A 115343-nucleotide genomic window follows, 5' to 3' on the forward strand; every position below is an offset into this window, starting at 1 on the left:
TCTGCCGCCTCGGCCTCTTGGGCCGCCGTATCGATCGTTTCCTCTTCACCGCCCTCGCCAACAATGGCTTCAAGGCCTTCGTCGATCTTGCTGGAGGACTTGAACAGCCGCTCTTTGAGTTTCTTGAAAAATGCCAAGGCAGGACACTCCGCGCCAGTTTTCCCTGACTTATAGCCTGTGTCCTTGGGATGGAAGGCGCGAAGTGTCGGCGGACTTGCTCTTACGGGCCACGCCCGCACGTTGCAGGTCTATCCCCAGCAAAGCTAACACAGATCTGGGCCGGTCATCAGGTAACTTTCTGACGAGAGGCCCCGAAGCCGCGCGCGGGGCGCAGCTCAAGATCTCAAGCCAGTGACACCGAGGCAAGGATGGCAACAGCCACCCAATAAAGCGGCCAGATCAGAATGTTCGCGGCCCGCTCGAAAGGGCCGCCCTTGGCTAGGATGAACGTCTGCAGCCCCAGCAGAGTATCGGATGCCATGAAGAGCACGGCGCCGATGATGACCATAGGGCTTTGCGTGGCAAGAGCGGCCACACCCATGGTCATGATGATGGCGATGTAAATCGCCACCGGCAGGCGCAGTTCACCAGCCCGGCCGAGCAGGACGCGGATCATGAATAGGGCGTGCAAAGACATCGCAAGAACAGCAAGTCCCATAGACACGGAATTGAGCTGGTCAGGTGTGGCCCCTAATTCCAAGACGAATACGGCGATCCAGGCCAGGTGGCCCAGTGCGAAACTGATCAGTCCTGCCAGAAAAAAGCGTTCGCCGGAGCGGGACAGGAACACGTCCCCCAGGCTGCACAGCGCGAGTGCCGCCGCCACGAGGGGCGCACTCAAAACAAGCGCCAGAACCACAAGAGGAACCAGTGCCAAGCTCTTGACACTGCTGCGAAACCACGAAGTGCCTTCGCGCAGGGAGAACCCCCAGTAAAGCAAGGCAGACGCCCCGCTTATAGCCCACAGCAAGGTCTCAGACCTCGTCCGGGAAATGCTTCATTGTCAGCCGGATCGGATTCGGAGCCGCCTGCCCCAACCCACAGATAGACGCGTCGATCATGGCGGTTGAAAGCTCTTCCAGCAGCCCCTTGTCCCAGTGATCTGCTTGCATCAATTTGACCGCTTTTTCGCAGCCCACCCGGCAGGGTGTGCACTGGCCACAGCTTTCATCCTCAAAGAACCGAAGCATGTTCAGCGCAGCACCGCGAGCGCTGTCGTGATCCGACAGAACGACAACAGCTGCGGAGCCGATGAAAGAGCCATGCGGCTGCAGCGTGTCAAAATCCAGCGGAATATCATTCATCGACGCAGGCAAAAGCCCGGATGAAGGGCCACCCGGCTGATACGCCTTGAAAGAATGACCTGCTACCATCCCACCAGATGCCGCGATCAGATCCATGATAGTCGACCCCGCGGGCAGCACATACATGCCCGGCTTTGCCACGCGGCCCGAAACAGAATAGCTGCGCAGCCCCGTGCGCCCGTTTTTCTCAGTACTGTTGAGCACCTCAGGCCCTTCGCGGCAAACACGGGCGACCCAATGCAAGGTCTCTACGTTGTGGACCAAGGTGGGGGCGCCAAAGATGCCGACCTGCGCCACAAAAGGCGGGCGGTGGCGTGGCAGACCGCGTTTGCCTTCTATGCTTTCGATCATCGCACTTTCTTCGCCACAGATGTAAGCTCCAGCGCCGCGCCGCAGGTCGATGTAACCCGGCTCTACAATAGCTGCGTCTTCCAGTGCCTTGATTTCACGTCGCAATATTTCCAGAACGGCGGGATATTCGTCACGCATGTAAATATATGCGCGGTCCGCCTCCACTGCCCAAGCGGCGATCAACATGCCTTCTAAGAACAGATGCGGCATACGCTCAAGATACCAACGATCCTTGAAAGTGCCCGGCTCGCCCTCGTCGCCGTTCACTGCTAGATAGCGTGGTCCGGCATTGGCCCTTACAAAACCCCACTTCTTGCCGGACGGGAAACCGGCCCCGCCCAGACCGCGCAAGCCCGAGGCCAGCACGGTTTCCTGCACGGCCTCCCAGTTGCCGTTGGTGCGCAGGTCTTTCAGGGTTTCGTACCCACCTTCGGCAACATAGGCATCATACCCTTCGTAGGCAGGTACATGCACGTGGGTGTCGCCCGTAGCGATGGCGGCATCGACCTTTTCAGGTGTGGCATGGTCGATGTGGTTGTGTCCGATCTCAAGCACCGGAGCGGTATCGCACCGGCCCATGCAGGGTGCCCGCAAAACACGCACTTCAGAGGCATCAAGCCCATCTTCCAATGCTTTTTTCAGCTGCTGTGCCCCGGCCAATTCACAGGAAAGCGAATCGCAGACACGGATCGTCAACGCTGGCGGCTTTGTCGCGCCTTCCTTGACCACATCGAAATGGGCGTAAAATGTCGCGACCTCATACACCTCAGCCATCGACATGCGCATCTCTTCGGCAAGCGCGCGCAGGTGTGCAGCAGAAAGGTGACCATACCGGTCCTGAATAAGGTGCAGGTGTTCAATCAACCGATCGCGATCGCGCGGCAGGCCATCAAGCAACGTGCAGATCTCTTCCCACGCCTGATCCTCAAGCTGACGGCCCTTGGGGTGATGCCGGCCCTTGCCCTTGCCGGATTTCCAGACACCTTTGCCCGAATTCTTTGACTGTCCGTCCAGCGCCATCTTGGCCCCCTTCTTTGATCTTGCCGCGACCCTATCAAATCGCGGAGCCTCCCTGCGACCGAAAAGCGACGCCTGCGCTTCGCTTTGCGCGCATTCTGTCCGCGCGCGGCAAGTGCCCGACTGCACGTAGCACTCCCGCTGTCACACCCTTGCCGGGCCGCTGGCACTGGCCCGGACTTTCTGGCAATCTTCGGACATGAGGATATTTGCACTGATCATCGCGCTGCTGACCGCCCTGCCTGCTTTGGCACAAGACCGCATGTCAGCAGCAGAATTCGATGCCTACACCAAGGGAAAGACTTTGTTTTATGGTCGAAACGGTGCGGCCTATGGTGCTGAAGTCTATCATGGAAATCGCCGCGTTCAGTGGTCCTTTCTGGATGGCGAATGCAAGGAAGGGCACTGGTACGAGGAGGCAGGACTGATTTGCTTTGTTTATGAAGATACCCCTGATCCGCAATGCTGGTCTTTTACAAAAGGCGCGCGTGGATTGATTGCGCGGTTCGAGAACGATCCCGCCTCTACCGCACTTTACGAAGCGCAAGACGTTGGAGAGGAATTGCTGTGCCTAGGTCCCAAGGTGGGAGTGTGAGGGCGCTTTTCGTCGCATTGGTCGCACTTGCCGCGCCCGTGCTTGCTGAACCGCTTGATACGGAAGAGAAATTTGAAGCCTACGTTGGCGGTCGCACCATGTTTTTTCACTTGGGTGACGGACGTATCTATGCATCGGAAAGCTATTTGGAGGATCGCAAGGTGCGGTGGTCCCGCGCGCCTGGCGACTGTCTGGACGGAGATTGGTATGAAGATGACGGGCTGATCTGTTTTGTGTACGAAAATAACCCGGAACCGCAATGCTGGTCAGTAGAGCTGACACGTGGTGGGCTCAAAGCGACGTCCGTGCGGGGGCTGACCCCGCTCACAATCTTTGAAGCCGGTGACGGCGAACCGCAGGAGTGTCTGGGCCCGAAAGTGGGGGTTTGACGGGCAGTTTGGCATCTGAGTTGGTGCCAAAGCGTATGTGAGGGACGCTCAAAACAACGACCCTTGATCGGGCGGATTGCCCCTCTTTTTGGATGGAGCCGTCGCGACCTTGCCGCCCGCTACATCCATGCGCCCATCGGCAAACTGAATCTCCAAAGCACCGGCTTTTTTCGCGACCTTGGCGGACGTAACAACGCGACCTTCACTGCGCACGACAGCAAAGCCGCGCTCAAGTGTCGCCTCGTATCCAAGTGTATTGAGCACCCTGCCGCGCGCTTCAATCTGTTTTTGCCAACTGTCGATCTGTCGCGCGCCGGCAGCAGAAAGGCGCGCGGTCAGATCTTCAAAGCGCTGCCGCTGCCGCGCACTTTCGCTAGCCAGTGTGTCAGGGCGAAAGCGGCGGCTGATGGCGGCCAGCGCATCGCGGCGCCTGCTGACTGACCGTTCCAAAGCAGGGGAAAGTCGCGTTCCAAGCCCGCTCACTGCGCGCTGTCCTTCGGCGACACGGCGCGACAAGGTTGCGGGTCGCAGTAGTCCCGAAACGTCTGACAATCGGACCCGCCTGCGTTGCACGCCGGTCATCAACGACGGGCCCAACTTTTCGACGGCCCGGTCCAGCCGCTGTCGCGGTGTGTCAAGCAAGGCATCCGGTCGCGGCAAGGCCCGCGCCATATCCCGCAAGCGCTGGTCGCGACGGCTTAGCCCCTGGCTTAGCAATTGACCCATGCGGGCCCCCTGCCCCTCAAGCCCCGCGGCAAGTTCGTGTCGCACGGGCACCGCCAGTTCTGCAGCAGCGGTTGGTGTGGGCGCCCGCTTGTCAGACACAAAGTCGATCAGGGTGGTATCCGTCTCATGGCCCACGGCTGAGATCAGCGGAATGTCGGAAGCAGCGGCAGCGCGGGCCACGATTTCTTCGTTGAAGCCCCACAGATCTTCGACAGACCCACCGCCACGAGCGACGATGATCAGATCAGGCCGGGGCAGCGCACCACCGGGGGACATTGCATTGAAGCCGTCGATGGCGCGGGCCACCTCCGGTGCGCAGGCCTGTCCCTGAACCGCAACCGGCCAAACCAACACCTTGCGCGGGAACCGGTCCCGCAGACGGTGCATGATGTCGCGGATCACGACCCCCTGCAGCGAGGTCACAACGCCAATGATGTCAGGGAGGTATGGCAGGGGTTTCTTTCGGGATTCGTCAAACAACCCCTCTGCCGCCAGCGCCTTTTTGCGCTTTTCCAGCAGCGCCATAAGCGCCCCCTCGCCCGCAATGGTCAGTCGCTGGGCATTGAGCGCGAATTTGGACTGAAAGCCGCTGGCGGTCATCTTACCTTCGGCGACGACCTCTGTCCCTTCCTCGGGGATCATGCCAAGTGCCGGAATCTGACCTTTCCAGGTCATGCACGACAGCACTGATCGGTCGTCCTTGAGGTCAAAATAAAGGTGCCCCGAGCGCGCCTGAACCACGCGCCCCACCTCGCCCTTGATGCGAACCCAGCCCAGCTCGGCCTCGACCAGTTTCTTAACCGAACCGGCAATTTCCGAGACGGTGAATTCGGGTGTGTTGGATCCCGGTTGCGGATCGTCGAGAAGGTCCATGCCTGCGCCTTGTGTCCTGCGTCGCTGCACCTTAGAACGCGCATCAATCAAGGCCAAGGGAGCGCGCACATGAATATCCTGATCCTCGGCTCCGGCGGGCGCGAACATTCTCTTGCCTGGGCGGTGATGCAAAACCCCAAATGCGACAAACTGATTGTGGCGCCAGGCAATGCCGGGATTGCCGCCATTGCCACCTGCGCAAGCGTTGACGTGATGAATGGGCCGGCGGTGGTTGGCTTTTGCGAGGAAAACGCGATTGATTTCGTCATCATCGGGCCCGAGGCGCCGTTGGCCGCTGGCGTGGCGGACGAATTGCGCGACGCCGGTTTCAGCGTTTTTGGCCCCTCGGCGGCAGCAGCGGCTCTGGAGGCATCCAAAGCCTTCACCAAAGAGATCTGCGATGCGTGCAACGCCCCGACGGCGGCCTATGGGCATTTTACGGATGCGCAGGCTGCGCGGGCTTACGTGACGCAACAAGGTGCCCCGATCGTGATCAAGGCCGACGGATTGGCCGCCGGCAAAGGCGTCATCATTGCCATGACGGATGCAGAAGCAATGGATGCAATCGACACGATGTTCGATGGCACCTTTGGTGACGCCGGGGCTGAGGTCGTGATCGAAGAGTTCATGGAAGGCGAAGAGGCATCGTTCTTTGTGCTGTGCGATGGCGCCGATGTGTTACCCATTGGCACGGCACAGGACCACAAGCGAGTGGGCGACGGCGATACCGGTCCGAACACAGGTGGTATGGGTGCCTATTCTCCTGCGCCGGTGTTGACTGATCAAATCGCCGAACGCGCGCTGAACGAAATCATTCGCCCGACGATGGCGGAAATGGCGCGACGCGGGATGCCCTATCAGGGGGTGCTTTACGCGGGTCTGATGATCAAGAACGGCCTGCCCCGGTTGGTAGAATACAACGTGCGTTTTGGCGATCCTGAGTGTCAGGTCCTGATGATGCGGCTGGGCGCGCAGGCATTTGATCTGATGCATGCGGCGGCTGAAGGGCGCCTATCGGACATGCAGGTAAACTGGGCTGACGATCATGCGATTACCGTCGTGCTCGCGGCAGACGGCTATCCCGGCCCCTATACCAAGGGGTCGATCATCAAAGGGTTGGACGGGATTCCGGAAGACAGCAAGAACATGGTCTTTCATGCAGGTACAGCCATGCAAAATGGATCAATCGTCGCCTCGGGCGGGCGCGTCCTGAACGTGACGGCGCGCGGCGATACCCTCGCTGACGCGCATGAACGGGCTTACGCGATGATCGACCAGATCAACTGGCCACAGGGCTTTTGCCGTCGCGACATTGGCTGGCGCGCCTTGCACGGCCACGCCGCCGAGTAGCTGAAGGGCGACCGAAAGGTGATCTAGCTGAACGGATCAGACCAGTTGATCCAGGCCCTTCGCAACGGGCAATGCGTAGTGATCATCGAAACATTCACCTCAAGAAACCTCAACCCAGGTGATCTTTGGGTGCAGCGCAAGTAAGTCCGACTCAACCGCAAAACGAGCGGAATTCGGGTTTGATCTGACTGAAACCAATGTTGGGGTTTGGTGCGGTCGGAGAGACTCGAACTCTCACGGGTATTACCCCACAGCGACCTCAACGCTGCGCGTCTACCATTCCGCCACGACCGCATGCCATGAGGGTAAAACGCACATAGCCAAATAGGCACGCCACCTCAAGGCCAAATCGTCCAGTAAAAACCCCCGCCGCAATGCCTGCGGCGGGGGCCCTGTTTCGAGGCTGTGTGTCGGCCCTATTCGCTGATGGAGAAGGTCGGCACGCCTGACCCGGCAGTTGAGGCCGGCACAACCGGTGTAATCATCGCAGCAGAGCCGTTCATGCGCTGGCTCGCCTTGCGGATCAGCTCTGTCCGCTCTGGCTGTCCAGGGACGAAAACCGCTGCGGCCCCGCTATCGGCGGCGGCAAGGCCTGCTTCGTACCAGCTTGTCGCCATGTCCGGGCTCTTGGCCGGACCGAACCCTTGGCTCAAGTGATGGCCCATCAATTCGCCATAAACCCTGTCGCCCAGTGCATAGAGCAACAAGGCCGAGCCAACGGCCACGTCCATGTTGTCCGTCCGGTAGCCGACGCCAAGGCAGATCTGCGCAGTCCCTTTAAGCTGCGCCGGGGCCATCCCCGTAGACAGAACAAAGGCAGAGGCATCGGCGGCCACTGCATCTCGCGGCTTAGCCGACAAGGATGCTACCTTGTCCTTCAACGCGGGGCCGAAACCGCCACATTGTTGGGCGATCTGATCAGGCGTGAAGCCCTGGATCTTGCTGACCAGTTCCTCGGACTTGGCAATAGCGTAGGTCCGCGCAAGACAGAACTGTTCGTTCAGCGCCACGTTAGGGTCCGTCATGCTGGCCAGTGTCACAAAGCCACCGTTGGTGTTGGTGATCAACGACACCGTGTTGCAGTGAGACGCCAGTGAAGCTTGTGTGCCCGCGCCCATGAAGTTGGGCAGCGCGCCTGATGACGTGGCTTGCGGTGCGACCGCAGCCGCTAATGCCGTGGCACCGGCAAGGGGCTGCGCGGCGGGTGCTGTGGCAACAACCGTCGGCTGTGTGGGCTGCGGCACGGGTTGTGGCGTGACCACAAGGGTGGTGGCTGGTGCAGTGCCGGCCATTTCGGCACGGTAGGTTTTCAGCAAACCGCGCGTTCCGTCGGGATTGGCAGCAACCTGCTGCTGCACGGCATATCCGCCCGCCTGCGCGCGATTGTAGCTTGAGATCAGCAAATTTTGCTCAAACGCAGAAAGCTGACCTGTAACAGGATAGCCCATATAGGCCTGATACTGCGATACGGCATTGCGGGTCTTGCGGCCCAACTGGCCATCAACGGCGCCTGCATCAAAGCCAAAATAATTCAGCGAGGCCTGAATATTTTTGCCTTCTTGTGTCGATGGCAAAGAGGACCGCTTTTTGCTGGTTGTGCGCCGTGTGGTGCTGCGCGTCGTGCGCCGTTGCTTTTTGGCGTTGGCGCCAACAATGCCGCCGATAATCGCGCCTGCGATAAAGTCACCAGCGTCCGCTTCGACGCGATCTGCTGGGACAATGGCCAGGGACACTGCAAAGACGGTGCCTGTTAAAATTTTCAAATACATGGTTTCGCTCCAATGAACGTGACTCGGGATATTGCGAAAACGCTAGCACAAGGTTTCGCGCTCACCCAAATGAATCAGGAGTTTTTTCGCCCAAAAGTATTGAAATCCTTACCTCTGAGGCCGATTTTGAAGGATTAAGCCACTGTTTCTCGACGCCCGGAGCCATGTGATGACGAAAAATCCAGCCCCAACCACCGCCGCAGATTCCCGGGTCGTGCAGGTCGATATCGTCTCTGACGTGATGTGCCCCTGGTGCATTGTGGGGTTCAAACAACTCGAGCAGGCTCTCGGCATGACCGGCACTGGCGCCTATGTGCGCTGGCACCCGTTTGAGCTTAACCCGTCCATGCCACCCGAAGGTCAAAACCTCGGAGAGCATATCGCTGAGAAGTATGGCAGCACGCCCGAACAATCCGCTCAGAACCGCGCGCAATTAACTGCGCTGGGGGAAAGTCTGGAATTTACCTTCAACTTTACCGACGACAGCCGCATCGTGAATACCTTTGCGGCGCATCAACTGCTCGATTGGGCGCAATCGTCCGGCAAGCAGCATCCGTTAAAGATGGCTCTTTTCAGTGCCCATTTCACAAAGGGCAGGAATGTTTCGCTGGCGGATGTGCTGGTTGATGTCGCGGCCAGTGTCGGGCTTGATCGGGTCGAAGCCGCGAACGTGCTTTCCACTGGATCACAGGCTGAGGAAACCCGCGCACGACAGCAGTTCTGGACGTCGCGCGGAATATCTGGCGTGCCGTCCATGGTGTTTGACGGCAAATACCTTCTGACAGGGGCGCAAGGCGCCGAAACCTATGCCCAAATGCTGCAAAAAGTGGTCTCCGAAAAAGAGGCCGCTTAAGTTGGCGTCACTGGCAAAGGCGAAAACCGCCGTTCCGCTCTTTGATATCGAGATGCAGATGATCCGCGTGGGCCGCATCCGTTCCTGGCCCCAGAACTGTGCTGAAATACAGGCAGGATCCGGCGCGTACGGTGCGTTGAAAGGCTTCGGCCATGGTGCCTTCACGCTCGCGCGGCTCAACGCGCACCGGGTCCCCCTGTGAAAAGCGGAATGCCATGATATCTATCGCGTTGCCAAAACTGTGCTCGGACAATTTTCCGTCCGCAGCATTGTTGCGTCTGCGGCAGATATACCCTGATCCCTGATCGATCCCGCTCAGCACGCCGCGTTCGGGCATTTGCCGCGCGGCGGGCACCACCACATCTGCCACCCACTGACCTAACGCGGCCGCAGTTTCGCATCGCAATTCGGCGGCGGGTGTGACATCGACACCCGGCACGATGCTGCTGACAATCACCGGATCGGCAATGCCGCAAGCGGCATCCTCGGGATCGCTGCGGGGGGGGCCGGGAACAAAGATCGTGCCCAAAGCGTCGAGTTTTTCCAGACAAGCGGCCTGGCCGCCGGGATCGGCGACAACCTGTGCGGTGTCCGGCGTGGACGCCGCAGCGTCGGCCGACTCCGCTTCGATCTGGTCAAGGCGGTCTTCGGGGTCCGGGCGTTCTGGCGGAGTTGCCGACGTTTCAGGCGGCGTGACGGTCTGTGCTTGGGCCATGCCGACCGGCGCGATAAGCCCCAAGGCAAGGACAAGGGCAAGGCGCGTCATTCCTCAAAGACCACGGAAACCCCTGCCGAAACCATCCCCGCCAGTTCTCGTGCGTCCCAATTGGTCATCCGCACGCACCCGTGGCTTTGCGCTGTAAAGAGCGCCGCAGGGTCCGGCGTGCCGTGGATCCCATAGGTTGGTTTGCTCAGGTCGATCCAGACGCTGCCAACCGGGCCATTGGGCCCCGGTGGGATTTGCAGGACCTGATCATTCTCACCCTGCTGAAAGTTCTTGTCTGGATTGTAGGTATACGTGGGGTCAATCGCGATGCCATTTACCTCGAACGTGCCGGCCGGCGATGGAGTCTGGGAAGAACCAACGCTGACCGGGTAATTGGCGACAATCGTGCCGTCTGCCGTCTTGGCCACCAGCCGCTGGCTGGATTTGTTGACAATGATCTGTGCCACCTCCGCTTCAGCCGGGTCCTTTGGTGCGACGACTGTAATTGTGCTGCCAGCGCTAAAGTCGCTGTCAGGATTCAGTGTTGTCAGAAAATCCACATCCATGTGAAATGCCTCGGCCAAAGCCTCAGCGGCGGTCACATATCCCAGCAGGTCCTTCTTTGCCATTTCGGCATAGTCTTCAGGGTTTTCACCAGTGAACTGAGACAGATCGCTTTCGGTGATCTGGTGCTGCTTGACGATAGCCGATGCACCATCTCCGCCGAGCTTGTCCCAGACGGTCTGGTCAAGCACACCGTCAACCTCAAGCCCTTCGCGGGTTTCAAACGCAGATATGGCCGAGGTCGTCATTCCACCGCGATAGCCGTCGATCACCCCGGGCGAGATGTCAGCGCGGTCAAGCAAGACCTGCACTTTAACGGCAAGCCCCGATTGCCCATCAGGCAGCGCGCCACCATTGTAATCCGCATTGCTTATCGCATCAGCCGTGATGCTGGCCTGCGCGGTCGTTGCGACAAGCAGAAAAGTGGCGGCGCAAAGAAATTTTGTCATGGAAATCCTGTATGTTGGCGCAGTAATGCGTCTACAGAAGCAACCTCAGCCGACGGCATCCGGTTCCGTGCCATGTCGGGTTTTTCCGCGATTTGCTTGGCGGGTATGCGCCAAGTTGATTTGGTTGCGCTGGATGTTGCAGTGATCTGCGGACGCTAGGCGATGGTCTTCAGCTTGGCCGAAACCCTGCTAAGACTCGCGGCGGTGTGCCACTTGCTGATTAGCTCCACACCACCTAGACCAGCGTCATGGTGGAATGGATCATAAGTGAAGGACTGACGGACTATCGCACCGCAGAGGCGTGGATGGAGGACCGTGCGAATGCCATCGCTGCGGGTGAGGCAGAGGAATGTATCTGGCTGGTGGAACACCCTGCCCTCTATTCTGCCGGCACGTCAGCCAAAGCGTCAGACCTGACCGACCCTGAGCGTTTTCCAGTGTACCCGACCAAGCGCGGCGGGCAATACACCTACCACGGCCCGGGCCAGCGCGTGGCTTATACGCTGCTGGATGTGGGGACGCGCGGGCGGGATGTGCGTTGCTTTGTCCGCCAGTTGGAAGACTGGGTCATTACCACGCTGGATCAGTTCAATGTCACAGGCGAAATTCGCCCCGGGCGCGTAGGTGTCTGGGTTACCCGGCCCGAAAAGCCTCTGAACGCTGATGGGACCACCGCCGAAGACAAGATCGCCGCCATCGGCATTCGCCTGCGCAAATGGATCAGCTATCATGGCATCAGCATCAACGTGGAACCGGATCTGGAACACTTCAGCGGTATTGTTCCGTGCGGCATTACAGAGCATGGGGTGACGTCGTTGGTGGACCTTGGCTTGCCGGTGACGATGCAGGATCTGGATGTGGCTCTGAAATCAACTTTCGAGACGATCTTTGAGCAGTGAGCCGCGCCTGAAGCTTTTGTTCAAGTTCATCACCCGCAAATTCTGAAAGAATTTCCACAAATTCGGTCGGTGAGATTGGCTTATCGATAAAGCACTTTACGTTCGGGTCCGCTTCTGCGCGCATATGATCAGCTGACAACAGGGACGTGGATAGCATCACGATGACCTGCTGGATCTCACCATCAAGATCAAGCTCTGCGTATTTTTCGAGAAACTCGAACCCGCCCATGCGCGGCATATTGATATCGAGGAAAATCAGCTCCGGCAGCGGCGCCTTGGCGGCGATCCGGGACCGCAGATAATCCAGCGCCTCAAGCCCGTCGGTTGCAACCGCGACTTCCTTAACCTGTCCGCTGCGTCGAATGAGGCGCTTGTGCAGCAAGTTGGTCACCTCGTCGTCGTCGACCAGCAGTATCTTGTTAATGTGCGGCATGATCTGTTGCTCCTATTGGAAATGTTGCGGTAAATGTCGTGCCTTTCCCCAACTGACTGCTGAGGTCGATGCCACCACCACTGCGCAGCAAGCGCTTGCGGATCGTGTGAAGGGCCACGCCGTTTCCTTCGGGAAACTTGTGCGCGCGACGGAAAAGACCAAAAACCTTTTCCTCATCCTCTGGCAATGTCAGCCCGGTCCCATTGTCGGACACGCACAGATGAACGCGCCCCGCCTCGATCCAGCTGCGCAGTGACACCCTGGGTGGGACTTCGGTACGCCGATACTTGAGCGCATTACCCACAAGGTTGTCAAAAATGCTTTCAACTTCCTTGAGGCCATAAAACACTTGGGGCGCGGCGGAGAAGTCGGCAACGACCTCCGCGTTGTGGGCGGCAATTTCATTTTGCAACAACTCGCGGGTCGCACAAAGCGCCTGTTCAAATTCGATTATCTCGTGGTTTGGGGCATCGTCCGACCGCGCGCGCGCCACCTCGACCAGCGCGTCTACCTTATAGAGCGCCTGATCGCTGGCACGTTTCATGAGATCGACAAGGTCAGCTGCTTCTTCATCCAGATCATCCCGCGTCTCAAGCAGCATCTCGGCAAGACGGCAGATGTTGGAAATCGGCATTTTCAAATCATGTGTAGCGATATAGGTCATCTGCTCAAGTTCTTCGTTCGTCTCGACCAGTTCCCGGGTCCGCGCGGCAACCCTGTCTTCCAGATCGCCGGCCAGTGCAGCCAATTCACGCGTACGATCCTTAACGCGCTGCTCAAGTTCAGCGTTGGACTGCGTCAGCGCAAAACTCGCTTCCTTTTCCAGTGTGATGTCATTCGCGACACCGATATGGCGCAGCACCTCGCCATCCGGCATGCGATCAAACACCGCGTCATAGCTGCGCAGCCAAACCGTCGTTCCCTGCCGGGTGATGGCACGATACTCAAAGCTGGATGTCTCGCCATCCGGCAATTTGCCAAGCCCGGTAAAATGATCGCTCAGCGGGACCACATCATCGGGGTGAATGACCTGCCCCAGCAATGCATCCCCCATCTCGCGAATGGTATTCTGTGAATATCCCAAAAGTTCCGCGATCGATCGGTTCGCGTATTCGTTGGACTGAGATTGGTGGTTGAAAATATAGAGAATTCCCGGCGTCAGGTTGATCATCTGGCGCAGAAACTTGTTCTGATCGAACCCGTTTACTTCGGGCGTCGCGTCTGTGGGTGTTTTGTTGGTAATTTGGTTGATGTCCGTCATGAATGGGGCCTTGTGTCACTCCATTCCTGTTATGCGCGAGAAATAGTGTACACGCCCTTAACCCGAACGCGCACGCCTGCCATGCGCGGTATGAGAACGGGACAGCGCCGGTCGGCCCTGCCGGTATCAAGTTTTTCAGATGGTGCGACACACCGCCCATTGCCCCCGGCCAACGACCGCACTAAAACGTGAGCAACTTCAACGACTCTCTGCGGGCGTGCCGTTTGGCATGCGTGCGGTCACCAACCAGGAGGCAAGAGCATGGCAGACGCAGCCATCCACGGCCACGACCACCATGACGAACGCAGTTTCTTTACTCGCTGGTTCATGTCCACCAACCACAAAGACATCGGTATCCTGTACCTGATCTTCTCGGCATTGGCCGGGTTCATCTCTGTGGCCTTCACGGTCTACATGCGACTGGAGCTGATGGAGCCGGGCGTTCAGTACATGTGCCTTGAAGGCGCACGAATGTTTGCCTCTGGCGATGTCTGCACGCCCAATGGGCATCTTTGGAATGTTCTGATTACCGGTCACGGCATTCTCATGATGTTCTTCGTCGTAATCCCTGCTCTATTTGGCGGATTTGGCAATTATTTCATGCCCTTGCAGATCGGCGCGCCGGACATGGCGTTCCCGCGAATGAACAACCTTTCGTTCTGGCTTTATGTTGCGGGCACCACGCTGGCTGTGTGTTCGGTCATCATGCCGGGCGGCAACGGATTGCCGGGCTCGGGCGTGGGCTGGGTGCTCTATCCACCGCTGTCGGTGCGCGAAGCGGGCATGTCGATGGACTTTGCGATCTTCGCGGTTCACCTGTCAGGTGCCTCATCAATCCTGGGCGCGATCAACATGATCACGACCTTCCTGAACATGCGTGCCCCCGGCATGACGCTTTTCAAGGTGCCGCTGTTTTCCTGGTCGATCTTCGTGACCGCATGGTTGATCCTGCTGTCGCTGCCGGTTCTGGCCGGTGCGATCACCATGCTGCTGATGGATCGTAACTTCGGATTTGCCTTCTTTGATCCTGCAGGCGGCGGTGATCCTGTGCTCTACCAGCACATCCTGTGGTTCTTTGGCCACCCAGAGGTTTACATCGTCATCCTGCCCGGCTTTGGCATCATCAGCCATGTGATCGCGACGTTCTCCAAGAAACCTGTGTTTGGCTATCTGCCGATGGTCTGGGCGCTGATCGCGATTGGTGCACTGGGTTTCGTCGTATGGGCGCACCACATGTACACTGTGGGTATGACGCTGAACCAGCAGGCCTACTTCATGCTGGCCACGATGGTCATCGCGGTGCCAACAGGCGTCAAAATCTTTTCGTGGATCGCGACGATGTGGGGCGGCTCTGTTGAATTCAAGACGCCGATGCTCTGGGCGTTTGGCTTCCTGTTCCTCTTCACCGTCGGTGGCGTGACAGGCATCGTGCTAAGTCAGGCTGCTGTGGACCGCTATTACCACGACACCTACTACGTGGTGGCGCACTTCCACTATGTGATGAGCCTTGGCGCCGTGTTCGCGATCTTCGCAGGGATCTACTTCTATTTCCCCAAGATAACTGGCCGCATGTACCCCGAATGGGCGGGCAAGCTGCACTTCTGGGCGTTCTTTATCGGTGCCAACCTGACCTTCTTCCCCCAGCACTTCCTGGGCCGTCAGGGCATGCCGCGCCGCTACATCGACTATCCTGAGGCCTTCGCCTACTGGAACGCCTGGTCCAGCTGGGGTGCGTTCCTGAGCTTTGCGTCCTTCCTGTTCTTCTTTGGGGTCATCGCCTATTCGCTGCGCAAGGGTCCGCGGGTTACCGCGAACAATCCCTGGAACGAATATGCCGATACGCTGGAGTGGACATTGCCCTCTCCTCCGCCGGAGCATACCTTCGAAATCCTTCCAAAGCAGGAGGACTGGGACAAGTCGCACCGCTATCCCGACACCATTGAGGAATGGGCCGGTACCGACCATCCCAGGGATGCGCAATTCGAAAGCAAGACATAGCCTTTTGGAAGGTTGACAGAAAAGGCCCCGCAGCACGCGGGGCCTTTTTTCGTTCCGCGCGGCACGGCCCGGCTCAACCGACCCCGTCTTTGCCAGCCCTTCAATTCCGGCTACCTTGCGGCAGGCCACCCCACCCCGTCCAATAAGGACCTGCGCCGTGATCTATATCGCCGTCCCCATTGTGATCCTGCTGCCCCAGCTTTGGGCGGCTTGGCGTGGCAAGGGTGCCGCACTGCGCGTGTTACTTCTGTTGGCAAGCCTGGTAGCAGCATCAGGTGCGCTGGTGCTGCTTCTGAACCGCACATTCACCACGCCGACAGCTGATAACGGCGGCCTGCACGATACCTACTACGTCGTGGTCCATTATCACTACATTCTGTCCTTCGTGATGGCCCTCGCCGCCCTGGCGCTGCTGCTTTGGAGTGCGGACACCCCGCATCGGCCCCTGCCCCGGATCACAGGATGGCTGGCCTCCCTGATGGCATTGAGCATGACGGTCCTGCTCCTGCAGCTCTTCTCTACCCTTTCAGCGGATCGTATTGAGACCGCCACGACAGGCGCCCTCCCGCGGCTGCAGTGGATCGCAAACCTAACGTTCTCAGGCACTTTTCTGATCCTGTCCGGATTTGCTTTCCTGCATCTCTTTCACCGCCTGAACGACTGGTCAAAATCAACCTGACCGGGCAATCTGGCACGCGCGCAAAGGTGCAACGGTCACACCCCTTGCATCGCGTGGCCTGATGCCGCCATACTTGCCGCATTTGGACACCGCGAGACGTATTTTGGCTCATCCAGTTTCCCCGCACTCGACGCCCGCCGATACCCAGTCTCGCAATCGGTGCAAAATCGGGTCGGCGGGTGGGCGTCTTTGGCCGGAACGGCCAAACAGACCGGCCCCGAAACCAGAACCAAGAACCTCCACAGGCCGCCCTTGCTTACCTCTTTCCTGACCGGCATTGCAACCCCGCCGCGCGGGCTGACACCATCGCGCGCGCGGATGTATCTGATCGTCAAGTTCGGCTCGCTGATCGGGGCTCCGGCGCATTGGCTTTGGGCGGGGTTCTTTTGGTATCTCGACATCCCCTTTCTGGTGATCTGGAACCTGCTCTCGGGCGTCGTATTCACGGCGGTGTTCCTGTCGATCCACCGACCCGCCGCGATGCGCCCGTCGATCATCATTGCACTGCTTGAGATCCCGGCACATGCGGTTCTGGCCACGCTCTATCTGGGCATCGCACCCGCCTTCTGGCTCTTTGCGATCCCCCCCGCGATGCTGAGCCTGGGCATTGATTTCTGGCCGCGCCGCGCCCGTGCGGTCATCGCGACGGTGCTGACCCTGGTGCTGGCCATTTGCCTGACCTACGTGGCCTACGCGGGGCCTGTGGCCGACATCCCGCAGGGGTGGATCGCCTTTTTCGCGGCCATCAACGGGTTGGGCGCAACAGGGCAGCTTGTCGTGACCTTCGGCGTCTTCGATCAGGCCGTCGAACGTACCGAGGCGCGGCTCAAGCGCGAATACGACCGCGCCGAAGGCCTGCTCAAGAACATCCTGCCCGACCCTATCGCCCTGCGGCTGAAGGACGGCGAGACGGTCATCGCCGACGAACACAAGGAGGTGTCGGTGGTCTTTGCCGATATCGTCGATTTCACCTCTGCCAGCGCCCGGCTCAGCCCCCGCGAACTGGTCGAAACTCTCAACACCGTCTTTTCCGAGTTCGACGCGCTGGCGCTGGCGCATGGTGCCGAAAAGATCAAAACAATTGGCGACGCCTACATGGTGGTCATCGGCGTGCCTCAGGCGCACGAAACCCATGCAGAGGCCGCCGTCGCCTTGGCGGTGGCCATGCACCGCACCGCGACAGCACTTGACCATCGGGTCCACTTCCCTGTGCGCCTGCGCATCGGCATCAACTCCGGTCCCGTGGTGGCCGGGGTAATCGGCACCCACAAATTCGCCTATGATCTCTGGGGCGACGCGGTGAATGTCGCCAGCCGGATGGAAAGTCACGGCGACGCCAACAAGGTGATGGTCTCCGACAGCACCCGCGCCCTTCTCGGCGGCCACTACGCCCTGAGGGACGAGGGCTTGCGCGACCTCAAGGGCAAGGGCCCCACGCAGTTCTGGTCGCTTAAACCCCAAACGGCAGATGTCAAAGGTGCAACATGCTGATCACAGGTCTGAACCGCATCGCCAGCTTGTTCCTCGCCATCCCCAAGGGTGTCACCGGAGAAGCCGCACGCTTTTATCTGTTCCAGAAATTCGGCTATTTCATCGCAACCGGACTCCACTTCTTCTGGGCGGTCCTGTTCTTTCTCAACGGCATCCCGGTGATGGGGTACTACAACATCATCGTCTCGGCCCTGTTTCTCATTACCGGACTGGTCTGGCGCAGAATCGCCAACCCGATGTGGCTTTGTGTCCCGCTTTGGTTGATAGAAGTCCCCTTGCACGCGGCATTGGCCACAGGCTTGACCGGCTTCGAAACCCTTTTCTGGCTGGTGCCTATTGTCGCTGCTGCAATCTCGCTTCTGTTTCACCAATGGAGCTGGACAACCCGTGCCATGGTCGCACTGGCGTTGGTCATCTTCATGTTGGCCTGCGCGACGCTCGGTTTCTTTGTTGCGCCAAGGGCGGTGTTCAGTCCGCCCAGCGCGTATCTCTCCATGGCATCCATCGTCCTGTTCACGGTGGGCGGCATGGTCATGTACCTGGGTCTCAATCAATTCGTCGTCGCGGTGACCGAAGCCCGACTGCAGCGCGAGTATGATCGCGCCGAAGGCCTGCTCCGCAACATCCTGCCCGATGCCATCGCCTTGCGCCTCAAGGATGGCGAGACGGTGATCGCGGACGAACATGCCGAGGCCAGCGTCATCTTTGCCGACATCGTCAACTTCACCCAGGCCAGCGCCAAATTGACGCCCGCAGAATTGGTCGAAACACTCAACAAGGTCTTCACCGAATTTGATGCGCTTGCCGAAAAGCACGGCACCGAAAAAATCAAAACCATCGGCGATGCCTACATGGCCGTCGTCGGCATCCCAGAAGCGCAACAAAATCATGCTAACGTCGCGGTAGACCTCGCGCTCGACATGCTCGCAAGCGCCCGCAGGATCAGTGCCGAAACCCATTTCCCCATCGATCTGCGCATCGGCATAAACTCCGGGCCGGTCGTGGCGGGCGTGATCGGGTCGCGCAAGTTCGCCTACGATCTCTGGGGGGACGCCGTAAATGTCGCCAGCCGGATGGAAGCACACTCGGAACCCGGAACGGTGCTGATCACGGATGCGACCAAGAAACAGTTATCAGACCGGTTTACCCTGACGGATGCGGGCACGCGTGAGGTCAAAGGCAAGGGCGTTATGTCGGTCTACTCTGTCGGTCAGGCGACGTAGCGGCAGAGTGCCCGATTGACGCTGACAGGTGTGACCGAATTTGTCATGCTGTGGCCAACCCGTGCTCGTGCGAAAGGCCTTGCTTTGTCCCTTTTTGTTACACCGATCTATGCCGCCCTGCTGATCCTTTTGTTCCTCGTGCTCAGCTGGCGCGTGATCATGTATCGCCGCGCCAACCTGATCTCACTGGGGGACAACGATGACAAGAACCTGCGCAAGCGCATGCGCGCTCAGGCAAATTTTGTTGAATACACCCCCATCGGACTGATCCTGCTGCTTCTGGTTGAGCTTCAGGGCGCGCCAACCATAGCGCTGCATCTGCTGGGCCTCAGCCTTCTGCTGGGCCGTGTTCTTCACGCTTACGGCTTTGCCTCGACACCGCAAAAGATCCTCCTGCGTCAAGGCGGCATGGTCCTGACCTTAGCGATGCTGCTGCTCGGCGCACTTGGCCTGCTGGCCCATGCGCTGATCTGAGCGCCCACGACTTTTTCACCAAAAACGCCGATTTCCCCCTTGCGAAGCGGACTGTGGATGGGTACATCCCCCTCACCCAAGGAAGCGGGCGTAGCTCAGGGGTAGAGCATAACCTTGCCAAGGTTAGGGTCGGGCGTTCGAATCGCCTCGCCCGCTCCAATGGGTCTTCTCATAGGAAATCATCACAGAACTAAGTGATTGATTTCCTAGAGAAGTCCCCAGCAACAAATCTCAGAGCTGAACATACCTGACCAGGGTATCGCACCGATTTGTTGTACAGATGTTGTACAGATCGACCTTTTTCGGCGTATGGTTCTCCAGCAACGCTTCGAAAAATCGTACAACAAAGGTGCTCCATGCCCCTGACTGATACCCAAATCAGAGCTTTGTCTCCATCTGAAAAGCGTGTTCGCTGCTCGGACGGTGGGGGATTGTTCGTAGAAATTATGCCCTCCGGCAAAAAAGTGTTTCGGCTTGCGTATCGCCTGAACGGTGGTCAGCGCACAAAATTGATCGGAGATTATCCTCGCACTTCGCTCGCGGATGCGCGTCTCAAAGCTTCTGCATTCAAACTCGACTTGCGTAGTGATGATCCGGAAGTGGTCGCATTGGCCACACGAAAGCGTGGCTCAGAGATGCCCATCCAGACAGAAGAAGTCAGATGGGAAGACGTCGCGAACGGCTACCTTTTGCTTCGGCAGCAAAGTAGCCCAGCCGCACGAACGCTGGCGAAACTCAATAGACAGATTGCGGTGACGATTGACGCACTTGGTGATCGCCCAGTAACATCGATCACTGCCGAAGACATTCTTGGTGTGGTCAATCCAATCGCCGCATCTGGACGCGTCGAAACTGCGCACGAAATTCGCACACGCTTTTCACAGGTCTTCCGCTACGCAGGTGCACGCGGGTTGGTCACACATGATCCAGCAGCATTCACAATCGACGCGATGGTGCCCAGGCGAAGAGGAGAGTTCTCAGGCATCACCGACCCAAAGGAAGTGGGGAAGTTGCTGGTAGCGATAGACGTTTACCGCGAGAACAACCCAATCGTCGGAGCCGCGTTATTGCTCTCCGCCTATCTGTTCCCAAGAAACACCGAATTACGCGGAATGCGCTGGTCAGAGATTGATTGGGGAGCGGCCCGCTGGGAAGTCCCAGGGGATCGTATGAAAATGGGTCGCGACCACATCGTGCCCCTGCCCTCCCAAGCCATCGATCTTCTCCGCTTAATCAAGAAGTATGATTTTGGTTCTGAGTTTGTTTTGCCCTCACCACGCGACCCTAAGCGCATGGTCTCAGAGATGACGTTCAATGGTGCGTTGCGCCGCATGGGATACCATTCAGATCGCCACGTACATCACGGGTTCCGCACGACCGCCAGCACCAACCTCAATGAAATGGGTTGGAACTACGATTGGATTGAACGCCAGCTTGCGCATGTTCCAGCCAACAAAGTGCGTTCGAGCTATAACAAGGCTCAATATTTGAATGGGCGGGCAGAGATGATGCAGGCTTATGCTGACTGGCTGGACGTCTGCTTGGAAAAATCTGTCGCTGATCGCTAGGAGATTTTGAAAAGCTGACCTAAGATCGACCGGCCTGGGACTTCGTAACCCTTGGGCATCGCGATGCTCTTCAAACATGGAGAGATCGTGATGCGGATACTATCAAAAAAGCAGTTGAAGGAGTTGGTCTTGTACTCACCTCAGCATATCGCACGAATGGAAAAAGCCGGGAACTTCCCAAAGCGGATACGCCTCGGCCCAAACCGCGTGGGATGGGTCGAAGATGAAGTGCTGGAATGGCTTCAGCCCCGGCTTGAACACCGATAGCCTCTTACGGCGTTCCTCCTTAGGAGCGTGGGATGGCCAAGTGTGCACAACTTGGCCATCCTAACCAATGATGGTCCGACACGGCGTGTTGCAGACAATAGCATCCCAAGGCGGATTCCGGACCTTCGCCGCGGCCGCACCATCGGCACCATCAAATCCGAAAGGCCACTGCATTAGCCTACTTCGAGATTTTCGACGGCCATGCCTCCGCAATTGAAATTACACTCCGTAGGGCACATGTTCCGGTTGCAAACATGAAAGATATTCCGATAAGCTCCACCTAGCTTGCGGATAGATCTTTCCGCTGTGGTTCGCAGCGGGTGAAAAAATTGTTCGGAGGAATTGCTCCTTCGTCATCTTTGCAACATTGTTGGAAATCCGTGGGTTTGCTCAACGAGTATCCGCAAGCGACTTAAATTGGTGACTTCTTAATGACGACCATGGTTTCTAGGCTTCAAGCATGTATTGGTCGTTCCGACCTTTCGAGCCTTCTAGGATTTAAGCCCAAAGCATTTGCGTATGTACTGTTTCATGTTGCCGATGCTGAAAAATATACCGATTTTGAAATCCCGAAAAAAAACGGCGGAGTTCGGGTCATCTCCGCTCCCATACCACAACTGAAACTCTTACAGTCGAGACTGTCAGAGTGCTTACAAACTTGTTTGGCAGAGATTGAGAAGGCAGACGGCGTAAAGGAGAGCTGCGCCATTTCTCACGGGTTCCGCAAGGGTCGTTCAATTTACTCGAATGCAGAAGTGCATAAGGGGCGGCGCTGGGTCTTCAATATTGACTTAGAAGACTTTTTCCCGAGCATCAACTTTGGACGAGTTCGTGGCTACTTTATCAAAAACAAGAACTTTGCGTTGAGTCCAGATGTCGCGACTGTCATCGCACAGATCGCATGTCACAAAAACGCCCTTCCTCAGGGAAGCCCTTGTTCACCGGTAATTTCGAATTTGCTAGCCCACATGTTGGACATGCGGATCAGTCGAATAGCTAAGAAAGCGCGATGCAGTTATACTCGATATGCTGATGACCTGACGTTTTCATGTAGTAAAAAATTATTCCCAGATGGCATAGCACAACTGAGCCAAGCCGATCAGGGTGTCTGGATTCCTTCTGACAAACTTAGGCACACAATATTTTCGTCGGGTTTCAAGATTAACAAGTCTAAGACAAGAATGCAGGTGTATTGGTCTAGGCAAGATGCAACAGGTTTGGTGGTCAACGCGAAGGTCAATGTCCCGAGAGAATACGTAAAAACAGCCCGAGCACAATGCCACCAACTGATCACCAAAGGGTCGGTATTCAATAAAGAAGAGTTATGGGGACAAGATGTTAAAGTACCATACGACCCGGCCAAATTGCAGGGGAAGCTAAGTCACATCTTCAACATCAAAGGCCAAGACCTAAATTTTGAACGACAAAAAGGCTCACTAAAAACGTGGCCAAACTTCTATCGCGATTACAGGTCGTTTCTAGACTATCAAAGTTTTGGAAGCAGTCCCAAACCGGTGTTTTTGTTTGAAGGAAAGACAGACAACATTTACATTCGGTGCGCTTTGAACTCGCTAGCAGCGGACTATCCAGAATTAATCTCAGACGGCGCGCCAAAACAACTCATGGTCCGCCTTTTTAACTATTCAAGGCCTACCAATGCCGTTCAACAACTGGCTGGTGGAACAGGCGATCTCCAACTTCTTATAAACAACTATGAGTTACGGCTCCGAGGGTTTTCTGCTGCAACGTTGGCTTTTCCAGTTATCTTAGTTGTCGACAACGATAAGGGTTCAACAGACCTGTTTAAAGCCGCCGGGAGCAAGTCAGATACCAAGGCGAAAGTTGATGGATCACAACCGTTCTATCACATTACGAAGAACCTTTATCTCGTACCGACACCCACACCGAAAGGGATGGTAGAAAGCTACATTGAAACCTTTTTGCCCAACAGCGTTCTAAAAAAGAAGCTGGGGAAAAAGACGTTTCACCTTCCGGAAAAAGGATTTGATGTCACGAAACACTTTGGAAAGGTGCTGTTGGCTGAGCAGATCGTTCAGCGTCAACAAAAAGCTATCAGTTTTGTTGGCTTCAAGCCACTCCTCGATAACATGCGGGCTGCTATGCAGGACTACGCTGCAAAGATGGCACCATGAACTGCGAAGTTGCAACATTGAGAGGTCTTAGAATGGGATTTCATCATCCAACGATCTACTGCTTGAAGAAATCTCCGAAACCTCAATTTTCCCCGAAGTCAGTGAAAAGCTAGCCTCAGAACTTCCAGCTATTCGATGACGCCGAGCGATCTTCTGTGCTGCGGGGGTGAAAGGCTCGTCGCCTTCGGTAGTCACTAGTCCGACCTCAATGTAATAACTCATCAATCGGTCTAGATTTGTTTTCGAAATTTTGAATTTGCCTGAAGTATCAATTCCGGAAACCTCACCAGCCAAGGCGGAACCAATTGCGATGCACGATTCGTCTTCGTCAATATGGTAAAAATATTGATCGTTCCAATCGTTTACACCCCACTTCAGATTGCCGTGGAAGACTGTAAAGGCTGATATCCAACTACATTCGATCTTGGCATAACTTCCAGCGCTTGGGGCGGAAGCGTAACCACCTGATTCAGTTGCGGGCATCAAATCCAAGCCGACCAAGTCATTGGCTTCAGGTATTTCCGGCAGTGGGACGTCAATCTTCAATCGGCCAAGGGCCTCCTTGAAGGCTCTGTTTTCTTTGCGCACTAAATGAAGTTCTTCTAGCGCTTCCAAACTCGCAGTTGTGTCTCCTCGCACCCAACCGACTCTGGGCTTAGTCGCTTTTGCATTGTCGAGTGCCTCGCGCACAGCGAGTTTTAATCCCTCCACTGACTTCCAAGTTTTTCGCAAACGACCTTTTTCAGCTTCCGCAATAAAATCCTTCAAACGTTTCTTGCCAGAGGATGTTTCCTCAGATTTGTCGGCTTCAATGCGCCCGGGTTCTTCGTGAAGCATCACCAATATTGGGATTCCCTTTGAGGCAGCGTATCGAAATTCTTTGTGGGTGTAACTAATACCATCTTCCGCAACCGAGCCGTATCGGCCAGCGATAATGAGGATGTAGTAATCACATTGATCAATAAGTGTTTTGATGAATTCAAACTGATCTTCATCTGCGGCGGGGAACGATTCCATCTGAACCGGAAAATCTCCAGTGCTGATAACTACATCCTGCACAGCTCGTCGTTCAACTGTTAGATCAATGAAAGTGGAGCTTATGAAAACTTGATAGCGCTTTTCGTTCAATGTTGTTCCTCTTCGGCGGCAATCTTAGGTTAACGCCTCATGATCTGAAAGCCAAATACTTGAAGTTCAGTCTATGTCCATTCCCGCGTGCTGCACTGCAGCAATAGTGCGCCCAGCAAACGGCAGCAATGGGCCGACTAGTTTGTCGAGTAGCAACCGTCAGTCTGCAGCACTTGCCCCTCCGACCAAAATTCCATCTTCAAATACGGTCGGAGATGCAACCGCGCAGTTGGTCCAGAATTAGGTGTGGCCGCTGTTATGACGTGTGACCCGTCGGCATTTTCGTCAACCAAGACCCGATACTCAGTTGCGCTTGTGTCGGGATTTAGCACCAGTGTGGGTGCGCCGGGCGAATAGACCACGAGGTACTCTCTTCCAGGGTTTTCGCAAATTAGCCGAGTTTCGGCGCTAGCAGCACCGAATGGACACAGTACCATCAATGCGCACCAAGCCAACTTACGAAGATCTTGTCTCATAATTCTCTCTTCTACCAGAAACGTCTAGGAAATCTGTACATCGGCGATAAGCATGCAATCAATGTTGTAGCTCGAATTAGCGTCTTCTCACGGCAGCGATGGACTGACTACGAATGTCGGCTATGTGGGCTGCCACCGAGGCGATGGATGACCCTAGCCGACGGCAACTCTGGGCCGTTCTTTTGAGTGTCAATTTCTGCTTCCGTCACCGCCCCGCCCTAACCTAAGAGCTACAGTTCAAACTGCCGTGCCAAACTCAGCGTCTCTTCCTCTTCGACACCCAGATAAAGCTGTGTCGAGGACAGCGACTTGTGGCCCAGCATGATCTGGCAGGCGCGCAGGTTGCCGGTTTTGCGGTACAAATACGCTGGTCGTGATCGTCGGATGGAGTGGGTGCCGTAGATCTCTGGGCTGAGGCCAGCGTAGCCGATCCACTTCTTCACCAGGTTGAGGTAGGCGCGGTCGCTAATCTGCTTCTCTGGCCCGCTTCCCGGCCTTGAGCTGGTAAACAGCCAGTCGGTCGACATGAGATCCTCTGCCTCGATGTGACGCCATAGGAGCTTCTTGGTATCGCGGCAGGGTTCAAACACAATTGATGCCTGCGCGCGAGCTTTGGTTTTTGTCGGCTGCACCCGCACCTTGTCGCACAGCTCACCCGAGACCATAACATCCGTCACCCTGAGCCGCACCAGGTCAGCTCCGCGCAAACAGCTGTCGATGGCTAGCGAGAACATCACCTGATCGCGCAGCAGTGCCCGTTCGGCCAACACGCCCCTGATGGTTGTCACCTGGCGAGAGGTCAATGCCGGTTTCGGGCCGACGATTTTGCCCCTGTTCCAGGCTGATCTCTGTTTGGATTTTTTGACCATATTTGCTTCTGCTTTTGGCCCATTATACCCTAAAGCAGAAGAATTGCGAGCACCTGGTTGAGGAAACCCTTATGTTTCAACGGCTAAGAGATGCAAAGCACTTCCGCTTTTAACAAGAAGCGGAACAAGTCTGCTAGTGGATAATTGGCGGCAATGCGGGACAAACCTGACTTTCGACTTTTGGTCTTTGCTAGCGCAGCATCGCTTTGCGTGAGCGGCAAACAATTCACTTTAGCACCGTCTAAGTCGTCGAAGCGGTCCTTGCCGACGCATAAAAATGCAGGGATGCTAACTGAGCGCTGCTGCACTGATCGCCAATCCGATCAGTAGATTAAATTCGGCAGAATGCCCGAAGCAATAATGGCCGGATCAAGTCTACTCGTCGCCTTCAAAAACATCCGGCAAGACCCGCGACAAAACGCCAATGAGAAAAGCTGTACTGATCCCAAACGTCAGTAAGCCTGTGATCGCACAAAAGGTTGCGACGATCCGTGCGTCGGGACCCAAAACGATGTCACCATAGCCCAGCGTCGTATACGTCACCGTCGCGAAGTAGAAGCTCGTTACCAAGTTCGGCAGATCGGTGATCCACAAAAATGCCACCGACCACGTCCAGATTTGCAGCGTGTGCGCCGACACAAGCACGAATACGGCGAATGAAAGCAATGCCACCGGCTGCAGGCGCGGCCATCTGGTGGCATCAAACATACCCGCTAGTTTCGGAAAACATGGAATGCTGAATGCGATAGTTCCGATATGTACGAGTGCGCTGAATGTCAGCAGTCCGGTTCCAAGAAGAATTTGTTGGACTGCGCCCATAGTGTGTTCCTCTTTTTGGGTCTAAGATTAGGTCAACATGGATAGAGACACAGACTTTGATTAGGGGCAATTACTATGACACGAAACGACTTGATTAGAGTTCTCAGCTTGATCGCAGCGATGGTAAGTACTAGCGCACTTGCTCAAGATGCGACCCCGCGCCCTGCCAAGGTGGCTACCGTAGTCGCGTCTGACACCGTAATTTCGCGCAAATACCCCGCCGTTGTGTTGCCGTCGCAAGAGATCGAACTGTCGTTCAAGGTGTCGGGCCAAATCATTGAGCTGCCAATACGTGCGGCGTCTAATGTGAGCGCAGGAGACACCATCGCACAGATCGACACACGCGACTTTGAGAACCAGATTTCTCAACTCCAAAGCAGTCGTGACCAAGCTACAGCACAGCTTGAGGCCCTAAGAGCAGGCGCACGACCCGAAGAAATTGCAGCCCTAGAGGCCGCCGTTGCATCGGCCCAAGCGCAAGTAGAGCAAACAACCGATGCTTTGACACGCGCCGAAGCGTTGCTGGAGCGGGGCGTGGCCACGCGGGCGCAAGTTGAAGGTGCACAGGCAGAAGCGCGCGTAGCACAAGCGAATTTGCGGGCGCAGGAAGAGCAACTGCGGATTGGCGAGATCGGTGGGCGTCCGGAAGAGATTGCAGCGTCTGAGGCGGTTTTGCGCGGGATCGACACCCAGATTAAGGTAGCGCGGGACAATCTGTCCGATGCGACACTGACCGCCCCTTTTGATGGCATCATCGCGCGGCGCGATATTGAGAATTTCTCAAACGTATCCGCAGGCCAAAGCATCGCCCTGCTTCAACGGTTGGAAGTTGTGCATTTGGCTTTTGATATTCCAAGCATTGATGTCACCGAACTTACCCGCAATGGACCGGGTAGCATCACCAACATTGCCACCTTTAACTCCTTGCGTGGTCAAGAGTTCGAGACCGAACTCGTAGAGTTTTCTGTGCAGGCCGACAGCGCTACACAAACCTACCGTGGTCGCGTTTCAGTGACTGTACCTGAAGGGGCCGTTATCCTGCCCGGAATGGTTGCGAGCGTTATTTCTTCTACACAAGGATCAGCTGCGCAGGTCGCAGCACCTCTTTCCGCCATCGCAGCAGAACCCGATGGGTCACCCTTCGTCTGGTTGGTGTCGGATGATGGCAAAGTCTCTGCACAAAAGGTGTCACTGGGTGAAGCAACTGGTGCAAGCGTCGTCATCAGCGAAGGGTTGTCTGATGGCGATACCATCGTGTCAGCCGGTGTCAGCGAGATAATTGACGGCATGACCATCCGTCCGATCACACGCGTGGGGAACTGATCAGATGGATTTGGCCCGTTTCGCGCTTGAAAAGCGCCTGATTTCCGCTGTTGCGACGGTGCTGATCCTGCTGGCAGGTTATTTCGCCTATACTGCTTTGCCCCGATTTGAAGACCCCGAGTTTGTCATCAGACAAGCCCAAATCGTCACGCCTTACCCCGGTGCATCGGCTGAAGAAGTCGCCGAAGAAGTAAGCGAAGTTGTCGAAAACGCGCTCCAGCAGTTACAAGGCATTGATGAGGTGCGCTCTGTTTCCGCACCGGGTCTCAGCACAGTCACTGTTGAGTTTACGATTGCCGCAACGCCCAGTTACACTGAGCTGGATCAGGTCTTTGCCAAGATGCGGGCCAAGATATCAGATGCAGGATCGCAACTGCCGCCGAATGCGTTGCCCAGCCAAGTCTATGATGATTTTGGAGATGTCTACGCCCAGTACTATGCGATCACAGGCGATGGCTTCACCATCACCGACCTTTATGAATACGCCAAAGATTTGCAACGCGAATTGGTCACCGTCGAAGGCGTGTCCAAGGTTGTGTTGAATGGCGTGCAGGACGAAGTGATCTATGTCGAATATGAGCCAGCTCGGCTGACAGAGTTGGGTCTTGCGCCCTCGCAAATCCAGCAGCTGCTCGAAGGGCAGAACCTAGTCACGCCCGCCGGATCAATCGTAGCGGGATTATCCCGTCTTAATGTGCGACCGCAAACCGCTGTGGGCTCGATTGAAGCGATCCAAAACCTGCTGATCACGAACGCGCAAACCGGGACGTCTTTCCGTCTTGGCGACATCACTACGGTCTCGCGTGGATTGAAAGAACCCAGCAGTTCCTTGCTGTTCCGCAACGGCGAACCTGCCATTGGCCTTGGTATCTCCAATCAGCGCGGCGGCAATGTCGTGAACATGAGCAACGCGGTCAAAGACCGCATTGCCGAACTGTTTGATGAACGCCCCATCGGCATCGACGTGTCGCCGATCTCGGATCAAGGGGCGGCCGTCAAATCATCGGTAGATGACTTTGTCGTCAACGTGGCGCTAGCTTTGGCCATCGTGGTTGGCACATTGTTGATCTTCATGGGGTTGCGATCCGGCATTTTGATGGGGGGCATCTTGCTTGTCACCATCGCAGGCACGCTATTTGGCATGTACCTTTATGGGCTGAATATGCAGCGCATTTCGCTGGGCGCGCTGATCATTGCGCTTGGTATGTTGGTCGATAACGCCATCGTTGTTGTTGAAGGTACACTTGTACGTGTGCAGCGCGGCGAGGACGCAGCAAAGGCATCCCGGGCCGTGGTCAAGCAAACCATGTGGCCTTTGCTTGGGGGGACCGTGGTCGGCATTCTGGCTTTCTCCCCGATCGGTTTTTCCCCTGACAATACAGGCGAATATGCAGGTAGCTTGTTCTGGACTATTGGCATCGCGCTCTTGTTCTCATGGCTCGTCGCGATCTGGCTGACGCCTTACTATTGCACGGTTCTTTTGAAACAGGGAAAGGCAGATGCAGAGCCCAAAGAAAACGCGATCCTCAAGGCGTATCGGTCGTTCCTTGCGCTTGCCATCAAGGTCCGCTGGATCACTGTTGGCATCACCGTGGCGCTGTTCGTATCCGCCATCGCGATGTTCAGTGCCGTTCCCGCTGGGTTCTTCCCTTCCTCAACGCGCGATCAGTTTGTGATCGACTACTTCTTGCCCCAAGGCGCAGACATCACGCGCACCCAAGCGGACCTAACTGAAATCGCTGAACATGCGCGAGGATTGGAAGGCGTGACAGGTACCAACACAGTTGTCGGTGGCGGTCACCTGCGGTTCATGCTGATCTATGAGGCAGAGGGTGGAAACGCCGCTTATGGGCAAATCTTGGTCGATGTTGAGGACTACACCATCATCGACGGGCTACGGACCGATTTGCAGGCCCACATTGATGAGACGTACCCTGAATCCAACACCAAGGTCTGGAAATTTGTTTTGGGCCCAGGTGGCGGTTCCAAGGTTGAGGCACGGTTCTTTGGGTCTGATCCGGCGGTTCTGCGGTCACTTGCGGGTCAGGCCAAGACGATCATGTCTGACGCCGGTGCCATCGCTGTCAAAGACGACTGGCGCGAGCAGGTTCAAGTGGTGCGTCCCGTAATAGACATCGAAAACGCACGTCGTTTGGGTCTGACGCAAGGAGAGATTTCCAACGCAATTTACAGCCACTTGACAGGCACAACCCTTGGCCTTTACCGCGAACGGGATGAGCTGCGCAACGTCGTGATGCGCCCGGTTGTGGAGGCGCGTAATGACATTGGCCAGTTGCGCGACATCCAAGTCTTTAGTGCGGCCATCGGCGGCTATATCCCGATCAGCCAAGTCGTTGACCGTTTTGCTATCGTGTTTGAGGCTGGCAACCTGCGCCGGGTCGACAGAGCGTTGGCAATCACCGCGCAGTCCGACAATGCGCCCGGTGTTCTGTCAGGCGATCTTTTCGACGACGTCAAAGGCCCCGTTGAAGCCATTCCCCTCCCTCCTGGCTACAGCATGGAATGGAAGGGCGAGTTTGGCAGCAGCCAAGAGGCCAACGCAGGCCTTGCTTCAACTATGCCGCTGGGTTTTGGTGCGATGTTCATCGTGGTATTGTTCCTGTTCAACGCATGGCGGCAGACAATCATCATCTGGTTGGCTGTGCCGCTTGCCCTAATTGGCGTGATCTACGGTCTTGCGGGCACGCAAACCCCGCTTGAGTTCATGGCAATCCTCGGCATCCTGTCGCTAACAGGCATGTTGATCAAAAACGCGATTGTCTTGATTGACGAGACGGACACCCAAATCGCCGATGGCAAGGCGCGTATGGCAGCGGTGGTCGATGCCGCCGTCAGCCGCGTGAGGCCTGTGTCCTTGGGCGTTTTGACCACAGTGCTGGGTGTTGTGCCGCTGTTGTGGGACCCTTTCTTTAAATCCCTCGCGGTGGTGATTATCTGCGGCCTGAGCTTTGCAACGATCCTGACCCTGATTGTTGTCCCCGCACTTTACGCAATCTTCTTTCGCGTAAGCGGCGACGAAACAGCGACCGAATAGGGGCTTGATCAGGGCAGTATGCAACGTGATGCGAGGGTGACATGAAAGCGATACGATTGCCGCTCCTTGGCCTCGCCTTTGCTGCATCCTGCACGCCGGTGCCCGACCGGGTTGCCTTTTCGACGGCGGTCCCAGCGGCCAGTGTCCAGAACATCTATGTGACGACTGGACGATTACCAAGCACCGGTGAGGTTGACCTAAAGCAGGACAGAAACGCGAAAACGCGGTTTGTAAAATATGCTGTTTCAATCCCTCCGACCCATGCGCTTGGTCAGATCGAATGGCCAGATGAAACAGTCGACCCCAATACCGACTTTGCCGTCGTTGGCACCGATGATCTTGAAAACAGCAAAGGGTTCATCAATCGTATCAAGGCTGAGCGCGATGACGAGGTCGCCATCTTTGTACACGGCTACAACAATACCCCATCCGAGGCGCTTTACCGGTTCGCGCAAATCGGGCATGACTTTGAAATCACATCACCGCGCATTTTGTTCGCCTGGCCCTCTGCAGGTACGGCGACGGGCTATGTCTATGACCGTGATAGCGTGTTGTTTTCGCGCGATCCCTTGGCGGACCTTTTGACCCAGATCAGCAGGACAACGAATAAAGAAATCACCTTGATGGCGCATTCAATGGGCGCGCATCTGACGATGGAAGTGCTGCGCCAGCTTGCTATCACCGGTAGGCGGGACGTGCTAGATGATTTACGCGTTGTCGCCTTGCTTGCCCCTGACATCGACCCGGATATCTTTCGCGCGCAGGCAAGGGCCATTGGTACGCTTCCTGATCCGTTCGTCATTATGACAAGTAGTCAAGACCGCGCCCTGAACCTGTCGGCCTTCCTGAACATTGGCCGCCAAAAAGTGGGCGACCTAAGCCGTGCTAAAGACGTGGCTGGCCTCAACATCACACTGTTTGATTTCACAGCACTGGCAGATGGCTCAAACCTTGACCATCTGGTGCCGATGACATCCCCCGCAGCCATCGCAGTCTTGCGCGACTTAGTGCGATCAGACCGCAAAGGGCGCCCTGACCTGTCGCAATTCGACATTGCCCCAGACGGCGTCATCCGCGCCCGTGCGCCGCAGGGGTAAGCCATGCCAGAAATCATCATCCCCGCTTTCATCTCCGTCACACTAGGGTTTGTGGTGTTCTTTCTTGGCGTCTTCCTGACGCGCAAAATCACGGTTTTGGGGGACTACAACATCCCAGAGCCTGTCTCTGGGGGCCTCGCCGTCGCGCTGCTGACTTGGGTCTTCTTTGCACTCACGGGGCAGCAAATCACCTTTGACCTTGAGGTGCGAGACTATTTGCTGGTAGTGTTTTTCGCCACAATCGGTCTTAACGCACAGATTTCGGACCTGTTCAAAGGCGGGCGCTTGCTCGTTTTGCTTCTGGGCCTGACCCTCGCCTTCATGCTGCTGCAAAACCTCATCGGGTTGCTCGGTGTGACCCTGTTTGGTCTGCCCTCGGCGACTTCGGTTCTGGTCGGCTCGGCATCGCTCATCGGCGGCCATGGCACTGCCATTGCGTGGGGGCCACAGATCGAAGAGTTGACTGGCTTTGGTGCGGCACCAGAGATGGGCGTGGCCTCGGCAACACTTGGGCTGATCCTTGCGGCTGTGCTTGGCGGGCCGATTGCAAAGCGTTTGATCGACAGGAATAGTCTCAAAAGTGATCAGGCTGAAGGACCGATTGTCGGTCTTGAGTTTGAGGACAAAGAAAACCCAGACGACCTGATCAACCACGTGAGCCTGATGCGCGGCATGCTGGCAGTACATATCGCGATCCTGTTGGGCTACATTCTGCACCTCGGCATCATTGAGGCCGGTGTGAAACTGCCGCTCTTCGTGCCGTGCCTTTTGGTTGGCATCGCGATGTCCAACACCGTTCCCTATCTCTTCCCCCAGATCGCCTGGCCCGCTCGCACCAAATCCCTCGCGGTGATCTCAGACTATTGCCTGTCCGTGTTTCTAGCGATGTCCTTGATGGGCCTCCAGCTTTGGACCCTTGCCGAATTAGGAGGTCCGATCCTGGCTGTTCTGGTGTTGCAAGTGATCATGACCGTGGCCTTTATCCTGCTGATTTTCTTTCGCCTGATGGGCAGTAACTATCAGGGTGCGGTCCTCAGTGCGGGCTTTGCAGGGTTCACACTTGGGGCGACACCCACGGCTATCGCAAACATGTCATCCGTGACAAAACGCTATGGCCCTGCCCCGCTGGCATTTATCGTGTTGCCGCTGGTTTCGGCCTTCTTTGTTGATCTCGCGAATGCAGTGATTATCCAACTTTTCGTCAGTTTGTAGAACAGGGCATTTATCACAGGACTAAGTCGGCGGGTTGTTATTCGTTAGGAACGTACCAGCTATTACTCATCCATATTTCAACAGAGGAATTTCGATCATGAAGTATCTGGCTTTAATTGCGGCGGCCACGCTCACCATCGGCAGCGGCTCAGCCTCTGCCCAGTCGTCAAGCGTTCGAGTTTCGCCGGGCCATTTTTGTGCTCTAAGCAAATGCGTTCGGTTTTCAAGCGATCTGAACTCTGTCTCAATTCAAGGCCGTCGCGCGGTATCAGTTGCGACATACGGTCTGCGGAAAAACCCCGTCATCTCAGCCGAGGAGTTTCGGCAGATATTCAGCCTTGCGCTTCGCCAAAGCGGTGTGAACGGAAACAGAGGCTAGACCATTCGCCGGCCCTCGTTGCGAAGCTAGACCGCTAAATGCCTACTCTTTGCCATCGGATAGCATTTGCTTGAATGAGCTAAATCTGGTCTCACAGAGGGAAGCCACGTTGGCATTTAGTCATATCAAGGGACGCTTCAAATGCTTATGCCGAATTCGCCGAACCCTCAACGATGAGCCGGTCTCAAACCCTTCTGTTTGCGTCTCTCCTGACGATTTCGGTCGTCGCAGGATGGGGTGTGGTCGACCCTGATGGTCTGGTAACCCAGTCGTCATTGGTTGTGGATCGCTATTTTGAAAGCCGTGGCTGGTTTGTCATGCTTTCCGTCTCCGCAATGCTATTCATGTGCATTTGGCTGGCCTTCTCGCGCTATGGCAGCATTCGGTTGGGTGCAGATAATGATCGTCCCGAGTTTTCAACACCGTCTTGGATCGCAATGTTGTTCGCCGCTGGTATGGGCGTGGGTTTGTTGTTTTGGGCTGTGGCAGAACCTCTGACACACTTCGCATTTGCGCAAGAAATCATGCCTCCACCGATAGCGGCACAGCAATCCTTGCTCGCTACCAATTTTCATTGGGGCATACACGCTTGGGGCATCTACGGTGCCACAGCCCTCGCTATCGCTTATTTTACCTTCCGGCGTGGCGCACCGATGTTGGTCAGCGGGCCGATTGAGACGCTGTTTCCTGATGAGACTTGGGCCAAAATTGTCGGATGGCTGTCCGATTTCATGGCCATTGTGGCAATTGCCATAGGTGTTGGCGGATCCATCGCGATGGGTGTCTTTCAAGTCGCGGATGGTGTGGACATCATGATGGGCGGAGAACAGGCCAGCGGCACTTTAATCGCGATTGTCTTTGCTATCATGGTCGCCGCTTACTTGCCCCCGCTCATGGTCGATCTGGGTGCTGGCATGGCTCGACTGTCCAACACCGCGATGATCATCGCAATCGCATTGGTGCTCTATACAGTGATCCTTGGACCAACAGAGTTCCTTCTCAACTCTGTTGTGAACAGCTTTGGCGACTATGTCTTCGCGGCTATCCCGCGTGGCTTCCAAACCCTGACATTCTTTGGCGATGATCTGGGGGCATGGTTCCAGGACTGGACCCTCACCTATATGGTGTGGTGGATTGCTTGGGGGCCATTCGTCGGTGTCTTCATCGCGCGCATATCCAAAGGCCGTACAATCCGTGAATTCGTCTTGGGTGTCCTGATCGGCCCAACAGTCTTTTCCGTGATCTGGTTTGGCGCATTTGGTGGCATCGGACTGTTTGACGCCCTACGTGGCAGCGGCGATCTACTGGCACTCACCGGAACCAATGTGGAACGCGTCACCTTTGCACTGTTGGAACGCCTTCCACTGCCGACGTTGACCACAGCGGCGACAATTGTCGCTGCGTTCTTGTTCATCGTCACAAGTGTTGTAAGCGCCGCCTTTGTGTTGGGGACTTTTTCAACAGGGGGTGACCCCAATCCCAGCCCGCGCATCAGAATAATCTGGGGCGTGCTCTTAGGCGTGCTAGGCGCAGCAATGATCTTGGCGGGATCAATCGATGCCATAAAAAAGCTGATTGCAATCGGTGCTCTCCCTTTCGTGTTTGTTTGCGTATTGCTTTGTGTCTGTCTGATACGGGGCTTGCGTCAGGAGGTGACCAATGCTGATCGGTGAAACGGTTGATACGATACTGAACCTCTCAACCTTTGCGTTCATCGGCGCGATGGTCTGGTTGTTGATGCGGGCAGACAAGTAGGGAATCGTCGACTTCGTCGAAAACGGAGAAGAAGATTTGCTTAGCCCAAATAGTGTATCCTCGTGGAACCAAGAGTATGCTGCCCCCTTAAATCCATGAATTGCTGATTCACGTTCGAGCCGTGTAACCCACAGCAAAAGTGGGAATGATCGTCCGTCATATCATCTCAGAGCGAGATTTATCACATAGGTTGATGACATCTGCATCAGCGAAAATTTTGTTTGGAAACGTCCGGTTTTCAACTGGCATCCAAGTAGCTGTTTCAGCAGCAATGCCCTGTAAGTCATGCTGCGCACGCACGCAACGTAAGAAACGAATTCACCGATTGGGCTCGGAGCGGTCATTTGACAGTTTTTTTTGGATGACCGGTGTTCCATGCTGAGCAGACATTGGTTAGGTCGATGCCACTCATTGCGGCATCACCCTCACGGGAACGGTATGGTTTTGGTTATGAGTTCAGGCCTGATGTTAAAGCATCAAGATAATCTAAAAACATCCAATCATCTGTCTACAGTTCGGCGATCGAGCATTATTGCACCCACTGACCGCATACCAACCTCCCTACCCTTCCCCTTGTTCGCACTTGGGGAACTTACCCTCGGCACGCCGCCATAGTGCCGACTGGCCAACCAGCGATCATACCGCTCCGCCACTTCTGCAATAGGCCTCGCACAATTTCCTCGCCCATACCCAACAATCCGCGCCGCCTGGCCCTTACGCTGATATTCCGCCAACACACTGCGCGCGCGTTTGGTCGACACGGTTGATCCGGATTTAAACTGCAGGATGAAGTCAAAATCGCTCTGGTTCGCGAGCTCTTTGAAGTTGGGGATCTCGACGGTTTCATGCAGGCGTTTTGCATCGTCGCCACCCACCCGGAATATCACCTTGGTGCCAATGTTGCCCTTGATCGCCGCCAAAACCTCGGGCGCGATTTGATCCGTGTGCTGATGGCAAAGCAGTATTGATACACGGCTTTTGCGGATACCCGCTAACGCTTCGACAATCGCCAATGAAGTTACTGACTGGAATTCATCAATGACCACGTGGAAGCCTGGAAAAAGCGCGTCCACCGGCATACCGTCTTTCATTGGAATGTCGCGATGCGTGCCCTCGTAGATAATTCGCGACAGGATCAGGGACGCCAGCGTGTTGGCATTGACCGCCCCCATCTTCCACTTGTTGAAATCCAAAATCACCAATCGCTGCCGCGCAATAGCCTGCCGGATATCTAGCGCCGATTTCTGCTGTCCCAAGATATTCCGCAGGATGGGTGCGGATTGGAACCTCCGGATCTTGTTCAATGACGAGTTGAGATTGTGGGCTTTGTCATTTTTGCTCCAGGCTGCGTATTCGCGGAACCAAAAGTCCTGCACCGTTTGCTCCGTGCATTGGTTGACCACCCACCTGCGGTACGCGTCATCGTTGAGCAACCGCACGGCCCCCAGCAATGTGCCTTTGCTTTCTCCCGGCAAATCAAACAGCGGACGGATCGCATTCATCAAAATGTCATCCATTCGCGCGCCCCAGCTGGAGAGATGAATGTGGCGCAGGCAGGCGACGATTTCATCGGTGAAAGTTGCAAAATGCTGCGGCGCGATGCCATCAAGCGGGTTGTATCCAACGGCAAACTCCGGATCGAGCGGGTTGAAGTAGACTACATCGCCTGCGCGCTCAGCCGGAATATGATCCAAGAGCCATCTGGCATCTTCGCCGTGGAAGTCAAAATAGCATCCGCCCCGGCCCGCATAGACATCCTGCATGAAGCTCTGCTTGGCCCACGAACTCTTACCCGTCCCTGTCTGGCCCAGAACATATCCGTGTTGATAGCGCGTCTCCTGCTCAATAAAGAGCGCGCGTTCATGGCCGCGTTCCATACCTAAAAATTGTGGATCGTGTTGCATCGCAGTTTTGGGTCACCAGCCCGCCCAATCCAGAGCCGCCTATCGGAGGTGACGGATCGGTGCAGGGGGTTTGCGCGCGTTGCGCCCTACCCCTTGCTAACCCGCTACGCTGCGGCTGCGTCGATTGATTACCAGAGGGTCTGCGTTTGCATTGGCCGCGTACTGCTTCCGGGTCTCAGTCAGGCAGCCGGTCTCCGTGGTCGCGTACAGGTCACGGATCGCGCTGGTGATCAAAAAGGACGATGTGGTCTTCGTAGTATATCAAAAAACACCGGGCTCAGGGGCGGTGTTTAGTCGATGACCGGCATGACCAGCTTTAGAAGATGATCAGCCAGTTCATCTTGGCGGTCTGGCGGGAGCGCGCAGATGGCAAGAAAGGTTTGTTCAAGTTTGAAGGTCATGAGGGACTAAGTTACTTGGCTGATGACAAATTGCAGCATGCCAACAACGATTGCCGCGATGGCCCCGGTTTGGATAAGCATCGCCTTGTAAACCTTTGTTTCAAAGTCGGTTAAGCGTTGATCCAAGACATCGACGGTTACCAGACCACTTTCAGTCAAGAGCTCAACCACACCTTCCGCCTGGACACGGCTAAAACCTCTCTCTTCTAACTTTTGAATTGCGCGATTTGTATCAAGTGAGATTGTTGTCATAACTATTTGTATTACATTACTATTCTAGCACAGACCTCCGCTTCTGTCAGCTTCCCGGCTGCCCAATCTGCCGTACAATCGGGTCAGACGTTCAATCCAAAATGAAGGGAGACCCGAGATGGGCAAACTGATTAAGTTTGACCATGTGAATGCACATGGCGATTTTGAAAAACTACTGAGCCAATACGGCATCGACTATAGCAAGAAGGGTGCGCAGTTGCGCGCGCTTTGCCCCTTGCATGAAGATACCAACCCGTCCCTTTCTGTCGCGTTGGAAGCTGAGGGCGATACGCTGGCGAACACGTTTCATTGTTTTGGCTGCCATCAAAGCGGCTCGATCATTGATTTTGCCGCCCATCTCGATGGCGGTACCCTGCGCGAGGCCGCTGAGATCGTGGCGGAGCTCTCGGGTTGTGGTTTGGCTCCGGCCAAGACACCAAAACCGGCCAAAGCCTCAAAACGGCCCGCTAAGGACGCCAAAGGCAGCAAACGGGAAAAACCCCGACCTCAGACGGACAAAGCCGCAGAGGGCCATTCAGCCCCCTCTGAGCGCGCGTCTGAGGCCAAACAGAGCAACCAACCGCTGAAGTTTGAGCTCAAGCTGGATGGCGCTCACCCCTATGCCCTTGAACGGGTTGGCCAATGGGGTTGGTTCCAGTTCGGCATTGGCGTGCTCGACGCTGCAAGCCGTAGCATGATGGCGGGGCGCTGTTGCGTTCCCATTCACAATGCAGAGGGCGACCTGATCGCTTACGCCGGACGCCACATTGGTGAAGATCCCGATGCGCAAAAGTGGCTGTTGCCGCCAGGGTTTCAGAAACAGCAGACGCTGTTCAACCTGCATCGCGTTGCCGGTGCAGAACAGGTTGTCCTGGTCGAAGGCTTCTTCGATGTTGTGCGGTTGGCGCAGTTCGGCATCCCTGCCGTGGCCTGTATGGGCACGGCGGTGTCAGACACGCAGGTTGCGCTGTTGAAGGCCGCCAACGTCCGCCGCGTGGTTCTGGCCTTTGACGGCGATGACGAGGGGCAAGCGGCTGTGCCCGCTGCCCTTTCCGTGCTCACCCGTTCCCTCTTTACCCGGCTCGGAGCTTTGCCAGTTGGCGAAGATCCGGGCAGTGCCGATGAGATGGTTTTACGCCAGCTCATTGCGTAGGACTTAGAACCCGTTCCCGCTTACCGTCGGCGACCCTGCCAATTCCCCCTTGCTCGTTGAGCTGGGGGGATTTTTTTTGGCTGGGTCAGTGCGTGTTGCGCCCGACTTGATTGGATTTGCGTGCGGAGCTGTCTGTGAGACAGATCAAGCGCTGTTGTTTTCCGAGTACCCGGAAAAAAATGCAATCAAGTCGGGCGCATGCCCGGACGGTAAGCGGTACCGATATCGTTGCGCTGCAACGCAATTTCGCCCGTTTGCTTGACACCTTCGTGTCTAGCGGGGCGCGCCACAGGTATGTATGCGCGTCAAGGCCACTTCTTATTTGAAATTCACGCACGGTTGTCGCACCATGTGCTCATGGCTTTGAGGCAATCGCCGATGTCCGTTATCCCCATGAAAAGATTTTTAAATCTCTTACTGAGTATTATTTTCTTAGTCTTCTTCTATGGGTATTCTTAGGGTGCCAAATTGGCACTTCTTGAGAGGAAATATTGGCACTTCCAGAGGTGCCAATTTGGCACTTCAGGAAATGCCTTACTGCACTTTATCCACACGTATCTCGTAGAGGTTCGGTTTTCCGAGCCCACGTTTTTTCACTTTGATGTAGCCCTTGGTTTGCAGCTCGTCGATGTACCGCACGACACTGCGCTTTCCTGCGCCCAAATCTTTTGCAAGCCGTTCCTGCCCGGGAAAACAATGATCGTTCTGCCAAGCATATGACAACAACATCGCATAGGTGAGTTTTGCGTGAGAGGTCAGCTTTGGTGTTTTGAGAATGGCATTTGGCACCTGCGTAAAACCCGACGCTGAAAAGGCATCACCTCCGGTGATGACGATGTTCTTCTCCTGGATCACGTCCCCAATGGATTTCATTTTCATTGCCATGATTATACATTATGCACCTCCGGTTGTTCCTCCTCAAAGCGCACAGATTGGGGGGATTGATCCGCCGCACTTCCCTGCCCTCTGGGACGTTCAAGCCGTCCGCCGATGGCAATTGTCTCCAGCGTGCCGAGCATCCGTTCCGCGATTGTTACAACGTCGCCACGCTGTCCACGTGCTGAGACAATCTCTTCGCGCAAAAACTGGTTGTTCTCTTTTGCCTCGGTCAGTTGCTCACGCAACCCGAGGTTCTCAGCTGTTAACTTGGCCAGCTCTTCGCCTACATTCAGCGGCACAGCACGTCCCTGCTGCGGCACCTCGGTGCGTGCAGCTGCATGTTCTGGTTTTTCGGAAACTGCATTCTCCTGCATGTCGCTGCGTGCAGGTTCGTCTACTTCGGCATGCACCGGCATCATGCTGCGCGTCGCTTCAGATGCAGCGGCATCCGGCTGCATCTCGGGCTGCCCAGAAAATTGTGGTTTGGAATTTTCCGCAATCATGTCGGGCACAAGTTTTTGCTCAAGAGACAGAAGGGAAGTTTCCGTCGTGAAATATCGCCCGAGCACGCCGCGCTTCTGGCAATCCAAATCTCCCGTTCGGCACCACCTTTGAACAGTGTCTTTGGACTTCGAAAAACCCTTAGATCGGAAATGCTCACGTACCTGTTCAACCGAGATCGTGTAGTCTTCCGGTAGGGAAGCGGCATGCACCTGCACGTCATCATGTGCCGCTGTATCCTCCTGCAAATCGTTGTTTTGCTCGGTATCCTCAGCAGTGTGCACCTGCGGTGCTGGTGCATGCAGCGGGTCTGGTCTTTGGTGGCCCAAAAAGTCGGTCGTCATATGCAGGTAGTTTAGCATATTTGTAGAGCCGAAATTTCCGGCGATGTTCCGCCTAGTAAATGCGGATTGTTGTACGAATGTTGTACGCGTCAGATAGAGAAACTTAAGTTATTGAAATACAATATTCTATTGATCGCCTCGCCCGCTCCAATTTTCACTTTCGTGACTGATAAGGGCCGCCAATTTGGCGGTCTTTTCTGTTGGGGGGCAAGCCTGATGGTCCACGGGCCGGCCAAACCGGCAAACTGCCGCCGGATACATCCCCCACTTGGACGAAACTTTGTCTAAAAACAGCAATCTGTTAAGCTACTGCGGAAGAAGTTGCCATTTTTGCTGCTTGCAAGCTTCGACTGCCAGGACTTTTGCCGAATTTTCATTAAAAGGATCAGTATCATGACCACCTATACCGGAACCATTTTTAACAATCTCTACGACTTCCCGGGCTTGAGCATCGTTCCCGGTACAATCGACGGCAACCTTGGTCGGGACACTATCGATGGTACGGGTCTCAACTTGAACTATCTGTTCGATTTCGAAAATAACCTCCTCAGCCTGACAGATGGCACACGCCCCCACACGTTTCTGAGTTTTGAAGAAGCCATCGGCGGCAACGGCAACGATATTATGATCGGCGGTTCCGGAACCGCTCCCTACAACCTGAACGGCGGCAATGGCGACGACACAGTCGGCCCCGGCTCTGCGGGTATCCTGAACGGAGACGAGTTTCACGGCGGTTCGGGCACGGATGCCCTCGACTTTCTGAATCTGAGCACCAATTTCGTCGTCGATCTGAATACCGGCGAATTTTCAACCGGCAGCTTTATGGCCACGGTCTCCGGCATCGAAGAGGTCCGTGCCGGCAGCGGGGACGACTTCCTGCGCGACGCGGTAGGCGTTAACGCAACACTGCACGGGGGCCTTGGCGATGACACGTTGGCTACGACAACCAGCTTCACCGGGTCCGAACACTATGACGGCGGCACTGGCACGGACCTGTTCGATTTCACGCTATTCACAGACGATTATACCGCTAACCTTCTGACAGGCGAATTTTTTCGGGCTGATTCAATCTCAATCATGTCGCTTGAGAGTATCGAGCAGGTTACGGCAGGCACAGGTAACGACAGGCTGTACGCCGGAGACGTCGCCAGCGCATCCTATTCGATGATGGGCAATCTTGGAAATGATACGATTTATGCGCGTGCCGATGGGTTGATCAACGGGGACACCTATGCGGGCGGTGGCGGATCGGACAGGTTAGATTTCGGTAGTTTCACCGCCAATGTCCGTTTCAATATGCTGACGGGGACATTCCTCTTTGGCAACGGCACTGGCGGGGGCAGCGCGACTGGAATCGAGGATGCGCGCGCGGGCTCGGGCAACGATATCATTGGTGGCACTGCCAATGATGATCGCATGTCCGGTCGCGCCGGCAACGATACGTTGGTCGGCAATGAAGGTAATGACTCCCTCTTTGGCGGAGATGACCGGGACATCTTGCGCGGCGGCGATGGCAACGATTCCCTTTCCGGAAACAGCGGCAACGATTTTGCCACGGGTCAGGATGGCAATGACACGCTCACCGGAGGCGATGGCGACGATACGCTCGTTGGCGGCGATGGTGCCGACCAAATTAGGGGTGGTGACGACAACGACGGCCTTGCAGGCAACGACGGGAACGACACGCTTGATGGTAACTCAGGTAATGATCGCCTCTTTGGGGGCGCGGGATTCGACTCGCTTGAAGGGGGTATTGGCAACGACAGACTGGAAGGCGGTGCGCAGGCCGATAACCTTTATGGTCAGGCAGGTGTGGACACACTGTTGGGTGGCTCCGGTTTCGACCGGCTCTTCGGCGGGTCCGAGACCGATTTCCTCTATGGCGGCACCGAAGGCGATGCGCTGTTTGGCGAGGCGGGCAATGACCGCCTCTTTGGCCAGCAGGGCAACGACCGATTGTTCGGCGGCATTGGGAACGACACGCTCGACGGAAGTGTCGGCAACGACAGCCTGTTCGGGGGCGCGGGCTTTGACACGCTCTTGGGTGGGACCGGCAATGATGTTCTTGCAGGTAATTTCAACGCCGATCGCTTTGTTTTTGCCGATTTCGGGGGCGGGTTCGGACAGGACACGATCACAGACTTTGCAGCAACGAATGATTTTGAGCGCATCGATCTGAGCCGCGTGGCTTCTATCGTCAATCTGCAGGATCTCGTTGCCAACCACATGAATCAGGTTGGATTGAATGTCTTCATCAACGCGGGCGGCGGCAACACGATCACGCTTCTGAACGTGGACATCAACGACCTTGGCGCATCTGATTTCGTCTTCTGATCCAAGTAAGAGCTTTGAACTTGCACTCAAACAGGCGTCTGGTTGTCGATTTGTGCAACCAACCTGCTCTTCCGCACCCTGAGGAGTTCATATGACGGACTTTCCCGGCACTTTGGGTAACGACCTCTTCATCTTTACAGGCGTCGATCCGTTTGACAGCTATGTCGGGGGTGCGGGCATTGACACATTGGATGCGCGGAGCACCACCGGAAGCTACAACTACGACCTCGCCAACAACTTTGTCTTCGAACAAGCCAGTAACGAACAGGCACAAATCTTTGGTTTTGAGGCGATTCTCGCTGGTACCGGCAACGACGTGATAAGGGACAGCAACACGGCCTTGTCGGTCACACTGAATGGCGGTGGCGGCGACGACTTGATCCAGCCGGGCATTGCGGGCCTGCAAACCGGGGATGTCTTTGCCGGGGGCGTCGGTTTCGACACCTTCTGGTTTGCAGAGTATGTCGCGGATATGCGGCTGAACCTGCAAACAGGGAGTTTCCAAACCGCTTTCGGAGGGCCAGTCGCGACAGTGCTGGGATTTGAAAGCGTGTTTGCAGGCGCAGGTGATGACGTTATCGGCGGCAGCTCCAGGAACGAGGAGTTCTACGGGGCAAGCGGCAATGACACGATTGCCGGTGGCGCGGGCGACGATTTTGTCTCCGGTGGACCGGATCAGGATCTGCTGCGCGGGGACAGTGGCGACGATACCGTACGTGGCGCGTCGGGCAATGACGTGGTCTTGGGCGGCGCTGGTGCAGACTTTCTGTACGGCGGACAAGGTGCCGACACACTGCGCGGTGGTGTCGGAAACGACGATCTGGCAGGCGAGGACGGCAATGACGTGCTGGCCGGTAACGCCGGCAACGACACGCTTTGGGGCGGGAACGGCAATGACTGGCTGATTGGCGAAGACGGGTTCGATCGCCTTTTCGGCGGGTTTGGCCAGGATCGGCTGGAAGGTGGCCTGCAGGCCGACAACCTTTTTGGGGATGCGGGCGTTGACACGCTGCTTGGAGGGGCAGGTTTCGACAGGCTGGAAGGCGGGGACAACAACGATCTGCTTTATGGCGGCACGGAAGGCGACGCGCTTTTTGGTGAGACAGGAAATGACCTCCTTTATGGCCAGTCAGGCGCAGACAGGCTGTTCGGCGGCGTGGGTAATGACCGGCTGGATGGCGGCACGGACAACGACCGCCTTCTGGGCGGTGCAGGCTTTGATACGCTGATCGGCAGCACAGGCAACGATGTGATGGCGGGCAATTTCAACGCTGACCGGTTTGTCTTTGCAGACTTTGGTGGCGGGTTTGGGCAAGACACGATCACTGATTTTGCCGCGACCAATGACTTTGAGCGGATTGATCTCAGCCGCGTGACCACGATCGTGAACCTTTTCGATCTCCTTTCCAATCACACGACGCAGACAGGCGCGAACGTGGTGATTGACGCAGGTGGCGGCAACACGATCACGCTGCTGAACGTAGATATGGGCGATCTGGATGCATTTGATTTCGTGTTCTGATCCGCCAGTGTGACGGGCCAAGCTGGAATTGTGGCTTAGCCCCCTCGGCCCGCAACCTCACGTTTCGGACCCGTGTCGGGTTTGCCAGTCCCGCATAGTTTGGGCATACTTCCCAATTATTTATAGGAACTGCGCCGGGGCCGCTCACCGCGATCCTGCGGCGCACAGATTTTTGAAATGAAGGACATTTGATGACCGACTATCCAGGCACCCCGGGAAACGACACTTATACACCCATCACCACCACCTCCGGGCTCGTTTTTGATGGCCTGGCCGGTCGGGATACACTCATTTACACCGGAAATCCGGACGACTTCGTCTTCGATTTGCGCACCGAATCGATGGTCATTACGAATTTTCTGGGTGCCATCAATGTCACCATCCGCAACATCGAGGTCTTTTTTGCAGGTGATGGTAACAACACCTTCTATACCAACCCCACTTCTACGGAGGTCTACGCGTTCTTCGGCGGCGATAGGCAGGACAATTTCTATTTTGAGGCGACCAGCCTGCAGGGCGGTGAGGTTTTTGACGGCGGTGGCGGCGGCAGTGGTGGGATTGCCCGAAACTCTCTGTTTTTCGAGAACCTGACCACGGGCCTTATTTTCAACATGCAATCCGGCGTTATCAGCGCCTTTGGTGGGGTGCCGCTGGCTGTCACCAATAACATCAACTACCTGCTGGCGGGCAATGGCAATGACGTGATCTTTGCCGGAGACACATTGTTCAATATGAACGGCGGCGGTGGCAACGATACTGTCAACGGCAGCGCAGGCAGCGAGACACTGTCAGGTGGAGACGGCAATGACCTGCTGCGCGGTTTTGACGGCAATGATTTCCTTTTTGGCGGTGATGGCGCGGATTTTGCCATGGGTGGCAACGGGGCCGATGCGATTTTCGGGAATGGCGAAAATGACACCCTGATCGGTGGCGATGGCGGCGACAGCATCTATGCAGGCACTGGAAATGACGCGTTGGCCGGGAATGCGGGCGCGGATGAGCTTTTCGGGGACGCGGGGCATGATCGCCTGCTCGGAGGCGATGATGACGACAGCCTCTATGGCGGCGACGGAGACGACACGCTGCGTGGCCAGGCCGGGGACGACAGTATGGAAGGCGGCGCCGGAAACGACTTTATGGTCGGCGGCACCGGGCAGTACGACATCCTTTACGGTGACGCGGGCAACGACACTGTCATCGGCGGCGCAGACTTTAACGATCTTTATGGTGGCGACGGCAACGATGCCATCGCCAGTACCGCGGGTTCTGCCACAATAGACGGTGGTGCGGGCGATGACCGGCTTTTTGGCAGTGCGGGGTATGACGCCATGACCGGTGGCGCAGGCAACGACACCATCCGCACCGGTAATGGTGACAACCGCGCCTTTGGAAATGACGGCAATGACTTCATGACCGCGGGCAATGGGGCGGACACGCTGGACGGCGGGGACGACAGCGATACGGTCATCGGCGGCGCAGGTGATGACCGCATATCGGGGGGCTCAGGCAATGACGCTCTGGCGGGTGGAACCGGGAACGATGCGCTTTTCGGCCAAGGCGGCAACGATCAGCTTTATGGCGAGCTGGGTTTTGACATGCTGTCCGGTGGTGCTGGCAACGACCGCCTGGATGGTGGCGGACAGGCCGACAACCTTTACGGCGATGCCGGCGTCGACACGCTGCTGGGCGGCAATGGCAATGACAGGCTCTTTGGGGGGGACGGCAACGACTTTGGCTTTGGCGGCAACAACGATGACGCGGTATTTGGCGAAGCGGGCGATGACACGCTGATCGGACAAGCAGGCAATGACCGTCTCTTCGGCGGCATTGGCAATGACACGATTTGGGGCGGCGAAGGCGACGACTCCCTCTATGGCGGTGCAGGCTTTGATACGCTATTTGGCGATGTCGGCAACGACGTGCTGGCAGGCAATTTCAACGCCGATCGTTTCGTCTTTGCCGATTTCGGAGGCGGCTTTGGCCGCGACACGATCACCGATTTTGCCGCGACCAATGACTTTGAGCGGATTGATCTTAGCCGGGTCGGTTCAATCGTGAACTTCGCCGATCTGGTCGCCAACCACATGAGCACGCTTGGCTCAGGCGTTTTCATCAACGCAGGTGGCGGCAACACGATCACGCTGCTGAACGTGACCATCGGCGATCTCGACGCGTTTGATTTCGTCTTTTAATTGATTGGGAACTGCTCAAGACACCTGGCAGCGTTGCGCTGGTAATCTTCTATCGTGGCGTCAATGCTGCGCCGATCACGCACGACAGCCAGCGCCTTTTTCTTTTGGGCCCAGGTACCGCTGACATGGCGCTCAAGGATCAGCAGTGTCACGCCCAGCATGACCTCCTTTTCCTCTTCCCCAATCAGGTCCGACCGTCGCAATGCCACAGCTGTCAGTGCCAGGGTGTTGGCACACCGCAGCGCTGCCGCTTCTTCGCCTTCAAAGGTACGCTGCGCCTGCGCGCACCCTGCAACCAGCCAACCGCACAATGCGAGGGAGAACAGTTTGCCCATGCCTCAAAAAACCTTGAAAGTCATGGTCGTGAGCGATCGTTCGATGCCTTCAATATCCAAAAGCCTGTCGTTGATGTAGATGCCGACGTCCTCTTCCTTTGGAATATAGACTTTCATCAGCAGATCATAATCACCGGAGGTCGAATAAAGCTCCGAATGTATCTCGCGCAGCGCAATTTCTTCGGCCACACGGTAGGTGGAGCCGGGTTTGCAGCGGATTTGGATAAAGACGCAGGTGCTCATGGGGCCTCGCTATGCTGATCCATGAAAGGTGACACAGACGCCGCAACGCGGCAATCCCTGAACGCGTGCTCTTGGCGCAAGCGCGCGTGCTGCTATAAGGGCGCCAGAACCACCCCACGGAGACCATCATGCGCCAAGCGTCGCTGACCCGCAGCACTGCCGAAACCGACATCACCGTCAAGATTAACCTTGACGGGTCGGGGTCTTATGACAATCAGACCGGCGTTGGCTTCTTTGATCACATGCTGGATCAGCTGGCGCGCCATGCGTTGATCGACATGCATATCCGCGCCGAGGGCGACCTGCACATCGACGATCACCACACGGTCGAGGATGTCGGCATCACGCTGGGTCAGGCACTGGCCAAAGCAATGGGCGACAAGCGGGGCATCCGGCGCTATGGCGCGTGCCTGCTGCCCATGGACGACGCGCTGGTGCGTTGCGCGCTGGATCTGTCGGCGCGGCCCTTTCTGGTATGGAACGTCGATCTGCCCACAGCCAAGGTCGGCAGTTTCGATACCGAACTGGTCCGTGAGTTTTTTCAGGCATTCGCCACTCATGGCGGAATCACGCTGCACGTCGACATGCTGCACGGGCTCAACAGCCACCACATCGTCGAGGCCACATTCAAATCTGTCGCGCGTGCCCTGCGCGACGCACTGGAGGTTGACCCGCGCAAGGCCGAGGATATCCCCTCGACAAAAGGCGCGCTCTGAACCCAATGCTGACCGCCATCATCGATTACGAATCCGGCAACCTGCATTCCGCGCACAAGGCCTTTGAACGCATGGCGCGAGAAGGCGACAGCGGCGATGTGATCGTCACCGCCGACGCCGACGTAGTCGCGCGGGCCGATCGGATCGTGCTGCCGGGCGATGGCGCGTTTCCGGCCTGCATGGCCGCACTCAAGGGTGCATCAGGCCTGCATGATGCCATGGTCGAAGCTGTGATTGAGAAAGGCCGCCCGTTCCTTGGCATCTGTGTCGGCATGCAATTGATGGCCCGCATGGGCCACGAATATCAAGACACGCCTGGTCTTGGCTGGATCGAAGGTGCAGTGCGCGCAATCGCGCCTGCCAACACGTCGCTGAAGGTGCCGCATATGGGATGGAATGACCTTGTAATCGACATCCCCCACCCTGTCTTTGACGGCATCTCAACGGGCGATCATACGTATTTTGTTCATTCCTATCACATGCAGGTCGACGCCCCTGCCCAGCGGCTGGCCCACGTGGATTATGGCGGTGAGGTCACGGCCATCGTCGGGCGCGACACGATGCTGGGCATGCAATTTCATCCCGAGAAAAGCCAGACGACCGGGCTGCGCCTGATTTCGAATTTTCTCAATTGGCGTCCTTAACGCAGACGTTTCCACGTTGCCTTGGCGCAGTCGGCCGCTTCGCAGGCACGCACCACCAGCAGGTTCCCCTGCAAGGTAACCCACGCCTCCGGATAGCGTTGCCCTTCGGTACCGCGCACTTCTCCTACAAAGCTGCCATCAGGTCGCGGTCGCAACCCCAGCAAAACCTCGCTGCTGACTGCATTGGACGGCGTGTCAAAACCCCGCCGGTCCTTCACGCGCTCCACCCGCCCGCACAACGCCCTGCCGCACCGCTTGGTGCGGATGTGAAAAACGATCCCAGATCGATCTGGCTTTGTCTCCCAAAGGCCCAGGGGAATTTCCGTCTGGTCGTCAGATTGCGCCAAAGCTGGCCCCGCAAATGCGCCGAGGAAAATCAGGACGAAAAGGCTATAGATCAGAGACATTGCAAACAGATGGACAAAGGAATGGGCAGAGTGGCTGTGCAATGACACTCTAGTCGACCGCCCGCTGCCCGGGCAACCCCGTAGCCCAGTTCAACGGCGGATATCCCAGTCGGCCCTCACCCCCAAGCGGCCCCGTTTGCGTGAAACGAAACTCACAGGATGTAGCGTGGGTCTTTTCGAATGGCGCAGGGGTATCGCCCCCCTGCCCCGCTCTTCTCTTCAACGCAAGCGAATGATCCGCCCTTACTTGACCCGGCTCCAAGATTGTTTTGAACAGATCAAACCGCCTGCTACGCACCCAGATAGTTTGAGCACATTGCCCGACACCGTCATCTTCCCGATGTAGACCTTGTTATTCGACGGCCGCCAAACCTTGCCTTCATAAGCGCCGCCACCCTGCGGTACCATGTCAATGACCAGTGTCTTGCCGATGTTCTCGGACTGGTACTCACCGGTGTCATTGAACGTGCGCGCAATTGTGCCACAGACAGCCGCGCCACAGGGCTTCATGTTGACGTGAGCGTAGGCCCCGTCATCTACCTGTGTCTTCCACGTCCCTTCTGCAGGATCGGCCGCATAGGCTGTACCCGCCAAAGCGACAACGGCCAAAGTGGTTGCAAAAAATGACTTCATGATTGTTCCTCCCGAAATTTCAGTTGCCGTTAACCTGCGGGATTGCCCCGTGGTCAGGCAACCCTGACCTTGGGTCGCGTTGCATCTTGTGACGCAACGTGCATAACCGCGCGTGACCCGCATCAAAAGGCCGTGCCCATGATCCTCTACCCCGCCATTGACCTCAAGGACGGACAAGCCGTGCGTCTCGTGCACGGGGATATGGATCAGACAACAGTCTTTAACGACGATCCCGCAGCCCAGGCCCGCACCTTCGTCGACGCCGGGTGCCAATGGCTGCACCTGGTAGATCTCAACGGTGCCTTCGCCGGCGAACCTGTCAACGCGGCCCCGGTTGAGGCGATCCTGAAATCCTGCAACGTACCCGCACAACTTGGTGGCGGCATTCGCGACATGGCCACCATCGAACGCTGGCTTGATAAGGGCCTCGCGCGGGTGATCCTGGGCACGGTCGCCGTGGAAGAGCCTGCCCTGGTCCGCGAGGCGGCCAAGGTTTTCCCAGGCCAGATCGCTGTGGGCATCGACGCGCGCAACGGCAAGGTCGCAACCAAGGGCTGGGCGGAGGAGACAAGCATCGACGCCACGGACCTCGCCAGATCCTTTGAAGACGCCGGCGTCGCAGCCATCATCTACACGGATATCCTGCGGGACGGCGCAATGCAGGGGCCCAATATCGCCGCCACCGCCGATCTCGCCCGCGCAGTCTCAATACCAATCATCGCATCGGGCGGGGTTTCCTCATTGGCTGATTTGATCTCATTGCGCGACACAGGCCTCATCGCGGGTGCAATATCAGGTCGCGCGCTCTATGATGGCGCCATCGACCTGTCCGATGCGCTCGCTGCCCTCACCCCGTGACTTCAATGTTCCATAAATATGCATGCCACCCTGACACGAGGCGCTGAGGCCCGATGTTGAAAACCCGTATCATCCCCTGCCTTGATGTGGCCGATGGCCGCGTTGTCAAAGGTGTGAATTTCGTCGGCTTGCGCGATGCGGGCGACCCTGTGGATGCCGCCATCGCCTATGACGCGGCAGGTGCAGACGAATTGTGCTTTCTCGACATTCACGCCACCCATGAGAACCGCGGCACCATGTTCGATCTGGTGCGCCGCACGGCAGAGCACTGCTATATCCCATTGACTGTCGGAGGCGGGGTGCGCACCGCACAGGATGTGCGGGCACTCCTGCTGGCAGGCGCGGACAAGGTCAGCTTCAACTCCGCTGCTGTCGCCAATCCGGATGTGCTGTCAGAAGCTGCCGATCAGTTCGGCAGCCAATGCATCGTCTGCGCGATCGACGCCAAGACCACGGCCCCCGGAAAATGGGAGATCTTCACCCATGGGGGCCGCAAGCCCACCGGCATCGATGCGGTCGACTTCGCCCGCACCGTGACAGCAAAGGGTGCAGGGGAAATCCTGCTCACGTCCATGGATCGTGACGGCACGAAAACAGGCTTCAACCTGCCCCTCACCCGGGCGATCTCCGATGCGGTCAGCGTGCCGGTCATCGCGTCTGGTGGTGTCGGCACATTGGATCACCTCGTCGAGGGCATTACAAAAGGGCATGCCTCTGCGGTGCTTGCCGCCTCAATCTTTCATTTTGGTGAATTCACCATAGCGCAGGCCAAACACCATATGGCGGCCGCCGGCATACCAATGAGGCTGACATGACACTTGATGATCTCTACACGACGATCCTTACCCGCAAGAACGCAGACCCAGATAGCAGCTGGACTGCTCAGCTGCTCGCCAAAGGCCCCGAAAAATGCGCAGAAAAGTTTGGTGAAGAAGCCATCGAGGCCATCATCGAGGCCATCAAGGACAACAAACCCGCCCTGACATCCGAGGCCGCCGATGTCCTCTATCATCTTTTGGTGATGCTCGCCGCGCGCGATATCCCCCTTTCGGACGTACTTACCGAGCTTGCCAACCGTCAACACCAGTCCGGCCTCGAGGAAAAAGCGACCCGCTAGTCCCCTTTCATCCTTTTTGCAAATACCTTGGGGGTTTGGGGGCAAAGCCCCCATTAAGAATAGACCGAATGCGGGCCTGCCCGCTCATCCGGAATCATACCTTTCTGCGTCAGCGCGGGGCTTCGGTCTGACCGCCGCCTGCCCGCCATCCGCACAAGAAAAAAGCGCCCCACGAACGATGCCGGGGGCGCAAAGGTACGGAACGAGGGACAGTAAGGTGATCGTCGAGGGTTCCGGCCCCGGCGTCATATTCATGAGGTAGGTATCCTCCCGCGCAAAACCAGTCATAGTCCCAATCTTGTGAACAAGACGTTAACTATGCGCGGAAAATTGCTCAGGTCAGTCAAAGATATCTTCAACGACATCAAAGATATCTTCCGCCATGTCCTTGAAACGCTTGGAAAACCAGCCTCTGCGCTTGGATTTCTTGCGATACTTCTTCTGTTGATCTACCGGTTTGCGGGGCTTTGCAGCGTAGTGTCGCACTTTCGGCTGATGGGTGACTGCGGGCCTGGTATCCGGCTTTTGTGACGGCAACATCTTGAGGTTACGCAAAGGTGCCCCGCAACTGGCGCAGGCCAGTTCCTGGCGCCCCGAATTCAGGCGCAGCGCAGCCTTGCTGCCACAATGACAGCAGGTCGCGATTTTAGTCGGAAATGCGATGACGGCCTCCGTTCAAACGTGGTTCTTACTGGCATATAGGGCGATTGCAGCGGCATTTGAGACGTTGAGCGACCCAAATTTGCCCGCCGCGTCAATCCGTACCAGCGCATCAACGGTATCACGGGTCTTTTCGCGCAATCCCGGCCCTTCGGCCCCCAGCACCAGAGCGACGGCGCGATCTTCCTTGTCTGCCACGGCAGCCTCTACTGTCTGCCCTGCCTCCCCGTCCAACCCCAACACCAGATAGCCCATATCCTGCAGACTACGGATCGCATCGGCCAGGTTGCGCACCCGCAAATACGGCTGACGCTCCAACGCCCCGCTCGCAGTTTTGGCCAGGGCGCCGGTTTCCGGCGCGGAATGATGACGGGTGCCTATAACAGCCGATGCGCCCAGAACCTCGGCAGACCGCAGGATCGCCCCCACGTTATGCGGATCCGTTACCCTGTCCAGCAGGACCACGCGCGGCGCATCCTCTCCGATACACACATCTTCAAGCCGCCCCCAGTTGAGCGGTTTGACCTCGAGAACAGCACCCTGATGAACTGAACCCTGATCAATCGGCGGCTTGAACTTGCGGGGATCGATGATCTGCGGCGAAAGCCCCGAGACCTCAATTGCCGCGTCCAGTTTGGCGTGCGCATTGGGGGTCACCTGCAACGTAATTTTCTCACGTCGCGGGTTCATCAAGGCGTCGCGCACCGCGTGCAACCCAAACAGCCACAGCGTCTCGCGCGCGTCCGCCTTCTTGCCCTGCTCCTTGGCGACAACCCACTTTGGTTTTTTCATGCAACGCCTCCTGTCGGTCCCGTGTACTGACATCCTCGCAGCAAGCCAAGGCACCTTGCTTTTGTGGTTGACGCCCCAAACCCCCACGTTTAATCAGCGCCGAAGTGGGCGACAGGCCGCAAGGTGTGGCAGGGGACTGTAACTCCCTCGCGGAGACGCACGCCTGGTTCGATTCCAGGGTCGCCCACCATCCCATCTCCCTATAACCATCGACACTCGGCCGGCTTTTTTGACAGCTTTCCTTTTCGTTGGGTACGGGCCTGAAGGTCGCCCAAGATTTCACAATTGGCCTCGGCCCTGTGTCACATGCCCTTTGACTTTTACAGCGAATGCTTGCTTCAAAGCGCGGTGACTGGCACTTTCTCCGCAAAAGTCTTTTCCGATGGACCGATGCGTCGACCGTTAGGCTTTGGCTTATCGCGACCCGGAGAGAGAATGGAAAAAACGCTCGAGATCGCGCATGAGTTAACATTCGACCGCCCGGTCGAAGAGGTTTGGACGCTTTTGTCTGACTCTCAGCGCATGCATGTGATCAGCAGCGCCGGGTTCTCTCCTTATGAAGCCGAAGATGTCGTCACCGCGGACGGCTCAATCGAACGCGCAGCAGTCAAGTCGATTGGCCCCTTCAAGCTGCGATGGCGCGAGCGGATGGGTGAATGGGCCGTGCATGAGTATTTCAGCCAAGCCCGCCTGTTCGAAAGCGGTCCGTTCCAGGAACTGACAGTGCATGCATATTTTGACGAAAGTGATGGGAAAACGACCATCAAAGCGCTCTTCTTTGCAAAGTGGAGCGGTTTGCTTGGGTCTGCCCTTGCCCGGCTCGGTGTTCTTCATTGGATGACACGGCAACCTGTGATCGCCATGCGCAAGACAATGGCGGAATACGAGAACCTGAGACTGCCCGTCCCCCGGAGCGAACTGCATACGGTGTCGGGGCGCGCCAAGCAGCGGTTGGCGCAGGCGATGAAGGAGATCGAGAAAGGTCCGTTCGGTCAGGGGCTGACAGAGCCTCTCAGCAATTTTTTGTTGAAAGCCGATCCACATTCTCTGCGCCGCATTCGCCCCCTGAAACTGGCAGGTGCTTGGGCCGTGCCCGAACAGCATATGATCGAACTCTGCATTGCCGCGCACAAGGCGGGTGTGCTCAGCATGCGATGGGCCATCATCTGCCCCAGATGCCGTGACGGAAAGGCCGACACGGAAAACCTCGCTGACGTTCCAAGCGGTGCGCATTGCACATCCTGCAACGTAGATTTCGACCGGGATTTCGTGAACAATGTGGAGCTGGTCTTCAGCCCATCTGCGTGGCTCCGGGCATTGCCAAGCGGAAGTTTCTGCATGATGGCCCCGGCGAATGTGCCCCACATCAAATGGCAAGAAGTCATCCCGCCAGGCCAGGTCGTCGACAAAGAATTGGATGTACCTCAAGGGCAATACCGCATTCGAACCGTGGAGGCCGGTAGCGAGATCATTGCAGATTATGATGGCCGATCCTGGGTTGGTGTCACATTGAACGGCGAGGCCGTTCAAAGCGATCCGGCACGGTCCGGCCGCTTGATATCGGTCCGCAATGTCGGAACGGATCCGCGGACGATCGTGGTGGAAAATGCCAATTTCAGCCGGAACCGGCTCACGATCGGCAGGCTTGCCACCGTGCCCGCGTTCCGGGATTTCTGTCCCGATCAGTTGCTTGGCGCAAAGCAGACGGCAGGGATTGGTCAGGTCGCGATCCTGTTTTCCGACCTTGAAAAATCCACGTCCCTATACGAATCCATCGGTGATGCGTCGGCATACGCACTGGTTGTTGAGCATTTCGATTTTGTTGAGACGCGTGTGCGCAGGCATGGCGGTATCATTGTCAAAACCATAGGTGATGCGGTCATGGCCGCATTTTCCGACAGCGAAGCCGCGCTGAATGCAGCGCTCGATATTCAAAATGAGATCGGTGAATTCAATGCACGCGATGACCGCCCCGCACTTAGCCTCAAGATAGGCATACACGAGGGGACGTGCGTTGCCATGCGTTCAGAACAAGGGCTGGATTTCTTTGGAGGCACCATCAACATGGCCGCGCGCCTTCAATCAAAAGCTGCCGGCAAAGAGATCGTTTTGTCTGCAGATTTGGCCCGTTCAGATTTGCGGACGAAAATTGCGCAGTACGACACCAAATGGGACAAAGCCAGTTTGTCCGGATTTGAAAAGCCCGTCGAATTCGTAAGACTGCACTGTTGAGACTGGCGGGACCGGTCCACTGCCGTTTGCAGCGGCAGTGGACCTATCCGGCAATGTATCCGCCATCCACAACCAGTTCCGCACCCGTCATGTATGAGGCATCGTCACTGGCCAGAAACAGCACCGCACGCGCGATTTCGCGTGGTTGTGCCAACCGGCCCATCGGTATTCTAGCGACCCCAGCCGCAACGAATTCCTCAGCCTTGTCGCCAAGGCTTTCAAGCGCGCGACCGACAAGCGGTGTTTCTGTATATCCTGCGTGGATCGAATTGATGCGAATGGGCCACCCGCGCCGGGCGCAATCAACCGCCGCAGCCTTGGTTGATGATCGCACACCCCCCTTTGTCGCGGCGTAGGCTGCCAGATACGGTTCACCGACCATTGCCGCGATGGACGAGTTATTGATGATCGCACCGCCATTTTCCTGCATGGCACGGATTGCGGCCTGCATGCCAAAAAACACCCCTTCAAGATTGACGGCAATCACGCTTCGCAGCTGTTGCTCGGTGGTTTCGTCAATCACGACAAAATCACCGCCGCCCGCGTTGTTGAACAAAACATCCAACCGTCCATGGCGCGAAACGATATCCTGAACAAGTGTTGTCCAACCTGAGGCGTCAGTCGTGTCTTGCCTGTGCGTCTCGATCTTCAGCCCTTCTCCAAGATCGTCCGACAACGCATCCTCCAGCCCCGTCTTGTTGATGTCCGTGGCCACCACGATGGCACCCTCGGACGCAAATTCCATTGCAGTCGCCAGACCAATTCCACTGGCGGCCCCGGTGATTAATACAACTTTATCTTCAAAACGACGCATCTGCTTATCCAATCTATTCTGTGTCTCAGGCCTGAGCTGGGCATGGTAGCCCATTAAATTGACTCCAGCGGTTTGGATCAAAGTCAAGTGCGCAGCATCGCAGAACACAATGAGGCAGCTCCGAACAAGATCCCCATTTTCAACCAATAGTTGGATTGATTTGACCGCTCAGTTCACGGATGGCGGCGCTTTTTGAGCCTGCGGATAAGGCCCGCGCTGCACCTTTTGCGCCGTCCGCTGCAACCGCCAAGCAGTGATCCGATCGGAAGCGCCCTTCACACTTCTGCCAATCAACCAACTCGCAGCAATGGGCTGATGGGCGCCAGACATGTCTCGACAATGGTGCCCATTCGGTGTGTCGTGTGATCGAAACGAATAGGATACTTAGGCCAGGCCAATGTCGCGGATTGCAATTTTGGGAAACACGGCTGGTGGGAAATCCACGCTGGCAAGGCACCTCGCTAAAACCCGTAATCTACCGCACATCGAGATAGATAAAATCTACTGGATGCCAGACTGGACCACGGTGCCATCAGACATCTACGAACAGCGTCATGGTGCCGCTATTGAAAGACCTGAGTGGATCATCGACGGCGGCGGGGACCTGGCATCCGTTCAAATGCGCGTTGATCGTGCGACCGAATTGATCTTGATAGATTTTCCGCTTTGGGTTCACTTCTGGCGCGCGGCAGAGCGGCAAATGGCTTGGGCAAACGGCACCCTTCAACATCCCCCGGGGGGTGGACAGCAGATGCCGCCTACAGGTCGTTTGTTCGAAATCATCTGGGACGTGGATCGGGAATGGATGCCGATCCTTCGCAATCTCTGTGACACGCATGAGGCCCTTGGCAAGTGCGTCGTTCGCTTGACATCACCAGATGACCTAGACGCCTTCATTGAGTCTGGCTAATTGGCGGGGTCTGGACTGAACCAAAGTAGTTGAAAGTGAACCTCTCTCGCTTGGCACACCTGGGTCCCTTCTCAGGGACCTTCTTATCAGGGTCGCAATTGCGTCCAGACGGCCAAACCGACGACCACCAGCATGGCAGTGGCCATCGCCATGTTGACCCGCCGCTGGGTGCTCGGGGCCAACGCCAGTTCGCGCAGACGCAATCCCGCCCAAAGCCAGCCGAAATGAATAGGCAGCCATATCACGTTAAGGACCAGCACCTTGAGCATGACCTCGACCGGGACGTTACCCGGCAGAAAGTTAAAGCCGGAAACCACCGCTGTGTTCACCGCATATGCCTTGGGGTTGATCACCTGCAACAGAATGCCGCCGCGCACGCCTGGCGGGGTGGCCCGTTCAATAAAGGCAATCCGGGCACCGGCAAAAGCGATCCGCGCTGCGAGGTAAAGCAGGTAGGCGGTCGATGCCGCCATCAGCAGGGTGCGAATACGCGGGTCTGCAAGGATCAGCGCCGCAGCACCCGTTACGACAGCGAAAAGTACCAGATTGTTACCCAGAAAGAGGCCCAGCAAATACCGGCGTCCAGGCCCTGCGCCGAATCCCGACCCGACACCCGCCAGCGACAGAACCCCGGGGCCCGGGGTCACAATCAGAAAAAAGACTGCCAGCGCAAAGGTGACCATCAGTGGCCGCCCAGCACTCCGGTACGGACCGAATAGTCGACCGCCAGACCATAGTCCGGGTCATCGTCGCTGTCGATCATCAGGTGCCCTGCCCTGTTCAGCAGCGCATGACAGTCCCGGCTGAGATGACGCAGCATTACGGCTTTGCCCGCGTCCTCGTACTTGCCTGCAATGGCTTCGATGGCCTGCAGGGCGGATTGGTCCACGACACGGCTGTCGTTGAAGTCGATGATCACCTTGTCGGGGTCATTCTCGACATCGAAAAGCTCTGAGAATCCATCTGATGAGCCAAAGAAAAGCGGCCCGTGGATTTCATAAACCCTGGCCCCGGCTTCGGTGTGGGATTGCCGTGTGGTGGCGTGAATGCGGCGCGCATTGTTCCACGCATAGGCCAGTGCCGAGACGATCACGCCAACAACCACCGCCACCGCGAGGTCCTCCATCACGGTCACGACGGTCACCAGAAGGATCACAAAGGCATCCGTCAGCGGCACCTTGCGCAGGATGGTCAGCGAATTCCACGCAAACGTCCCGATCACCACCATGAACATCACGCCCACAAGGGCTGCCAGCGGGATCTGTTCGATCAAGGGCGCACCGACAAGAATAAAGAGCAGCAGAAACACCGCCGCCGCGATCCCTGCCACCCGCGTGCGGCCCCCTGATTTCACATTGATCATGGACTGTCCGATCATGGCGCAACCGCCCATCCCGCCAAAAAATCCGGTGACGGTGTTGGCCATGCCCTGTGCGATACACTCCTGACTGGCCCCGCCCCGCGTATTGGTCATGTCGCCCACAAGGTTAAGCGTCAGCAGACTTTCGATCAGGCCGATCGCGGCAAGGATCACAGCGTAAGGTGCGATGATGTAAAGCGTTTCAAGGGTGAAGGGCGCAAGGGCGGTCCCGTAAAGGCCAGTCCCTTCACCGAAGGGGTTGTGAAACATCGGAAAGCCGCCCTCGATAGAGGCCAGATCACCCACCCGCGGCACATCCATACCAGTAAAGATGACCACTGCCGCCACAATCCCGATACCTGCCAAAGGCGCCGGAATGATCCGTGTGATGCGCGGCATGACCCAGATGATCGCCATCGTGGCCCCCACCAGTGTCAGCATTAAAAAGAGCGGCTGACCGGATAGCCATTCGCCGCCGCCCATGCCATGCCCGGTGTTTTCCATCGTTCCGGGGACTTTGAACTGGCTCATCTGAGCCAGAAAGATCACGATCGCAAGCCCGTTGACAAACCCCAGCATGACCGGATGCGGCACCAACCGGATAAACTTGCCCCACTGCATGACACCCGCAAATACCTGCAAAAGACCCATCAGAACAACGGTCGCAAAGAGATATTCAACACCGTGCTGCGCTACAAGCGCAACCATCACGACGGCCAAAGCCCCCGTCGCGCCCGAAATCATACCCGGCCGTCCGCCGATCAGCGCCGTTATCAACCCGACCAGAAATGCGGCATAAAGCCCCACAAGCGGGTGCACGCCTGCAACAAAGGCAAACGCCACCGCCTCGGGCACCAGCGCAAGTGCGACAGTAAGGCCAGACAGCAGTTCAATCCGCAGGCGGCCGACGGTAAAGCCATCCTCCGGCATCCAGCGCAAATCGGTCACATTCAGGTTCTTGGCGAAATTGTGCAGCGTGGCGCGCAAGGGGGATATCCTTTGGGAGGGGTCCGGTGCTGGGCGTCCTAGAGGGTTTTCCGTAGGATGGAAAGCAGTGTTCAGCCCCGCGCGGCGCATTTGCCGATACACCAGGGTGGTCGCCTCGAAAGCAGGCATATTTGGTACGGGTCGCAGTTGCATTCTGGCGCGGGGCACGCCACCTTTCCCGGGCACATTCAGACAGGGCCAATCATGACAAATACCAAAATCGCCGTGATCGGCGGCTCCGGCATCTATGACATTGACGGATTGGAAGGGGCCGAATGGGTGACCGTCGAAACCCCATGGGGCCCGCCCTCCGACAAACTATTGACCGGCACGCTGGCGGGCGTTGGCATGGTCTTTCTGCCGCGACACGGACGTGGCCATGTGCATACGCCCACCAGCGTACCCTACCGCGCCAATATCGACGCGCTGAAACGGCTGGGCTGTACGGATGTGATCAGCGTCTCGGCCTGTGGCTCCTTCCGCGAGGAAATGGCACCGGGGGATTTTGTCATTGTGGATCAATTCATTGATCGCACGACCTCACGTGAAAAATCCTTTTTCGGCACGGGCTGTGTCGCCCATGTGAGCGTGGCCCATCCGACCTGCCCGCGCCTTGGCGATGCCTGCGAAACAGCCGCACGGGACGCGGGCATCAGCGTGCACCGCGGTGGCACGTATCTGGCGATGGAGGGGCCGCAATTCTCCACGCTGGCGGAATCAAAGATGTACAGGACAAGCTGGGGCGCGGATGTCATCGGAATGACCAACATGCCCGAAGCCAAGCTCGCCCGCGAGGCGGAGCTTTGCTATGCCTCCGTCGCCATGATCACGGATTACGACAGTTGGCATCCCGACCATGGCGAAGTCGACGTGACCCAGATCATCAAGACGCTGATGGGCAATGCCAACATGGGCCGCGCGCTTGTCAGCCGGCTGCCCGGGCTTTTGGGGTCGGACCGCGCGCCCTGCCCGCACGGCTGTGACCGCGCACTTGAATATGCGATCCTGACACAGCCAGAAGCCCGAGACGCTGGCATGGTGGCCAAGCTCGATGCGGTGGCTGGGCGCGTGCTGTCTTGACCGGGGCGCCTTTGGCAACGGGACCGCAGAGGTATTTGAAAAAGGGTGAAAGCCCAAGTCGGTTGCGCGCGCCGTCAGATGATGTCTTTGATATCGACTGAGCTTACAGGAAAGACGACATGACCTTCGATCTTTGGCTGACTTTCGTTGCCGCCTCGACAGCACTGCTGCTGATACCGGGACCGACCGTCCTTCTGGTGCTGAGCTATGCTCTATCAAAAGGCCGCTCGGTTGCCATGGCCTCTGCTGCGGGGGTGGCGCTGGGGGATCTGGTGGCGATGAGCGCGTCGCTTGCCGGGCTGGGTGCCCTTGTGATGGCCTCTGCCACGCTTTTTCTCGCGTTGAAATGGGTCGGGGCGGCCTATTTGATATGGCTTGGCGTCAGGCTTTTGCGCTCTGCGCCGTCCGCCGGGCTGGCTGTGCCGGCCGCGGATGTCGATGCGCGCCATGTCTTTGGCCATGCGGCCGCAGTAACTGCGCTGAACCCAAAGTCCATTGCGTTTTTCATCGCCTTTGTGCCCCAGTTTATCACCCCCACTGCGCCGCTGCTTGTTCAATTTGCGATCCTGACAGCTACTTTTGTCGGGCTCGCTGCCCTCAATGCGCTGGCCTACGCGCTTTTGGCGGATCGGCTGAGACAGGTCATTGGCCGCCCTTCCGTGCTGGTCTGGCTCACACGCACGGGAGGTGCGACATTGATCGGCATGGGCCTTTTGACTGCCACACTCAGAAAGACAACATCATGAAGAAAGTCGAAGATTACATCCGCACCATCGTCGATTTTCCGCACGAAGGGATCATGTTTCGCGATGTGACCACCCTGTTTGCGGATCCGCGTGGGTTTCGCATGGCCATCGATCAGATGCTGCACCCATACGCGGGCGTCGAGATTGACAAGGTCGTCGGTCTGGAGGCGCGCGGGTTCATTCTTGGTGGCGCCATCGCGCACCAGCTAAGCGTGGGTTTCGTGCCGATCCGAAAGAAAGGCAAACTGCCGGGCACGACCATCAGCCAGGATTACAAGCTGGAATACGGCGAGGCGATCGTTGAGATTCACGATGACGCGATTGAAGCTGGAGAGAAGGTGCTGGTTGTGGATGACCTGCTTGCGACCGGCGGCACAGCCGAGGCAGGCATCAAACTGCTGGAACGTCTGGGGGGAGAGATCGTGTCGACCGCCTTTATCATCGATCTGCCCGATCTGGGGGGTCGCGCCAGGCTGGAAGCGATGGGTATGGAAGTCCACGCGCTGTGCGCGTTCGAGGGCCTTTGAAGACAGCCGTGTCGGGAGATCCTGTCGTTTTGTGATTTGAGCGGAACGGCTTGGCCTTGCCGGGCGTTGGGGCATGAACGTGTGCACTGTCAGGAAAGCCCCCCATGCCCAAGGACACCCAAAGCGATACACCGGTACTGGACGCGGTCCTGAACCATGTGGATATCTCGGATGACGCGCGCAAGATGCTCAAAGCCCCCAAGCGGCGGCTTGAGGTATCAGTCCCGATCCGGCGCGACGACGGCACGCTGGCTGTTTTTCGTGGATGGCGGGTCCAGTACAACGATGTGCTGGGGCCTACAAAGGGGGGCATTCGATTTCACCCCGGTGTCAACTTGGACGAAGTCACTGAACTTGCGCGCTGGATGACGATCAAATGCGCCCTGATGGACCTGCCCTTTGGCGGTGCCAAGGGCGGCGTGCAAGTCGACCCAAAGGAGTTGTCGCGCCAAGAGGTTGAGCGCGTTGCCCGTTCCTTCGTCCGCGAGATCGCCGATGTCATAGGACCCGACAGCGACATTCCCGCGCCGGATGTGAATACCAACGGTCGGGTCATGGGGTGGATGGTTGACGAATACGCCAAGATCACCCGCGCGCATCATCCGGCTGTGATCACCGGTAAACCCTTGCCATTGGGCGGATCAGAAGGACGGGTGGCAGCGACGGGTCAGGGCGCGCTTTATGTGTTGCAGGAGTGGGCAGAGCGAGCGGACAAATCCCCCGAAGACGTTACCGTCGCCGTTCAGGGTTTTGGCAACGCGGGTGCACATTTTGCGATGCTGGCCCATGAGGCAGGTTTCAGGATCGTTGCGGTCTCGGACTCTGGCGGGGCGATCTACGCACCGGACGGGTTGGATCCCGCGCCGTTGCATGAAGAGAAACAGAAGGGCACCGATCTGGACCAGATTTATTCAGAAGGGTCCGTGAAGGACAGCGCGGATCACGAGGAACTGGACCCGGAAGCCCTGTTAGAGCTTGAGGTGGATGTGCTCGCGCTCGCCGCTTTGCAGGATGCGGTCACATCCGACAACGTTCGCGACCTGAACGCCTCCGTCATCCTTGAGATTGCGAATGGGCCGGTCAGCCCGGATGCGGACGCAGCATTGGAAGACGCAGGCGTTGCTGTGCTACCGGACGTTCTCGCCAATGCGGGCGGCGTGACAGTCAGCTATTATGAGTGGGTACAAGGACGGACCGGCGAACGATGGGACGCTGACACGGTGAAAGACAGGCTAAAGAACCGGTTTGACCGTGTCACACCAGATGTTTTTGATCGAGCCGAACAAGACGACACCTCTTTGCGGCACGCGGCCTACGCGCTCGCGGTAGAGCGCATTGCGGCAGCAATCGAAAGCCGAGGGGATTCGTGCTATTTCAACGACTAAGCGTCAATCGCGCAGAACCGCGCCAGGGTTCATGATGCCCTTGGGATCAAGCGCGCTTTTGATGGCGCGCATGGCGGCCAGTTTTGCCGGATCACCATAGCGTTCCAGATCCGCGACCTTGAACCGCCCGATCCCGTGCTCGGCGCTGATCGCGCCGCCAAGTTCATCCGCCAACTGGTGCACGGTGCCCTGAATCTCTGTGCTCATTGAAGCATAAGTATCGCGGGACTCACCTGCTGGCGGGAAAATGTTGTAGTGTAAATTGCCGTCCCCCACATGGCCAAAGCAATTGATCCGAAAGGGCCCAAGCGCTGCAATGCGTCGGTCTGCGGTTGCAATGAAGTCGGAAAGCGCGCCCAAAGGCACAGAGATATCATGCGAGGCGATGCTCCCAATCAGGCGATTTGCCTCGGGGATGTATTCGCGCACGCGCCAAAGGTCCTGCGATTGCGCATCGCTTTGGGCGATGACGCCGTCCGATGTAAGATCCGCCTCCAGAGCTACCTCGAAAAGGGTTTCCAGCGCGTCTTGCGCTGTTCCCTTCCCGCTCAGCCCCAGTTCAATCAGGACGCACCATTCTGGCAGACCCACAAAAGGCAGCCGTACATCCGGCAAGACCTCTTCAAGAAAGACCAACCCCTGCCTGTGGATCAGTTCGAACGCGCTGACCATCTCTCCAAAGTGGTCCCGCGCCATGGAGAGCAACGAAAGGGCCGCCTGCGGGCTGTCCACAACCAACATCGCCGTTGCCTGGCTTTTGGGCCGCGCAAACAACTTAAGCGTGGCGGCGGTGATCACGCCAAGCGTCCCCTCCGACCCGATCAGCAAATGACGCAGGTCATAGCCAGTGTTGTTCTTTCGCAACCGCGTGAGTCCATTCCAGATCTGGCCGTCGGGCAGGACCGCCTCCAGCCCAAGGGATAGCTCCCGCGCATTACCATATCGCAGCACGCCCGTACCCCCCGCATTGGTGGCAAGATTGCCGCCAATCGTCGCCGACCCTTCCGCGGCCAGCGACAGCGGGAACACGCGCTCTGCCTCAACCGCGGCGGCCTGGACATCCGCCAGGATCGTGCCCGCTTCGACGGTGATCACGTTCTCTTGCGGATAGACGGCGCGCACTTGGTTCATCCGCTCAAGCGACAGCAGCAGCGGCGCAGGCCCCTCCGGGACCACCTGCCCCCCGACCAGGCCAGTACCACCGCCATAAGGCACAACACCGACTTTTGCCGCATCCGCATGTCGGATCAACTTCGCCACGTCCTCTACGGTTCGTGGGCATGCCAAAAGCCCCGACTGCCCCTGCCACCGCCCGCGCGGTTCGTGCAGATAACGCGGCTCCATCGGCCGCAGAATATCCTCTGGCAGGTCGGCGCGCAGTCGCTGCTCAAAATCGATGTCCGCGGGTCGAAGCGTCATACCCCTTGATCCGCCGCTGGCGCGGCAGATGCAAGCGTTACCTGTCAGCGCGCAGATAGGCGGGGCGCAGCACCATGATGGTCGGCCGAGACGGCAATCGGTCGACCGATACCGTCAACCCCGGCCCGTCCAGTTCGACAACCGCGAACTCATCCTGCATCCCCCGCAGGAAGTCGTCCAATGCAAGTTGGGAAAACCAATGCATCGGGATGACGATGGAGGACTTGAGCCGCTTAAGCACACGGATCATCGTCGGCTGATCCAGGGTAAAGCCGCCATCCACCGGGGCCATCACCACATCCAGACGGCCAATCGCGGCGTACTGTCCGGCATCGGGTTCATGATGCAGATGGCCCAGATGCCCAATGCACAGGCCCGCCATCTCAAAGATAAAGATCGAATTGCCTTCAGTTTCGATCCCCGAGAAAACCGACCGGATATCTGTGGATACATTGCGCACCAGAACCTCGCCCAGATCAACCTTGTGATCAATCCCTTCCCCGAAGGGCCCCCACCCGGGCAGCGCATGGGGAATGGCGGGATCAGGGAAGGCCGTCCAGTGACTTTCGTGGGCGTGGTTCATCGTGACCACATCCGGGATCAGCGGCAAGGTGCCAGTAAAGCCGGTATAGTCTGTGACCATGTTCAGCCCGCCATGGCTGCGGATAAGAAACGAGGCGTGGGCGATGTAGTGTAGATACACCTCTTCGGCAGGTACATCCGGCAAACTGGCGAGGGTGACATACGCCATGCCGTCGGTTGCCTCCGCCAGGGCGATGCAATGGCTTGGCGTGCGGTCTTGTGCCTGACCTGACATCGGCACGGTCAAAAGTAACGTGATAAGGATGAAAACTCTGATGACCATCGGTGGTGCCTCCCCACGCGAGAGCGTAGCATCTCATCGGGAGAACCCAAAGGAATTCGCCCCTGCAGGACCGCGATCGGCACCAATGTGAAAACCCTGCTGAATTTTGGGTCACTACTGATTGAGGGTTTGGAGATTGGGAAGCGCCTATGATAATTGGCCCTGATCCCAGTCCCGATTCTTTCGACACGTCTCTTTTAGACTTACAGTGGCTACGCTGACTTCCGCAACATAGTGCACGCATCCGCAACCATTTGATGCCCCCTTCCGGTGCAGGTCGCTAGCCCGCCTCGGTCTTTCCCCGCCGGTCCCTGCGCAGGGCGGCATAAAGGACATGCGTGCGCCAGCGGCCGTCGATTTGCAGATAGCTCTGGGCCACCCCTTCGTATTTGAAACCGGTCTTTTCCAGCAACCCGCGCGAGGCCGCGTTTTCCGGCAGGCATGCGGCTTCGATCCGACTGAGGTCCAACCGGGTGAACGCATAGTGCACGATCGCCTCAATCGCCTCGCGCATATAGCCCTGCCGCGCGAAGGGGGCACCGGTCCAGTACCCCAAGGTGCCCGCCTGCGACGGGCCGCGGCGGACGTTATCCAGTGTGATCGCCCCCAGCAGAACCTGATCCTCGCGCCGGATCAGAAACAGCGGCAAGGCAGTGCCACCCGAAACCGATCGCTGCGCCCAATAGACCCGGTTGGTGAAGGCCTTGCGGGTCAGGTGATCCTGGGCCCATGCCGGTTCCCATTTCGTCAGCGTTTCCCGGCTTTTCACGCGCAAGGCGGACCATTCGCGGAAATCAGAATGCACCGGCGGGCGCAGCATCAGGCGATCCGTATCAATCCGCAGTTTCCGTCGCAGCAACAGCATCAGGCAGCGCGGCGCTCTTGTAATGCCTCAAGGGTGGGAGCCCCCTCAATCGGACCGTATAGCGCCAGGGCTGTGGGGGCGGCCCCTGCCATGTGCTGGGCCATGTCGCGCACGTCGCCGGTGGTAACGGCGTCGATACGTTCGATGGTTTCCTCCAGCGGCGGAATGCGGTCCCAGATCTGAATGAGCCGCGCCAACCGCTCTGCCCGGTTTGACGGGCTTTCCAGACCCATCAACAGCCCGGCCTTCATCTGGGCCCGGGCGCGGGCCACCTCGGCGGGGCTCATGTCCTCAGCGGCGCGCTTCATTTCATCAATGGTGATCCCGGCAAGCTCAGGCAGTTGTTCGCCTGACGTGCCCGCATAGATCGTCATCATGCCGGTGTCGGCATAGGCCCCCGCCTGTGCAAAGATCGAATAACACAGGCCGCGATGTTCCCGGATCTCCTGAAAAAGACGCGAGGACATGCCGCCTCCCAGCGCAGAGGCGTATATCTGCGCCACATAGATGTCGTCCGCCCGGTAGCCCGGCGATTCAAAACCAAGCGCAAAATGGGCCTGTTCCAGTGGTTTAAGCTGCCGCGTCTCCCCGCCGGTGAACCGGGCCGGGTCCATGTCAAAGGCCGGTTTACCCGGCATGTCCCCAAACAGATCCTCGGCCATACGGACTATTTCATCGTGGTCCACTGCGCCTGCGGCAGCGAGGATCATCTGCTCGGGGCCATAGTGTTGCCCAATGAAACCCGACAGGTCGGATTGACTGAACGCTGACACGCGCTCGGCCGGGCCAAGGATGGTGCGACCCATTGGCTGATCAGGATAGGCTTGTTCCTGCAACCAGTCAAAGATCACGTCATCCGGCGTGTCGAGCGCCTGACCGATCTCTTGCAGAATGACACCACGCTCAATTTCGATCTCGCCCGGATCAAGGATAGGATTGCGCAGAATGTCAGCGATCACATCCAGCCCCAGCGCCACATCGTTTTCAAGAACCCGCACGTAATAGGCCGTCACCTCGCGGCTGGTGTAGGCGTTGATGTAGCCGCCCACGTCCTCGATGGCTTCGGCAATCTGCAACGCACTGCGCTTTTGCGTGCCCTTGAACGCCATATGCTCCAGAAAATGCGCAATCCCGTTCTGCTGCGGTGTCTCGTGGCGCGCGCCAGCGGTGACCCAGACCCCGATCGAGGCAGAGGCAAGACTGGGCATATGTTCGGTCACAACGCGGAAACCGTTGGACAGGCGATGTTGGTTCAGGCTCACGCGGACAGGTTTCCTTTGATGTGGGCCTTGAGGGCCTCAAGGTCGTTGGGCAAACGCGTCACACGTTCGTCGCGATCGAAAAGATCGCGCATGCGCGGTGGCAGGTCAGGCCGGATGCCGGTCGCTTTTTCCACCGCATCGGGAAACTTTGCCGGATGGGCGGTTGCCAGCGTGATCATCGGAACTGCGGCATCGCGCATTTCTTCGGCCACTTTCACACCAACAGCGGAATGGGGGCACAAAAGCTCACCGGTTGCTTCCAGCATGTGGGTGATGGTCTGCATCGTTTCTTCTTCGGTCGCACGCCCTGAATCGTAGTGCTCGCGCAGCGATTCCATCGCACCCTGCGAGACGTCAAAGCCGCCCTCCGCCAGTTCCGCCATTTGCTGCACCACCGCCAACGCATCGCGGTCATAAGCGTCAAAAAGCGCGCGCTCGAAATTGGAAGACACCTGAATGTCCATCGAGGGGCTGATCGACGGATGCGTAGGGCCCTTGTGATAGCCCTGCCCTTTGAGGCATCGATCCAGAATGTCGTTCTGATTGGTGGCCACGATCAGCCTATCTATGGGCAGACCCATCCGCTTGGCGACGTAGCCGGCAAAGATGTCGCCAAAGTTGCCCGTCGGGACCGTAAAGCTGACTTTGCGATCTGGTGCGCCCAAAGACACCGCGGACGTAAAGTAATAGACAACTTGCGCAAGAACGCGGCCCCAGTTTATGGAATTCACCCCCGCCAGTTTCACCCCATCACGGAACTCAAAATCGTTGAACATGTCTTTCAGCCGGGCCTGACAATCGTCAAAGTCCCCCTCAAGCGCCAGCGCGTGCACATTGCTCTCGACAGGCGTGGTCATCTGGCGGCGCTGCACCTCAGAGACGCGGCCATGGGGAAACAGAATGAACACATCCACATTATCAAGTCCCTTGAACGCCTCAATAGCGGCAGAGCCGGTATCGCCAGAGGTCGCGCCGACAATCGTGACCCGGCTCCCCTTGCGGCCCAGCGCTGTCTGGAACATCTGGCCAATCAACTGCATGGCAAAGTCTTTGAAAGCCAGCGTTGGCCCGTGAAAGAGTTCCAGCAGGAAATGGTTGGGGGCAAGCTGCACCATGGGCGCGCGCGCTGTGTGACCGATCACGGCATAGGCCTCATCAATCAGTGCCCGGAACACCTCGTCGGTAAATGTGTCCCCAATGAAGGGGCGCATGACCGCAAAGGCGACCTCCTCATAACTTTTTCCGGCCAGTGCTGCGATCTCTTGATGGGTCAGCGTCGGAATGGTTTCGGGCACATAAAGCCCGCCGTCGCGGGCAAGGCCGGTCAGCATCGCCTCTTCAAAGCTCAGGGCGGGGGCAGTGCCACGGGTAGAGATATAGCGCATTTCGTCAGCTTTCCGATGGATGCGCCCTGCGACGCAAAAAATAGAATGACATGGCAAGCCACAGGGCCGCCAGAGAGAACCACGTGATGGCGTATTGCAAGTGATTGTTGGGGATGCGGCTGGTGTCTACGGGCAAGGGCGTCGCGCCGATGGCTGACTCCGACATCTCCCGGGCAACCAGCAAAATGGGCCGGGTATCAAGCTGATCGGCCATAGCCGCGACATCGCGGGCGAACCAGATGTTGTTGTCCAGATCCGGCGTGGGTGTGAAACTGTCGGTCTCGTCAGGCCACTGCAGATTGCCCGTCACCGTGACCGTCCCATCCGACGGATTCGAGGGCGCGGCGGGCAGCTGGGCCCCGGTCGGTACAAACCCATGATCCAAGAGGATCGGGCCTGTATCAGTCTCTAGCGCTGAAATGATGCGATAACCTGCGCCTTCGACCTTTTGGGAAACCAGGACACGCACATAAGTGTCACGCCAGATCCCCGTCACTGTGACCGGCAAGAACGCATGCTTGTCAGCCACCGGGTCCGCAGGCAATTCAACCGCCTGGGCCTTGAGGCGTGCGTCGATATCCGCGATCACCCCTTCCTTCCACGCCAGCCGCTGCACCTGCCAGACGCCAAGCGCGATCAGGATGGCTGCCCCACCCAGTCCCACAATGATCAAGAAAGGCGCCGTGCGCATCAGCTTCTCGTCCGCTCAAATGAAAAGCGCGCGAGGGGTGCTCGCGCGCTCTGGTTTTAGTCACTCAAGTGTCAGGCGCAAGCCCGGTTAGCCGGCAAAGACCGATACGCCCCAGACGTAGACCGCAAAGAAGAGGAACAGCCAGACAACATCAACGAAATGCCAGTACCAGGCTGCCGCCTCAAAGCCTACGTGCTTTTCTGCCGTGAAATCGCCTCGCGCGGCGCGCAGGTAGCACACGAAGAGGAAGATCGTCCCGATGATCACATGCGCGCCGTGAAAGCCCGTCGCCATGAAGAAGGCGGAGAAGAAGGCGTCTTCGCCAAAGGCCCAGCCCTTGTAAAGCAGGTAGCTGTATTCGTAGGCCTGAATGCCCGTGAAGAGCAGCCCCAGTACAACCGCAATCAACAAGCCGTTCTTGATGTCCTTACGCGGGCCGCCATGCACCAGCGCATGGTGCGCCCAGGTCACCGCACAGCCAGAAAGCAGCAGGATCAACGTATTGATCAGCGGCAGATGAAAAGCGTCTACGGCGTAGAATTCCGGCGGGACATATTCCGAACCCGCGTATTCGTTCATTGGATACAGTGCTGGTTTGAAGAAGGTCCAGAACCACGCCACAAAGAACATCACCTCGGACATGATGAACAGGATAAAGCCATAGCGCAGGCCGATGCGCACAACGCCCGTGTGATCCCCCACGTGGCTTTCGATCACCACTTCGCGCCACCAGCCAAACATCGTGTAAAGCACGGCCACGAAGCCAATCAGAAAGAGCCAGGGACCGGTGATCGAGAACAGGCCAAAGATCGGCACACCGTCGGCCATCCAGGCCACCGCGCCAAACAGCATGACAAATCCCGCAACGGCACCCAACAAGGGCCAGATCGAGGGGTTCAGGATGTGATAATCGTGGTCTTTTGCATGGGCCATGGTGGTCGGTCCCTCACCTTTTGCTAATTCAGGTCTGTTGTTGTGGCCGTATCCAGAGAGGCATAGCCCTCCGGCAGGTCAATTTCGTAGAACGTATAGGACAGTGTGATGGTATGTACATACTTGCCATCGCGGTCTGTCACAATTTCAGGGTCAACAAAGAAGCTGACCGGCATCTGCACGGTCTCGCCGGGGGCAAGAACCTGTTCCTGAAAGCAGAAACAGTCGATCTTTTCGAAAAACGCACCGGCGGTATAGGGCGTCACATTATAGCTCGCCTGCCCTGCGATGGGGCGGCTTGTGGGGTTATGCGCCTCATAAAAGGCCAGCCCCGTCTCGCCGATCCGCACTTCCATCTCCCGCACCACGGGTTTGAAGTCCCAGGCCATCCCGCTGTTGAGCGTGCCGTCAAACCGCACAGTGATGGTCTGATCAAGGATGTCCTCTGAGGCCGCAGTGGCTGTACCCGGCACGCCACCGAACCCGGTAACACGACAGAACCAGTCGTAAAATGGTACCGACGCCCAGGCAAGGCCACCCATCAACAGCACCACCGAAACAGTCTGCACCACGGTTTTCTTGGGACCCGACATTGCCATCAGTCGCTTGCCCCCTGCTGAGGTGCGCCCGTGTTGACCGGCGCCTGGCTAAAATCAATTTGGGTGATCTTCACAAAGGTCAGCGCCATCACCAGAACCACGAACCCGGCCAACATCAGGCCGACACCGATATTGCGACCCTTGCGACGGCCATGCAATTCATGTTCGGCACGTATGCTCATGCCAGCCCCCATCCACGCAGGCTCGCTTCAATCAGGATCGCGCCGAAATGCAGGAACAGGTAATAAAGCGACAGGCGGAAAAACTTGCGTTCCACCAGATAGCTGTCGGCCTCGGCCTGAACTTCATCCCGGTTCCAGATGCGATATGCCCCCACCAAAAAGAGCGCGTTCAGCACCACAGCGACGGTCAGATAGATATAGCCGCCGACGGCCGTGAACCCGGTGCCGATTGCCAGCACCGCCAACAGCACCGTATAGGCAAGGATATGACGCCGCGTCAACGGGCGACCGTGGGTCACTGTCAGCATCGGTACTTCGGCATCGTCATAGTCCGACCGCATGAAAAGCGCCAAGGCCCAGAAATGCGGCGGCGTCCACATGAAGATCAGCGCGAACATCAACCATGCCTCGACCGAGAAAGTGCCGGTCGCGACGATCCATCCGATCACCGGTGGGAAGGCTCCCGCAGCCCCGCCAATGACGATGTTCTGCGGCGTCAATCGCTTGAGCCACATGGAATAGATCACGATGTAGAAAAAGATCGTAAAGGCCAGCATCGCGGCAGCCAGCAGGTTTGCCGCCAGCGCCAGCATCATTACGCTGAGGCCCGACAAGGCCACACCAAGATACAGCGCCTCGCGCGGTTCAACCTTGCCCGCTGGGATGGGTCGTTTGGCGGTGCGGCGCATTACGGCGTCAATATCCGCGTCCCACCACATATTCAGCGCGCCAGAGGCCCCGGCCCCGATGGCGATGAACAGAATGGACGCAAAGCCGATCACAGGATGCACCGAAGCAGGCGCAGCCAGCATGCCGACAAGGGCCGTGAAAACAACCAATTGCATCACACGCGGCTTCATCAAAGCGAAGTAATCGCCCAGTTCGGCCTCATATTCAGTGGCTGGTGTGTTGGTGACGTCAGTCATCCTTCACGGGTCCTTCGGTTGGCAATGGCGGCTAAAAAGCGCGCGCCCTTTGGTGTGAGAACGGGACCCCGCAGAGGTCCCGATGGTCTGTTATGCGGCCGCGCATTGCGGCGGCGTCTGAGGATCAGTTGGACGCGACCTGCACGTCCGACTTGATACCTGCGTATTCTTCCTTGGCCTTGCCCAGCCATTCGGCATAGGCCTCTTCAGAGACGACCTTGACCGTGATGGGCATATAGGCGTGCGCCTGGCCGCACAGCTCAGAACACTGACCAAAGTAGGTGCCCTCGCGCTCGGCCTTGAACCACAGTTCCGCCAGACGGCCCGGCACCGCGTCCTGCTTCACGCCAAAGGACGGGATCGTCCAGGCGTGGATCACGTCAGAGCCCGTTACCTGCACAACGATGGTCTTGTTCACGGGAATGACGACGGCAGTATCGGTGGCAAGCAGGAACTCATCGCGGGAATAGCCGGCGTCCTCCAGTTTCTTGGCCATCACGTCACTCATCACATGGGCGACGGCGCCTGCGTCTTCTTCCTCGGCGGTCAGGGTTGCGGGTGCGCCGATCATGTAGCTGTCAAACGCAAAACCCTCATCGACATATTCATGGGTCCAGTACCACTGGTTGCCGATGGCCTTGATGGTGATGTCAGCCTGCGGGATTTCCTGCTGGCGGAACAGCACCGGCAGAGAGAACGCACCGATGAACACGAGGATGATGATCGGCACGATGGTCCAGGCGATCTCAACCGGGGTGTTGTGGGTGAAGGTCGCCGCAGTCGGGTTCCGCTTCTTGTTGTAGCGGATGATCACCCAGCCAATAAGCGCCGTCACAAACAGCGTGATCGCGGTGATGATGATCAGAATCAGCCAGTCCAGGCTTTGCAGTGAAACCGCCAGTTCGGTCACGGCCGGCTGAAAGCCGGTTTCGCCGGGCACGGGTTTCCCGATCGATTCAAGACCGTCGATGCGCAGGTTTTCCTGTGCGAACGCGGGCATCGCCGCGATGCCGGTCAGGGCAGCAAGTGGAGTGAGAAGTTTTTTCATAGTGCGTCCTGATCTCGTGACCAAAGGTGGTGCGATTCTGGGTCCGGTCCAGAGAATGCCCTGATCCCGTTGTCTTTGGCATGCTTACAATCATATTCTGAGGCCAAGATAAAGACATCCGATTGCGTCAATGAGACGCGATTTGCCAGATTTCGCCCGTAACCCAAGGATTTCCACCATGAGCAGCCCCGCTTTTTCGCCCTTTGAGGCCAGTCTTGACCGTGAAAGCGCGCTGAAAGTGCTGCGCGCCGCCACAGATGGCGCCGATGACGGTGAACTTTTTCTGGAGCGCCGCAGGTCAGAGGCAATGGTGTTCGATGACGGTCGGCTCAAAACAGCAAGCTATGATGCTTCTGAGGGATTCGGTCTGCGCGCCGTGCGCGGTGAAGTGGCAGGGTACGCCCATTCCACCGACATTTCTCTTCCCGCGCTCACCCGCGCGGCGGAAACGACCCGCCTGGCCGTCGGGGACGGTGGGGGCACTTTGGACGTGGCCCCCGAAGGGACCAACCGGCGGCTTTATACAGATCAGGACCCCATCGAGGGGGCCAGCTTCCCCGTCAAGGTCGAGACCCTGCGCCAGATCGATGCCTTTGTGCGCGATCTGGACCCGCGCGTCGTACAGGTCAGCGCGTCCATCGCCGCCAGTCTTCAAGAGGTTGAGATCCTGCGCCCGGAAGGGACCACCGTGCGGGATGTGCGGCCCATGACGCGGGTCAACGTCTCGGTCATTCTCGATCAGGACGGGCGGCGCGAAAGTGGCAGCGCGGGGGGCGGCGGGCGCATCGGGCTTGATGGCCTCTTGGATCCCGCTGACTGGCAGACCAAGGCGCGCGAGGCCGTTCGGATCGCCACCGTCAATCTTGGTGCGGTGCCAGCGCCTGCCGGTGTCATGGATGTCGTACTTGGCCCTGGCTGGCCCGGCATCCTGCTGCACGAGGCCATCGGCCATGGGCTGGAAGGCGACTTCAACCGCAAAGGCACCAGTGCCTTTGCCGGATTGATGGGCCAGCAGATCGCAGCCAAGGGTGTGACGGTGCTCGATGATGGCACCATCCCCGACAGGCGCGGGTCGATCAGTGTGGACGACGAAGGCACCGCCAGTGCCAAAAACGTGCTGATCGAGGACGGCGTCCTGGTCGGCTACATGCAGGATCGCCAGAACGCCCGCCTCATGGGGGCGAAAAGCACAGGCAACGGCCGCCGCCAGAGCTTCGCACATATACCCATGCCGCGCATGACGAACACTTACATGCTGGGCGGCGACACCGCTCCGGGGGACATCGTGGCGGATCTCAAGGACGGCATCTATGCAGTCGGCTTTGGTGGCGGGCAGGTTGATATCACCAACGGCAAGTTCGTGTTCAGCTGCACCGAGGCCTACCGCGTCCAGAACGGTAAGATCGGCGCACCCGTCAAAGGGGCAACCCTGATCGGTGATGGAGCCACAGCGCTGAGGCAGATCCGCGCCATCGGCGACGATCCGGCGCTTGATCCGGGCATGGGCAATTGCGGCAAGCAGGGGCAATGGGTGCCTGTGGGCGTCGGTCAGCCGACACTGATGATTGGCGGACTGACGGTTGGGGGCGCTGCGGCATGACGAAGACTGGCGAACCCGATATCTGGAAGGCCGCTTTGCGGACAAAGTGAGCATTCGCTGCGTTTGCGCCAATGACTGCTATCCGAAATCGAGAGATGTCAAGGAATGTGGTTTTTGAACGATATCAAAGACCTTGCTCTTCTCAAACTCGGTGGTTGGTTTGATGAGTTACGAGCTAGGTACTGAGGCGGCCTCGCCGCGACTGGCACCGGGAGCGAACCGTCATGCAAACCCTGCTCGAGAGAGGTCGGTGGTGTGGCCTCCAGCGCTCGTCAGAAACCGCCTGTGCGGCACGTTGCGCCAAAAGATGCTCCCTTTTTGAACTTCGCCGAAAGAGCGTTGTGGCGCGTTTAGAATGGCTACAATGAAGGTCACGACCCAAAAGCATCCAACTTTTCCACATCATGCTGGACAGCAGCTGATGCCTTGATCAGATCTTTAGGAAACACTGACAGATCATGGTCGAGACTGCGTCCGATTGTCGTGGGGCGTAGCATTTCTGCGGGCAGTGCCAGAGTATCAGGCAGGTCGAGAAAGCGACGCATACGCTGCCAATTTGGGTCTGGCCGCGCGCACACATCTTCGTAATGCATGACCAGAAAGCGGCCCGGCATATGCCGGGCACCATAGTCGAGCGTGGCACGGTTCGCGACGGTCCAGAAAAGCAACTGACGGATTGGCAGAGAAACATCGGGCGTGTTGGGCAAACCGTAGAGATGGCCCCAGTGCCGCGCTTGCCAGGTATTGGCGCTAAAGGCCATGTCGAGCCCGTTGCGCACCACGTGGATGTAGCGCAGGCCGGCGATGCCTTGATTCAGATGCGGCAGGAAGATGTGGGTATTAGGCTCCTTCCAGCCCCAAGGACCATCACTGGGACCAGAGGCGACGAGCGCGTCGGCATGGAAGGTTTGCGCTCCACAGTGCCACGGCCCTTCTGGGGGCAGATCGGCGCGCAACCTGGTGATCAACGCCGCGTCGTCAGCTGATAGATCGTCTGAAAGTCCCGTGGTCATAGCCCGGCGAAAAAGTCGCACGGCGTTGGCGACGTCGGCGGGATCGGGCTGTGCGCGGGCCCAAGCGGCTTGTTTGAACAACACCGTGAACCAGAGGTTGTCGAGCGGATCATTAAGTGTATTGCCGATATGATACCCGGCGTATTGTAACATGGCGGCAAAGACCCGGGTACCTGAACCGCCCAATCCACCAATGGCGACTGCGGGCGGCAGGATAGATTGGGTTTGGGTCATGGCTGAGCTCTCCTTGATCACTACAGCAGGTAAGGACGCGCCACGTCGGGCAGAGCACCAAAATACAGTGTCTCGTTTGGGGGTGGACTGGCCAAGGGTTTCCCGAAGATCGAGCGGTATTCCTCGTCGAACATTTTGTGCGGGCGCCGGTCAGGGGGCGCGTTGGTGGCCGCCCCACCATGAACTTGGTGGAATACCCCTTCGCCGAGCAATACGATCGAGACGGTGTCTTGATGCGTGGCGGCACGGTTGCGAAACTCATGATTGCAAAGGCCTCCGCCCGGCGAGATGAACGCTGGGTCAAAGCCGCCGATCTTCTCAAAGAAATGCTTTGGTATGCTGAACCAGCTACACTCTACCGGAAAACCGCCAAGAAAGCCGTTCCTTGACGAGGGTGCGATCGTCGAGTTGGCGAAAAGTTGGTAGCCGTCGCGCCGCCAATTGACCTCTGTGAGCAGCTGATCCTCGACGTCCTGGTTATAACCGTGCTGAATCGAGAGCGGCTGAATATCGCGGCCGATGTGCCAGGCCAGCGCACCAATAAAAGGCACTGTGTGCAAAGTCTGTGCCATCAGCGTTTGGCGGATCAACCCGGGTGAGGCCATGCGCGCACCATCCACAATCACCGCCAGCGAGTCACTCCGAGCCATTTTGGCACCGAGATTGACCGCCCCTACCGGCGATACGCTTTCGGTAGCATGGAAGTGGTAGCGGAAATTTTCCCCGTGCTGCGTCACCTCTTTGGGATCAAGGGGGCACGCGGAGCCGTTGTCGATGGCGATGACCTCGTACTCAGCCGAACTCACGCCGCGCTGATAGTTGGAGCTTAAACTATGGAGCGTGCGTGCGGCTTCGCGACGCATATTGTGGAACACGACGACGATGGAAAGCTTCATGCGATGGCTGCCTCTTGTAGCTGCGCATAGAGCGTCGCTGTGTCTGCTGGCAGGGTGATATCAGCGTCGCCCGCTGTCTGATGGCGCAAACCTTCGTCGAAAAACCCAAGTTGATCAGAGGGCGGTGTCAGGCCCAGAGTATTGATCAGGCGCGCAACGTTGGCGCGATAGTGCGCGGGCGAAACGTCAAAGGACAGTATTTGAACGTCATGGATTTGCGCCAACGCGTGCAGACGTTGGTTATACGCAGTCCAGAGCGCTATGCCCTGATCGAGCGGCATTTTGTTACGAGCCTGCAGGGACCGTGCAACCGCGATCGGATGACGCAATGATCCAACAAGCCGCGCCTGAGGCAATACGGCGTGCCAGAAGTCGAATGTGAAAAGGGTGCGCGGATCCTTGAAGCCCCAGACCCGGTCGGTGGGGTAGCCCGTGAGAATCTGGTCACGGGTTTCAGCGAGGCGATCATCCCACGTCAGCGCGCCATGAGGTGGCGCGTTCCAAGCCGCGCCAAAACCACTTAGGACGGCATCGTTCAGGGCCATCACTTCGGGATTTTCACGGTTCCCCTTGGCGTTGTGTGCGGACTGACGTTTGACATTGCCCAGCCAGACACCGGCATCTTCCAATACCCCGGCCAAACAACTGGTACCGCTGCGGTGCATACCGAGAATGAGGAGGGGAGAAGATGTCATTGAAGGCCCTTTTTGCAGAATGATTTCTTCTTTGTCTACGGTACTCAAATCGATGCAACTATAACTCATTTAGCGGTCTTCACGATTTTCCGATGGTCAGCGATTAACTTAGCGATGATTGAAAGACATGCATCTGTCGTCCTAAGCCTCTCTTTTTGAGAACGGTAGAAAATGCTGGTCTTCCGCCACCACAAACCCCGTTCAAAACTCAAGTGGTCGTTGAAGGTTTTTGTCTCCACCATCAATAGCGGACATCGTTGCGGCATGTAGAATGTATCACTCTGGGCTCGTACCGGGCCTCAAAGCCAACGGGAGGGGAAACCACCGAACTCTGCGGCTGTGGCAAATGCGCTGAGTAGAGGATTCATTCCCTATTAACCAACCGCTCCTATACCTGATTCTGCAACGGACGGAGATCAGGGATGACTTTCAGGGAACTATTTCCTTCTTCCACTCACCCCCCACTCCCACCCACCCCGGAAGATGAACGGTTTGCCCGTCTTCGTCTGTTGCGCTCGCGCCGGGTCGGTGTCTCGACGTATAAACGACTGCTGACTGAATACGGCACTGCGCAGAACGCGCTGGCCGCGCTGCCCGAGGTGGCGCGCGCCGCGGGCGTTTCAGGCTATACCCCCTGCCCCGAAGGGGTGATCCACGCAGAGCTGAAGGCCGCACAGGCCGCCGGAGCCGTGCTTTTGATGAAAGGCGATGCGCCCTATCCCGACAGCCTGGCAGAGATTGACGATGCACCACCCTTTCTGTGGGCGCTTGGCGCTACTGATCTATTGGCGCGACCGATGATATCGCTTGTCGGCGCCCGCAACGCATCGTCTTTGGGTACGCGTATGGCCAAGGCACTGGCACGCGAACTGGGTGCAGAAGGGTATGTCATCGTCTCTGGGCTTGCGCGCGGCGTCGACGCGGCCGCACATCTTGCCGCATTGCCTACCGGGACCATTGCCGTACAGGCTGGCGGCATCGACGTGATGTACCCGGCTGAAAACACCGGGCTGGCCGAAGATATCGCCAAAACAGGTCTGCGTCTTTCCGAACAGCCCATGGGCCTGCAGCCCATGGCGCGGCATTTCCCAAGCCGCAATCGCATCATCTCGGGCTTGTCAAAGGGCACGATTGTGGTTGAGGCCGCCGCAAAATCCGGCAGCCTGATCACCGCGCGCGACGCTCTGGATCAGGGCCGCGAGGTGCTCAGCGTACCGGGGCACCCCTTCGATGCGCGCGCCGCAGGGTGCAACATGCTGATCCGTGATGGCGCCGCACTTGTCCGGTCTGCTGCCGATGTGCTTGAAGTCATGCAACCGCACCTGCCGCGCGCTGATGCGCAGAAGCCCACGGCGGCGCCTGTCGCACGTCCCCCCCGGTCCTTGCCGCAAACCGCAAGACTGCACGCCCAGATCCTCTCGCGTCTGGGTCCTTCCCCCCTTGCCGAAGATCAGCTGATCCGCGATCTTAACGCCCCTCCCGCCGATGTGGCCCCGGTCCTGATCGATCTTGAACTTGACGGGCAAATCGCCCGCCGTCCGGGCGGCCTGCTGACGCGCATAGTCTGACGGACGGGCCCGGCGCAGCGCGCAGGCAAGGTGCTTTAGGCCGCCGCATCGTGGCCGCCGCAAGGCACGAACCCGGCGCTTGCCCTGCCGCTGCGTCGCCTCAAGCCCCGCAATCCCGCAGCGACAATAAACACGTCTGAATTCCACACTGCGCGACATCGGCGCATTGACAAACTGCCTTGTGATCCCACATGTGACATCGCAATGCCCGATCGCCAAATTCATTCAAGGTGCCTCATTTCATGCCAGTAGTTGTTGTCGAATCCCCGGCCAAAGCCAAAACGATCAACAAATATCTGGGAAATGACTTTACCGTTCTGGCGTCTTATGGCCACGTCCGGGACCTGCCGCCAAAAGACGGCTCGGTCGATCCCGAAAACGACTTCGACATGAAGTGGGAAGTCGCCAGTACCTCCAAGAAACATGTCAAAGCAATCGCTGACGCGCTCAAGGATGACAACGCGCTGATCCTCGCCACGGACCCTGACCGTGAAGGCGAAGCAATCAGTTGGCACCTGCAAGAGGCCCTGACCAACCGCAAATCCATCAAGAAGGACACGCCCGTCAGCCGCGTCGTATTCAACCAGATTACCAAAAAGGCCGTGACCGAAGCGATGGAGAACCCGCGCCAGGTCGATATGCCCCTTGTTGAGGCCTACCTCGCGCGCCGCGCGCTGGATTATCTGGTTGGGTTCAACCTCAGCCCCGTCCTGTGGCGCAAACTGCCCGGTGCAAAATCTGCAGGCCGCGTGCAATCCGTTACCCTGCGCCTGATCGTTGAGCGCGAGATGGAGATCGAGGCGTTTCGCGCCCGCGAATACTGGTCCGTCAAGGCGCTTCTTGCCACTCCGCGCGGTCAAGAATTCGAGGCACGGCTGGTCACGCTTGCGGGCAAGAAACTGGACAAATTCGATCTGGGCAATGCTACGCAGGCAGAAATGGCGGTGCAGGCGATCACCAGCCGCGATCTGACGGTCTCCAGCGTCGAGGCCAAGCCGGCAACGCGCAATCCGTCTGCACCCTTCATGACATCGACGCTGCAGCAAGAGGCGTCCCGCAAGTTTGGCATGGGCGCGCGCGCCACCATGTCCACCGCGCAGCGCCTGTATGAGGCGGGCCACATTACCTACATGCGTACCGACGGCATCGATATGGCCCCCGAGGCCGTTCAGATGGCACGCGACGCAATCAAGGACCGGTATGGTGCGGAGTACGTGCCCGGCGAACCGCGGGTCTACAAAAACAAGGCCAAGAATGCGCAGGAAGCGCATGAATGTATCCGCCCCACGGATATGACCAAGGACGCGGCCTCGCTCAAATCACTCGAGCCCGACCAGCGCAAACTCTACGATCTGATCTGGAAGCGCACGCTTGCCTGCCAGATGGCCTCGGCCCGGCTGGAGCGGACGACCGTCGAGATCAGCAGCAAAGACGCACAGGTCGGCCTGCGCGCCAATGGTCAGGTCATCCTGTTTGACGGCTTTCTCAAGGTCTATGAAGAAGGCCGCGATGATGTTGTGGTCGATGACGACGACAAGCGTTTGCCGCAGATCACTCAGGGCGACGCGATGGACAAACGCGCGGTCACGCCTGAGCAGCACTTCACCCAACCGCCCCCCCGCTACACCGAAGCAACTCTGGTCAAAAGGATGGAAGAACTGGGCATTGGCCGCCCGTCGACCTACGCCAGCATCGTCACCACCATCCAGGACCGCGAATATGTGCGCAAGGAGGGCAACCGACTGATCCCCGAGGACAAGGGCCGGCTGGTGACGGCCTTCCTCGAAAACTACTTTCGCAAATATGTAGGCTACGACTTTACGGCCGGGCTGGAAGACCAGCTTGATCAGATTTCCGCCGCGGATGCCGACTATAAAGTTGTGCTAAGCCGCTTCTGGCGCGATTTCTCCGCCGCGATCGCCGAAACGTCTGACCTGCGCATTACCGAGGTGCTCGAAAAGATCAACGAGGTGCTGGAGCCACATCTGTTCCCGCCAACCGAAGACGGTAGTGATCCGCGTCTTTGCCCCCATTGTGGAGCAGGTAAGCTGTCGATGCGCACCGCGCGCTCTGGCGGGGCCTTCATCGGATGCTCAAACTATCCCGAATGTCGCTACACGCGTCCCTTCGGCCCCCCCGACCCGGAGGCCGAGGCCTCAGCCATCCCTCCAGACGGCAAGCTGCTGGGCGAGGATCAGGGTGACGAGATCCGCGTCTTCAAGGGCCGCTTTGGCCCCTATGTCCAGCGCGGGCCGGTAACGGAAGAAAACAAGAAACCCCCGCGCCAGTCGGTCCCCAAGGACTGGCCCGCCGAAGAGCTCGAGCTCGACCGGGCCCTGATGTTGCTGTCCCTGCCGCGCCAGATCGGCCCGCACCCCGAAGACGGCATCATGGTATGGTCCAACATCGGGCGCTATGGCCCCTACATTAAACACGCCGAAAGCACCTCTGATCGCGGTGGCACCAACGCCAATCTGGAAAGCCTGGATGAGGTGTTTACGGTGGGTATGAACCGCGCCGTGCAGCTTTTGGCTGAAAAAGTCGCCAGCAGGGGCGGTCGTGGCAAAGCCGCCAAACCGATCCGCGAGCTGGGCGATCACCCCGAGGCAGGAGGCGCCGTCAACATCATGGATGGCAAATACGGGCCTTACGTGAAATGGGAAAAGATCAACGCGACCATCCCAGACACGATCAGCCCCGAAGAGCTTACAATGGCGCAGGCCGTCGATCTGATTGACGAACGCGCCGCCAAGTCTGGCAAAAAGGTCACCAAGAAAAAGGCCGCGCCCAAAAAGAAAGCGGCCCCCAAAAAGAAGCCCACCGCCAAGAAATAGGCGGGCCTCAGCCCTCGGTTTTTTGCAGCGTCTCCACGTGTGTGGCGACTTTGCCCATCAGGGCAATCAGCATGTCCTGCTCGGATGCCGTCAGGGCAGACAGAAACACCCCCATGTTCTGGATGTCCTGTGCGTGGATCGTCTGCGCGATCTCAAGCCCCTTGTCGCTAAGCGCAATGTCATAGGCGCGCCGGTCGGTCTTTGACTGCGTGCGCTCTATCAGCCCGCGCGATTTCAGCCGCGCAATCACGCTGCTGGCGGTGGTGGGCGCGATCCCGATCTGCTCTGCCGCGTCAGAGGCGCGCAGGCTGCCCTGCTCGCGCAGCAATCCCAAAAGGTGGAAATCCAGCGCGTTGAAGCGGATGACATGCTGATGCTCCGGCGCGGTACGCTCGCTTACCAGCATCACGTGCATCAGTTGACGGACACTGTCTAGAAGGCGGGTCTCGCGGCTCATGAGTGGTTTTTCGCCAATCCCTCTTGAACACGCAAGGGGGAACCCCATTTACTACGATATTCGTATTAAGTACTGCGAACTTCGCATCAAAAGGAGCCCACCATGTCCAGAATGTCCAGATCCATCGCCCTTGTCACCGCGCTGAGCTTTTCGGGGGCCGCCGCTTTCTGGGTCACGACCGCGCAGGCGGAAAAGCCGAGCCCCGCTGCCCTCACCGCCCCGCCGCCTGTCGCCAAGGAAAGCCTTTATCAGTCAAACCGGGTGACATCCGCCCTGCCCGGCACCCCCAATGAGGTCCGCGCGTTTTTTGATGCCAACCCAATCGTTGATTTTCTGACCCCGACAGATGCGATCCCCGCAATCACCGGCATCACCTATCTGACCGGCGACTGGCCAGAGGTCGGCGCGCAGCGCCGCGTGAACCTTGACGGCGGATATTCTGTGCTGGAGCGGGTGCTGGTAAACACGCCCTCGCAGTTCACCTATCAGATCTGGGAGATCACCGCCCCCGCCGGCCGCTTCATCGATCACATCAAGGGAGAATTCCGTTATCTCGACCAGACGGACGGCGGCACCGAGGTGGTGTGGGATTACAACGTCAAACCAGCAGCGTTCTTTGCCCGGCCCTTCATTCGTCAGTACCTCGACAATGATTTCGGGCCCTTCATGGCCGCTGGCATGACCGGCATCTCGGAGGCCTATCGCACCCGCTGAACGAATGCTGGCGCCCCCTTCAGGCGAAGGATTTGACAGTGCCGCGCTGCGGCGTCACAACAGGTCCGACACATTTCTGACCTGCAAGGGGGACACAACCCATGAACAAGATTTACGGCTCTGCCGCCGAGGCGCTCGACGGGGTCCTGTCGGATGGCATGCTGATCGCAGCAGGCGGCTTTGGCCTGTGCGGCATTCCCGAATTGCTGCTTCAGGCGATCAAGGATGCGGGCACGAAAAACCTGACCTTCGCGTCCAATAACGCAGGCGTGGATGATTTCGGCATCGGCATCCTGCTGCAGACCAAGCAGGTCAAAAAGATGATCAGCTCTTATGTCGGCGAAAACGCCGAATTCATGCGGCAGTATTTGTCTGGTGAGCTGGAGCTGGAATTCAACCCCCAAGGTACTCTGGCAGAGCGCATGCGCGCCGCAGGCTGCGGCATCCCCGGCTTTTACACAAAAACCGGCGTCGGCACTGTGATTGCGGACGGCAAGGAAGTGAAGCAATTCAACGGAGAGGATTATATCCTCGAAGAAGGCATCTTTGCCGATCTCAGCATCGTCAAGGCGTGGAAGGCGGACGACACGGGCAACCTCGTGTTCCGCAAAACCGCCCGCAACTTCAACCCGCCCGCCGCCATGTGCGGCAAGATCTGCGTGGCGGAAGTGGAAGAGATCGTCCCGCGCGGATCGCTTGACCCCGACGGGATCCACCTGCCCGGCATCTATGTGCACCGCATCGTACAGGGCGAGCACGAAAAGCGGATCGAACAACGGACGACCAGAACGCGGGAGAACGCATAATGTGGGATCGCAACCAGATGGCGGCACGCGCCGCAGAAGAACTCGAAGATGGCATGTATGTGAACCTCGGCATCGGCATCCCGACGCTGGTGGCCAACTACGTCGGCGACAAGGACATCACCCTACAGTCTGAGAACGGCATGCTGGGCATGGGCCCCTTCCCCTTTGAGGGCGAAGAAGATCCCGACCTCATCAATGCGGGCAAGCAGACAATCACCGAGCTCAGCCGCACCGCTTACTTTGATAGCGCCCAGAGCTTTGGCATGATCCGTGGCGGCAAGATCGCCGCGGCAATTCTCGGGGCCATGGAAGTGGCCGAAAACGGTGATCTGGCCAACTGGATGATCCCGGGCAAGCTGGTCAAGGGCATGGGCGGTGCGATGGACCTCGTCGCGGGCGTCGGCCGCGTCATCGTCGTGATGGATCACACAAACAAGCATGGCGACAGCAAGGTGCTGCCGGAATGCACGCTTCCGCTCACGGGCAAGGGCGTGGTGGACCGGATCATCACCAACCTTGGTGTGCTGGACGTGGTCGAGGGCGGTCTGCGGATCGTCGAATGCGCAGATGGCGTGACAGAGGACGAATTGCGCGCAGCAACCGAAGCCACCCTTGTCTGATCCACAGATCACCCATCGGCTTGAGGGCTCAAAGGGACAATATGTTCTAAGCCAGAATGGCGCAGAGGCCGTGCTGACCTATTCCAAGCTCGGTGAACATCAGGTCATCGCGGACCACACGGAAGTGCCCGAAACCCTCAGCGGTACGGGCGCAGGCCTCAAACTGGTCGAACGGCTGGTATCGGACGCCCGCGCGCAGGGCTTTCGCATTGTGCCGCTTTGCCCGTTCGTGAATGCCATGCGGCGCAAACATCCTGAATGGGCGGATGCTTTCAACGTCTGACGGCACTATGCCCCTCTAGCCGCGCAAGTGGAACAGAGGTCGAATTTGAGTTTAAGAGAAAGATGAAGGACAGGGCGCCGCACTTCATCTTTCAAAATAAACTCAAGTTCCCACCCTTGCGACGACCGCTGACTTAGAACGTCGTACACCCGGCCAGCGGGGCCATTGCCCGTCCGCTCAGTTCATCGAGGCAAATACACAGCCATCGGTGATCAGTTGCGGCGGCGTCTTGCAAAGCCCCTTGGCCACCTGAAAGGCCGCCAGCACTTTGGGCACATAATCCCGTGTTTCGGCAAACGGCGGCACGCCCGCATGTTTGCGTACTGACCCTTCGCCCGCATTATATCCCGCCAGAACAAGGATCGGATCGCGATCAAACTCCTCCATCAGCCAGTTGAGGTATTTCACACCCCCGGTAATGTTCTGCGACGCTGCGAGGCTGTCGGCCACACCAAAGCGGGCGGCGGTATCGGGCATGAGCTGCATCAGACCCTGGGCCCCTGCCCGGCTGACTGCATCAGAGTTGCCGGAGGATTCGACAGTAATGACCGCCAGCACCAGCGCAGGTGACACCTGAGTGCCGATGGTGGACCGCAGAATGTCGATCCCGTTGGCCTGAGCGATCTCCTGCATTTGCTGCAATCGGGGCGCGGGCACCTTGCGCGTTGCCGCAGCAAGGGCTGTCATCGCCACGTCAAGCCGGCCCGGGCCGGAGCTTGCCGCTTCTGGTGATACCTTGTCCCAGAACCATTGATATCTGCCCGCTGGTGTCGCCACCGGTGGAGCAGCCGGCGCTGAAGATGCCGCCACGACGGGCTGCACGGTGGGATCGATCTGCACGGTAATCCGCTTGGCCCCGCCAGAGCTCGGCGGTTTGATCCGCTTGGCGCTGAACTCCGGAAAGGGTTTTGGCCCATCGGCACCGATCTGCCCCGCACCAAGGGTCAGCGCCAGAAGCGCCGTGAATAGAATACGAGTCATGCCTGCCTGCTTTTTTGCTTTTTCAGCTCGATTGCCGGCAAGTATTCCACAAAACCGGATTTCAAACCAGCAAATCACAAAGTTGAATCAGGCGATTTCGCCACATTTGGGGTGTTTTCGGCAATGCACACTAAGTCCAACCCATTTAACGTATCATTAAATTGTTTTATATCAGCGCCTTGGAAGAAAATTTCGCAAAAAATCGCCGAACTGCGCAAATGTCACATTCCACGTCAAATTCATGCCCCAATCACCCGTCTATATAGCCCCATACCAAGTCGAACTGGTGCCGGACTGAGAGAACGGCCCCAACAAAGTCGGCGGGGTTGAAACCTAAACTTATGATCCTTGGAGGGACATGACATGATGAACTTTATCAAGAACTTTCGCAAAGACGAAGACGGCGCAGTTACAGTTGACTGGGTTGTGCTGACAGCTGCTGTTTGTGGCCTGGCCGTTGCTGCCTACTCGTCCATCGAGACCGGCGCGACAAACCTGACCGCCGCTACTTCCACATTCCTGGCCACTCAGAACCCTTAATTTCTGAACGTGCCTAAGAATTACGGGGGCGCATTCTCCGCGCAGAATGCGCCCCCGTTTCCCGAAAAGACTGCCGCAAAGGGGTTTCCCATGCTTAAGCGACTCAACAACTTCATGCGCTCCGAAGAGGGTGCGGTCACGGTGGACTGGGTGGTTCTGACAGCGGCCGTTGCCGGGCTAGCGGTTGCTGCGATCACTTCGATCGAAGGTGCTACAGGTTCCGTCGGTGCGTCCGTGATGGGCTTCCTCAACGGGGTCACACCCGGTTAAACTATCCCTCGTCAGGTCCGCCTGACACGACCAACAGATCAGACCGGCCCCCGATTGGTGGCCGGCTTGTTCTTTTCTAAAGCCCCCTTCCCGATCGGTTGTGCTCAGAACGTGGGCAATACCCTCTTATCGCCCATCCTGTTGCTAAAAATAGCCACATTCGGGCCGTAGGACACACACAAGAGACAGGCGCCGGGCCTTTTCCGGCATTGAGAACTACGAGGTAGCAAACATGCGTATGGTATTTGGACTTGTTCTGTTGGTGGGCATCGCGCTTGCCGGTGGGGCTGTATATCTCGCAAAAGATCGCATTGCGCAGTACCAGGTGGCAAACGCGCAGGCCCAGGCGGCATTGGCGCAGGTTGTCCCGACAAAACCGGTTTTTGTCGCAACCGGCCCCTTGAAGTACGGTCAGCGGCTCAAGGAAGAAGACGTGCGAGTGGTGCAATGGCCCGTGAATGCCATTCCCGAGGGCGCATTTCTCAACCTCGATGCCGAAGCCCTGCTTCAAGCCGAGGCTGAGCTGCTGGAGATTGCGGAGCTGATTCCCGACTTCCTTCCCGAATTTGAAGACGACGCAGAAGAAGAAGCATATGAGATCGTCAGCCGCGATCCGCTTTTTCCCGACAATACAACCAAGCAGCGTGTTGTCTTGCGCACCATTGAAAAGGGCGAGGCCATCTTGACTGTTAAGGTGACCGAGCCGGGCGAAGACACCGGCCTGACATCCCGCCTCGAGCCTGGCAAACGTGCCTATGCGCTCAAAGTCGATGTGTCCTCAGGCGTCTCGGGCTTCCTGCGTCCTGGTGACCGGGTAGACGTTTACTGGACCGGCCGGGTCAATTTGGCAGGTGATGGCGACAAGGGTGAGGTCACCAAGCTGATCGAAGCCGGCGTCAAGCTGATTGCAATCGACCAAAGTGCAGGTCGCCAGCTGGACGAAGCTGTCATCGCGAGCACCGTCACCGTGTCAGCCACGCCGCAGCAGGTCGCCGCTTTGGCCCAGGCGCAGCAGACAGGCAAACTTTCCCTGTCACTCGTTGGCGCGGAAGACACCTCCATCGCCACGGCGATCGAGGTCGACCAACGGTCGCTCCTCGGTATCGCCACGGCTGAGATCAAGGCCGAAGTTGCCAAGGAACAGGTCTGCACGATCCGGACCCGTCGTGGTGCCGAAGTGGTCGAACTGCCCATTCCCTGCACGAATTAATCATGCAAACCAAAAGCTTGCTCAGGCGCCGCACCATGTGCGGCGCCTTTTGCATTTTTGCATGTTGCCATTTATCCACATAAACATCCGCGTCGAACGCCTTGATTCTTGCAAAAAATTCAAAACTGACGCAGAGTTATCCAAACGACGGGCAAAAAGACCCATTCCTGAGGCGTGATCAAAAAAGGCAGGTCACATGAAAATCGACAGATTTCTGAAAGCAGCCCTTCTCGGGCTGACCCTTACCGCCGTACCCTTGGCGATCACAACTCCTACGTCACTCAGCGCTGAAACGGTGCGCGTCGTCAAAAAGGGGACCAACGCAACCCTGAACGTGCCGATGAACCGCGCGGTGGTGGTTGAAAGCGACATCCCCTTCGCTGAACTCAGCATCGCCAACCCCGGGATCGCGGATATCTCCTCCCTCTCGGACCGCACGATCTACGTGCTAGGCAAATCACCGGGTTTGACTACGCTGACCTTGCTGGATGCAAGCGGGCAACTCATTACAAACGTCGATGTGCGGGTCGCAGCGGACGTGTCCGAGTTTAAGGAACGTCTGCGGCAGATCCTGCCGGGCGAAAAGATCGAAGTCCGCACGGCAAACGACGGCATTGTACTGTCGGGCATCGTATCCTCCACACAACGCCTGCAGCGCGCGCTTGATCTGGCTGAACGCTACGCGCCAGAGCGGGTTTCGAACCTGATGAGCGTCGGTGGCATTCAGCAAGTGATGATGAAAGTCCGCTTTGCCGAGATGCAGCGCAGCGTGTCCAAATCGCTCAGCTCATCGCTGTCGCTCAACGGCGCCCTTGGTGGTACCGGGATCAACGGCGGCTCCGGCTCAACAGTTGGATCAGGCGGGATCGCGAATTCTCTGGGGGGCAACGTGCCCGCCAACAACACCAACGCGGGCGCTGTTCTGTTTGGCTTTAACGCGGGCGACGTTCAGGTCGGTCTGCTGCTTGAAGCGCTTGAGCAAAAAGGCGTCGTGCGCTTCCTGGCGGAACCAAACCTCGTGGCCCTGTCGGGTCAAGAGGCCAAATTCCTTGCAGGCGGCGAATACCCGGTACCAGTGGCGCAGACGGGCGACAGAATTTCCGTTGAATTCAAGCCCTTCGGCGTCGAATTGGCCTTTATCCCCCGCGTGGTGGACAAAGACCTGATCAATCTTGAGCTCAAGGCTGCGGTATCGGCAATCGACCCCACAAACAGCCTGAACCTGGGCAACGGCATCGAAATTTCGGCCTTCTCGCGCCGCGAGACCTCATCGACCGTGGAACTGCGCGATGGTGAGAGCTTTGCCATCGCCGGCCTGCTGACGGATGACTTCACCGACAATTCCAGCCAACTTCCCTGGATCGGGGACGTGCCCGTGCTGGGTGCCCTCTTCCGCTCTTCCGCATATCAGCGCAGTCAGACGGAACTGGTGATCATCGTCACGGCACATCTTGTCACACCGACCCGAGGCGAGGCGCTTGCGCTGCCCACGGACCGGATCAGACCCCCGACCGAGAAAGACCTGTTCCTCTTTGGTCGCACCACCGCTGGCAGCCGCACCCCGCAAAAGGGCGCCGCCGGTGAGGTTGCGCAGCAGGACTTCAGCGGTTCCTATGGCTACGTACTGGATTGATCTGATGAAAAGCGTAATCGCCCGGAAAAACTCGATCATTGGCCTTGCTGCGGCAACCGCCACCCTGATGGGCTGCACCAGCCCTGACCCGGTCTACACCCAGTTCTACCGCGAAGCGGGCGTACTGGTCGATACCGGCAACTTTGGCAACGCCACACTCAACAACCGGTTGGTTATGACAGGCGAGCGGCAGTATACCTTTGATCTTGCTAACAGATTTGCCTCTGAAGTTGATTCAACCGTCAACTTCGCCTTCAACTCTTCGCAGCTGGACGCCAATGCACAGGCGATCCTGCGCCGTCAGGCTGACTGGATCCGCCAGTTCCCCGAAATCCGCTTCCGCGTCTATGGACACACCGACGCCGTTGGATCGAACCGCTACAATAAGGTATTGGGCAAGCGCCGCGCCAATGCTGTCGTTGCCTATCTCGCTACCCAGGGCATCAGCCGCAGCCGCCTCGAAGCGGTGGTTTCCTTTGGTGAAACCCAGCCACTGATTGTCACGCAGGGCCGCGAGCGCAAGAACCGCCGGACAGTTACAGAGGTCAGCGGGTTCGTGACGGGGCATCCTTCGGTGCTTGATGGCAAGTACGCACAGATCATCTACCGCGATTATGTCGCCAGCGCTGTGCCCCCGACCCAGCTGTCTGACTCGCTGAGCTCAGAAGCAGCCGACTGATCAATCACAGATTTCTAACCAGCGCCGCGCTCCGAAAAGGGCGCGGCGCTTTTGCATTTGTCGCAGTTGCGGCTCTGATCAATCAGCAACCGATGCGGGTGATCGTTTCAAGATACCCAACAATAGAAGCTTTTTAGCCCCAATCTCGCCAAACTTGGCTGCGAGAAATGATCCCGTAGGACAGTTGTGTCCGGGCAAATCGTCCGGGCCGGGTGCCTGCGAAGGGTACACCAAACGGCAAAACGCCACCGCCCCCTTTGCAAAAACCCGTTGTGAACAGAGGATTAAGGCAATGAGCAGCAGTATGCCGCAACCTGAGACAAACCCGATCGTCGCCTGCACGGTGAGCCGCGATGTGCAGAACTTCGATCTGTTGATCGAAGACATGGAATCCGCTCTGGGCGAAAGCTGGGGCGACCTGGGATTTGCCGACGCCCTTGCCTTCTTTGGCCAGCCCGAAGCGGAAGGGATGGAGTTCATCGCGCTTGCGATCGATGAGACCGACGAAGACAACCTTGTCCTTCTGGGTGAAATCATCACCAAGGCAAAAGCGCGCAACATCAAAGTCATCCTGATCGCCGAAGACGTCACACCCGCTTCGCTGCATTCCCTGCTGCGTCAGGGGGCCGATGAATTTGTCCCCTACCCGCTTCCCGAAGGTGAACTGGCGCAAGCCATCGAGCGCGTTCGCGCGGTCGAGGAAGTCGTGGACGAAGAAGTCGTCAAACCTCAGCTCAAGGCCGGAACCCGCAAAGATGGTGCGTTGATCGTGGTGCACGGTCTGGCCGGCGGCGTCGGGGCCACCACCATGGCAGTCAACCTCGCGTGGGAATTGGCCAATGCCGACAAAGACACGCCGCCCTCAGTCTGTCTGCTGGATCTTGATCTTCAATTTGGCTCAATTGCCACGTTCCTTGATCTGCCGCGCCGCGAAGCGGTCTATGAAATGCTGTCAGACACCGAGAACATGGATGAGGAAATCTTTGGCCAGTCCATGCTGACCTTCGAGGAAAAGTTGCAGGTCCTCACCGCCCCCACAGATATGTTGCCGCTTGATCTGGTGACCTCTGAGGATGTGGGGCGCATTCTGGAAATGGCGCGTAACCAGTTCGACTATGTGATCGTCGACATGCCTTCGACCCTGGTGCAATGGTCCGAGACCGTCCTGACAGAGGCGCATGTCTACTTTGCCCTGCTTGAGCTCGACATGCGGTGTGCGCAAAACACCCTGCGGTTCAAGCGCGCATTGCAATCCGAGGAGCTGCCGGTCGAAAAGCTGCGCTTCGTGATGAACCGCGGTCCGAAGTTTACAGATCTCAGCGCCAAGAGCCGCGTGAAACGCATGGCCGAAAGCCTGAGCATTTCCATCGACGTCAGCCTGCCCGACGGGGGCAAGCCGATCACCCAGGCCAACGATCACGGGCTGCCGCTTGCCAATTCAGCGCCCAAAAGCCCGTTGCGCCGCGAAATCGCCAAACTGGCGGCCTCCATCCATGATCTCAAAAGGGACGAAGCCCGCGCGGCCTGACCCCATATCTGAAAGAAACATCGATGTTTTCCAAGTACAAGAAATCCGGCGCCGCCGCCCCTCAAGCATCAGCTGACACAAAGACAAATGTCACGCCCATCAGCGAGGCACCGGTCAAGCCCACGACGTCGATGCGCAAAAAGGCACAGCCTGCGGCCGCAGTGCCCATGGACAAGGAGATGAAGCGCAAGGCGCGGATGTCCGAGATCAAGCTCGAACTGCACCGCGCACTTCTGGACAACCTGAACCTTGCCGCCCTTGAACACGCGACAGAGCAGGATCTGCGGCAGGAAATCAATTCGATCTCCTCTGAAATCCTGCAGGAAAAAGCCATCGTCCTGAACCGCGAAGACCGCATGCAGCTCAATTCCGAGCTTTATGACGAAGTCACCGGTCTGGGCCCGCTGGAAACCTTGCTCAAGGATGAAAGCGTCAACGATATTCTCGTCAACGGCCCCCAGCAGATCTTTGTGGAACGCTCGGGCAAGCTGGAACTGACGGACGTTACATTCAAAGATGAACGCCATCTGCTGCGGATCATCGACAAGATCGTGTCCGCGGTGGGTCGCCGTGTCGACGAAAGCAACCCATACGTTGACGCCCGACTCAAGGATGGCTCACGTTTCAACGCGATGGTCCCACCGGTTGCGGTCGATGGCTCCCTCGTGTCCATTCGTAAGTTCAAGAAGGACAAGCTGGGCATTGATGACCTGGTGGACTTTGGTGCCTTTACCGAAGAAATGGCCGCCTATCTTCAGGCTGCTGTCGCCACACGCCTTAACGTGATCGTCTCGGGCGGTACCGGTTCTGGTAAAACGACAACCCTCAACGCGCTGTCCAGCTTTATTGACAACGCTGAACGCATCCTGACCATCGAGGACACGGCGGAACTTCAACTGCAACAGACCCACGTGGGCCGGATGGAAAGCCGCCCGCCAAACGTCGAAGGCAAGGGCGAAGTATCGCCGCGCGATTGTTTGAAAAACGCCCTGCGGATGCGCCCGGACCGGATCATCGTCGGCGAGACGCGCGGCGAGGAAGTCATCGACATGCTGCAGGCTATGAACACTGGCCACGACGGGTCCATGACAACAATCCACGCCAACTCTGCTCGCGACGGCATCAGCCGTTTGGAGAACATGATCGCCATGGCCGGCATCGAAATGCCACTCAAGGCCGTGCGCAGCCAGATCTCAAGCGCTGTAAACCTGATCGTTCAGGCATCGCGCCTGCAGGATGGCTCGCGTCGCATGACCTCAATCACTGAGATTACCGGCATGGAAGGCGACGTGATCTCGATGCAGGAAATCTTCCGCTATCAGCGTGTTGGCCTGACCCCCGAAAACAAGATCATAGGTCATTTCACTGCCACAGGCGTGCGCAGCCACTTTGCGGAACGCTTCCGCATGTGGGGCTACGACTTGCCCGCATCGATCTACGAGCCCGTTGCTGCCCAGTAAGTCTAATCATGCGCCGGTGGCGCAATAAGGAACGCGAAAAATGAGTGCAGAACCAATCATCTATGGCCTGATCTTCATCGGCGTGCTGGTGCTGGTCGAAGGGCTTTATCTTGTGGCTTTTGGCAAATCCATCAGCCTCAACAGCCGTGTGAACCGTCGTCTTGAAATGCTTGAAAAAGGCACCCGTCGCGAAGAGGTGCTGGAAAAGCTGCGCAAGGAGATGGAACAGCACATGTCTGCCAAGACCATCCCGCTCTATTCGCTTCTCAGCGAAAAGGCGCAAAAGGCAGCGATCGCATTTTCACCCAAGCAACTCCTGCTGATCATGGTCGGCCTGTCGGCCGTGGCCTTTATGGGCCTGACCGTCGGCACCGAAACAGAACCGCCCGTGCGGATGCTGCTGTCGGTCGCGATCGGCGTGGGCGGCGTGTATTTCTGGGTCTCATCCAAGGCCAACAAGCGCATGGGTATGATCGAAGAACAATTGCCCGATGCGGTCGAACTGATGGTCCGGTCGCTGCGTGTGGGGCACCCCTTCTCCAATGCAATTTCCATCGTGTCCAAGGAAGTCAAAGATCCGCTTGCCTCTGAGTTCGGCGTGATTGCAGACGAATCCGCTTATGGCCGCGACGTCGGCGAGGCGCTCAAGGATATGGCCGAACGTCTGGACATGCAGGATTTGCGCTTTCTTGCGGTCGCTGTGACCATCCAGCAGCAATCAGGTGGTAACCTTGCCGAAATCCTGGCCGGTCTGGCCAAGGTAATCCGTGCCCGCTTCCGCCTCTTCCGGCGCGTCAAGGCGATCACTGCCGAAGCCAAATGGTCGGGCAAATTCCTGTCCGCCTTCCCGCTTCTGGCACTGATCGTGATCAACGTAAGCGATCCGCACTACTATGACGAAGTGCGCGACCACGCACTGTTCATCCCCGCCTGCTTTACCGTGGGTATCATGCTGACGGTGAACCTCATCGTGATGCGCAAACTGACAGACATCAAAGTATAAGGGACCAGATCGATGCAAATTCTGACCGATCTCGACAAGATGATCAGCGACATGCTGGGACCGATGGGTTTGATCATTATCGTAGGCGTGGTGGGACTGGCCCTTGTGGCCGTGACCATCGCCATGATGATGCGCCAGCCCGAAGATCCGCTGGCCAAACTCAAGCGCAGCAGCACAGCTCCGACCAGCAACGCGGACATCTCCAGCAAGCTGCGTCAGGCGGACCGCAACGAACAACTAAAGAAATTCGCAAAGTTCCTTGAACCCGAAGACGTCGCAGAGCTTTCTGCCAAGCAGCTGATGCTGCGCCAGGCCGGATATCAATCGCGCGACGCGGTGCGTATTTTCTACTTTGCACAGTTCGCACTGGGAATTCTCGGCCTGCTCGGCGGGATCATCTACGTCAATTTCCTTGGCGGCGGTGACGGGCTCAGCACAACCAAGACAATGATGTATACCATCGGGCCCGGTGGCATCGGATATTACCTGCCCAAATACTGGGTCACACGCCGGGTCGGCGAGCGCAAGCAAGAGATCGAGCGCGGCTTTCCCGACGCCCTCGATATGATGCTGGTCTGCGTTGAGGCCGGGCAGTCCCTCGATCAGTGTATCAACCGCGTCGGTCAGGAATTGCGTGCCTCCTACAAGGCGCTGGCCGATGAATTCGACGTCGTCGCCTACGAGATGAAGGCCGGTAAGGACAAGGTCACTGTTCTCAACGATATGGGCGAACGTTGCGGGGTGCAGGATGTATCGTCCTTTGTGACCGTCCTTGTTCAATCAGCCGCCTTTGGTACCTCGATTGCGGAGGCCCTGCGCGTCTATGCCGGCGAAATGCGCGACAAACGCGTGATGCGCGCCGAAGAGGCCGCAAACAAGTTGCCAACCAAGATGACCCTTGCCACAATGATGCTGACGGTTCCGCCGCTGTTGATCATTCTGGTGGGTCCATCGGTACATGGCATCACGCAGCTGGGACAGATGACACCGGCCGCTGGAAACTAAGGGCAGCACATATGAAGAGCGTGCTCATCGCTCTCACCGCAACCTTCGGATTGACCGCCTGTTCAACAGGCGGTTTTTCCGCGTCTGGCGATCAGGTCTATGCCCCCGGCGTCAATCAGCGCGCTCAGGCCGAAGACGGGATCGAAGTGGGCCACCGCCTGATGGCCGCAGGCCAATTCGAATTGGCGATCAAATCTTTCAACCGCGCCGCACTTGAGCGTGGGATTGATACTGAAATCCTGTCCGGTCTCGGCAGCGCCAATCTTGGCCTGGGCCGCCTGAACCAGGCAGAACAGCTCTTGCGCCGCGCCGTCAAAGAGGACGAAACCCAGCCCGAGGACTGGAACAATCTGGGCGTTGTGCTGATGGAACGCGGCAAAACCGGCGAAGCGGTACAGGTATTTCGCAGGGCCTATGCGCTTGATAATGGCGAAAGTGACGCAATTCGCGACAATCTTCGCTTGGCGCTCGCAAAATCGGAAAATTCTGCTACGCTCCCCCTTGACGACAATAATTATAAGCTGGTGCGGCGCGGGGCCGGGGATTACCTCATCCGTCCGACACTTTGACCGAGGCAGAGCAGTAAAAGGACGCAAAAAATGCGCCACCCCTACATTCTGGCCGCCTGCATTGCAGGCGTCGCAGTCGTTGCAGGCTGCGGTGAAAAGAACGCAAACGCCACTGTTGAGCGCGCCTTTGAGGACGTCAACGTCGTGGATGAAAACAATCTTTCAGACGTGATGCTGACCGTGGCAGACCCCAACGAGGCGGTCAGCTACTTTGAGCGCGCATCGGTTTCAGATCCTGACCGGATCGACCACCAGCGCGGCCTGGCGTCATCTCTCATTCGCGCCAAGCGGATTACCGAAGGCGTGATCGCCTGGGAAAAAGTGGTCGCCATGCCGGACGCCGCCCCTGACGACAGTGTTGAACTGGCCGATGCGCTGATCCGCTCAGGTGACTGGGCCCGGGCCGAAAAAGTGCTCGACGGTGTCTCGCCGACCCATGAAACCTTCAAGCGCTACCGTCTTGAGGCGCTTGTCGCCGACAGCAAGCAGGAATGGAAAAAAGCAGACAGCTTTTACCAGACCGCCGTTGGCCTGACCACGACACCCGGCTCGGTGATGAACAACTGGGGTTATTCCAAGCTGACCCGCGGCGATTACAAAGAGGCCGAGCGCCTGTTTTCCGACGCGGTCCGTCACGACGACAGCCTTTTCACCGCCAAGAACAACCTCGTTCTGGCCCGTTCGGCGCAAAAAGACTACACCCTGCCCGTCATCAACATGACCCAGCCTGAACGTGCACAGCTTTTGCACACCATGGCGCTGTCGGCGATCAAGCAGGGCGATGTCGAAACCGGCAAAGGTCTGCTGCGCGAAGCAATCGACACACATCCGCAGCATTTCGAGGCCGCGGTACGCTCATTGCGCGCGCTTGAAAATCAAAACGGCTGACGCACATGTCGATTACCGCCACATCCGCCATGTGGTTTCTGCCCTTCGTGGTGCCATTGTGCCTGTATGTCGCGTTTACCGACATGGCCCAGATGCGCATCACCAATCAGGCCGTAGCCGCACTGGTGATGATTTTTCTGGTTATCGGCATCTTCGTTTTGCCCTTTGAAACCTATCTGTGGCGCCTTCTGGGGTTGGTGATTGTTCTGGTGGTGGGCATCGTGCTGAACGTTGCCGGTCTTTTGGGTGCAGGGGATGCGAAATTCGCAGCCGCTGCTGCGCCTTACGTTGCACTAGGCGATGTGCGCCTGATGATTGCGCTTTTCATGACCGTCCTCTTGGCGGCCGCGGCAACCCATCGCGGGGTGAAATACACCCCCCTGCGCCGCTTGGCCCCACATTGGCAAAGCTGGGACACAGGCAAGAAGTTCCCGATGGGCCTTGCCCTGGGCGCGGCGCTGGCAATCTATTTGATCTTCGGAGCAATCTACGGTGCCTAATTCACGCCATTTTCAGCTTTTATAAGGCATCAACGAATATCCGCCCCCTCAGTGAAGGAGCACGCCCATGAATATGCAATCCACATCCGTGATGGCCCCGCCGCCGCCGCGCACGCTGGAAGATATGAAATTGCCCATCGTGATGATGCGCGACATCGTGTTGAAAACCATCTTCCGCAAAAACATCGATCTGGTCAGCGAACTGGCTCAGGCGATCTGCCTGCCGATCCCGGTGACACAGGAATTGGTGGATATGGGCCGTGATCAGCGCCTGATCGAAGCGACAGGCACGCTCAACGCCAATAATGGCAACGAAATGGGCTATCAGCTGACCGATGCGGGCAAGGCGCGTGCGCTCGACGCGTTGGCGCAGTCCGAATACTTTGGCGCCATGCCCGTCCCGCTGGACGTCTACCGCGAACAGGTCGAACGCCAGTCCATCCGCAACATTCAGGTTACGCGCGATCAATTGACCGGTGCGATGGGCCATCTGGTCCTGCCCAATGAACTGCTGGATCATCTAGGCCCGGCCGTTTCCGCCGGCAAATCGATCCTGATGTACGGCCCCCCGGGCAACGGCAAATCTTCCATCTCCAACGGCATCCGGGATTCACTGGGGGACAGGGTCTATGTCCCGCGTGCCATCGAATACGCCGGCCAGGTCATAACGGTCTATGATCCGATCGTGCATTCCAAGGCCGAAGAAGAGGTCCAGGACCCGAATTCGCTGCGCCGCGTCACCCGGTTCGACAGCCGCTATGTTTGCTGCGAACGCCCCACCGTCATCACGGGCGGTGAACTCAGCCTCGACATGCTTGATCTGGTGTACAACCCCACCGCGCGGACCTATCAGGCGCCGCTGCAGCTGAAATCAACCGGTGGCATCTTTATCGTGGACGACCTTGGCCGTCAGGCGGAACCCCCGCAGGCCCTGATCAACCGCTGGATCGTGCCACTGGAAGAGGGCAAGGATATCCTCGCGCTGCAATCGGGCGAAAAGTTCGAGGTGCCGTTCGACACGCTTGTTATCTTCTCCACCAACTTCCACCCCAACAAGATCTTTGACCAAGCGGCCCTGCGCCGGATCTTCTTCAAGATCAAGATTGACGGCCCAAATCAGGAAAACTTCCTCAAGATTTTCGCCATGGTCGCCCGCAAGCGCGGGATGGCACTGGATGAGGCATCGCTGGTGCATCTGTTGAAGGTGAAATACCCCACGATCGACAACCAATATGCGAACTATCAGCCAATCTTCCTCATCGATCAGATGATCGCGATCTGCGACTTTGAAGGCATCCCATACAAGATGGCACCGGACCTCATTGACCGGGCCTGGGCGAACATGTTCGTCAAGGAAGAAGAGATCATCAACTAAAGCATCATTCGGAAAACCTGATACATGTAGCACCACCTGACGCGCCCCAACCCATGAGTTCAGGCAGCGTTAAGCGATTGAGGATTTTCGATTTTTCATCAGAGCAATGTGCTCTTGGCAAAATGCCAGACCGCGCTTGTCCGCGGTACGCAACAGCGCCTTGCTGCAGGTCGGCTTGGAGCCCTTTGGGGACGTTAAAGTTGAGTACCCCAGCACGGAATCAAGGCCCGCTTGCGGGCCGCCGTGCCATCGCCTGTCCGCCCCACCGGGCAGGCGATTTGGTGGACCTTGGTACTTCATAAAATGGTCACACCAAGGTCGATGGATAAAGTGCCGGACAACTGCGGTTGGATCGCCTCCCCGCGGACAGGCGACGGCACGGCTTCGCACCAATGTCTGCTGCGTCCGCATAGCGCAGAATTAGCCACGATCAGCAGCGTTAAGGATGAAAGTAGACCACCGTATCGCGGCAGAGAGCCCTTGATTTGATCCCCCCGCACGGAATCAAGGGCTTCAGCCCGCCGTGCAGCGCCAGACCTTCCACCGGTCTGGCGCTTTGGCCAATTCAAGCGCAACGCAGATGAGTTAGAGCGTGCTTGGCCACCATTAAGGGGCAGTCGGCAATGGCAGGATGCGCCAGCCCAAGGTCCGTCACTGCACGGCTATTAGAGGGCACAGCTTCAACGGCAGAAACGTCCGCATCAGCGCTACAAGCAAACACCAGCCGACCCCATCACATCTGCGCGCAGGGTCTTTCAATCCCAGCAGTACGGCTTACATCCTTGGGCACCCGCCGAAAGGAGATCTGCCATGCTGACCCGTCGCACCCTGATCGCCACCACCTCTGCCAGCCTTCTGACCCTGCCCGCCCGCGCGGCTGGTCTGGCCCCCACGCCGACGATGCGCGGCGGAGCCAATAACTACCGCCCTGGCGCGCCCATCGTGGACCGTATTGGCGGCGGTGGCTTTCTGATGACGGGCACCGTGCGTCGTGCAGGCGACGGCGTGCCCTTGGAAAACATCCGCATCCAGATCTGGGCCCATACCACCGAAGGCCACGAACGCGACCAGCGCAGCCATGGGGCCACCCTGACCCGCGCGGACGGGACGTTTCAGATGGACATGCCGCAGATTGTCCCGGCTTTCGGTCAGGCGCACTGTCATCTGGCCCATGATGACGACGGCCCGTTCCAGACCGTCTTTCTGCGCCCCGTCATGTCCCGTTCATCCGACACCACGCTTCATGCCGATTTCGTGCTGCAACCTGTCTGATCACACTTTGCTCCGGTGATCCGCACGATACTCATTTGGGGGGCCCTGGTGCTGGCCTGCGCCCTTCCCATCGTGCTCGCCGCGCAAAGCCCGCTGCTGGCATGGCGGCAACCCATCTACATCGCCGCCGGATTTGCGGGGATCATCGCTATGGCCCTCTTGCTGGCACAGCCCCTGCTGGCCGCAGGGCACTTGCCCGGCCTCTATCCCCGCACCGCCCGCCGCATACACGCCTTGGTCGGCCTGACGCTGCTGCTACTGATCGCGGCGCATGTCGGCGGGCTTTGGATCACCAGCCCGCCCGATGTCGTCGATGCGCTGCTATTCCGCTCTCCCACGCCTTTCTCGATTTGGGGTGTGATCGCGATGTGGGCTGTCATGGTCACTGCCCTGTTGGCCCGGTTTCACCGCCGCGTGCCCCATTGGCCCATTGCCCACCGTGGTCTCGCCCTGATCATCGTTGCGGGCAGCATTTCACACGCCCTCCTGATCGAAGGCACGATGGAACCAATTTCCAAATTCGCGCTGTGCGCCCTCGCAGGCCTTGCCACGCTGAATGCCGTCCTGAACCGGCCGGGTCGGTAAAAATACCGACGTAATACCGACGTTGCACCGACGTCATACCGAAAGCATCTGTTTCCCCTTTGCCCCCGGCACTCTATCTATCAGACATGACCCCTCTGCCCCCCCGATTTGCCGAATGGTTTGCAACCAAAGGATGGCACATCCACCCGCACCAACAGCATATGCTGGATCGTTCCGACGACCCGGCCTTGCTGCTCATTGCGCCCACTGGCGGGGGCAAGACGCTGTCGGGGTTCCTTCCCTCGCTGGTTGATCTCGCAGACGGCCGGCACGAAGGGATGCACACGCTTTATATCTCGCCGCTCAAGGCGCTGGCCGCTGACATCAAGCGTAATCTCACGACACCTGTGGCCGACATGCACCTGCCGATCACCATCGAGGAACGCACCGGCGATACCTCTCAGTCGCGGCGCAAACGCCAGCGCGCCGATCCGCCGCATATCCTGCTGACCACCCCGGAAAGCCTCGCGTTATTAGTCAGTTACGAGGATGCCCCTCGCATGTTCAAAGGCCTGAAACGGGTGGTGATCGATGAGATCCACGCGCTGGCCGAAAGCAAGCGAGGCGATCAAATGATGCTGGGCCTCGCGCGTCTGCAAACCTTCTGTCCGGATCTCAAGCGTGTCGGTTTGTCAGCTACGGTCGAAGACCCCGCCGCCATTGCGCATTTCATGGCGCGCCACCCGGATCCTTGCGAGATCCTGATGGCCGATCCCGGCCCGGCCCCCGATATCCAGATGCTGACCACCGACGAGGCCCCGCCCTGGTCCGGCGGCGGTGCTGCCTATGCGATCCCTGCCGTGCTTGATCAGGTGCGCCAGCACAATACCACGCTGATCTTTCACAACACCCGCGCCCAGGCCGAGATTTTCTTTCATAATCTGTGGCTCGCCAATGATGACAGCCTGCCCATCGGCATCCACCACGGATCTCTCGACCGCCAACAACGCGAACGGGTGGAAGCGGCCATGGTCCGCGGCGACCTGCGGGCCATCGTCTGCACCGGCACACTGGATCTGGGGATTGACTGGGGCGACGTCGATCTGATCATCCAGATTGGGGCGCCCAAGAACGTCAAACGTCTGGTGCAGCGCATTGGCCGCGCCAACCACCGCTATAACGCCCCCTCCAAGGCCTTGTTGGTGCCCGCCAACCGTTTTGAAGTGGTCGAATGCGTCGCAGCGCTTGACGCGGTCCTCGCCGGAGAGCTTGACGGCGAACCGCGCGGCCCCGGCCCCCGCGACGTGCTATGCCAACACATCCTGATCACTGCCTGCGCCGGTCCGTTCGACGCCGATGCACTTTATGTTGAGTTCATGTCTGTGGGGGCCTACGCCGACCTCAGTCGCGCAGAATTTGATGCCTGCCTCGATTTCTGCGCCACGGGCGGCTATGCCCTGCGCGCCTACGACCGCTGGCAACGCCTGATCAAACGCGAGGACGGACATTGGCAGCTGCGCGACCCCCGCGCCGCACAGCGCATTCGCATGAACATCGGCACCATTCAGGACACCGACACGCTGAAAGTACGCATGCGCCGCAATCGAGGTGGCAAGCCGCTGGGCGAAATCGAAGAAGGCTTTGCCGCCTCGCTGACCCCCGGCGATACCTTCCTGATTGGCGGCCAGATCGTGCGCTACGAGGGTCTGCGCGAAATGACGGTCGAGGTCAGTCGCGATGCCGCCAAAAAGCCCAAGATCGCCACCTTTATGGGCACCAAATTCGCCACCTCCACGCAGCTATCCGATCGGGTGCAACGCATGTTCACCCAAGACAGCTGGCCCGGTTTGCCGGCCCACACCGCGGAATGGCTGCACCTGCAACGTGAGGTCAGCCAATTGCCCCAGCCGGGCAGATTACTGATCGAAAGCTTCCCCCACGACGGGCGCGAACAGACAGTCATCTACGGCTTTGCCGGGCGCAACGGTCAGCAGACGCTGGGCTTGCTGCTGACCAAACGGATGGAGGAAATGGGCCTGCATCCCATGGGCTTTGTCGCGACCGATTATGCCACCCTGATCTGGGGTCTGGATGCGGTGCGCGACCCTGGCCCGCTTTTTGATCTTGAGGCTTTGCAAAATGGCCTGGAAACCTGGCTCGCTGGGAATGCGGTGATGAAGCGGACGTTCCGCGCCTCAGCGACCATCGCGGGGCTCATTGAGCGCAATACGCCATCCGCGCGCAAATCAGGGCGGCAGGCCACTTTCAGCTCCGATATCCTTTATGACACCCTGCAGCGCTATGACCCCGACCACCTGATGCTGCAGATCACCCGCGAAGAGGCGATGCGGGGCCTTGTGGATTTCGGCCGCGTCGAACAGTTGATCGCCCGAATCGAAGGCCGGATCGATCACCGCAGGCTGACCCGGGTCACACCGCTTTCCGCACCGCTCTTTCTTGAGGCCGGCCGTATCCCGGTCAAGGGCGAGGCCGAAGAGCGCCTGCTGGCCGAAGAGGCTGCCCGCCTGATGGAGGCATCGGGCCTTGCACAGCTTGCGCCTCCCCCCGCGAACAAACCGCGCTGGCGGGTGGGCTACTGACCCCTTGCCAAATCTTCCCTTTTGAAACATGAACAAAGGATGAACGGATTTTCCTTCAATCTGCATGGGACAGCCCTTGTCGCACTCGGGTCCGGCGCGCTTTGGTGGCCGGAGCAGCAGCTTTTGTGCGTCAGCGATCTGCACCTTGGAAAGACAGAGCGTATTGCCCGGCGCGGCGGCGCGCAGTTGCCGCCATATGAAACCCAAGACACGCTCACACGGCTGGAACACGATCTGTCCGCGACCAAAGCGCGCAAGGTTATCAGCCTTGGCGACAGCTTTGACGATCTGGAAGCCGCGCGCGCGCTGCCTGAAACGGAACGGCGCTGGATAACGCGCCTGCAGGTCGATCGACAGTGGTATTGGGTCGAAGGCAACCATGACCCCGGCCCCGTTGACATGGGCGGACGTCATCTGCAGGAGCTCGCACTTGGCCGCCTGACGTTCCGCCATATCGCCCGACCAGGCGCGCGCGGTGAAGTGTCGGGGCATTACCATCCCAAGGCTTGTGTACGTGCACGTGGTCGCGCCATTTCGCGACCCGCTTTTCTCTACGACACGGACCGGTTGATCCTGCCTGCCTATGGCACATTCACCGGCGGGCTGCGCAGCCATGCCGACGTGCTCAGCAGATTGATGCAGCCTGGCACCCACGCCGTCCTCACCGGCGCCACACCCGTGGCCGTCCCTATGCCAAGATAGGATCGATCATCGTGCAACCGATTGACGTTAAACGTATTCACTCCAGTTTTGCCGCGCAAAGCATGATGGCAACCTTTGGTGCGGAACTGCTTGAGGTGTCCGAAGGGCATGTCCGGATCAAGGCCCCCATCTTACCCGTTGCGTTGCAACAACAGGGGTTCGGACACGCGGGCCTTACGTTTTCACTTGGTGATTCCGCCGCGGGCTATGCCGCGTTGACGATGCTGCCGCTGGACTTCGAGGTCGTCACCGCCGAAATCAAGATCAATTTGCTGGCACCGGCAAAAGGCGATCACCTGATCGCAACCGGCGAGGTTATCAAGCCCGGCAAACGGCTTTGTGTCGTTCGTTCAGAAGTTCGCGCAGTCAAGCAAGGCACCGAAACCCTGATCGCTGTCTTGCAAGGAACGATGGTCCCTGTTCCGGCCTAGGCTGTCAGCCCCTCAGGCTCTGGCAACCCATTGGCCCTGCTGCAGGCAGTGACGGTATTGGCCAGCAAACAGGCGATCGTCATCGGCCCAACGCCACCCGGTACTGGCGTGATGGCACCGGCACGTGCCGCACAGCTTTCAAAATGGACATCGCCAACCAGACGGGTTTTGCCTTCACCCTTGTCAGGCGCATCAATCCGGTTGATCCCCACATCAATCACCGTGGCCCCTTCCTTGATCCAGTCGCCGGGCACCATCTCGGGCCGACCAACGGCGGCTACAACGATATCGGCGCGGCGCACCACATCAGGCAAGTCCTTGGTTCGACTATGCGCAATTGTCACCGTGCAACTGTCGCCAAGCAACAACTGTGCCATCGGTTTGCCCACTATGTTCGAACGCCCGATCACCACCGCGTCCATGCCGGACAACGACCCATGATGATCACGCAGCATCATCAGACAGCCCAGTGGCGTACACGGCACCATCGATTTCTGCCCGGTGCCCAAGAGACCGACGTTTGAAATGTGAAACCCATCCACATCCTTTTCCGGCGCGATGGAATTGATCACCAGATCCTCGTCCAGATGCTTGGGCAGCGGCAATTGCACCAGAATACCATGAACGTCCGGGTCGGTGTTCAGCTTGTCGATCAACGCCAGCAGATCCGCCTCAGGGGTGTCCACATCCAGCTTGTGCTCAATTGAATTCATACCCACTTCGACGGTCATTTTGCCCTTCGAGCGTACATAAACCTGTGATGCGGGGTCCTCGCCAACCAGCACCACGGCCAGTCCGGGGGTGATGTCATTATCGGCTTTCAGGCGGGTGACATGCTCGGCCACCTGGCCACGCACGCGGGCGGCAAATTCCTTACCGTCGATGATGGTTGCTGTCATTTCTCTTCCTTTGTCTTGCGCTCAGCCGCAGCATTTGCGGCATGTCCAAATTTAATCCGATACCACCGCCAGATCGGTATCGTAGCGGCGAGCCCGGCCACAGGAAGCGCGAAAAGCAACAAGCTCCCACGGCTGCTTAGTCCTGCCTGCCAGAGGGTGACTGCCCAGAATAGACCAAGCGCAAACATTGCCCCTGAACACATCAAGACCGCGCAAAGGCAGACAGCCTCTGGGATGCGGTTTGGTCTGCTCATCAAACTCTCCCTCGCGTCCGGGGGTCAAAGGTGCCCCTCTTTCTGACCAAAAATAGACCCCGCCGGAGGCCTCCGGGAGGGTGGGCGGGGCGTCGGCGCAGCCGCGCGTCGCCCCGCCCTCTTACCTAAAACAGACCTTCAATCTGACCGTCGTCATTCAGTCGAATATTCTCAGCCGACGGCACACGCGGCAACCCTGGCATGGTCATGATCTCACCACAGATAACCACGACGAACCCGGCCCCCGCACTCAAGCGGACTTCGCGTACTGGCACCCCAAATCCCGTGGGCGCACCCCGGCGCTCAGGATCCGTGGTAAAGCTGTACTGCGTCTTGGCCATGCACACCGGCAGGTGACCATAGCCCTGCTCTTCCCAATCCTTCAGCTGGTTGCGGATCTTTTGATCGGCCAGTACCTCGTCCGCCCGGTAAATGCGCTTGGCAACGGTTTCGATCTTCTGAAACAGGGGCATCTCGTCGGGGTAGATCGATGCAAAATTTGCATGATCGCCATCGGCGATCTGGGCCACACGGGTCGCGAGATCGGCAGATCCTTCTGAACCAAGCTCCCAATGGCGCGACACGATGGCCTCCGCACCCTGCCCGGCTACATAGTCCTTCACGGCTTGCACTTCAGCATCTGTGTCATTGACGAAGTGGTTGATTGCGACAACCACCGGCACACCAAAGCTTTTCATGTTCTCGATATGACGGCCGAGGTTCGGACAGCCCTTCTGCACCGCATCGACATTCTCGTTCCCGAGATCCGCCTTTGCCACACCGCCGTTCATCTTCATCGCACGCACCGTGGCCACGACCACGATCACCGATGGCGCAAGACCCGCCTTGCGGCATTTGATGTTGAGGAACTTCTCGGCCCCCAGATCAGCGCCAAACCCGGCCTCAGTCACCACATAATCCGCCAGTTTGAGCGCAGTGGTCGTGGCAATGACGGAGTTACAGCCATGTGCGATATTCGCAAACGGGCCGCCGTGTACAAAGGCCGGATTGTTTTCCAGCGTCTGCACAAGGTTGGGCTGCATCGCATCCTTCAGCAGCACGGTCATCGCGCCATCAGCCTTGATGTCGCGCGCAAATACCGGCGACCGGTCGCGGCGGTATGCCACGATCATATCCCCAAGACGCTTTTGCAGGTCCTTGAGATCCCGCGCCAGACACAGGATCGCCATCACCTCAGAGGCCACGGTGATATCAAAACCACCCTCGCGGGGGAAACCATTGGCCACACCGCCCAGCGATACGTTGATCTGCCGCAGTGCGCGGTCGTTCATGTCGACCACGCGGCGCCACACCACGCGGCGCACGTCGATCTCGCATTCATTGCCCCAGTAGATATGGTTATCGATCATCGCGCTCAGTAGCGAATGCGCCGAGGTGATCGCATGAAAGTCCCCTGTGAAGTGCAGGTTCATCTCTTCCATTGGCACAACTTGCGCATAGCCACCGCCCGCAGCGCCACCTTTCATACCAAAATTTGGCCCAAGGGACGCCTCGCGAATACACACACAGGCATTCTTGCCGATCCGGTTCAGGCCGTCCCCAAGACCCACGGTGGTTGTTGTCTTGCCCTCACCCGCAGGCGTGGGGTTAATCGCGGTCACAAGGATCAGCTTGCCATCGTCGCGGTCCTGAACGGAGTTGATGAACGTCTGGCTCACTTTCGCCTTGTCATGACCGTAGGGCAGCAAGTCATCCGAGCTGATACCCAGCTTCTTGCCGATCTCCTGGATCGGACGTTTCTTCGCTTCGCGTGCGATTTCGATGTCGGTCTTGAAAGCCATGTCAGAATCCCCTGTTGCCCACCTTGGGTCGCTGCGCCTCTCTTAGCGCTTTGCCCGCTATCGCCGATAAGGCATTTCCGACTTATCGCGTCACCTTCGCGGCGATCACAAGGGTGTTCGTGAATTTTTTTGCATTTTTTTCATTTTCGGCGTTGTCGCTTGGCTGAAACCGCCGTGTTTCGCTCACTTCTGCCAAGGAACACCCGCCCGAACTTCGTCCAGCGTGAAGAGTTTTGCACCCTCCCAAGGCGGCACAGAAATGATGCATCCCGGTGGATCGCCCTTTGGCGAAAGCAATGCATCGCCCCAATCCGTAATGCCAAATGCGGTGAGGTAGCTTTGCAGCAGGTCAAGATCGAACCGGTCCCGTTTGCGAGGGGCGTTATATTTGCGCACCTGCTCAAACGGAAATGGGGTTCCAAAGGTTTCAAAAACCCACCGCCCGCCGTCGTTGGCCGCGGCTATCGACCGCCGGGTCACACCGGCTGTATCTTGACTGTCGTTCGGATCGTAAACTTCCCAGATCACGCCGCGATACCGTGCGGTGGCCGGCGCCACACAAATGCGCATAGCCCGGACACCCAATGTGCGCACCAGATGTGGCATCGCTGACGCCGGATCGGATCCTGAAATGCCATTTGCAAAATGAGCCGTCCAGCCCGCCGTTGTCTGCAAAAGCAAAGTGCGGTTCTTGGCGATGCATAAAGGGGCCAAAGCCGCAAACCTTGCCGCCAACGGCCCGTCGCTGCGCGTGACATCGACGTTCTGCGCGCCAAATGTCGCTTTGCGCCACGCGATACTTGCCTCAGCTACTGCATCAACGGAGGCATCGATCAGGCCAAAATCCCGCGTGACCGGCGACCAGGTCTCAAAAACACTCTCGGTCTCGGCGGGTTCCGTCATGCCGTGCCTGAATGGTTACCCATGCGGCCATGCTGGCTGATCTGGTATGAACAACTTCAGCGTATCGCCGACTTTCAACGTCCCCTCCCGTTCGACCCAGGCCGTCACGCCTCGCTTGCCGCGCGCCGCGGCCTTGAAGGCCTTGCCGTGGCCTTTCGCGTCTTTCTCGATCTCCCTGGCAGGCCAGTTACAGGGGCCGTTTTCAACATCGACCACAATGGTCGTGCCATCGTCTGCCTGCAAACGAGAGGCCGGCGGGACGTATGTGAAATCGGGAATGCCCTCGATCACTAATGAAGCGCCAAGCTGTTCTGGTTCCAGCGCGTCCAATCCGATCTCGGCGGCGATTTCCGCCATTTCCTCAGCCGACAGGATCGACAATTGTCGGGTATTTCGAATGTCGGTCCCCGTAGGATGCCGATCCTTCACACGCACACAGGACGCGCGTGTCAGACCTTCGTGTTGTTCACCTGGCACGCCCGCATAGGTCAGCGGCAGCACGTCCATCGCTTCGGATCGGATGCCGCTTGGGTCTTTGGGCACACGCCCGATCCAGGTGATCTTTGCGATGAAGTCGGTCTTGCGATGCTCAGCCACAGTATTCTCCGGTCAGTTTGGCCCACCCTGTCTTTTGCCCGCACAAAAGAAAAGACCCCGCGCGGGCGGGGCCTTGTTTTTGTGTGAGGCGCAATCAGCGCGCCTGATCAAACGGAGGGTTCGGGCTCCAGCCCCGGCTCTGACGGCGGGTCCTTGCGCACCTTCCCCTTGGCTTTGGGAATTGCTGTGATGCTAGGTGCATTGCCCTCGTCCGAGGCATCATCGTCCTCGTCATCCTCTGCTGTTGGAGGCAGCCCCGCAATCACACGCTTGATCTCGTCGCCCGTCAGCGTCTCATATTCCAACAGACCCTGCGCCAGCCGCTCGAATTCCTCGTTCTTTTCAGAAAGAATTTTCACAGCCGTGTCATAGCCCTCGTCGATGATCCGCTTCACTTCGTTCTCGATCAGCTCTTTCGTGGCCGCAGAGACCGAAAAGCCTCCCGCCCCGCCGTTGGCCTGATATCCAGCGGCGGCTTCAGAGTAGTCGATGTTGCCGACCTTGTCGGACATGCCCATGCGCATCACCATCCCACGCGCCAGCTGGCTGGCCTGCATGATATCGCCCATTGGCCCAGACGACACTTCATCCGCGCCGTATTTGAGGATCTCAGCCGCCTTGCCCGCCATGGTCATGGCGATCTTCTGTTCGGCCTCGTCCTTGAACATCTGCAGCTTATCCATCTCGGGCAGGCTCATGACCATGCCCAATGCACCGCCACGCGGGATAATCGTGGCTTTGTAGACCGGATCACACTTGGGCAGCGAGATGCCGACGATGGCATGGCCTGCCTCGTGATACGCGGTCTTTTCCTTTTGCTCCTGCGTCAAGACCATCGACCGGCGTTCCGCGCCCATCATGATCTTGTCTTTCGCGGATTCAAAATCTGCCATTGCCACAAAACGGCGCCCAATGCGAGCGGCGGTCAATGCGGCCTCGTTCACGAGGTTGGCCAGATCCGCACCGGAAAATCCGGGCGTGCCGCGTGCGATGATGCGCAGATCCACGTCAGGGCCAAGCGGTGTCTTGCGCGCGTGCACGCCAAGAATCTTCTCACGTCCCTTGATGTCGGGGTTGCCGACCGTGACCTGACGGTCAAAACGACCGGGGCGCAGCAGCGCGGGGTCCAGCACATCCTTACGGTTCGTGGCCGCAATGATGATCACACCCTCGTTGGCCTCGAAACCGTCCATCTCAACCAGCAACTGGTTGAGCGTTTGTTCACGCTCGTCATTGCCGCCGCCGTAGCCTGCTCCACGATGACGACCCACGGCGTCAATTTCGTCAATGAAGACGATACAGGGCGCGTTCTTCTTGGCCTGCTCGAACATGTCGCGCACACGGGACGCACCGACACCGACGAACATTTCCACAAAGTCAGAACCCGAGATGGTGAAGAACGGCACGCCAGCCTCGCCGGCGATGGCACGCGCCAGCAGGGTCTTACCGGTACCCGGAGGACCCTCAAGCAGCGCCCCTTTGGGGATCTTGCCACCAAGGCGCGAGAATTTCTGCGGGTTGCGCAGGAATTCGACGATTTCCTCGAGTTCTTCCTTGGCTTCATCAATGCCCGCGACGTCGTCAAACGTCACCCGACCATGCTTTTCGGTCAGCATCTTGGCCTTGGATTTGCCAAAGCCCATCGCCCCGCCTTTGCCGCCGCCCTGCATCCGGTTCATGAAGTAGATCCAGACGCCAATCAGAAGCAGAATGGGCAACAGCGACATCAGGAAGGTCTGAAAGCCCGACTGTTCCTGCGGACGCGCCTGTATCAGAACATCATTTTCAATAAGCAAAGACGTGATTTCTGCGTCATCTGGCTTGATCGTGGAGTATTCCCCATCCGCTTTGATAAACAGCACCTGTTCACCATCAAGCATGACAGAGCGGACTTCGCCGGTTTCGACCGAATCCACAAATTCGGAATAAGTCACTTCGTTGCTTTGCAAACCGTTGGAAGAGCCGTTGAACAGGTTGAACAGCGCCAGCACAAGCAGCATCAAAACAACCCAAAAGGCGAAATTACGAGCGTTGCCCAAGGAAATCCTCCTAAATCCGGGAGCCGCGGTGTTTTGCAACCACAGCGCCGACCCACATGGTCAGCCACCTCCTTAAGATAGAGACGATGGCCCCATGTTCAATGCGTAAGTAGTGCGGCAAAAAAGGTCTCTTCGCCGCCGTCCACCTGCGCATGCCATTTCTGGCCCGTTCCGGCAAGGGGGGCGGCGATAACCTTGTCTCCCTGCCAGATTGCGGGGGTCGACAAAAGCACGGCATGGGGCCGCCCTGATGCACGCCAGTCGGGGCATTGCTCTAACCCTTCTGGCCCAAGTGCGCGTACGGTGATTTTCTCTGTTCGGTCTATCGGTTCGGTCGGATAGACCCGCCAGCGATCGTCCCACAGATCATCTGGTTTGGTCTGCGCATCGGCGACTGCGTTGAGTTCTCGAAAGACCCAGATCTTGCCCCCGATGCGGCGCGCATGAACCCCGTCGGCGGTGCCCGCCTGCCCCTTTCTCAGGGCCTGCATCAGATTGGCAAGGGCCGCCCGGCGCGGCGGGTAGGTTTCACCGCTGATCCAGTTGACAGCGTGCACAAGCAGGCGGCGCTGAATTTCGTCGGGCAGGACCCGCATCTTGCGTTCGTCAAGAACAACGGCACCTGCGTCGATTTCGACGATATCGCGCGCGGTCAGAAAGGTTTGCCAGTCAAGCGCCGTTCGGGCCAGCGCCATATTGGCGGCGACCTCGCTTAGTCCCTCTGCGTCAATTCCAAGATCCGCAAGGGTTGCGAGGGCCTTGCGCGCCCGCACTCTTTGAAACCGGGTGTCTTCGTTGCTAGGGTCATCGATCCACTCGATATGCTGGGCCTGCAGGTAGCACCGCAAGTCGTCGCGTGTAGCGGCCAACAACGGGCGCACCCAGGTAATCCCGTCGCGCATCCACCGCGCCGACATCCCCGCCAACCCATTGACCCCGGCCCGGCGCGCCAACCGCATCAGCACCGTCTCAGCCTGATCATCAGCAGTATGCCCGATGGCAATGGTGGACACATTGTGTTGCCGCGCCCAGGCAGCCATCAGATCGTAGCGCGCATTCCGCGCCTCGTTCTGCAGATTTCCGGTTCCGTCCCAGGCATCCCAAAGCAGCGTATCATGCGGCACGCCCAGCTTTGCGCAAAAACGGCTCACCAAATCGGCCTCTGTCGCGGCATCCGCGCGCAAACCATGGTTCACCGTCACAGCCCGCAGCCTGGTCCCATGCAATGTGCACAGCCCGTGCATCAAATGCAGCAGGGCCATGGAATCGCCGCCGCCTGATACCGCCACACCGACTATCGCAGGTGGATGCGCCATGAAAGCATCCGAGACCTGCTGGGTGAGGCGTTTCCCGGTCATCAGATCACGGGCACAGCAGTGTCTGTCGTTGTGCGGTCGCATCTGCCGCAAATGGGCTTTCAGGAAACCGCGAGGTCACCTCAAAAAGCGTCACGCAGGCTTCGTTTACCTGGCCCAACACGCCCAGCGACCGGCCAAGTTCGAAAAGGGACTGCGGGGCAAGCGGCCCTGTGGGGTTGGTGCTAAAGCTTGCAAGAAAGGCGCGTGCAGCTTCACGGTCATCGCCCAGACCTTTGAGCGCCTCGCCGCGGCGCAACTCGGCTTCGGCTGCTAGCGGTCCGCCCGGGTAGGTCTGATTGAAGGTCGCAAACTGGTCTGCGGCGGTGCGAAAGTCACTGTTTGCGAGCGCCTCCTGCGCCCGCTCAAAGTCGGCCTTTTCGCCCACTGCAAGCTCTGCCTGATCCGTGGGGGTGGCCGGGGCCGTCAGCGGGGCCTGCGTCGTCGCCTGACCCGCACCGCCAAGGGTCGTCGTCTCGCCCAAAGCCGAAACATCGCCCCCCTCGAGCTCAACCAGTCGGAACTCCAAATCGCCAATGCGGTTGGTGCCATCGGCTACGATCCGGTTAACGCGGTTCTCCAGTTCTTCGGACTTGGCCGTCAGTCGCTGCAATTCGCTTTCCATTGCGTTCACGCGCTCCAGCACAGACCCTGTGCCAGTGCCGGTATCAACGGCCGTACCACCAGTGGTGGACAACTCGCGCTTGAGCTTTTGCACTTCGACAAAAAGGACCGTCAGTTCCTGCCGGATGTCTGCAAGCGTCTGATCGCCCTGCGCAAACGCGGAAAAGGGGCTGATCATCAGCCCCAGTCCCAATGCCACAATAAATCGTGTTTTCATTGCTGGAACCCTAGCTTGTCAGCCCGCCCGCCAGCACGGTCACCGCGCGGCGGTTCTTGGCATAGCAGGCCTCTTCTGAACAAATCTCGATCGGACGTTCCTTGCCATAGGAGACAACGCGCAAGCGCGTGGCCGGCACGCCCTTCGAGATCAGATATTCGCGCGCAGCATTGGCCCGTCGGGCGCCAAGCGCGAGGTTGTATTCGCGTGTGCCCTGCTCATCTGCATGCCCTTCGATTACGGCGGCATAATCGATGTTGGTCAGCAACCAGGTCGCTTGGCCGTCCAGTGTACTGCGTCCGATGTCGGTCAGGTTAGACTGGTCCACTTCAAACAGCACGCGATCACCGACAGCCTGCTGGAAATAGGCCAGCGAGGTCGGGTCGTTGGCGCTGCCGGGGATGATGCCGCCGCTGGCGGGCGCGGTTGCACCGACGTCCTGGCCGCCAAAACGGCCCGGATTGGTGCAGGCGGTGACGGCAAGCGCTGCCATCAGGATCATGCTGGTCAGGATACGTTTCATAAATCTGCCTCTCGTTTAACTACGGCGTTTTCGCTCATTAACCTTTTCGTAACACAGGCACCCTGTTTTGGGAATTGCCAGTGCTGTCACTATTGCTGCAAGGGCGACCACGATGGGTCAGATGCGCCCTCGGGCGTGCGCACGGGCCGCAGGTTGCGCCCGCTGATATCGACCGAATAAAGCGATGAAGACCCGCCTGCGCCCTGGGTTTCGCGCGCAAACATGATGACGCGCCCATTGGGCGCCCATGTGGGCCCTTCGTCCAGGAATGACGCTGTCAACAACCGTTCTTCCGACCCGTCGAGCCGCATCACACCGATATGAAAGCGCCCCTTGTTCTGCTTGGTAAAAGCAACAAGATCGCCGCGCGGAGACCATACAGGCGTGCCGTAACGCCCTTCTCCAAAGGAGATACGTTGTGCTTCGCCGCCTGTGACCGGCATGATGTACAGCTGCTGAGAGCCTGAGCGGTCGCTTTCGAAAACGATGCGCGTGCCGTCAGGCGAGAAGCTGGGGGCAGTTTCGATCGCGGGCGTATTGGTCAGCCGCACCGACGCGCCCGAGGCGATATCCATCGTATAAATGTCCGTATTGCCGCCCTGTGTCAGCGAAAAAACTACTGTCTGGCCAGAGGGGGAAAAGCGTGGCGCAAAGCTCATCGTGCCCTCGGCGCTTTCCAGCACACGGCGCTGCACCGATCCGATATCCAGCACATAGATGCGCGGAAATCCGCTTTCGTACGAGGTGTAAAGGACGCGGTCACCCGTGGGCGAGAATCGCGGCGCCAGCACAATCGCAGCTGAATCGGTCAGGTACTGCACATTCGCCCCGTCATAATCCATGATCGCCAGCCGCTTGCGGCGATCATCCTTGGGTCCGGTTTCGGAGACATAGACCACCCGGCTGTCAAAATAGCCGCCTTCGCCCGTAATCCGGCTATAGACCGCGTCCGCCACTTTGTGCGCCATGCGGCGCCAGGCATCGGTCGTGCCCGCAAACTGCAACCCGTTGCCCAGCTCAGCACCCGAGAAGACGTCATAGAGGCGAAACTTTACCGTGACCTGATCTCCGGTCACCGCAACCGCCCCGGTGATCAGGGCTTGCGCGTTGATCGCTTTCCAGTCGGCGTACTGCAGCGGTGCGTTGAAATCACTGACGGTTGAGATAAACGCACTGGCCGGAATTTCGCGGAAAAGCCCGGTGCCCGTCAGATCATCCGACACTACCCGCGCCAGATCGCTTGCCAGCTGCGCAGCTTCCGCCGTTTCAGGCTGAAACGTTGGCACGGCAAACGGCAGGGGTTCGATCACACCTTCGTCGATGATGATCCGCAACGGTTCTTGGGCATGCGCTTGCGATGGTGCGGCGAAAGCGGCTGTCAGTACCAGCAACAGGCTCAGAATAATGGCTTTCATGGGCGGCTTATCCTTTCAGGATCGTACGTCGCTACAGTATTTCCGGTGACTTTCTGGATTGCGAGGGGAACTTTGCAGCTCTGGTCACCACAGCAAAAACGCGCTCGGTGCGGGTTTGGTTCAGGCTGGCGATGTGACGCATGGTCCCTCACTGCATTTTCCTTGGGTCAAATGTGATCTCGATCGACTGCCACTGGCCGTATTTTTCATCGGGCA

At 58.0% G+C, this 115343-nt stretch carries 107 protein-coding genes, 3 tRNA genes and 1 pseudogene (1 of these 111 running past the window's edge); 60 read left to right on the forward strand and 51 right to left on the reverse strand.

Going from position 1 to position 115343, the window contains the following annotated elements:
* Positions 1–343: 343 nt before the first annotated feature.
* Both H9Q16_RS07480 and H9Q16_RS07485 read right to left on the reverse strand, forming a co-directional pair.
* Positions 344–970, reverse strand: a complete 627-nt coding sequence (locus tag H9Q16_RS07480; protein ID WP_191074694.1) for a lysoplasmalogenase — start codon at positions 968–970, stop codon at positions 344–346.
* A gap of 4 nt (positions 971–974) precedes the next feature.
* The gene (locus tag H9Q16_RS07485; protein ID WP_191074695.1) at positions 975–2675 is read right to left on the reverse strand and encodes an NAD(P)H-dependent oxidoreductase subunit E; all 1701 of its coding nucleotides are present in this window, start codon (positions 2673–2675) and stop codon (positions 975–977) included.
* A gap of 196 nt (positions 2676–2871) precedes the next feature.
* On the opposite strand from H9Q16_RS07485, the gene H9Q16_RS07490 reads away from it, so the two are divergent.
* Entirely contained in the window at positions 2872–3267 is a 396-nt protein-coding gene (locus H9Q16_RS07490; protein ID WP_191074696.1) for a hypothetical protein, read from the forward strand.
* Entirely contained in the window at positions 3264–3656 is a 393-nt protein-coding gene (locus tag H9Q16_RS07495) for a hypothetical protein (protein WP_191074697.1), read from the forward strand. The genes H9Q16_RS07490 and H9Q16_RS07495 overlap by 4 nt, the downstream gene beginning before the upstream one ends.
* 48 nt (positions 3657–3704) lie before the next feature.
* Here the strand turns inward: H9Q16_RS07495 and xseA are convergent, their stop codons facing one another.
* The gene (gene xseA / locus H9Q16_RS07500) at positions 3705–5255 is read right to left on the reverse strand and encodes an exodeoxyribonuclease VII large subunit (RefSeq protein ID WP_191074698.1); all 1551 of its coding nucleotides are present in this window, start codon (positions 5253–5255) and stop codon (positions 3705–3707) included.
* 69 nt (positions 5256–5324) lie between these two features.
* Between xseA and purD the strand changes: the two genes are divergently transcribed.
* Positions 5325–6605 (forward strand): phosphoribosylamine--glycine ligase, encoded by a 1281-nt coding sequence (gene purD, locus H9Q16_RS07505; RefSeq protein WP_191074699.1) that lies wholly within the window; start codon positions 5325–5327, stop codon positions 6603–6605.
* A gap of 208 nt (positions 6606–6813) precedes the next feature.
* On the opposite strand, the gene H9Q16_RS07510 is transcribed toward purD, so the two are convergent.
* Both H9Q16_RS07510 and H9Q16_RS07515 read right to left on the reverse strand, forming a co-directional pair.
* Positions 6814–6899: transfer RNA gene (locus H9Q16_RS07510), tRNA-Leu, on the reverse strand.
* A gap of 122 nt (positions 6900–7021) precedes the next feature.
* A complete protein-coding gene (locus tag H9Q16_RS07515) occupies positions 7022–8374 on the reverse strand; it encodes a peptidoglycan-binding domain-containing protein (RefSeq protein WP_191074700.1) in 1353 nt (450 codons plus the stop codon).
* Positions 8375–8543: 169 nt separating this feature from the next.
* Between H9Q16_RS07515 and H9Q16_RS07520 the strand changes: the two genes are divergently transcribed.
* On the forward strand, positions 8544–9227 hold the full coding sequence (locus H9Q16_RS07520; RefSeq protein ID WP_191074701.1) for a DsbA family oxidoreductase: 684 nt from the start codon (positions 8544–8546) through the stop codon (positions 9225–9227).
* A gap of 7 nt (positions 9228–9234) precedes the next feature.
* Here H9Q16_RS07520 and H9Q16_RS07525 read toward each other — a convergent pair whose 3' ends face one another.
* Both H9Q16_RS07525 and H9Q16_RS07530 read right to left on the reverse strand, forming a co-directional pair.
* Positions 9235–9993, reverse strand: coding sequence for an extensin-like domain-containing protein (locus H9Q16_RS07525; protein WP_191074702.1), 759 nt, complete (start codon positions 9991–9993; stop codon positions 9235–9237).
* Positions 9990–10946 (reverse strand): L,D-transpeptidase family protein, encoded by a 957-nt coding sequence (locus tag H9Q16_RS07530; protein ID WP_191074703.1) that lies wholly within the window; start codon positions 10944–10946, stop codon positions 9990–9992. Before H9Q16_RS07530 ends, H9Q16_RS07525 begins: the two co-directional genes overlap by 4 nt.
* 248 nt (positions 10947–11194) lie before the next feature.
* Here H9Q16_RS07530 and lipB point away from each other — a divergent pair, with 248 nt between their 5' ends.
* Positions 11195–11845: a lipoyl(octanoyl) transferase LipB gene (gene lipB, locus H9Q16_RS07535; RefSeq protein ID WP_191074704.1), complete on the forward strand. Its 651-nt coding sequence runs from the start codon at positions 11195–11197 to the stop codon at positions 11843–11845.
* On the opposite strand, the gene H9Q16_RS07540 is transcribed toward lipB, so the two are convergent.
* Positions 11739–12278 carry a response regulator gene (locus H9Q16_RS07540; protein WP_191074705.1) on the reverse strand — a complete coding sequence of 180 codons (540 nt, stop codon included), beginning with the start codon at positions 12276–12278 and terminating at the stop codon, positions 11739–11741. The genes lipB and H9Q16_RS07540 overlap by 107 nt on opposite strands.
* The gene (locus H9Q16_RS07545) at positions 12265–13539 is read right to left on the reverse strand and encodes a sensor histidine kinase (RefSeq protein WP_191074706.1); all 1275 of its coding nucleotides are present in this window, start codon (positions 13537–13539) and stop codon (positions 12265–12267) included. Before H9Q16_RS07545 ends, H9Q16_RS07540 begins: the two co-directional genes overlap by 14 nt.
* A 261-nt stretch (positions 13540–13800) precedes the next feature.
* Between H9Q16_RS07545 and ctaD the strand changes: the two are divergent.
* The 9 genes and pseudogenes from ctaD to H9Q16_RS07590 form a co-directional block, all read left to right on the forward strand.
* Positions 13801–15468 (forward strand): annotated as a pseudogene (gene ctaD, locus H9Q16_RS07550) (cytochrome c oxidase subunit I); the annotation flags it as partial.
* Positions 15469–15694: 226 nt separating this feature from the next.
* Positions 15695–16216, forward strand: a complete 522-nt coding sequence (locus H9Q16_RS07555; RefSeq protein WP_191074707.1) for a hypothetical protein — start codon at positions 15695–15697, stop codon at positions 16214–16216.
* Between the two features lie 252 nt (positions 16217–16468).
* Positions 16469–17707 (forward strand): adenylate/guanylate cyclase domain-containing protein, encoded by a 1239-nt coding sequence (locus H9Q16_RS07560; RefSeq protein WP_191074708.1) that lies wholly within the window; start codon positions 16469–16471, stop codon positions 17705–17707.
* Positions 17701–18930, forward strand: coding sequence for an adenylate/guanylate cyclase domain-containing protein (locus tag H9Q16_RS07565; protein ID WP_191074709.1), 1230 nt, complete (start codon positions 17701–17703; stop codon positions 18928–18930). The genes H9Q16_RS07560 and H9Q16_RS07565 overlap by 7 nt, the downstream gene beginning before the upstream one ends.
* 84 nt (positions 18931–19014) lie before the next feature.
* Positions 19015–19404: an MAPEG family protein gene (locus H9Q16_RS07570; protein WP_191074710.1), complete on the forward strand. Its 390-nt coding sequence runs from the start codon at positions 19015–19017 to the stop codon at positions 19402–19404.
* Between the two features lie 84 nt (positions 19405–19488).
* A tRNA-Gly gene (locus H9Q16_RS07575) sits at positions 19489–19563 on the forward strand.
* Between the two features lie 197 nt (positions 19564–19760).
* Positions 19761–20972, forward strand: coding sequence for a tyrosine-type recombinase/integrase (locus tag H9Q16_RS07580; RefSeq protein WP_191074711.1), 1212 nt, complete (start codon positions 19761–19763; stop codon positions 20970–20972).
* A 90-nt stretch (positions 20973–21062) separates the two neighbouring features.
* Entirely contained in the window at positions 21063–21239 is a 177-nt protein-coding gene (locus H9Q16_RS07585; RefSeq protein ID WP_191074712.1) for a helix-turn-helix transcriptional regulator, read from the forward strand.
* 431 nt (positions 21240–21670) lie between these two features.
* Entirely contained in the window at positions 21671–23392 is a 1722-nt protein-coding gene (locus H9Q16_RS07590) for a retron Ec67 family RNA-directed DNA polymerase/endonuclease (RefSeq protein ID WP_191074713.1), read from the forward strand.
* Between the two features lie 27 nt (positions 23393–23419).
* Here H9Q16_RS07590 and H9Q16_RS07595 read toward each other — a convergent pair whose 3' ends face one another.
* The 3 genes from H9Q16_RS07595 to H9Q16_RS07605 all read right to left on the reverse strand — a co-directional run bounded on the left by H9Q16_RS07595 (position 23420) and on the right by H9Q16_RS07605 (position 26684).
* The gene (locus tag H9Q16_RS07595) at positions 23420–24520 is read right to left on the reverse strand and encodes a DUF4062 domain-containing protein (protein ID WP_191074714.1); all 1101 of its coding nucleotides are present in this window, start codon (positions 24518–24520) and stop codon (positions 23420–23422) included.
* Positions 24521–25226: 706 nt separating this feature from the next.
* The gene (locus H9Q16_RS07600) at positions 25227–25865 is read right to left on the reverse strand and encodes a tyrosine-type recombinase/integrase (RefSeq protein WP_191074715.1); all 639 of its coding nucleotides are present in this window, start codon (positions 25863–25865) and stop codon (positions 25227–25229) included.
* Between the two features lie 375 nt (positions 25866–26240).
* Positions 26241–26684, reverse strand: a complete 444-nt coding sequence (locus tag H9Q16_RS07605; protein ID WP_191074716.1) for an ion channel — start codon at positions 26682–26684, stop codon at positions 26241–26243.
* A gap of 171 nt (positions 26685–26855) precedes the next feature.
* On the opposite strand from H9Q16_RS07605, the gene H9Q16_RS07610 reads away from it, so the two are divergent.
* From H9Q16_RS07610 to H9Q16_RS07630, 5 genes are all read left to right on the forward strand, one after another.
* Positions 26856–28007: an efflux RND transporter periplasmic adaptor subunit gene (locus H9Q16_RS07610; protein ID WP_191074717.1), complete on the forward strand. Its 1152-nt coding sequence runs from the start codon at positions 26856–26858 to the stop codon at positions 28005–28007.
* Positions 28008–28011: 4 nt separating this feature from the next.
* Positions 28012–31062: an efflux RND transporter permease subunit gene (locus H9Q16_RS07615; protein ID WP_191074718.1), complete on the forward strand. Its 3051-nt coding sequence runs from the start codon at positions 28012–28014 to the stop codon at positions 31060–31062.
* Between the two features lie 41 nt (positions 31063–31103).
* Positions 31104–32159 (forward strand): alpha/beta hydrolase, encoded by a 1056-nt coding sequence (locus H9Q16_RS07620; protein WP_191074719.1) that lies wholly within the window; start codon positions 31104–31106, stop codon positions 32157–32159.
* A gap of 3 nt (positions 32160–32162) precedes the next feature.
* Entirely contained in the window at positions 32163–33371 is a 1209-nt protein-coding gene (gene gltS / locus H9Q16_RS07625; RefSeq protein WP_191074720.1) for a sodium/glutamate symporter, read from the forward strand.
* Positions 33372–33923: 552 nt separating this feature from the next.
* On the forward strand, positions 33924–35423 hold the full coding sequence (locus tag H9Q16_RS07630) for a BCCT family transporter (RefSeq protein WP_191074721.1): 1500 nt from the start codon (positions 33924–33926) through the stop codon (positions 35421–35423).
* A 582-nt stretch (positions 35424–36005) separates the two neighbouring features.
* Here H9Q16_RS07630 and H9Q16_RS07635 read toward each other — a convergent pair.
* Positions 36006–37409, reverse strand: coding sequence for a type IV secretory system conjugative DNA transfer family protein (locus H9Q16_RS07635; protein WP_191074722.1), 1404 nt, complete (start codon positions 37407–37409; stop codon positions 36006–36008).
* Between the two features lie 407 nt (positions 37410–37816).
* On the reverse strand, positions 37817–38062 hold the full coding sequence (locus H9Q16_RS07640) for a hypothetical protein (protein ID WP_191074723.1): 246 nt from the start codon (positions 38060–38062) through the stop codon (positions 37817–37819).
* 118 nt (positions 38063–38180) lie between these two features.
* Between H9Q16_RS07640 and H9Q16_RS07645 the strand changes: the two genes are divergently transcribed.
* Positions 38181–39215 (forward strand): CHC2 zinc finger domain-containing protein, encoded by a 1035-nt coding sequence (locus tag H9Q16_RS07645; RefSeq protein ID WP_191074724.1) that lies wholly within the window; start codon positions 38181–38183, stop codon positions 39213–39215.
* Between the two features lie 534 nt (positions 39216–39749).
* On the opposite strand, the gene H9Q16_RS07650 is transcribed toward H9Q16_RS07645, so the two are convergent.
* Together H9Q16_RS07650 and H9Q16_RS07655 are read right to left on the reverse strand one after the other, a co-directional pair.
* On the reverse strand, positions 39750–40100 hold the full coding sequence (locus H9Q16_RS07650) for a helix-turn-helix domain-containing protein (protein WP_191074725.1): 351 nt from the start codon (positions 40098–40100) through the stop codon (positions 39750–39752).
* Positions 40101–40102: 2 nt separating this feature from the next.
* Positions 40103–40939, reverse strand: coding sequence for a hypothetical protein (locus tag H9Q16_RS07655; protein ID WP_191074726.1), 837 nt, complete (start codon positions 40937–40939; stop codon positions 40103–40105).
* A 393-nt stretch (positions 40940–41332) separates the two neighbouring features.
* Here H9Q16_RS07655 and H9Q16_RS07660 point away from each other — a divergent pair, with 393 nt between their 5' ends.
* The 3 genes from H9Q16_RS07660 to H9Q16_RS07670 all read left to right on the forward strand — a co-directional run bounded on the left by H9Q16_RS07660 (position 41333) and on the right by H9Q16_RS07670 (position 46987).
* On the forward strand, positions 41333–43273 hold the full coding sequence (locus tag H9Q16_RS07660; protein WP_191074727.1) for a calcium-binding protein: 1941 nt from the start codon (positions 41333–41335) through the stop codon (positions 43271–43273).
* A 91-nt stretch (positions 43274–43364) separates the two neighbouring features.
* Complete coding sequence (locus H9Q16_RS07665) at positions 43365–44795, forward strand: calcium-binding protein (RefSeq protein ID WP_191074728.1); 1431 nt, start codon at positions 43365–43367, stop codon at positions 44793–44795.
* Positions 44796–44986: 191 nt separating this feature from the next.
* Entirely contained in the window at positions 44987–46987 is a 2001-nt protein-coding gene (locus H9Q16_RS07670; protein WP_191074729.1) for a calcium-binding protein, read from the forward strand.
* Here the strand turns inward: H9Q16_RS07670 and H9Q16_RS07675 are convergent.
* Both H9Q16_RS07675 and H9Q16_RS07680 read right to left on the reverse strand, forming a co-directional pair.
* Positions 46984–47322, reverse strand: coding sequence for a hypothetical protein (locus H9Q16_RS07675; RefSeq protein WP_191074730.1), 339 nt, complete (start codon positions 47320–47322; stop codon positions 46984–46986). The genes H9Q16_RS07670 and H9Q16_RS07675 overlap by 4 nt on opposite strands.
* 3 nt (positions 47323–47325) lie before the next feature.
* Positions 47326–47565 (reverse strand): Lrp/AsnC ligand binding domain-containing protein, encoded by a 240-nt coding sequence (locus H9Q16_RS07680; RefSeq protein WP_191074731.1) that lies wholly within the window; start codon positions 47563–47565, stop codon positions 47326–47328.
* Positions 47566–47693: 128 nt separating this feature from the next.
* On the opposite strand from H9Q16_RS07680, the gene hisB reads away from it, so the two are divergent.
* Both hisB and hisH read left to right on the forward strand, forming a co-directional pair.
* Entirely contained in the window at positions 47694–48281 is a 588-nt protein-coding gene (gene hisB, locus H9Q16_RS07685; RefSeq protein ID WP_191074732.1) for an imidazoleglycerol-phosphate dehydratase HisB, read from the forward strand.
* Between the two features lie 5 nt (positions 48282–48286).
* Positions 48287–48925: an imidazole glycerol phosphate synthase subunit HisH gene (hisH, locus tag H9Q16_RS07690; protein WP_191074733.1), complete on the forward strand. Its 639-nt coding sequence runs from the start codon at positions 48287–48289 to the stop codon at positions 48923–48925.
* Here hisH and H9Q16_RS07695 read toward each other — a convergent pair.
* Positions 48922–49332: a DUF2147 domain-containing protein gene (locus H9Q16_RS07695; RefSeq protein WP_191074734.1), complete on the reverse strand. Its 411-nt coding sequence runs from the start codon at positions 49330–49332 to the stop codon at positions 48922–48924. The genes hisH and H9Q16_RS07695 overlap by 4 nt on opposite strands.
* Before the next feature lie 243 nt (positions 49333–49575).
* Entirely contained in the window at positions 49576–49965 is a 390-nt protein-coding gene (locus tag H9Q16_RS07700) for a DUF2147 domain-containing protein (RefSeq protein WP_191074735.1), read from the reverse strand.
* Between the two features lie 138 nt (positions 49966–50103).
* Here H9Q16_RS07700 and hisA point away from each other — a divergent pair, with 138 nt between their 5' ends.
* The 3 genes from hisA to H9Q16_RS07715 are packed head-to-tail and all read left to right on the forward strand — an operon-like array spanning position 50104 to position 51940.
* Positions 50104–50823 carry a 1-(5-phosphoribosyl)-5-[(5-phosphoribosylamino)methylideneamino]imidazole-4-carboxamide isomerase gene (gene hisA / locus H9Q16_RS07705; protein ID WP_191074736.1) on the forward strand — a complete coding sequence of 240 codons (720 nt, stop codon included), beginning with the start codon at positions 50104–50106 and terminating at the stop codon, positions 50821–50823.
* Positions 50824–50876: 53 nt separating this feature from the next.
* Positions 50877–51638, forward strand: coding sequence for an imidazole glycerol phosphate synthase subunit HisF (hisF, locus tag H9Q16_RS07710; RefSeq protein WP_191074737.1), 762 nt, complete (start codon positions 50877–50879; stop codon positions 51636–51638).
* Positions 51635–51940, forward strand: a complete 306-nt coding sequence (locus tag H9Q16_RS07715; protein WP_191074738.1) for a phosphoribosyl-ATP diphosphatase — start codon at positions 51635–51637, stop codon at positions 51938–51940. The genes hisF and H9Q16_RS07715 overlap by 4 nt, the downstream gene beginning before the upstream one ends.
* 339 nt (positions 51941–52279) lie before the next feature.
* Here H9Q16_RS07715 and H9Q16_RS07720 read toward each other — a convergent pair whose 3' ends face one another.
* Positions 52280–52480, reverse strand: a complete 201-nt coding sequence (locus H9Q16_RS07720) for a hypothetical protein (protein ID WP_246455541.1) — start codon at positions 52478–52480, stop codon at positions 52280–52282.
* Between the two features lie 135 nt (positions 52481–52615).
* The gene (rlmB, locus tag H9Q16_RS07725; RefSeq protein WP_191074739.1) at positions 52616–53392 is read right to left on the reverse strand and encodes a 23S rRNA (guanosine(2251)-2'-O)-methyltransferase RlmB; all 777 of its coding nucleotides are present in this window, start codon (positions 53390–53392) and stop codon (positions 52616–52618) included.
* Positions 53393–53498: 106 nt separating this feature from the next.
* Between rlmB and H9Q16_RS07730 the strand changes: the two genes are divergently transcribed.
* A tRNA-Tyr gene (locus tag H9Q16_RS07730) sits at positions 53499–53582 on the forward strand.
* A 245-nt stretch (positions 53583–53827) separates the two neighbouring features.
* Positions 53828–55624 (forward strand): adenylate/guanylate cyclase domain-containing protein, encoded by a 1797-nt coding sequence (locus H9Q16_RS07735; protein ID WP_191074740.1) that lies wholly within the window; start codon positions 53828–53830, stop codon positions 55622–55624.
* A 43-nt stretch (positions 55625–55667) separates the two neighbouring features.
* Here the strand turns inward: H9Q16_RS07735 and H9Q16_RS07740 are convergent, their stop codons facing one another.
* Positions 55668–56438, reverse strand: coding sequence for an SDR family NAD(P)-dependent oxidoreductase (locus H9Q16_RS07740; protein WP_216859310.1), 771 nt, complete (start codon positions 56436–56438; stop codon positions 55668–55670).
* A gap of 397 nt (positions 56439–56835) precedes the next feature.
* Between H9Q16_RS07740 and H9Q16_RS07745 the strand changes: the two genes are divergently transcribed.
* A complete protein-coding gene (locus tag H9Q16_RS07745) occupies positions 56836–57348 on the forward strand; it encodes a P-loop NTPase family protein (protein ID WP_191074742.1) in 513 nt (170 codons plus the stop codon).
* An 86-nt stretch (positions 57349–57434) separates the two neighbouring features.
* Here the strand turns inward: H9Q16_RS07745 and H9Q16_RS07750 are convergent, their stop codons facing one another.
* The gene (locus H9Q16_RS07750; RefSeq protein ID WP_191074743.1) at positions 57435–58031 is read right to left on the reverse strand and encodes a LysE family translocator; all 597 of its coding nucleotides are present in this window, start codon (positions 58029–58031) and stop codon (positions 57435–57437) included.
* Positions 58031–59638, reverse strand: coding sequence for a SulP family inorganic anion transporter (locus H9Q16_RS07755; RefSeq protein ID WP_191075201.1), 1608 nt, complete (start codon positions 59636–59638; stop codon positions 58031–58033). The genes H9Q16_RS07750 and H9Q16_RS07755 overlap by 1 nt, the downstream gene beginning before the upstream one ends.
* A gap of 261 nt (positions 59639–59899) precedes the next feature.
* Here H9Q16_RS07755 and H9Q16_RS07760 point away from each other — a divergent pair, with 261 nt between their 5' ends.
* From H9Q16_RS07760 to H9Q16_RS07775, 4 genes are all read left to right on the forward strand, one after another.
* The gene (locus H9Q16_RS07760) at positions 59900–60775 is read left to right on the forward strand and encodes an S-methyl-5'-thioadenosine phosphorylase (RefSeq protein WP_191074744.1); all 876 of its coding nucleotides are present in this window, start codon (positions 59900–59902) and stop codon (positions 60773–60775) included.
* A 119-nt stretch (positions 60776–60894) separates the two neighbouring features.
* A complete protein-coding gene (locus H9Q16_RS07765) occupies positions 60895–61521 on the forward strand; it encodes a LysE family translocator (RefSeq protein WP_191074745.1) in 627 nt (208 codons plus the stop codon).
* Positions 61518–62048, forward strand: coding sequence for an adenine phosphoribosyltransferase (locus H9Q16_RS07770; RefSeq protein WP_191074746.1), 531 nt, complete (start codon positions 61518–61520; stop codon positions 62046–62048). Before H9Q16_RS07765 ends, H9Q16_RS07770 begins: the two co-directional genes overlap by 4 nt.
* 104 nt (positions 62049–62152) lie before the next feature.
* Positions 62153–63433 carry a Glu/Leu/Phe/Val family dehydrogenase gene (locus H9Q16_RS07775; protein WP_191074747.1) on the forward strand — a complete coding sequence of 427 codons (1281 nt, stop codon included), beginning with the start codon at positions 62153–62155 and terminating at the stop codon, positions 63431–63433.
* Positions 63434–63436: 3 nt separating this feature from the next.
* Here H9Q16_RS07775 and H9Q16_RS07780 read toward each other — a convergent pair whose 3' ends face one another.
* The 11 genes from H9Q16_RS07780 to coxB form a co-directional block, all read right to left on the reverse strand.
* On the reverse strand, positions 63437–64852 hold the full coding sequence (locus H9Q16_RS07780; RefSeq protein ID WP_191074748.1) for an FAD-binding oxidoreductase: 1416 nt from the start codon (positions 64850–64852) through the stop codon (positions 63437–63439).
* Positions 64853–64889: 37 nt separating this feature from the next.
* Positions 64890–65717, reverse strand: coding sequence for an MBL fold metallo-hydrolase (locus tag H9Q16_RS07785; protein WP_191074749.1), 828 nt, complete (start codon positions 65715–65717; stop codon positions 64890–64892).
* Positions 65718–65997: 280 nt separating this feature from the next.
* Entirely contained in the window at positions 65998–66582 is a 585-nt protein-coding gene (locus H9Q16_RS07790) for a GNAT family N-acetyltransferase (RefSeq protein ID WP_191074750.1), read from the reverse strand.
* Positions 66582–67844, reverse strand: a complete 1263-nt coding sequence (locus tag H9Q16_RS07795) for an insulinase family protein (RefSeq protein ID WP_191074751.1) — start codon at positions 67842–67844, stop codon at positions 66582–66584. Before H9Q16_RS07795 ends, H9Q16_RS07790 begins: the two co-directional genes overlap by 1 nt.
* Positions 67841–69229 carry a threonine synthase gene (gene thrC, locus H9Q16_RS07800; protein ID WP_191074752.1) on the reverse strand — a complete coding sequence of 463 codons (1389 nt, stop codon included), beginning with the start codon at positions 69227–69229 and terminating at the stop codon, positions 67841–67843. The genes H9Q16_RS07795 and thrC overlap by 4 nt, the downstream gene beginning before the upstream one ends.
* Positions 69230–69233: 4 nt before the next feature.
* On the reverse strand, positions 69234–69920 hold the full coding sequence (locus H9Q16_RS07805; protein ID WP_191074753.1) for an SURF1 family protein: 687 nt from the start codon (positions 69918–69920) through the stop codon (positions 69234–69236).
* An 87-nt stretch (positions 69921–70007) separates the two neighbouring features.
* Positions 70008–70853: a cytochrome c oxidase subunit 3 gene (locus tag H9Q16_RS07810; RefSeq protein WP_191074754.1), complete on the reverse strand. Its 846-nt coding sequence runs from the start codon at positions 70851–70853 to the stop codon at positions 70008–70010.
* Between the two features lie 23 nt (positions 70854–70876).
* Positions 70877–71452 carry a cytochrome c oxidase assembly protein gene (locus H9Q16_RS07815; protein ID WP_191074755.1) on the reverse strand — a complete coding sequence of 192 codons (576 nt, stop codon included), beginning with the start codon at positions 71450–71452 and terminating at the stop codon, positions 70877–70879.
* Entirely contained in the window at positions 71452–71634 is a 183-nt protein-coding gene (locus H9Q16_RS07820; RefSeq protein WP_191074756.1) for a cytochrome C oxidase assembly protein, read from the reverse strand. The genes H9Q16_RS07815 and H9Q16_RS07820 overlap by 1 nt, the downstream gene beginning before the upstream one ends.
* Complete coding sequence (gene cyoE, locus H9Q16_RS07825) at positions 71631–72560, reverse strand: heme o synthase (protein WP_191074757.1); 930 nt, start codon at positions 72558–72560, stop codon at positions 71631–71633. Before cyoE ends, H9Q16_RS07820 begins: the two co-directional genes overlap by 4 nt.
* 124 nt (positions 72561–72684) lie before the next feature.
* Positions 72685–73608: a cytochrome c oxidase subunit II gene (gene coxB / locus H9Q16_RS07830; protein ID WP_191074758.1), complete on the reverse strand. Its 924-nt coding sequence runs from the start codon at positions 73606–73608 to the stop codon at positions 72685–72687.
* Positions 73609–73786: 178 nt separating this feature from the next.
* On the opposite strand from coxB, the gene tldD reads away from it, so the two are divergent.
* Positions 73787–75208 carry a metalloprotease TldD gene (tldD, locus tag H9Q16_RS07835; protein WP_191074759.1) on the forward strand — a complete coding sequence of 474 codons (1422 nt, stop codon included), beginning with the start codon at positions 73787–73789 and terminating at the stop codon, positions 75206–75208.
* Between the two features lie 371 nt (positions 75209–75579).
* Here tldD and H9Q16_RS07840 read toward each other — a convergent pair whose 3' ends face one another.
* Genes H9Q16_RS07840 through H9Q16_RS07850 form a run of 3 tightly spaced genes read right to left on the reverse strand, consistent with a single transcriptional unit; the run spans position 75580 to position 78046 of the window.
* The gene (locus tag H9Q16_RS07840; protein ID WP_191074760.1) at positions 75580–76455 is read right to left on the reverse strand and encodes a sulfotransferase; all 876 of its coding nucleotides are present in this window, start codon (positions 76453–76455) and stop codon (positions 75580–75582) included.
* Between the two features lie 20 nt (positions 76456–76475).
* A complete protein-coding gene (locus H9Q16_RS07845; protein WP_191074761.1) occupies positions 76476–77351 on the reverse strand; it encodes a glycosyltransferase family 2 protein in 876 nt (291 codons plus the stop codon).
* Positions 77348–78046 carry a sulfotransferase gene (locus H9Q16_RS07850; protein ID WP_191074762.1) on the reverse strand — a complete coding sequence of 233 codons (699 nt, stop codon included), beginning with the start codon at positions 78044–78046 and terminating at the stop codon, positions 77348–77350. Before H9Q16_RS07850 ends, H9Q16_RS07845 begins: the two co-directional genes overlap by 4 nt.
* A 422-nt stretch (positions 78047–78468) precedes the next feature.
* On the opposite strand from H9Q16_RS07850, the gene dprA reads away from it, so the two are divergent.
* Positions 78469–79614 (forward strand): DNA-processing protein DprA, encoded by a 1146-nt coding sequence (dprA, locus tag H9Q16_RS07855; protein ID WP_191074763.1) that lies wholly within the window; start codon positions 78469–78471, stop codon positions 79612–79614.
* A 242-nt stretch (positions 79615–79856) separates the two neighbouring features.
* The gene (gene topA / locus H9Q16_RS07860; RefSeq protein WP_191074764.1) at positions 79857–82448 is read left to right on the forward strand and encodes a type I DNA topoisomerase; all 2592 of its coding nucleotides are present in this window, start codon (positions 79857–79859) and stop codon (positions 82446–82448) included.
* A 7-nt stretch (positions 82449–82455) separates the two neighbouring features.
* Here topA and H9Q16_RS07865 read toward each other — a convergent pair whose 3' ends face one another.
* Positions 82456–82905: a MarR family winged helix-turn-helix transcriptional regulator gene (locus H9Q16_RS07865; RefSeq protein ID WP_191074765.1), complete on the reverse strand. Its 450-nt coding sequence runs from the start codon at positions 82903–82905 to the stop codon at positions 82456–82458.
* 102 nt (positions 82906–83007) lie between these two features.
* Here H9Q16_RS07865 and H9Q16_RS07870 point away from each other — a divergent pair, with 102 nt between their 5' ends.
* From H9Q16_RS07870 to H9Q16_RS07885, 4 genes are all read left to right on the forward strand, one after another.
* Positions 83008–83619, forward strand: a complete 612-nt coding sequence (locus H9Q16_RS07870) for an SRPBCC family protein (protein ID WP_191074766.1) — start codon at positions 83008–83010, stop codon at positions 83617–83619.
* Positions 83620–83720: 101 nt separating this feature from the next.
* A complete protein-coding gene (locus H9Q16_RS07875; RefSeq protein WP_191074767.1) occupies positions 83721–84425 on the forward strand; it encodes a CoA transferase subunit A in 705 nt (234 codons plus the stop codon).
* A complete protein-coding gene (locus tag H9Q16_RS07880; RefSeq protein ID WP_343067822.1) occupies positions 84422–85045 on the forward strand; it encodes a CoA transferase subunit B in 624 nt (207 codons plus the stop codon). Before H9Q16_RS07875 ends, H9Q16_RS07880 begins: the two co-directional genes overlap by 4 nt.
* Entirely contained in the window at positions 85038–85328 is a 291-nt protein-coding gene (locus H9Q16_RS07885) for a GNAT family N-acetyltransferase (RefSeq protein WP_191074769.1), read from the forward strand. The genes H9Q16_RS07880 and H9Q16_RS07885 overlap by 8 nt, the downstream gene beginning before the upstream one ends.
* Positions 85329–85505: 177 nt before the next feature.
* On the opposite strand, the gene H9Q16_RS07890 is transcribed toward H9Q16_RS07885, so the two are convergent.
* Positions 85506–86309 (reverse strand): lytic transglycosylase domain-containing protein, encoded by an 804-nt coding sequence (locus H9Q16_RS07890; RefSeq protein WP_191074770.1) that lies wholly within the window; start codon positions 86307–86309, stop codon positions 85506–85508.
* A gap of 363 nt (positions 86310–86672) precedes the next feature.
* Here H9Q16_RS07890 and H9Q16_RS07895 point away from each other — a divergent pair, with 363 nt between their 5' ends.
* From H9Q16_RS07895 to H9Q16_RS07980, 18 genes are all read left to right on the forward strand, one after another.
* Positions 86673–86849, forward strand: a complete 177-nt coding sequence (locus H9Q16_RS07895) for a Flp family type IVb pilin (protein ID WP_191074771.1) — start codon at positions 86673–86675, stop codon at positions 86847–86849.
* Between the two features lie 90 nt (positions 86850–86939).
* Positions 86940–87119 (forward strand): hypothetical protein, encoded by a 180-nt coding sequence (locus H9Q16_RS07900; RefSeq protein ID WP_191074772.1) that lies wholly within the window; start codon positions 86940–86942, stop codon positions 87117–87119.
* Between the two features lie 232 nt (positions 87120–87351).
* Positions 87352–88329: a Flp pilus assembly protein CpaB gene (gene cpaB, locus H9Q16_RS07905; protein ID WP_191074773.1), complete on the forward strand. Its 978-nt coding sequence runs from the start codon at positions 87352–87354 to the stop codon at positions 88327–88329.
* Between the two features lie 196 nt (positions 88330–88525).
* A complete protein-coding gene (locus tag H9Q16_RS07910; protein WP_191074774.1) occupies positions 88526–89962 on the forward strand; it encodes a type II and III secretion system protein family protein in 1437 nt (478 codons plus the stop codon).
* Between the two features lie 4 nt (positions 89963–89966).
* Entirely contained in the window at positions 89967–90641 is a 675-nt protein-coding gene (locus H9Q16_RS07915) for an OmpA family protein (protein ID WP_191075202.1), read from the forward strand.
* A 292-nt stretch (positions 90642–90933) separates the two neighbouring features.
* Positions 90934–92169, forward strand: coding sequence for a CpaE/TadZ family protein (locus H9Q16_RS07920; RefSeq protein WP_191074775.1), 1236 nt, complete (start codon positions 90934–90936; stop codon positions 92167–92169).
* 23 nt (positions 92170–92192) lie between these two features.
* Positions 92193–93629, forward strand: coding sequence for a TadA family conjugal transfer-associated ATPase (locus H9Q16_RS07925; RefSeq protein WP_191074776.1), 1437 nt, complete (start codon positions 92193–92195; stop codon positions 93627–93629).
* Positions 93630–93669: 40 nt separating this feature from the next.
* Positions 93670–94632, forward strand: a complete 963-nt coding sequence (locus tag H9Q16_RS07930; RefSeq protein WP_191074777.1) for a type II secretion system F family protein — start codon at positions 93670–93672, stop codon at positions 94630–94632.
* Positions 94633–94644: 12 nt separating this feature from the next.
* Complete coding sequence (locus H9Q16_RS07935; RefSeq protein ID WP_191074778.1) at positions 94645–95637, forward strand: type II secretion system F family protein; 993 nt, start codon at positions 94645–94647, stop codon at positions 95635–95637.
* Between the two features lie 11 nt (positions 95638–95648).
* The gene (locus tag H9Q16_RS07940) at positions 95649–96206 is read left to right on the forward strand and encodes a tetratricopeptide repeat protein (protein WP_191074779.1); all 558 of its coding nucleotides are present in this window, start codon (positions 95649–95651) and stop codon (positions 96204–96206) included.
* A gap of 30 nt (positions 96207–96236) precedes the next feature.
* Complete coding sequence (locus tag H9Q16_RS07945) at positions 96237–97094, forward strand: tetratricopeptide repeat protein (protein WP_191074780.1); 858 nt, start codon at positions 96237–96239, stop codon at positions 97092–97094.
* A gap of 5 nt (positions 97095–97099) precedes the next feature.
* A complete protein-coding gene (locus tag H9Q16_RS07950) occupies positions 97100–97594 on the forward strand; it encodes a prepilin peptidase (RefSeq protein WP_191074781.1) in 495 nt (164 codons plus the stop codon).
* 67 nt (positions 97595–97661) lie between these two features.
* Positions 97662–98969: an ATPase gene (locus tag H9Q16_RS07955; RefSeq protein WP_191074782.1), complete on the forward strand. Its 1308-nt coding sequence runs from the start codon at positions 97662–97664 to the stop codon at positions 98967–98969.
* 810 nt (positions 98970–99779) lie between these two features.
* A complete protein-coding gene (locus tag H9Q16_RS07960; protein ID WP_191074783.1) occupies positions 99780–100241 on the forward strand; it encodes a twin-arginine translocation pathway signal in 462 nt (153 codons plus the stop codon).
* Between the two features lie 15 nt (positions 100242–100256).
* Positions 100257–100826, forward strand: a complete 570-nt coding sequence (locus H9Q16_RS07965) for a ferric reductase (protein ID WP_343067804.1) — start codon at positions 100257–100259, stop codon at positions 100824–100826.
* 86 nt (positions 100827–100912) lie between these two features.
* Positions 100913–103366, forward strand: coding sequence for a ligase-associated DNA damage response DEXH box helicase (locus tag H9Q16_RS07970; protein WP_191074784.1), 2454 nt, complete (start codon positions 100913–100915; stop codon positions 103364–103366).
* Between the two features lie 39 nt (positions 103367–103405).
* The gene (pdeM, locus tag H9Q16_RS07975) at positions 103406–104068 is read left to right on the forward strand and encodes a ligase-associated DNA damage response endonuclease PdeM (protein WP_191074785.1); all 663 of its coding nucleotides are present in this window, start codon (positions 103406–103408) and stop codon (positions 104066–104068) included.
* Positions 104069–104130: 62 nt separating this feature from the next.
* Positions 104131–104499: a PaaI family thioesterase gene (locus tag H9Q16_RS07980; RefSeq protein WP_216859383.1), complete on the forward strand. Its 369-nt coding sequence runs from the start codon at positions 104131–104133 to the stop codon at positions 104497–104499.
* Here H9Q16_RS07980 and folD read toward each other — a convergent pair.
* The 10 genes from folD to H9Q16_RS08030 form a co-directional block, all read right to left on the reverse strand.
* On the reverse strand, positions 104496–105398 hold the full coding sequence (folD, locus tag H9Q16_RS07985) for a bifunctional methylenetetrahydrofolate dehydrogenase/methenyltetrahydrofolate cyclohydrolase FolD (RefSeq protein WP_191074787.1): 903 nt from the start codon (positions 105396–105398) through the stop codon (positions 104496–104498). The two genes, H9Q16_RS07980 and folD, sit on opposite strands and share 4 nt — an antisense overlap.
* A gap of 379 nt (positions 105399–105777) precedes the next feature.
* The gene (locus H9Q16_RS07990) at positions 105778–107454 is read right to left on the reverse strand and encodes a formate--tetrahydrofolate ligase (protein ID WP_191074788.1); all 1677 of its coding nucleotides are present in this window, start codon (positions 107452–107454) and stop codon (positions 105778–105780) included.
* A 183-nt stretch (positions 107455–107637) separates the two neighbouring features.
* A complete protein-coding gene (locus H9Q16_RS07995; RefSeq protein WP_191074789.1) occupies positions 107638–108357 on the reverse strand; it encodes a hypothetical protein in 720 nt (239 codons plus the stop codon).
* Between the two features lie 15 nt (positions 108358–108372).
* Complete coding sequence (locus H9Q16_RS08000) at positions 108373–108954, reverse strand: MOSC domain-containing protein (protein WP_191074790.1); 582 nt, start codon at positions 108952–108954, stop codon at positions 108373–108375.
* 107 nt (positions 108955–109061) lie between these two features.
* Positions 109062–110993, reverse strand: a complete 1932-nt coding sequence (gene ftsH, locus H9Q16_RS08005) for an ATP-dependent zinc metalloprotease FtsH (protein WP_281403097.1) — start codon at positions 110991–110993, stop codon at positions 109062–109064.
* A gap of 98 nt (positions 110994–111091) precedes the next feature.
* Complete coding sequence (gene tilS / locus H9Q16_RS08010; RefSeq protein ID WP_191074791.1) at positions 111092–112351, reverse strand: tRNA lysidine(34) synthetase TilS; 1260 nt, start codon at positions 112349–112351, stop codon at positions 111092–111094.
* 4 nt (positions 112352–112355) lie between these two features.
* On the reverse strand, positions 112356–113189 hold the full coding sequence (gene ybgF / locus H9Q16_RS08015) for a tol-pal system protein YbgF (RefSeq protein WP_191074792.1): 834 nt from the start codon (positions 113187–113189) through the stop codon (positions 112356–112358).
* Positions 113190–113199: 10 nt separating this feature from the next.
* Positions 113200–113712, reverse strand: coding sequence for a peptidoglycan-associated lipoprotein Pal (gene pal / locus H9Q16_RS08020; protein WP_191074793.1), 513 nt, complete (start codon positions 113710–113712; stop codon positions 113200–113202).
* Positions 113713–113801: 89 nt separating this feature from the next.
* The gene (tolB, locus tag H9Q16_RS08025) at positions 113802–115127 is read right to left on the reverse strand and encodes a Tol-Pal system beta propeller repeat protein TolB (protein WP_191074794.1); all 1326 of its coding nucleotides are present in this window, start codon (positions 115125–115127) and stop codon (positions 113802–113804) included.
* A 148-nt stretch (positions 115128–115275) separates the two neighbouring features.
* On the reverse strand, positions 115276–115343 hold the 3' portion of the coding sequence (locus tag H9Q16_RS08030) for a flagellar biosynthesis protein FlhF (RefSeq protein ID WP_191074795.1). 1015 nt of this gene lie beyond the right edge of the window; only the last 68 of its 1083 coding nucleotides appear in the window; its start codon lies off the right edge, out of view; it ends in the stop codon at positions 115276–115278.

The organism is Sulfitobacter aestuariivivens (genome assembly GCF_014763045.1).
Taxonomy (GTDB): Bacteria; Pseudomonadota; Alphaproteobacteria; order Rhodobacterales; family Rhodobacteraceae; genus Sulfitobacter; species Sulfitobacter aestuariivivens.

What these genes read in the sequence shown, in the direction of transcription:
- H9Q16_RS07650 (WP_191074725.1), bottom strand. Translation starts at nt 40,100, where the DNA reads ATGGCAATGAAAATGAAATCCATTGGGGACGTGATCCAGGAGAAGAAC.
- H9Q16_RS07545 (WP_191074706.1), bottom strand. Translation starts at nt 13,539, where the DNA reads ATGACGGACATCAACCAAATTACCAACAAAACACCCACAGACGCGACG.
- H9Q16_RS07670 (WP_191074729.1), top strand. Translation starts at nt 44,987, where the DNA reads ATGACCGACTATCCAGGCACCCCGGGAAACGACACTTATACACCCATC.
- H9Q16_RS07960 (WP_191074783.1), top strand. Translation starts at nt 99,780, where the DNA reads ATGCTGACCCGTCGCACCCTGATCGCCACCACCTCTGCCAGCCTTCTG.
- H9Q16_RS07935 (WP_191074778.1), top strand. Translation starts at nt 94,645, where the DNA reads ATGCAAATTCTGACCGATCTCGACAAGATGATCAGCGACATGCTGGGA.
- H9Q16_RS07870 (WP_191074766.1), top strand. Translation starts at nt 83,008, where the DNA reads ATGTCCAGAATGTCCAGATCCATCGCCCTTGTCACCGCGCTGAGCTTT.
- cpaB (WP_191074773.1), top strand. Translation starts at nt 87,352, where the DNA reads ATGCGTATGGTATTTGGACTTGTTCTGTTGGTGGGCATCGCGCTTGCC.
- tldD (WP_191074759.1), top strand. Translation starts at nt 73,787, where the DNA reads ATGAGCAGCCCCGCTTTTTCGCCCTTTGAGGCCAGTCTTGACCGTGAA.
- H9Q16_RS07790 (WP_191074750.1), bottom strand. Translation starts at nt 66,582, where the DNA reads ATGCTGTTGCTGCGACGGAAACTGCGGATTGATACGGATCGCCTGATG.
- H9Q16_RS07700 (WP_191074735.1), bottom strand. Translation starts at nt 49,965, where the DNA reads ATGAAGTCATTTTTTGCAACCACTTTGGCCGTTGTCGCTTTGGCGGGT.
- H9Q16_RS07745 (WP_191074742.1), top strand. Translation starts at nt 56,836, where the DNA reads ATGTCGCGGATTGCAATTTTGGGAAACACGGCTGGTGGGAAATCCACG.
- coxB (WP_191074758.1), bottom strand. Translation starts at nt 73,608, where the DNA reads ATGAAAAAACTTCTCACTCCACTTGCTGCCCTGACCGGCATCGCGGCG.
- H9Q16_RS07850 (WP_191074762.1), bottom strand. Translation starts at nt 78,046, where the DNA reads ATGACATCTTCTCCCCTCCTCATTCTCGGTATGCACCGCAGCGGTACC.
- H9Q16_RS07750 (WP_191074743.1), bottom strand. Translation starts at nt 58,031, where the DNA reads ATGGTCACCTTTGCGCTGGCAGTCTTTTTTCTGATTGTGACCCCGGGC.
- H9Q16_RS07515 (WP_191074700.1), bottom strand. Translation starts at nt 8,374, where the DNA reads ATGTATTTGAAAATTTTAACAGGCACCGTCTTTGCAGTGTCCCTGGCC.
- H9Q16_RS07740 (WP_216859310.1), bottom strand. Translation starts at nt 56,438, where the DNA reads ATGCGTCGTTTTGAAGATAAAGTTGTATTAATCACCGGGGCCGCCAGT.
- thrC (WP_191074752.1), bottom strand. Translation starts at nt 69,229, where the DNA reads ATGCGCTATATCTCTACCCGTGGCACTGCCCCCGCCCTGAGCTTTGAA.
- hisH (WP_191074733.1), top strand. Translation starts at nt 48,287, where the DNA reads ATGCTGACCGCCATCATCGATTACGAATCCGGCAACCTGCATTCCGCG.
- H9Q16_RS07660 (WP_191074727.1), top strand. Translation starts at nt 41,333, where the DNA reads ATGACCACCTATACCGGAACCATTTTTAACAATCTCTACGACTTCCCG.
- H9Q16_RS07520 (WP_191074701.1), top strand. Translation starts at nt 8,544, where the DNA reads ATGACGAAAAATCCAGCCCCAACCACCGCCGCAGATTCCCGGGTCGTG.
- H9Q16_RS07930 (WP_191074777.1), top strand. Translation starts at nt 93,670, where the DNA reads ATGAGTGCAGAACCAATCATCTATGGCCTGATCTTCATCGGCGTGCTG.
- H9Q16_RS07815 (WP_191074755.1), bottom strand. Translation starts at nt 71,452, where the DNA reads ATGGCAATGTCGGGTCCCAAGAAAACCGTGGTGCAGACTGTTTCGGTG.
- gltS (WP_191074720.1), top strand. Translation starts at nt 32,163, where the DNA reads ATGCCAGAAATCATCATCCCCGCTTTCATCTCCGTCACACTAGGGTTT.
- H9Q16_RS07915 (WP_191075202.1), top strand. Translation starts at nt 89,967, where the DNA reads ATGAAAAGCGTAATCGCCCGGAAAAACTCGATCATTGGCCTTGCTGCG.
- H9Q16_RS07865 (WP_191074765.1), bottom strand. Translation starts at nt 82,905, where the DNA reads ATGAGCCGCGAGACCCGCCTTCTAGACAGTGTCCGTCAACTGATGCAC.
- H9Q16_RS07695 (WP_191074734.1), bottom strand. Translation starts at nt 49,332, where the DNA reads ATGTCTCTGATCTATAGCCTTTTCGTCCTGATTTTCCTCGGCGCATTT.
- topA (WP_191074764.1), top strand. Translation starts at nt 79,857, where the DNA reads ATGCCAGTAGTTGTTGTCGAATCCCCGGCCAAAGCCAAAACGATCAAC.
- tolB (WP_191074794.1), bottom strand. Translation starts at nt 115,127, where the DNA reads ATGAAAGCCATTATTCTGAGCCTGTTGCTGGTACTGACAGCCGCTTTC.
- H9Q16_RS07635 (WP_191074722.1), bottom strand. Translation starts at nt 37,409, where the DNA reads ATGCAACACGATCCACAATTTTTAGGTATGGAACGCGGCCATGAACGC.
- folD (WP_191074787.1), bottom strand. Translation starts at nt 105,398, where the DNA reads ATGACAGCAACCATCATCGACGGTAAGGAATTTGCCGCCCGCGTGCGT.
- H9Q16_RS07820 (WP_191074756.1), bottom strand. Translation starts at nt 71,634, where the DNA reads ATGAGCATACGTGCCGAACATGAATTGCATGGCCGTCGCAAGGGTCGC.
- dprA (WP_191074763.1), top strand. Translation starts at nt 78,469, where the DNA reads ATGACTTTCAGGGAACTATTTCCTTCTTCCACTCACCCCCCACTCCCA.
- H9Q16_RS07715 (WP_191074738.1), top strand. Translation starts at nt 51,635, where the DNA reads ATGACACTTGATGATCTCTACACGACGATCCTTACCCGCAAGAACGCA.
- H9Q16_RS07925 (WP_191074776.1), top strand. Translation starts at nt 92,193, where the DNA reads ATGTTTTCCAAGTACAAGAAATCCGGCGCCGCCGCCCCTCAAGCATCA.
- H9Q16_RS07775 (WP_191074747.1), top strand. Translation starts at nt 62,153, where the DNA reads ATGCCCAAGGACACCCAAAGCGATACACCGGTACTGGACGCGGTCCTG.
- H9Q16_RS07640 (WP_191074723.1), bottom strand. Translation starts at nt 38,062, where the DNA reads ATGACAACAATCTCACTTGATACAAATCGCGCAATTCAAAAGTTAGAA.
- H9Q16_RS07785 (WP_191074749.1), bottom strand. Translation starts at nt 65,717, where the DNA reads ATGGTCATCAGAGTTTTCATCCTTATCACGTTACTTTTGACCGTGCCG.
- H9Q16_RS07910 (WP_191074774.1), top strand. Translation starts at nt 88,526, where the DNA reads ATGAAAATCGACAGATTTCTGAAAGCAGCCCTTCTCGGGCTGACCCTT.
- H9Q16_RS07590 (WP_191074713.1), top strand. Translation starts at nt 21,671, where the DNA reads ATGACGACCATGGTTTCTAGGCTTCAAGCATGTATTGGTCGTTCCGAC.
- H9Q16_RS07665 (WP_191074728.1), top strand. Translation starts at nt 43,365, where the DNA reads ATGACGGACTTTCCCGGCACTTTGGGTAACGACCTCTTCATCTTTACA.
- H9Q16_RS07585 (WP_191074712.1), top strand. Translation starts at nt 21,063, where the DNA reads ATGCGGATACTATCAAAAAAGCAGTTGAAGGAGTTGGTCTTGTACTCA.
- H9Q16_RS07875 (WP_191074767.1), top strand. Translation starts at nt 83,721, where the DNA reads ATGAACAAGATTTACGGCTCTGCCGCCGAGGCGCTCGACGGGGTCCTG.
- H9Q16_RS07760 (WP_191074744.1), top strand. Translation starts at nt 59,900, where the DNA reads ATGACAAATACCAAAATCGCCGTGATCGGCGGCTCCGGCATCTATGAC.
- H9Q16_RS07950 (WP_191074781.1), top strand. Translation starts at nt 97,100, where the DNA reads ATGTCGATTACCGCCACATCCGCCATGTGGTTTCTGCCCTTCGTGGTG.
- H9Q16_RS07805 (WP_191074753.1), bottom strand. Translation starts at nt 69,920, where the DNA reads ATGCGCACGGCGCCTTTCTTGATCATTGTGGGACTGGGTGGGGCAGCC.
- H9Q16_RS07525 (WP_191074702.1), bottom strand. Translation starts at nt 9,993, where the DNA reads ATGACGCGCCTTGCCCTTGTCCTTGCCTTGGGGCTTATCGCGCCGGTC.
- hisB (WP_191074732.1), top strand. Translation starts at nt 47,694, where the DNA reads ATGCGCCAAGCGTCGCTGACCCGCAGCACTGCCGAAACCGACATCACC.
- H9Q16_RS07645 (WP_191074724.1), top strand. Translation starts at nt 38,181, where the DNA reads ATGGGCAAACTGATTAAGTTTGACCATGTGAATGCACATGGCGATTTT.
- H9Q16_RS07675 (WP_191074730.1), bottom strand. Translation starts at nt 47,322, where the DNA reads ATGGGCAAACTGTTCTCCCTCGCATTGTGCGGTTGGCTGGTTGCAGGG.
- H9Q16_RS07485 (WP_191074695.1), bottom strand. Translation starts at nt 2,675, where the DNA reads ATGGCGCTGGACGGACAGTCAAAGAATTCGGGCAAAGGTGTCTGGAAA.
- H9Q16_RS07955 (WP_191074782.1), top strand. Translation starts at nt 97,662, where the DNA reads ATGAATATGCAATCCACATCCGTGATGGCCCCGCCGCCGCCGCGCACG.
- H9Q16_RS07980 (WP_216859383.1), top strand. Translation starts at nt 104,131, where the DNA reads ATGATGGCAACCTTTGGTGCGGAACTGCTTGAGGTGTCCGAAGGGCAT.
- hisA (WP_191074736.1), top strand. Translation starts at nt 50,104, where the DNA reads ATGATCCTCTACCCCGCCATTGACCTCAAGGACGGACAAGCCGTGCGT.
- H9Q16_RS07970 (WP_191074784.1), top strand. Translation starts at nt 100,913, where the DNA reads ATGACCCCTCTGCCCCCCCGATTTGCCGAATGGTTTGCAACCAAAGGA.
- H9Q16_RS07615 (WP_191074718.1), top strand. Translation starts at nt 28,012, where the DNA reads ATGGATTTGGCCCGTTTCGCGCTTGAAAAGCGCCTGATTTCCGCTGTT.
- H9Q16_RS07755 (WP_191075201.1), bottom strand. Translation starts at nt 59,638, where the DNA reads ATGCCGGAGGATGGCTTTACCGTCGGCCGCCTGCGGATTGAACTGCTG.
- H9Q16_RS07580 (WP_191074711.1), top strand. Translation starts at nt 19,761, where the DNA reads ATGCCCCTGACTGATACCCAAATCAGAGCTTTGTCTCCATCTGAAAAG.
- H9Q16_RS07840 (WP_191074760.1), bottom strand. Translation starts at nt 76,455, where the DNA reads ATGACCCAAACCCAATCTATCCTGCCGCCCGCAGTCGCCATTGGTGGA.
- pal (WP_191074793.1), bottom strand. Translation starts at nt 113,712, where the DNA reads ATGAAACGTATCCTGACCAGCATGATCCTGATGGCAGCGCTTGCCGTC.
- H9Q16_RS07945 (WP_191074780.1), top strand. Translation starts at nt 96,237, where the DNA reads ATGCGCCACCCCTACATTCTGGCCGCCTGCATTGCAGGCGTCGCAGTC.
- hisF (WP_191074737.1), top strand. Translation starts at nt 50,877, where the DNA reads ATGTTGAAAACCCGTATCATCCCCTGCCTTGATGTGGCCGATGGCCGC.
- H9Q16_RS07540 (WP_191074705.1), bottom strand. Translation starts at nt 12,278, where the DNA reads ATGCCGCACATTAACAAGATACTGCTGGTCGACGACGACGAGGTGACC.
- H9Q16_RS07895 (WP_191074771.1), top strand. Translation starts at nt 86,673, where the DNA reads ATGATGAACTTTATCAAGAACTTTCGCAAAGACGAAGACGGCGCAGTT.
- H9Q16_RS07890 (WP_191074770.1), bottom strand. Translation starts at nt 86,309, where the DNA reads ATGACTCGTATTCTATTCACGGCGCTTCTGGCGCTGACCCTTGGTGCG.
- H9Q16_RS07990 (WP_191074788.1), bottom strand. Translation starts at nt 107,454, where the DNA reads ATGGCTTTCAAGACCGACATCGAAATCGCACGCGAAGCGAAGAAACGT.
- H9Q16_RS07900 (WP_191074772.1), top strand. Translation starts at nt 86,940, where the DNA reads ATGCTTAAGCGACTCAACAACTTCATGCGCTCCGAAGAGGGTGCGGTC.
- rlmB (WP_191074739.1), bottom strand. Translation starts at nt 53,392, where the DNA reads ATGAAAAAACCAAAGTGGGTTGTCGCCAAGGAGCAGGGCAAGAAGGCG.
- H9Q16_RS07490 (WP_191074696.1), top strand. Translation starts at nt 2,872, where the DNA reads ATGAGGATATTTGCACTGATCATCGCGCTGCTGACCGCCCTGCCTGCT.
- H9Q16_RS07940 (WP_191074779.1), top strand. Translation starts at nt 95,649, where the DNA reads ATGAAGAGCGTGCTCATCGCTCTCACCGCAACCTTCGGATTGACCGCC.
- ybgF (WP_191074792.1), bottom strand. Translation starts at nt 113,189, where the DNA reads ATGAAAACACGATTTATTGTGGCATTGGGACTGGGGCTGATGATCAGC.
- H9Q16_RS07995 (WP_191074789.1), bottom strand. Translation starts at nt 108,357, where the DNA reads ATGACGGAACCCGCCGAGACCGAGAGTGTTTTTGAGACCTGGTCGCCG.
- cyoE (WP_191074757.1), bottom strand. Translation starts at nt 72,560, where the DNA reads ATGACTGACGTCACCAACACACCAGCCACTGAATATGAGGCCGAACTG.
- H9Q16_RS07620 (WP_191074719.1), top strand. Translation starts at nt 31,104, where the DNA reads ATGAAAGCGATACGATTGCCGCTCCTTGGCCTCGCCTTTGCTGCATCC.
- H9Q16_RS07565 (WP_191074709.1), top strand. Translation starts at nt 17,701, where the DNA reads ATGCTGATCACAGGTCTGAACCGCATCGCCAGCTTGTTCCTCGCCATC.
- H9Q16_RS07735 (WP_191074740.1), top strand. Translation starts at nt 53,828, where the DNA reads ATGGAAAAAACGCTCGAGATCGCGCATGAGTTAACATTCGACCGCCCG.
- H9Q16_RS07600 (WP_191074715.1), bottom strand. Translation starts at nt 25,865, where the DNA reads ATGGTCAAAAAATCCAAACAGAGATCAGCCTGGAACAGGGGCAAAATC.
- H9Q16_RS07845 (WP_191074761.1), bottom strand. Translation starts at nt 77,351, where the DNA reads ATGAAGCTTTCCATCGTCGTCGTGTTCCACAATATGCGTCGCGAAGCC.
- pdeM (WP_191074785.1), top strand. Translation starts at nt 103,406, where the DNA reads ATGAACGGATTTTCCTTCAATCTGCATGGGACAGCCCTTGTCGCACTC.
- H9Q16_RS07765 (WP_191074745.1), top strand. Translation starts at nt 60,895, where the DNA reads ATGACCTTCGATCTTTGGCTGACTTTCGTTGCCGCCTCGACAGCACTG.
- H9Q16_RS07605 (WP_191074716.1), bottom strand. Translation starts at nt 26,684, where the DNA reads ATGGGCGCAGTCCAACAAATTCTTCTTGGAACCGGACTGCTGACATTC.
- H9Q16_RS07720 (WP_246455541.1), bottom strand. Translation starts at nt 52,480, where the DNA reads ATGTTGCCGTCACAAAAGCCGGATACCAGGCCCGCAGTCACCCATCAG.
- purD (WP_191074699.1), top strand. Translation starts at nt 5,325, where the DNA reads ATGAATATCCTGATCCTCGGCTCCGGCGGGCGCGAACATTCTCTTGCC.
- H9Q16_RS07810 (WP_191074754.1), bottom strand. Translation starts at nt 70,853, where the DNA reads ATGGCCCATGCAAAAGACCACGATTATCACATCCTGAACCCCTCGATC.
- H9Q16_RS07780 (WP_191074748.1), bottom strand. Translation starts at nt 64,852, where the DNA reads ATGACGCTTCGACCCGCGGACATCGATTTTGAGCAGCGACTGCGCGCC.
- H9Q16_RS07655 (WP_191074726.1), bottom strand. Translation starts at nt 40,939, where the DNA reads ATGACGACCGACTTTTTGGGCCACCAAAGACCAGACCCGCTGCATGCA.
- H9Q16_RS07770 (WP_191074746.1), top strand. Translation starts at nt 61,518, where the DNA reads ATGAAGAAAGTCGAAGATTACATCCGCACCATCGTCGATTTTCCGCAC.
- H9Q16_RS07920 (WP_191074775.1), top strand. Translation starts at nt 90,934, where the DNA reads ATGAGCAGCAGTATGCCGCAACCTGAGACAAACCCGATCGTCGCCTGC.
- lipB (WP_191074704.1), top strand. Translation starts at nt 11,195, where the DNA reads ATGGTGGAATGGATCATAAGTGAAGGACTGACGGACTATCGCACCGCA.
- H9Q16_RS07530 (WP_191074703.1), bottom strand. Translation starts at nt 10,946, where the DNA reads ATGACAAAATTTCTTTGCGCCGCCACTTTTCTGCTTGTCGCAACGACC.
- H9Q16_RS07630 (WP_191074721.1), top strand. Translation starts at nt 33,924, where the DNA reads ATGAGCCGGTCTCAAACCCTTCTGTTTGCGTCTCTCCTGACGATTTCG.
- H9Q16_RS07680 (WP_191074731.1), bottom strand. Translation starts at nt 47,565, where the DNA reads ATGAGCACCTGCGTCTTTATCCAAATCCGCTGCAAACCCGGCTCCACC.
- xseA (WP_191074698.1), bottom strand. Translation starts at nt 5,255, where the DNA reads ATGGACCTTCTCGACGATCCGCAACCGGGATCCAACACACCCGAATTC.
- tilS (WP_191074791.1), bottom strand. Translation starts at nt 112,351, where the DNA reads ATGACCGGGAAACGCCTCACCCAGCAGGTCTCGGATGCTTTCATGGCG.